71 protein-coding genes and 1 pseudogene (1 of these 72 running past the window's edge) are annotated in these 115,343 nt (G+C 59.9%); 30 read left to right on the top strand and 42 right to left on the bottom strand.

Annotation, left to right across the window (positions count from 1 at the left end; all coding sequences use genetic code 11):
• The 21 genes from HY011_11600 to HY011_11500 all read right to left on the bottom strand — a co-directional run.
• Positions 1-187 carry the 5' portion of a Uma2 family endonuclease gene (locus tag HY011_11600; protein ID MBI3423573.1) on the bottom strand. The gene continues 446 nt to the left of window position 1, outside the view, so 187 of the gene's 633 nt are visible here — the first part of the coding sequence; it begins with the start codon at positions 185-187; the stop codon falls past the left edge of the window.
• A gap of 35 nt (positions 188-222) precedes the next feature.
• Positions 223-1,014 carry a tryptophan synthase subunit alpha gene (locus HY011_11595; protein MBI3423572.1) on the bottom strand — a complete coding sequence of 264 codons (792 nt, stop codon included), beginning with the start codon at positions 1,012-1,014 and terminating at the stop codon, positions 223-225.
• 105 nt (positions 1,015-1,119) lie between these two features.
• Positions 1,120-2,400: a sorbosone dehydrogenase family protein gene (locus tag HY011_11590; protein ID MBI3423571.1), complete on the bottom strand. Its 1,281-nt coding sequence runs from the start codon at positions 2,398-2,400 to the stop codon at positions 1,120-1,122.
• Between the two features lie 178 nt (positions 2,401-2,578).
• Positions 2,579-3,781 (bottom strand): tryptophan synthase subunit beta, encoded by a 1,203-nt coding sequence (gene trpB, locus HY011_11585; GenBank protein MBI3423570.1) that lies wholly within the window; start codon positions 3,779-3,781, stop codon positions 2,579-2,581.
• An 8-nt stretch (positions 3,782-3,789) separates the two neighbouring features.
• Entirely contained in the window at positions 3,790-4,416 is a 627-nt protein-coding gene (locus tag HY011_11580; protein ID MBI3423569.1) for a phosphoribosylanthranilate isomerase, read from the bottom strand.
• Positions 4,417-4,418: 2 nt separating this feature from the next.
• On the bottom strand, positions 4,419-5,198 hold the full coding sequence (gene trpC / locus HY011_11575) for an indole-3-glycerol phosphate synthase TrpC (protein ID MBI3423568.1): 780 nt from the start codon (positions 5,196-5,198) through the stop codon (positions 4,419-4,421).
• Positions 5,198-6,208 carry an anthranilate phosphoribosyltransferase gene (gene trpD / locus HY011_11570; GenBank protein MBI3423567.1) on the bottom strand — a complete coding sequence of 337 codons (1,011 nt, stop codon included), beginning with the start codon at positions 6,206-6,208 and terminating at the stop codon, positions 5,198-5,200. Before trpD ends, trpC begins: the two co-directional genes overlap by 1 nt.
• A gap of 7 nt (positions 6,209-6,215) precedes the next feature.
• Positions 6,216-6,791 carry an aminodeoxychorismate/anthranilate synthase component II gene (locus HY011_11565; GenBank protein MBI3423566.1) on the bottom strand — a complete coding sequence of 192 codons (576 nt, stop codon included), beginning with the start codon at positions 6,789-6,791 and terminating at the stop codon, positions 6,216-6,218.
• Between the two features lie 15 nt (positions 6,792-6,806).
• A complete protein-coding gene (locus HY011_11560) occupies positions 6,807-7,988 on the bottom strand; it encodes a peptidylprolyl isomerase (GenBank protein MBI3423565.1) in 1,182 nt (393 codons plus the stop codon).
• Entirely contained in the window at positions 7,985-9,472 is a 1,488-nt protein-coding gene (gene trpE / locus HY011_11555) for an anthranilate synthase component I (GenBank protein MBI3423564.1), read from the bottom strand. Before trpE ends, HY011_11560 begins: the two co-directional genes overlap by 4 nt.
• A gap of 121 nt (positions 9,473-9,593) precedes the next feature.
• Positions 9,594-9,989, bottom strand: coding sequence for a VOC family protein (locus HY011_11550; GenBank protein ID MBI3423563.1), 396 nt, complete (start codon positions 9,987-9,989; stop codon positions 9,594-9,596).
• A 10-nt stretch (positions 9,990-9,999) separates the two neighbouring features.
• Positions 10,000-10,314, bottom strand: a complete 315-nt coding sequence (gene hisE, locus HY011_11545) for a phosphoribosyl-ATP diphosphatase (GenBank protein MBI3423562.1) — start codon at positions 10,312-10,314, stop codon at positions 10,000-10,002.
• 88 nt (positions 10,315-10,402) lie between these two features.
• Positions 10,403-10,744 carry a phosphoribosyl-AMP cyclohydrolase gene (gene hisI / locus HY011_11540; protein ID MBI3423561.1) on the bottom strand — a complete coding sequence of 114 codons (342 nt, stop codon included), beginning with the start codon at positions 10,742-10,744 and terminating at the stop codon, positions 10,403-10,405.
• Positions 10,745-11,033: 289 nt separating this feature from the next.
• Complete coding sequence (locus HY011_11535; protein MBI3423560.1) at positions 11,034-12,116, bottom strand: alpha/beta hydrolase; 1,083 nt, start codon at positions 12,114-12,116, stop codon at positions 11,034-11,036.
• A 146-nt stretch (positions 12,117-12,262) separates the two neighbouring features.
• Entirely contained in the window at positions 12,263-13,036 is a 774-nt protein-coding gene (hisF, locus tag HY011_11530; protein ID MBI3423559.1) for an imidazole glycerol phosphate synthase subunit HisF, read from the bottom strand.
• A 91-nt stretch (positions 13,037-13,127) separates the two neighbouring features.
• The gene (locus HY011_11525) at positions 13,128-14,708 is read right to left on the bottom strand and encodes a phosphoglycerate dehydrogenase (protein MBI3423558.1); all 1,581 of its coding nucleotides are present in this window, start codon (positions 14,706-14,708) and stop codon (positions 13,128-13,130) included.
• Positions 14,709-15,094: 386 nt separating this feature from the next.
• Positions 15,095-15,436 carry an STAS domain-containing protein gene (locus HY011_11520; GenBank protein ID MBI3423557.1) on the bottom strand — a complete coding sequence of 114 codons (342 nt, stop codon included), beginning with the start codon at positions 15,434-15,436 and terminating at the stop codon, positions 15,095-15,097.
• A 142-nt stretch (positions 15,437-15,578) separates the two neighbouring features.
• A complete protein-coding gene (locus HY011_11515) occupies positions 15,579-16,730 on the bottom strand; it encodes an exo-alpha-sialidase (protein MBI3423556.1) in 1,152 nt (383 codons plus the stop codon).
• Positions 16,731-16,736: 6 nt separating this feature from the next.
• Positions 16,737-17,345, bottom strand: a complete 609-nt coding sequence (locus tag HY011_11510; protein ID MBI3423555.1) for a hypothetical protein — start codon at positions 17,343-17,345, stop codon at positions 16,737-16,739.
• Complete coding sequence (locus HY011_11505; protein MBI3423554.1) at positions 17,345-17,605, bottom strand: hypothetical protein; 261 nt, start codon at positions 17,603-17,605, stop codon at positions 17,345-17,347. Before HY011_11505 ends, HY011_11510 begins: the two co-directional genes overlap by 1 nt.
• A 373-nt stretch (positions 17,606-17,978) precedes the next feature.
• Complete coding sequence (locus HY011_11500) at positions 17,979-20,096, bottom strand: hypothetical protein (protein MBI3423553.1); 2,118 nt, start codon at positions 20,094-20,096, stop codon at positions 17,979-17,981.
• Between the two features lie 882 nt (positions 20,097-20,978).
• Between HY011_11500 and HY011_11495 the strand changes: the two genes are divergently transcribed.
• The 3 genes from HY011_11495 (at position 20,979) to HY011_11485 (ending at position 30,177) form a co-directional block, all read left to right on the top strand.
• Complete coding sequence (locus tag HY011_11495; protein ID MBI3423552.1) at positions 20,979-26,666, top strand: M36 family metallopeptidase; 5,688 nt, start codon at positions 20,979-20,981, stop codon at positions 26,664-26,666.
• A gap of 349 nt (positions 26,667-27,015) precedes the next feature.
• The gene (locus HY011_11490) at positions 27,016-27,999 is read left to right on the top strand and encodes a YihY/virulence factor BrkB family protein (protein MBI3423551.1); all 984 of its coding nucleotides are present in this window, start codon (positions 27,016-27,018) and stop codon (positions 27,997-27,999) included.
• Positions 28,000-28,005: 6 nt separating this feature from the next.
• A complete protein-coding gene (locus tag HY011_11485) occupies positions 28,006-30,177 on the top strand; it encodes a VWA domain-containing protein (protein MBI3423550.1) in 2,172 nt (723 codons plus the stop codon).
• A 107-nt stretch (positions 30,178-30,284) separates the two neighbouring features.
• On the opposite strand, the gene HY011_11480 is transcribed toward HY011_11485, so the two are convergent.
• Both HY011_11480 and HY011_11475 read right to left on the bottom strand, forming a co-directional pair.
• Positions 30,285-30,608, bottom strand: coding sequence for a hypothetical protein (locus HY011_11480; GenBank protein MBI3423549.1), 324 nt, complete (start codon positions 30,606-30,608; stop codon positions 30,285-30,287).
• Positions 30,609-30,763: 155 nt separating this feature from the next.
• A complete protein-coding gene (locus HY011_11475; GenBank protein MBI3423548.1) occupies positions 30,764-31,513 on the bottom strand; it encodes an rRNA pseudouridine synthase in 750 nt (249 codons plus the stop codon).
• A gap of 426 nt (positions 31,514-31,939) precedes the next feature.
• On the opposite strand from HY011_11475, the gene HY011_11470 reads away from it, so the two are divergent.
• On the top strand, positions 31,940-33,550 hold the full coding sequence (locus HY011_11470; GenBank protein ID MBI3423547.1) for an OmpA family protein: 1,611 nt from the start codon (positions 31,940-31,942) through the stop codon (positions 33,548-33,550).
• A gap of 432 nt (positions 33,551-33,982) precedes the next feature.
• Here HY011_11470 and HY011_11465 read toward each other — a convergent pair whose 3' ends face one another.
• The gene (locus HY011_11465; GenBank protein ID MBI3423546.1) at positions 33,983-36,976 is read right to left on the bottom strand and encodes a hypothetical protein; all 2,994 of its coding nucleotides are present in this window, start codon (positions 36,974-36,976) and stop codon (positions 33,983-33,985) included.
• A gap of 127 nt (positions 36,977-37,103) precedes the next feature.
• Here HY011_11465 and HY011_11460 point away from each other — a divergent pair, with 127 nt between their 5' ends.
• Together HY011_11460 and HY011_11455 are read left to right on the top strand one after the other, a co-directional pair.
• Positions 37,104-37,466 carry a hypothetical protein gene (locus HY011_11460; protein MBI3423545.1) on the top strand — a complete coding sequence of 121 codons (363 nt, stop codon included), beginning with the start codon at positions 37,104-37,106 and terminating at the stop codon, positions 37,464-37,466.
• A gap of 104 nt (positions 37,467-37,570) precedes the next feature.
• On the top strand, positions 37,571-37,906 hold the full coding sequence (locus HY011_11455; protein ID MBI3423544.1) for a hypothetical protein: 336 nt from the start codon (positions 37,571-37,573) through the stop codon (positions 37,904-37,906).
• A gap of 15 nt (positions 37,907-37,921) precedes the next feature.
• On the opposite strand, the pseudogene HY011_11450 reads toward HY011_11455, so the two are convergent.
• Positions 37,922-39,320, bottom strand: a pseudogene (locus tag HY011_11450) (DUF1501 domain-containing protein).
• Between the two features lie 500 nt (positions 39,321-39,820).
• Here HY011_11450 and HY011_11445 point away from each other — a divergent pair.
• Positions 39,821-43,828 (top strand): amino acid adenylation domain-containing protein, encoded by a 4,008-nt coding sequence (locus tag HY011_11445; GenBank protein MBI3423543.1) that lies wholly within the window; start codon positions 39,821-39,823, stop codon positions 43,826-43,828.
• A gap of 15 nt (positions 43,829-43,843) precedes the next feature.
• Here HY011_11445 and HY011_11440 read toward each other — a convergent pair whose 3' ends face one another.
• The gene (locus tag HY011_11440; protein MBI3423542.1) at positions 43,844-44,572 is read right to left on the bottom strand and encodes a Uma2 family endonuclease; all 729 of its coding nucleotides are present in this window, start codon (positions 44,570-44,572) and stop codon (positions 43,844-43,846) included.
• 97 nt (positions 44,573-44,669) lie between these two features.
• Here HY011_11440 and HY011_11435 point away from each other — a divergent pair, with 97 nt between their 5' ends.
• Positions 44,670-45,443, top strand: coding sequence for a glucose 1-dehydrogenase (locus HY011_11435; protein MBI3423541.1), 774 nt, complete (start codon positions 44,670-44,672; stop codon positions 45,441-45,443).
• 60 nt (positions 45,444-45,503) lie between these two features.
• On the opposite strand, the gene HY011_11430 is transcribed toward HY011_11435, so the two are convergent.
• The gene (locus HY011_11430; GenBank protein ID MBI3423540.1) at positions 45,504-46,454 is read right to left on the bottom strand and encodes a substrate-binding domain-containing protein; all 951 of its coding nucleotides are present in this window, start codon (positions 46,452-46,454) and stop codon (positions 45,504-45,506) included.
• Between the two features lie 278 nt (positions 46,455-46,732).
• Between HY011_11430 and HY011_11425 the strand changes: the two genes are divergently transcribed.
• The 7 genes from HY011_11425 to HY011_11395 all read left to right on the top strand — a co-directional run bounded on the left by HY011_11425 (position 46,733) and on the right by HY011_11395 (position 52,976).
• Complete coding sequence (locus HY011_11425; GenBank protein ID MBI3423539.1) at positions 46,733-48,130, top strand: aldehyde dehydrogenase family protein; 1,398 nt, start codon at positions 46,733-46,735, stop codon at positions 48,128-48,130.
• Positions 48,131-48,488: 358 nt separating this feature from the next.
• A complete protein-coding gene (locus tag HY011_11420; GenBank protein ID MBI3423538.1) occupies positions 48,489-49,217 on the top strand; it encodes a type 1 glutamine amidotransferase in 729 nt (242 codons plus the stop codon).
• 199 nt (positions 49,218-49,416) lie between these two features.
• Entirely contained in the window at positions 49,417-49,818 is a 402-nt protein-coding gene (locus HY011_11415; GenBank protein MBI3423537.1) for a toll/interleukin-1 receptor domain-containing protein, read from the top strand.
• 48 nt (positions 49,819-49,866) lie between these two features.
• Positions 49,867-50,349: an IS200/IS605 family transposase gene (gene tnpA / locus HY011_11410; protein ID MBI3423536.1), complete on the top strand. Its 483-nt coding sequence runs from the start codon at positions 49,867-49,869 to the stop codon at positions 50,347-50,349.
• Positions 50,350-50,611: 262 nt separating this feature from the next.
• Entirely contained in the window at positions 50,612-51,514 is a 903-nt protein-coding gene (locus HY011_11405; GenBank protein ID MBI3423535.1) for a TonB family protein, read from the top strand.
• A 98-nt stretch (positions 51,515-51,612) separates the two neighbouring features.
• The gene (locus HY011_11400) at positions 51,613-52,203 is read left to right on the top strand and encodes a hypothetical protein (protein ID MBI3423534.1); all 591 of its coding nucleotides are present in this window, start codon (positions 51,613-51,615) and stop codon (positions 52,201-52,203) included.
• Complete coding sequence (locus HY011_11395) at positions 52,134-52,976, top strand: DUF4365 domain-containing protein (GenBank protein ID MBI3423533.1); 843 nt, start codon at positions 52,134-52,136, stop codon at positions 52,974-52,976. The genes HY011_11400 and HY011_11395 overlap by 70 nt, the downstream gene beginning before the upstream one ends.
• 402 nt (positions 52,977-53,378) lie before the next feature.
• On the opposite strand, the gene HY011_11390 is transcribed toward HY011_11395, so the two are convergent.
• On the bottom strand, positions 53,379-55,754 hold the full coding sequence (locus HY011_11390; GenBank protein ID MBI3423532.1) for an ABC transporter permease: 2,376 nt from the start codon (positions 55,752-55,754) through the stop codon (positions 53,379-53,381).
• Positions 55,755-55,853: 99 nt separating this feature from the next.
• On the opposite strand from HY011_11390, the gene HY011_11385 reads away from it, so the two are divergent.
• Positions 55,854-56,624, top strand: a complete 771-nt coding sequence (locus HY011_11385) for a Uma2 family endonuclease (GenBank protein MBI3423531.1) — start codon at positions 55,854-55,856, stop codon at positions 56,622-56,624.
• Here HY011_11385 and HY011_11380 read toward each other — a convergent pair.
• Complete coding sequence (locus tag HY011_11380) at positions 56,615-59,095, bottom strand: ABC transporter permease (GenBank protein MBI3423530.1); 2,481 nt, start codon at positions 59,093-59,095, stop codon at positions 56,615-56,617. The two genes, HY011_11385 and HY011_11380, sit on opposite strands and share 10 nt — an antisense overlap.
• 373 nt (positions 59,096-59,468) lie before the next feature.
• Between HY011_11380 and HY011_11375 the strand changes: the two genes are divergently transcribed.
• Complete coding sequence (locus tag HY011_11375; GenBank protein MBI3423529.1) at positions 59,469-60,434, top strand: alpha/beta hydrolase; 966 nt, start codon at positions 59,469-59,471, stop codon at positions 60,432-60,434.
• A 311-nt stretch (positions 60,435-60,745) separates the two neighbouring features.
• Here HY011_11375 and HY011_11370 read toward each other — a convergent pair whose 3' ends face one another.
• Entirely contained in the window at positions 60,746-67,075 is a 6,330-nt protein-coding gene (locus tag HY011_11370; protein ID MBI3423528.1) for a hypothetical protein, read from the bottom strand.
• 338 nt (positions 67,076-67,413) lie between these two features.
• Here HY011_11370 and HY011_11365 point away from each other — a divergent pair, with 338 nt between their 5' ends.
• The 3 genes from HY011_11365 to HY011_11355 all read left to right on the top strand — a co-directional run bounded on the left by HY011_11365 (position 67,414) and on the right by HY011_11355 (position 73,674).
• Positions 67,414-69,867, top strand: coding sequence for an ABC transporter permease (locus HY011_11365; protein MBI3423527.1), 2,454 nt, complete (start codon positions 67,414-67,416; stop codon positions 69,865-69,867).
• A 273-nt stretch (positions 69,868-70,140) separates the two neighbouring features.
• Positions 70,141-70,986, top strand: coding sequence for a DUF4097 family beta strand repeat protein (locus HY011_11360; protein ID MBI3423526.1), 846 nt, complete (start codon positions 70,141-70,143; stop codon positions 70,984-70,986).
• 252 nt (positions 70,987-71,238) lie between these two features.
• Positions 71,239-73,674 (top strand): ABC transporter permease, encoded by a 2,436-nt coding sequence (locus HY011_11355; protein ID MBI3423525.1) that lies wholly within the window; start codon positions 71,239-71,241, stop codon positions 73,672-73,674.
• A 97-nt stretch (positions 73,675-73,771) separates the two neighbouring features.
• On the opposite strand, the gene HY011_11350 is transcribed toward HY011_11355, so the two are convergent.
• Positions 73,772-74,209 (bottom strand): HNH endonuclease, encoded by a 438-nt coding sequence (locus HY011_11350; GenBank protein MBI3423524.1) that lies wholly within the window; start codon positions 74,207-74,209, stop codon positions 73,772-73,774.
• Positions 74,202-74,591: an STAS/SEC14 domain-containing protein gene (locus tag HY011_11345; protein ID MBI3423523.1), complete on the bottom strand. Its 390-nt coding sequence runs from the start codon at positions 74,589-74,591 to the stop codon at positions 74,202-74,204. The genes HY011_11350 and HY011_11345 overlap by 8 nt, the downstream gene beginning before the upstream one ends.
• Positions 74,592-74,669: 78 nt before the next feature.
• Here HY011_11345 and HY011_11340 point away from each other — a divergent pair, with 78 nt between their 5' ends.
• The 7 genes from HY011_11340 (at position 74,670) to HY011_11310 (ending at position 92,179) form a co-directional block, all read left to right on the top strand.
• Positions 74,670-77,165, top strand: coding sequence for an ABC transporter permease (locus tag HY011_11340; protein MBI3423522.1), 2,496 nt, complete (start codon positions 74,670-74,672; stop codon positions 77,163-77,165).
• A 150-nt stretch (positions 77,166-77,315) separates the two neighbouring features.
• Positions 77,316-79,745 (top strand): ABC transporter permease, encoded by a 2,430-nt coding sequence (locus tag HY011_11335; protein ID MBI3423521.1) that lies wholly within the window; start codon positions 77,316-77,318, stop codon positions 79,743-79,745.
• 332 nt (positions 79,746-80,077) lie between these two features.
• Complete coding sequence (locus HY011_11330; protein ID MBI3423520.1) at positions 80,078-82,519, top strand: ABC transporter permease; 2,442 nt, start codon at positions 80,078-80,080, stop codon at positions 82,517-82,519.
• A 95-nt stretch (positions 82,520-82,614) separates the two neighbouring features.
• A complete protein-coding gene (locus HY011_11325) occupies positions 82,615-85,083 on the top strand; it encodes an ABC transporter permease (protein ID MBI3423519.1) in 2,469 nt (822 codons plus the stop codon).
• A 158-nt stretch (positions 85,084-85,241) separates the two neighbouring features.
• Positions 85,242-86,765 (top strand): serine hydrolase, encoded by a 1,524-nt coding sequence (locus HY011_11320; protein ID MBI3423518.1) that lies wholly within the window; start codon positions 85,242-85,244, stop codon positions 86,763-86,765.
• Between the two features lie 227 nt (positions 86,766-86,992).
• Entirely contained in the window at positions 86,993-89,593 is a 2,601-nt protein-coding gene (locus HY011_11315) for an ABC transporter permease (protein ID MBI3423517.1), read from the top strand.
• A gap of 132 nt (positions 89,594-89,725) precedes the next feature.
• Positions 89,726-92,179 (top strand): ABC transporter permease, encoded by a 2,454-nt coding sequence (locus HY011_11310; GenBank protein ID MBI3423516.1) that lies wholly within the window; start codon positions 89,726-89,728, stop codon positions 92,177-92,179.
• On the opposite strand, the gene xrtK is transcribed toward HY011_11310, so the two are convergent.
• The 6 genes from xrtK to uxaC form a co-directional block, all read right to left on the bottom strand.
• On the bottom strand, positions 92,071-92,937 hold the full coding sequence (gene xrtK / locus HY011_11305) for an exosortase K (GenBank protein MBI3423515.1): 867 nt from the start codon (positions 92,935-92,937) through the stop codon (positions 92,071-92,073). The genes HY011_11310 and xrtK overlap by 109 nt on opposite strands.
• Positions 92,934-94,949, bottom strand: coding sequence for a VWA domain-containing protein (locus HY011_11300; protein MBI3423514.1), 2,016 nt, complete (start codon positions 94,947-94,949; stop codon positions 92,934-92,936). Before HY011_11300 ends, xrtK begins: the two co-directional genes overlap by 4 nt.
• Positions 94,950-95,482: 533 nt before the next feature.
• Positions 95,483-97,939 (bottom strand): ABC transporter permease, encoded by a 2,457-nt coding sequence (locus tag HY011_11295; protein MBI3423513.1) that lies wholly within the window; start codon positions 97,937-97,939, stop codon positions 95,483-95,485.
• 285 nt (positions 97,940-98,224) lie between these two features.
• Positions 98,225-100,720, bottom strand: a complete 2,496-nt coding sequence (locus HY011_11290) for a carbohydrate binding family 9 domain-containing protein (GenBank protein ID MBI3423512.1) — start codon at positions 100,718-100,720, stop codon at positions 98,225-98,227.
• A 674-nt stretch (positions 100,721-101,394) separates the two neighbouring features.
• Positions 101,395-101,979 carry a D-alanyl-D-alanine carboxypeptidase family protein gene (locus HY011_11285; GenBank protein ID MBI3423511.1) on the bottom strand — a complete coding sequence of 195 codons (585 nt, stop codon included), beginning with the start codon at positions 101,977-101,979 and terminating at the stop codon, positions 101,395-101,397.
• A 31-nt stretch (positions 101,980-102,010) separates the two neighbouring features.
• Positions 102,011-103,519 carry a glucuronate isomerase gene (gene uxaC, locus HY011_11280; protein MBI3423510.1) on the bottom strand — a complete coding sequence of 503 codons (1,509 nt, stop codon included), beginning with the start codon at positions 103,517-103,519 and terminating at the stop codon, positions 102,011-102,013.
• Between the two features lie 347 nt (positions 103,520-103,866).
• On the opposite strand from uxaC, the gene HY011_11275 reads away from it, so the two are divergent.
• Positions 103,867-106,758 (top strand): PD40 domain-containing protein, encoded by a 2,892-nt coding sequence (locus HY011_11275; GenBank protein MBI3423509.1) that lies wholly within the window; start codon positions 103,867-103,869, stop codon positions 106,756-106,758.
• Between the two features lie 48 nt (positions 106,759-106,806).
• On the opposite strand, the gene HY011_11270 is transcribed toward HY011_11275, so the two are convergent.
• From HY011_11270 to HY011_11260, 3 genes are all read right to left on the bottom strand, one after another.
• Entirely contained in the window at positions 106,807-108,138 is a 1,332-nt protein-coding gene (locus HY011_11270) for a hypothetical protein (GenBank protein ID MBI3423508.1), read from the bottom strand.
• A gap of 152 nt (positions 108,139-108,290) precedes the next feature.
• On the bottom strand, positions 108,291-111,830 hold the full coding sequence (locus HY011_11265) for a VCBS repeat-containing protein (protein MBI3423507.1): 3,540 nt from the start codon (positions 111,828-111,830) through the stop codon (positions 108,291-108,293).
• Between the two features lie 171 nt (positions 111,831-112,001).
• Positions 112,002-113,243 carry a mandelate racemase/muconate lactonizing enzyme family protein gene (locus HY011_11260; protein ID MBI3423506.1) on the bottom strand — a complete coding sequence of 414 codons (1,242 nt, stop codon included), beginning with the start codon at positions 113,241-113,243 and terminating at the stop codon, positions 112,002-112,004.
• A gap of 131 nt (positions 113,244-113,374) precedes the next feature.
• Here HY011_11260 and HY011_11255 point away from each other — a divergent pair, with 131 nt between their 5' ends.
• Positions 113,375-113,671, top strand: a complete 297-nt coding sequence (locus tag HY011_11255) for a hypothetical protein (GenBank protein ID MBI3423505.1) — start codon at positions 113,375-113,377, stop codon at positions 113,669-113,671.
• Positions 113,672-113,806: 135 nt separating this feature from the next.
• Positions 113,807-114,115, top strand: coding sequence for a hypothetical protein (locus HY011_11250; GenBank protein MBI3423504.1), 309 nt, complete (start codon positions 113,807-113,809; stop codon positions 114,113-114,115).
• A gap of 13 nt (positions 114,116-114,128) precedes the next feature.
• On the opposite strand, the gene HY011_11245 is transcribed toward HY011_11250, so the two are convergent.
• On the bottom strand, positions 114,129-115,343 hold a 1,215-nt coding region (locus HY011_11245; GenBank protein ID MBI3423503.1), incomplete at its 5' end, for a hypothetical protein.

Genomic DNA, 115,343 nt, shown 5'->3' with positions numbered 1-115,343 from the left:
CACGCAATTGCACCAGCAGTCCGCTGCTTACATTCATCACGATGCGCACGTGCTGGCGCGACGCGCCATTCATTTCATACAGTATCCCGTCCGCATATTCGTGACGTAATTCAGCCGCGCGCTCAAACACCAAATACTCTTCCGGCGTCATCCGCGCAGAATATACATAAGCAAGATTTTGTGACATTGCTGTCCTCCTTTTACTGGCTTGTGTTACCGGGTTTAATAGGCTTGGCGCAACTCGCGCACAAGTTGTGTTACCCGTTCAACTAAATCCGGCGCGCCCAGATTGTTTTCAATCTCCAACACCAGCCGCGTCCCCACCACCGCGCCATCGGCATAACGCCACACGTCCCGCACGTGCTCCGGTTTCGAGATGCCAAAGCCTACCGCAACGGGCAACGGCGTATATTGCCGCACGCGTTCGACCAGCGAGTGGGCTTCGGTCGCCACGCTCTCGCGCATCCCCGTCACGCCCGTGCGCGCGACGACGTAAACAAAACCGCTGGAATACTGCGCAATCAGTTTCAACCGTTCATCCGGCGAAGTCGGCGCGGCTAGAAAGATCGTGTCAATGTCAGCACCGCGCATCTCGGCGACAAAGGCGTCGGCTTCTTCGGGAATCAGGTCGGTGATCAAGACGCCGTCAAGGCCCGCCGCTTTGAGCTTCGCGCCCAAGCCCTCGCGGGTGAATTGCAGCAGCGGATTGAAGTAGGTGAACAGCATGAGCGGCACCTGGCTGTGTTGCCGCACCCGTTCGACCATTGGCAGGATGTCGGCGACTCCAAGCGACTTCAGTAAGGCGCGTTCTGAAGCGCGTTGAATCACCGGCCCATCCGCCATCGGGTCGGAAAACGGCACACCCAATTCGATGATGTCCGCGCCCGCGTCGGCCAACGCCAGCAACAACGCTTCGGTCGTCGCCAAATCGGGATCGCCCGCCGTGATGTAAGGGATGAAGGCCTTGCGCCCTTCTGCTTTGAGTTGTTGCCACTTGGCTGAAATTCTGGTCATTGGAATAGATGCTGGATGCTGGATGCTGGATGCTGGATGCTGGAGGTTAGTGCGGGACTGGAATTGAACCCAGCATCTAACATCCAGCATCTGGCATCTTCTGGCTTACTTCTTTCCGCCATAGGTCACACGCCACACCTTGTTGCCGCCGTCATCCGACACCAGCAACGAACCATCGCGCAACATCACCAGGGCCACCGGGCGGCCCCACACTTCCAATCCCATCTTGTCGGGTACCCAGCCGGTCAGGAAGTTTTCGTAGCCGCCTTCGGGTTTGCCTTTCTCGAACGGGATGCGAATGATTTTGTAACCCGAGCGCTCTTTGCGATTCCACGAACCGTGCAACGCGACGAAGGCATCGCCCTGATACTCTTTCGGAAACATCTTGCCGGTGTAAAAGATAATGCCCAGCGCCGCCGCGTGCGGTTCGATCAAGACGTCGGGAACAATCGTCTTGGCGACCAAGGCTGGATTCTCGCCCTTGCGCCGCGGGTCTTCGTTCTGACCCATGTACGCATACGGCCAGCCATAGAACGCACCGTCTTTGACCGAGGTCGCGTATTCAGGCACCAGATCATCGCCCAACAAATCGCGTTCGTTGACCGCCGTCCACAACTCGCCGTTGGCCGCTTTGCTGAAGGGGTTCCAGGCCAAGCCGACCGGGTTGCGAATGCCCGCCGCAAAGATGCGATGGCCGCTGCCGTCGGGGTTGTATTCGTTGATCGCCGCGCGAATTTCCGGTTCGCCCGCATTGACATTGCTGCCCGAACCGACCGCGATGTACATCTTCTTGCCGTCTTTGCTGAACAGAATCGTGCGCGTCCAGTGGCCGCCGGTCGGCAGGTCAATTAACTTTTCGGCGGTGCCTTCGACCTTGGTCGCGCCGATTTCGTATTTGAACCGCACGATGGAATCGGTGTTGCCGACATAAAAATAGTTCTGCGCGCCGACCTTTTGAATCGCCATGCCGAAGGGCCGTTTCAAGCCGGTGGCAAAGGTGAAGCGTTCGGTCGCATTGTCAATCTTGCCGTCCTTGTTCGCATCGCGCAGCAGGTACACCACATCGCCATACGAATCGGAAACAAAGACGTCGCCGTTCGGGCCTTCGATCAGATAACGCGGCGCTTTGAAATCGCCATCGGCATAGACACTGACATCAAACCCGGCAGGCACGCTCAAGGTCGCGCCCGCCGGAGCCTTGACGACCTTAGGCGAATTGCGCACGGATTCAGTCGCAAAGGGTTTGGGCAAGCCATCGGGTTTGATGACGATGCGCTGCGGTTTACCTGCTGGCGTATTCTTTTGCGTTTGTGCGACAGCGCTCTGCTGTAACCCTGCCGCCAGCATTGCGACTGCCAAAAACATTCCGCGATAGTTTTGCTGCATAGTTTTCCTCTCGTTGTTCACTTAGAGCGGTTTGCACTTCGATGTACGGGAAAAGCGCGGCTTGGGACAGTACCGCGCGCGTCAGCAAGTATGCCCAGCGGCACAAACGTGCTGTCTCCGCTTGCTGACGCGCGCGGTACTGTCCTGGCGCAAATTGCAAACCGCTCTAATTTCAAATTCACAACGCAATCTGCTCCATCACTGTGTTGACGTCCTTGTCGCCACGGCCAGAGAGATTGACCAGAATGATTTCGTCTTTCGGTAACCGCGGCGCGAGTTTCACCACTTCAGCAATCGCGTGCGAAGACTCCAACGCCGGGATGATGCCTTCCAGCCGCGCCAGCATTTGAAACGCTGCTAGTGCTTCTTCATCGCTGGCGTAGTGATATTCCGCGCGGCCCAGATCGTGCAACAGCGCGTGTTCCGGCCCCACGCTGGCGTAATCCAGCCCCGCCGAAACCGAATGCGTCAGCGAAATCTGCCCGCGCTCATCCTGCAACACATAGCTGCGCGTGCCTTGCAACACTCCGACGCGCCCGCCGCCTTCGGTCAAAAAGCGCGCCGCGTGTTCGCCCAATGAAAGGCCACGTCCACCCGCTTCAACGCCAATCATTTTCACGTCGGCATCGTTCAGAAAGGCATGAAACAAGCCCATCGCGTTGCTGCCTCCACCGACGCAGGCCACCAGGTAATCGGGCAGGCGGCCCTCGCGTTCCAGCATCTGGGCGCGCGCTTCTTTGCCAATCACGCTTTGAAAATCGCGCACCAGCATCGGGTACGGATGCGGCCCCAGCACCGAGCCGAGCAGGTAATGCGTGTCGCCGACGTTGGTCACCCAATCGCGCAAGGCTTCGTTGATAGCGTCTTTCAACGTCTTGCTGCCCGATTCCACACCGACGACTTCGGCGCCCAACAGGCGCATGCGAAAGACGTTCAACGCCTGCCGCCGCATGTCTTCGGTGCCCATATAAACGACGCACTGCAAACCCATCAACGCGCACACGGTCGCTGTCGCCACGCCGTGCTGGCCCGCGCCCGTTTCGGCAATGATGCGCGTCTTGCCCATGCGTTTGGCCAGCAGAATTTGCCCGACAGCGTTGTTGATCTTGTGTGCGCCCGTGTGGTTGAGGTCTTCGCGCTTCAGAAAAATCCGTGCGCCGCCCAGTTGATTGGTCAGCCGATCGGCGAAAGTAAGCGGCGTCGGACGGCCCACATAATCGCGCAACAGCGCGTGGAATTCGGCCTGGAACGCCGCGTCGTCGCGCGCGACGGCATAGGCCGTCTTCAACTCTTCGAGCGGATGCATCAGCGTTTCGGGCACGAAGCTGCCGCCGTAGAGGCCGAAGTGCCCGCCCGCATCCGGGTAAACAGAAAAATCCATCGTGTTATTCATTGGATCGAATCAAGTGCTTGTCTTAGTAATTTCAGCTTGTCCGCATCTTTGCGGCCCGGCGCACTCTCGACGCCGCTATTCACGTCCACCGCAAAAGGATGAACGGTGCGCACAGCTTCGGCAACATTGTCCGGCGACAAGCCGCCCGCGAGGAAAACTGTCGTCAGGCGCGCCGCCTTCTGCGCCAGTTCCCAGTTCGCCGTTTTGCCCGTGCCGCCGTACAGATTCTTGTCGTAGGCATCGAGCAAGATCGCTGACGCCGGATATTCCAGCACGTCGTGGACGACAAAGTCTGCGCCCACCCGCAACGCTTTGATCACGCGCGCCGCGCCCACTTCGGCGCAATACTCCGCATCTTCATCGCCGTGCAATTGGGCATACCGCACGCCGCTGCGTTCCATCAATTCAAGCACGCTGTCAGGCTCCAGTTCGTTCACGAACACGCCGACGCCGATCACGCCCGGCGGCAATTGCGCAATGATCGTCCAGGCCGCCGCCGGTTCGAGGTATCGCGGGCTGGGCTGGTAAAAGTTAAAGCCCAGGTATGCGGCCCCGGCTTCCACCGCCGCCAACGCATCAGGCAACGAAGTGATACCACAAACTTTGAGCTTTACCTTCTGCATACTCACTGCGCCTCAAGCAGGCTGCGTAACGCTGCGCCTTCATCCGCCGCGCGCATCAATTCTTCGCCAATCAAAAAGGCGTGAAAGCCTGCGCCACGTAATAAGTCCAAGTCGGCGCGCGTGCGCAACCCGCTCTCGCTAACCAGCGTCAGCGACTGCGGCAAATCCGCCGCCAACTGCAACGAAGTGTCGAGCGTCGTGTGGAAGGTGCGCAGATTGCGATTGTTGATGCCCAGCAAGCGCACGTCATAGGGTAAAACCTTTTCCAACTCCGCCCGGTCATGGACTTCGACCAGCACATCCAGGCCCAAGCCATAGGCCGTTTGCAGCAGATCGTTGAACTGCGCCGGTTCCAGCATGGCCGCGATCAACAGGATGCAAGTGGCCCCGGCGTGCGCGGCTTCCCAAAGCTGATATTCATCGAAGATGAAATCCTTGCGCAACAGCGGCAGCGGCGTCACTGCGCGCACCCCACGCAGATAGTCGAGCGAACCGTCGAAGAAGTCTTCTTCAGTCAGCACCGAAAGCGCCGCCGCGCCGTTGGCCGTGTAGTTGCGGGCAATGCTCACCGGGTCGAAGTTCTCGCGAATGACACCTTTGGAAGGCGAGCGGCGTTTGATTTCGGCAATGATGTTGATGTCATCACCTTGCAAGGCGCGGATGAAACGCTCGCCGGGTTGGGGCGCGACCAACGTGCGCAATTCGCTAAACGGCAACGCGGCTTGACTGGCAGCGAGGCGCTCACGTTTGCGGGCGACGATTTTTTCGAGAATATCGCTCATTACTGACTCACCTCTCGCAACGCTTCCAGCTTCGCCAACGCCGCGCCGGATTCAACCGTTTCCCGCGCCAATTCAAACGCCGCTTGCAAGCTGTCGCACAGTTCAGCCACGTATAAATTGGCCGCCGCATTGATCAATACCAGATCGCGCGCCGCGCCCGTCAGTTCGCCCTGCAAGATGGCGCGGATCGTGGCGGCGTTCGCGGCGGCGGATTCACCGCGCAAGGTTTCCAGCGAATGGCGCGGCACGTCGAAATGGCCCGGCGTGATGTCGAGTTGCTCGACGCCAGCGGGCGCAACTTCGTAAACCAGCGTGCGGCCCGCCAGCGTGATTTCATCCAGGCCGTCTTCGCCACGCACGACCCAGGCGCGTTGCGTGCCGAGATGCGCCAAGGCGTGCGCGACCTTTGAAACGGCGGCAGCATTCGATACACCGATGACTTGGAAGGGCGCGCCCGCCGGATTGGTCAGCGGCCCCAGCAAATTGAAAATCGTGCGCACACCCAATTCGCGCCGCACTATTGCCACACGCTTCGTCGCCGCGTGATGCAAGGGCGCGAACATAAAACACAGCCCAATCTCGGCAAAGATTTCGCCGACGCGGGCGGGCGGCAAGTCTACGCGCACGCCCAAGGCGCGCAAGACATCGGCGCTGCCCGCTTTGGAAGTCACGCCGACGTTGCCGTGTTTGGCAACGGGCAAGCCTGCCGCCGCCACGACAAAGGCCGCCGCCGTCGAAACGTTGAAAGTCTTCGCCGGACTGCCGCCCGTGCCACAGGTATCAATGAATTTTGCGTGTGGCGCAACGATGCGCGCGGCGCGCCCGCGCATGGTCGTGGCAAAGCCCGCCAACTCTTCCGCCGTTTCTCCCTTGAGCGCCAGGGCAATCAGCGCCGCCGCGATTTGCGCGTCGGTGACGTCATCAGCCAAGAGCGCGTCCAGCAGCTGCGCCGCTTCGGTTTGGGCGAGGTCGGCCCCCGTCATCAATTTGTTGAGCAGCGGTTGGAGCATGGTTGAATCAGGAATGCGCCGGCAGCTTGAGAAAGTTTTGCAGCAGCCGTTTGCCCGCCACAGTCATGATGGATTCGGGATGAAACTGCACCCCCTCGCAAACGAATTCGCGATGCCGCAAGCCCATAATCAGGCCATCCGAAGTCGTCGCCGTTATTTCCAACACGGGCGGCAGGCTCTCGCGTTCGACAATCAATGAGTGGTAGCGCGTGGCAGTGAACGGATTGTCCAGCCCTGCAAACAGCCCCTTGCCATCGTGCAAAATCTGGCTGGTCTTGCCGTGCATTAAGTACGGCGCGCGAATCACCTTGCCGCCAAACGCCTGCCCCAGCGCCTGATGGCCCAGACAAACGCCCAGTAAAGGCAGCTTACCCGCGAAGTGTTCAAAGATGGCGAGCGAGATACCTGCTTCATTGGGCGTGCAGGGGCCGGGCGAAATAACGATGCGTTCAGGCGCGAGGCGTTCAATCTCGGCAATGGTGATCTGGTCATTGCGCGCGACGTGCAGGTGCCCGCCCAACTCGCCCAGATGTTGCACGAGGTTGTAGGTGAAAGAATCGTAGTTGTCTATGACGAGAATCATCAGCTTGCTCAACTGCTACGGTTTAATCGTCGCCTCAATCAATTCAATCCGCTCCACCGGCGTTTGCCCGTCCTCGCGCCGCAACACTTTTTCGATCTTGTCCAGCGTGTCGAAGCCGTCCACCATCTTGCCGAAGATCGTGTATTTGCCATCCAAGTGACTCGCTGGCGCCAGCATCAGAAAGAATGAGGTGTTGGCCGAATTGGGATCGTCCGTGCGCGCCATCGAGAGCACGCCGCGAATGTGTTTGCGCACCGGGCTGAATTCGCCTTTGAGATTGTGCACCCACTGATCGGCGTAATGGCTCTGCGGCTGGCCGTTGACGTTGCGCGTCGCGCCCATGCCGCCTTGCACGACAAAGCCCGAAACGATGCGGTGGAACGAGGTGTGATCGTACCAGCCGCTCTGCACCAGCTTCAAAAAGTTGCGCACGTGTTCCGGCGCGAGTTCGGGATCAAGCGCAATGGTGATCGGGCCGAGCGAAGTCATCAGCAAAACTTCCCGGCGCATATCGTTCACGCTGGCATCCTTGAACGGCTCTTCGCGTTTGGGTTCGATCTTGATGCTGATGATCTTGATTGGCGTGGTCAGCTTCTGTTCGGCATCCGCCGCACCCAGCGAGATTTTCGTGGCGACGTCCATGCCTTCGGTCACTTGGCCGAAAGCGGAATACTCGCCGTTGAGTTGCGTTTGATCTGAAACGCAGATGAAAAACTGCGCGCCGCCGCTGTTGGCTTTGCCGGGCAGGCGCACGGTCGAGACGATGCCGCTCAGATGGCTGACTTCGCTGAACTCATCCGGCAGTTGATTCAATGCGCCCGTGCCCCAGCGCGCACGTGGTGTTTTGGCATCTTTCAGCAACGGGTCGCCGCCTTGAACGACGCCGCGACTGATGGCGCGATGAAAGGCCGAGCCGTCATAAAAACCGGCGCGCGCGTTTTTGATAAAGGCCTGCACGTGTTTCGGCGCTTTGGTCGGGAAGAACTCGAAACGAATCACGCCCAACTCAGTCGTAATAACAGCATCCAGCTTGGCGGCTTCTTCCAGCGAAACGGGCGGCGCTTCGGCTTCCGGCTTCGGCGCATTCTTCTTGCGCGCGGGCGGAATCGTCTGTGCCAACACGTCGCAACAGAACAACAGGCAGAAACTCAGCAACCCAATCCGCAATCCGCAATCCGCAATCCGCAATCTCTTCATAGCTCTTTCTCCGCGATTTCAATCGCGCGCACCAAGGCGCGCGATTTGTTGAGTGTCTCTTGAAACTCACTTTCCGGCGCCGAATCGGCCACGATGCCGCCGCCCGCCTGCACATAGGCGTGCTGCCCTTTCACATACAGCGTGCGCAGTACAATGCAGGAATCCAGGTTGCCGGAGTAATCGAAATATAACACCGACCCGGCATAGGCCCCGCGCCGCGTCGGTTCCAGCTCATCAATGATTTCCATCGCGCGCACTTTCGGCGCGCCTGAGAGCGTACCCGCCGGAAAGGTCGCGGCCAGCGCGTCGAAGCAATCCAACTCGGGCTGCAGCGTGGCTTTCAACGACGAAACCAAATGCATCACGTGCGAAAAACGTTCGACGAACATCAGCCCGTCCACGCGCACCGAACCGTATTCCGCCACGCGGCCCAAATCGTTGCGGCCCAAATCCACCAGCATCACGTGTTCAGCGCGTTCTTTTTCGTCATGCACCAAATGCTGTTCAAGTTCATGGTCTTCGGCTTCCGTCGCGCCGCGCCGGTTGGTGCCCGCGATGGGGCGGTATTCGAGTTGATGATTGACCGAGCGTACCAGCATTTCCGGCGAAGCGCCCAGCAGCGTCTCGTCTTGCCCCAGTTTCAAATAAAACATGTACGGCGACGGATTGACCACACGCAGCGCGCGATAGACCTGGAACGGATGCGATTTCAAATCGGTCTCGAAGCGCTGCGCAAACACCACCTGAAAGGCGTCACCCGCGCGGATGTACTCTTTGATCCGCTCGATGCATGACACGTAATACTCTTTGGTCATGTTCGAGCGGATTTGCAGGGGTTCCGCCCGGCGCGCCGAGGGCGGCAATTCAGCGGGCGCGGCCAGCGAGGCTTCCAAACGCGCCAGTTCGGTGCAGGCGGCGATGTATTTTTCGCGCAAGCGTTCGCCGTCGGTTTCGCCTTCGGTAAACACGTTGGCGATGATTTGAATCTGGTGCTTGACGTGATCGAAGGCCAGCAGGCTGGCAAAGAACATCACGCAGGCCGTGTCCATCTGCAAATCGTCTTTGGCCTGATTGGGCAAGCGCTCGAACCAGCGCACCGCGTCGTAACCGAAATAGCCCACTGCGCCAGCCGAAAACGGCGGCAAGCCGGGCAGCTTGACCGGGCGATGCGGCTGCATCAATCCGCGCAAAACTTCCAGCATCGGCGCGTTGATCGTTTCGCTGCTGCCATCCGCCTTTTCAATTGTGACCGCAGACCCGCGCGCTCTGACGATGGTATGCGGCCTGCAACCTAGAAAGGAATAACGCGCGATCTTCTCGCCGCCCTCAATGGATTCGAGCAGGAAGGCGTGCGGCGCTTGGCGTTCGATGCGTAAGTAAGCCGACACCGGCGTCAGCAAATCGGCCATCACCGTTTTGACCAACGGCACGACGGTGCCTTGCGCGGCGAGTTGCAGGAATTCTTCGTAGGTTGCTGGCGACATAAAGCAGTGGTCAAACGATTGTTCGACAAGCTGCCAGCTTGTCGAAGTCTAGGCTGGCGAACATTGGGTTTTACTGCCAAGCCGCCGACAAGCTGGCAGCTTGTCGAACAGCCGGGCAGCATTAAACCTTCAACTGGTCGCACGAAAATTCAATCAGGTTGCCGTCCGGGTCTTTGATCATGCAGTAATAGCCGACGACCGGCCCGGCGTATTGTGGCGCATCTACCAAAATGCCAGCGGCGCGGGCGCGTTCGGCCAGCGCATCCACTGCGGCGCGCGACGAGATGTGGAAGCCGAAATGATCCATCCGGCCGTGTGGATACGTGCGCTCGTTTTCAATCAAGACAATGATCAAACCTGCCGGATCAGCTTTGCGCCGCACCCAGATGACGCGGTGCGTGTGGCCCGGGTCACGGCGGTCATGAATGATTTCCATCCCGGCCCAGTCGCAATAAAACTGTGCAGTGCGCTCGATGTCCGTTGCCATCAGCGCGATATGGTCAAGTCGCTCGATCATCGTTACGCGCTCATCCTTGCTTGCTGTATTTTTGGTTCGCCGCTTTGCCCGCGCGGTGATTCAACTCGGTCAGGATGTCTTGCAAACTCACGTTGCGTTCGACCATCAGCACCAACAGGTGATAGAGCAAATCGCTGATTTCACCGGCCAGCAGCTTGCGTGCCTCGTCGCTGCTGCCGTTCTTGGCGGCAATGATCGTCTCGGCGGATTCTTCGCCGACTTTTTTGAGAATCTTGTCGAGGCCGCTGTTGAACAGATAGGTCGTATACGAACCTTCCGGCCGTTGTTCTTTGCGGTCGAGAATCAGTTGATAAAGGTCTTGCAGCAAGATGCCCAGGTTCATGGCGGCCACGTTGACCAGACCGATTTGCGCCTGTTCGATCTCGATGCTGCTTTCCACGATCAGTATTTCGTCACTCATTGTCCTTTGCCGTCAAACTCCTATAGAAACAACTGCGGGCGCCGGTGTGACAGGCGGGGCCTTTGGGCACAACGCGCACCAGCAAAGTGTCGGCATCGCAATCGTAATGCACACTGGCGACGCGCTGCGTATGTCCCGAAGTCATGCCTTTATGCCACAACTGTTGGCGCGAACGGCTCCAAAACCAGGTCTCGCCCGTCGCCAGCGTGCGCGCCAGACTCTTGGCGTTCATCCAGGCCATCATCAGCACTTCGTTGCTGCCGTCGTCCTGCACAATAGCCGGGATCAAGCCCTGTTCATCAAACTTCAGTTTTTGAATTTGCGCTTCGTACATCTTGAGCCGCCTTTGCACCTAGTACTCCATCAAGCTGTAAGTGATGGATGCTGAGAGCGCATCCGGGATGTAGGGCGGGATTAAATCCCGCCCTACATCCCTCATTTTCAGCTTGATGGAGTACTAGATCGGTTTCACCACGGGGTACGGGAAAACCACGCAGCGGGACAGTACCGCGCGCCCAGCTTGCCCCCTTAGCTGAACTGCCAAAGCTCCGCTTGCTCACGCGCGCGGTACTGTCCCAGCGTCAACTGACTCCCGTAACCGCAACTGCAAACCGCTCTAAACATCATTGCGCCCGTTTTTGCAACCATTGGGTCAGCGTGGTGAGCAACGCCGCATCCAGCGGGCGGGCGGCATCGCTGTTGGCAGCACTCGTCGCCGACCCTTGGTTGGTTTTCAGCAAGTGATCAACGTCCGGGAACAGTTGCAGCGTAGTGTCACGGTGATGGGCGCGGGTCATGGCTTCATTCAAGAACTGCGCATCTTTCACGCTCACCATCAAATCCTTGCCGCCTTGCAAAATCAGCAGCGGCGCTTTGACGCCGTTGGCGACCTGCAAGGGATCGTTGATGAAAAGCGGGATGGCAAATTCCGGATGGCCGACCAGTTTGAGCACGGCGGCCTCTTGCGGCTGTTGCGGGTCGAAGCCTTTGCTCAACTCTTCGCCGCCCGCCGATCCCATCAAGCGCACCAGGCCGTCAAATTTGGCAATGAAGGCGGCGATTTCCGCCGCCGGTTTCCCGGCTTCTTTTAACTGCTGCTGAAATTGGTCGCGCAGCAATTTGTTCCAAGTGCGCCCCGGCGAAGCCGCCAAAATGATCCCAGCCAATTTGTCATCGTTGGTACCCAGCACCGAACCGATAAAGCCGCCTTCGCCGTGACCGAAGATGAAGACCTTGGTCGGCTCGAATTCAGGCCGCTTGCGCAAGTACGTCACGGCCTCGCGCGCGTCATCCACCAAGTCATCAAAGAGCATTTTCGGTTTGCACCCGCTCGCGCCCGCGCAGCGTTTGTCATAGCGCAACACGCCAAAGCCCTGGCCCGCCAGATGCTCAGCCAGTTCACGATAAACCGGCTGGGCGACATTGCCGAATTTGAACCCGTCGCGCGTCGTCTCGCCATAACTGGACAGCAACAACACGACTGGCGCGCGTTTGCCCGCTTCGGTTTCCGGCAACAACAAGGTGCCCGCCAACGCTACGCCCGCGCTGTCGAATTTGATCTCCTCGCTGCGCACGCCTGAAAGCACGGACGCTTTCGCGGCCTTTTGCGCTGGTGGTTGTGCCGTTGTCAATGTGCTCAATGACAAGCAACACAGCATGCCCAGCAGCGTCATTCGGCAACCGGCTTTGACCAAGAAATATGTCATTCATGAACTCCTACAAAAAGCGGGGGCACAACACCGGGACGGTACCGCGCGCGTCAGCAAGCGGTGCGTCAAGTCTAGCGGAATAGTGCAAGGGCAGAGCCTCCGCTTGCCGACGCCCGCGGTACCGCCCCGCTGCATAACCAAACTCAACGCAACAAAATGCCGCGTTCGCGCAAATACGCCTTGGCCGCGCCAATCGTAAACTCACCGAAGTGGAAGATCGAAGCCGCCAGCACCGCACTCGCTTTGCCGATGGTGAAGGCTTCATACAGATGCTGCAACGCGCCCGCGCCGCCCGAAGCAATGACCGGGATGTTGACCGCCTCGGCCACCGCGCGGGTCAACTCCAGATCATAGCCATCGCGCTGCCCATCGCAATCCATGCTGGTCAATAGAATCTCGCCCGCGCCCAACTCCGCCGCCTGCTGCACCCATTCAATCACGTCTTTGCCAGTCTTTGTGCGCCCGCCGTGCAAGTAAACTTCCCAGCTTAACGGCACGCTTTCGTCCGCCCGTGCACGCCGCTTGGCATCCACCGCCACAACCATGCATTGCGCACCGAAACGTTCAGCACCTTCGCGAATCAGTTGCGGATTCTTCACCGCTGCCGTGTTGACCGAAACCTTGTCGGCCCCAGCTTTCAACATCGCGTGCACATCTTCAGCCGTGCGAATGCCACCGCCGACGGTGAACGGGATAAAGACGCTGTCCGCGACGTGGCGCACCATTTTAACTACGGTATTGCGCCGGTCAGAAGAAGCCGTAATGTCCAAAAAGACCAACTCGTCCGCGCCTTCGCGGTCATAGCGTGCGCCCTGTTCGACGGGATCGCCCGCGTCAATCAAGTTGACGAAGCTAATGCCTTTGACCACGCGGCCACGGTCAACGTCGAGACAGGGGATGATACGTTTTGCCAGCATAAGAAAAGATGCTAGATGCTGGATGCTAGATGCTGGGGGCTGGAGGCTGCGCGTCATTGTCGCTAGCATCCAGCATCTAGCATCTTTTTCACTAAAGATTGATCTGCTTCACTGACAACACCAACGGCACTTGCGCCAACTCTTGCAACGTCGAACCGCGCAATGCCTCGTCCACTTGATACACCGACATCGCCGTGCCGCCTGCACGATTGCGGCTCAAATTCAACTGCGCGATGTTGATGAAATGTTCGCCCAGGAAGGTGCCGACGCGCCCGACAACGCCGGGTTTGTCGTCGTTGCGAATCAGCAGCAGATTGCCTTTGGGCAGGGCTTCGACGCGGTAATCGTCAATCGCGACGATGCGCAGATCGTCGCGTCCAAAGAGCGTACCGGCCACGCTGGCCTGGGCGTCTTCGCCTTTGACGATGACTTCGATCAGGGCGGCGTAATCCTGCGGCGCGCGCGCTTTGGCTTCGGTCACACGCAAGCCGCGCTCTTCGGCGATGACCGAGGCGTTGACCTGATTGACGCGGGCGCTGAAGGGCGCGAGCAAGCCCGTCAGGATCGCTTGGGTGATCGGTTTGACATCCAGGTCAGCGACTTCGCCGCTATAATTGATTTGAACCTCGCTCACCGGTTTGTCGAAGTATTGCGCTTGGAAGCCGCCGAGCTTTTCGCCCAGCGTCAGGTAGGGGCCAACGACTTTCAAGGCCTCGGCGCTGACGGCAGAGACGTTGACCGCGCCCGCAATCGCGCCGGTTTCCAGGTAATTCGCCACTTGTTCGGCGATGATGACAGCCACCGAGTCCTGGGCTTCGTTGGTGGAAGCGCCCAGATGCGGAGTGACGATGACTTCATCCAGCGTGAGCAAGGGGTGATCGGTCGGCACGGGTTCTTTGACGAAAACGTCGAGCGCCGCGCCCGCGACTTTGCCCGACTTGATCGCGTTGTAAAGCGCCGTCTCGTCCACCAGCCCGCCACGCGCGCAATTGATGATGCGCACGCCCTTCTTCATCTTTTCAAACGCCGCCGTGCCCACGATGCCGCGTGTCTCGTCGGTGAGCGGCGTGTGTACGGTGACGAAATCCGCGCGCGTGAATACATCGTGAAGCGAGCCGACTTCGATGCCCGCTTTGGCGGCGGCTTCTTTGGTGATGAAGGGATCGTAAGCAATGACTTTCATCGCCAGGCCTTGCGCACGCGAAGCCACGATTTTGCCGATGTTGCCCAGGCCGATGACGCCGAGGGTTTTGCCTTGCAGTTCGGTGCCCATGAAACTCTTCTTGTCCCAAACGCCATTTTTCAGCTTGGCGTGCGCTTGCGGCGTTTTGCGGGCCAGCGACAGCAACAGCGCGATGGTTTGTTCGGCGGTCGTGACGCTGTTGCCTGCCGCCGCATTCATCACGACGATGCCACGCGCCGTGGCGGCGGGCGTGTCAATGTTGTCTACGCCCGAACCGGCGCGTCCGATGACCTTGAGCTTGTCGGCGGCGGCGATGATGTCGGCGGTGACTTTCGATTCGCTGCGCACGATCAGGCCGTCATAATCGCCGATGGCGGCTTTGAGTTCTTCGGGTTTGAGACCGGGTTTGAAGTCCACCTCGAACTTGCCGCGTTGTTGCAGCAATTCGACGCCGACCTTTGCTAGATTGTCGCTAATCAAGATTTTCATTGGGAATGAAACCAGCCTTTCTAAAAGTGGGTCTAAAATGAATTGTAACAGTGAATAGATGAAGAAAACGAATTGGAGGAGTGGCGCGCGCGCTTGCCAATCAATAAGAGCGACACCACGAGCAGTGCCACGAGGAATACGATGACTGACCGGACGGGGCTGAACCATCCAAACAGGTGGCTATGCGTACAGGCAAACTCAAATTGTGTCGCTCTTTTCCGATCATAATTGATTGCCAGTGCCGGTCGCAGCGGAGTGCCGAACGCGGGCGTTGCAAGTGTAGGCTTCAAAAACGAAGGCGCATCATACGGAGCGGGGCCGCAAATTGCAAACAGCTTGTTTGTGCTGAGGGTGGGTTGATTGATCAGCTTGCTTGAGCCGCTGGCTCAGGCCGGAAAGCTTGCCAATGCCGCCGGTTCGCTATCGTAAATCTCAAAGACCTGGGTCAGATTGGTCACCGTCAAGATACCTTTCAGCTTGTGCGGCACCGCCGCCAATTTCAGATTTCCGCCCTGGCGCATCACGGCGACCAACAGTTTGATCAATTCGCCCAAGCCCGAACTATCTATCCATTCACACGCCGCCAGATTCAAGATGAAGCGCGATTGGCCAGCCGCCAGATGCCCGCGCACCAGTTGCTGCAATGGTTCATATTGCCCCCGCTGCTGCACGCCGATTTTCAAATCCACCACGACGATGTTGCCCACCTTGCGTTCATTCAATTCCATGCAGTGCTCCTTTGAAAACTGTACAGCAGGCTGCCAGCCTGCTGCGGCTTGCGCATTGTACGTCTGGCGAAGAACTCAGCAGGCTGGCAGCCTGCTGTACAATAATTTCTTTCCCGGTTACACATTCGTTTAGCAGGCGGATTCATTTTGCCTTGCGATCCAGTTCCGCCAACGTCAGCCGCACACTTACCACATACGGCAACCGCCCTTCGATCCAATGTCCGTATGTCGTCGTGACGAAGACGCCGCCCGGCAATACCTCGACGCCGGGATACGCGCAGTCGGCATTCCAGCCTGAGGCGTTCTTGTGGTTCTGCATCAGACGCACGCGGTATTGTCCTTCGCGGCCTTGGACAATGTCTTCGTAACGGCCCACCCAGGCGACCCAATCGCCCTTGGTCGGGCTCTCGTGCGTCGTGTCGCGGAACGAGATAAACAGCCGCCCATCGGGCGCGTATTTGCCCGTGTGCCGGTCGCCCGTCAACGCGCCCGGCAATTCGCGCGGGGCCGACCAGGTGTGGCAATCGTCATCGCTGAACATCACATACGAATTGCGCAACCGGCGGTTTTCGCGCAACAGCATCGCCCACTGCCTGCCGTTCGGCGACCGAATCAAACCGGGTTCGCACAGATGAATCTGATCGTTTTTGTAAATCTCCTGCGGCGCCGACCAAGTCAAGCCGCCGTCTTTGGAAAAGGTCTGATAGAGCGTCATCACCGGCGACCGCTTGCCATCTTTGGTAAAGAAGCGCCCGTCATCGTGAAAGAGCGCCACATAATCGCCATTGCGCAAGCGTTCGACGCTGCCCATCGCCACAATGCCGCCAAAATCGCCGATGGCTTTCAACTCGCTCCACGTCGCGCCATCGTCTTCTGACACTGACATCCGAATCGGGTATAAGCCCGAAAAGACAAGCAGGCGTTTCTTGCCTTGGCGATCCACCACGCGATGAATCGTCGGCGTTTCGAGTGAAGTCTCCCAACTCCTGGGCGTCGGCAGGCGCTCCGACCACGTCAGACCACCATCGCGGCTGCGTTTGAGTTGAATCGCGCCTTTGCCGTGGCCTTTGGGGTAAACGGCGAGGATCGTGCGTTTGTCTTCGAGCAGCACAGTCGTCGGATGGCCCAGGTATTGGCCCGGCTCGCGATCCACGATGACCTGCCGCTGTGTTTCTGCCGCCAGATCAAGCAGCGGGATCGTATAGCCGCGCGGCGGCCCGGCCTGTTGTGAATAGACGCTGAGACTCAGCAGCAGCGTGCAAAGAAGCAGAGAAAGTTTGTTTGCTTGCATCATCGTGTTTCAGTGTGTTTCCGCAGCAGTGTCAGGCGTCAACCCGGCATCCACCATTGCGTTCTGTAACAACTCCGCTATGCCCAGTTCCGCCGCCCAGCGTTGCAGGTAGGGGTAATCCAACGCCCCGGCTTGCACTTTCAACACGCCCAGTACGTCATCCCACTGGCGTTCTGAAACGCCGCCGCCTTTTTGAAACCAACGCAGCTTTTGCAACACTGTGTCTTCGGCGCTCGAAACAAAAGCCAGCGGCGCATCCGGTTCGGCGGCCAAGCGCTTCGCCTGCCGGCGCGACAGCTTCGCTTGCGCCCATTCATCGCGGCCCGCGACAAAGATGTCCACCTTGTAAACCGTTTCAAAATGAATGAGGTCGAAATTGCCCAGCCCGCGCACCGCACGCAGCACGGCATTGCTGTCCACATAAAAATCATTTTCCAGCGCCACCACAAAGGCCGCCACTTGTTTCTCGCGCAGGTCGGCAATGAAATCCACATCGCGCGTCGAACGCGGCAGCCCATATTGCCCGCTCGCCACCGACCCGCCGATGTAATAGGCGATCCCCAACGCCTCAAAGACCTGTGTCACGCGGCAAATGAGTTGTAACACGTCCGGCAACATCAATAGCCCTCACGCTCAGGGTCCCAACCGAAGGCCCGGCGCATCAACTCCGGCTCGATCCAACGCGCCGCCAACCGCAACTTGAGTTCGCGTTCATCCGCCTGCGGATGGCGGCGGCGAATTTCCGCCATTTGCATCATTCGCAAACCGGCATTGAGTTCAGCAATGCAATGCAGCTTGCGCCACTCAGGCATTTGGCGATAGCCCTCGATAAGCAGCTTTTCGATTTCAGGCGGGGTGTCAGTGGATAGCGGTTTCATCGCGCGCAGTATAAAACAAGCGCACACGTCCGGCTATTCGAGCGGTTTGCACTTTGGCGTAAAAAGCTGGCCTGGGACGGTACCGCGCGCGTCAGCCAGCGGAGACGATGCATTTGTGCCGCTGGGTGATGCTTGCTGCGCCGCTTGCTGACGCGCGCGGTACCGTCCCAGCACAATGCTTGCTGCGCCGCTTGCTGACGCGCGCGGTACCGTCCCAGCACAATGCTTGCTGCGCCGCTTGCTGACGCGCGCGGTACTGTCCCAGCACAATGCTTGCTGCGCCGCTTGCTGACGCGCGCGGTGCCGTCCCAGCACAATAAAAGCCAGCCAAGCGATGCCCGGCTGGCTTTCATACCTTCAATTTTAACCGCGCTTATTTGATGTTGACCTTCACCGTGTTGGCCGGTTTGTTGTCTACGCGCAAGACCAAATCCAGTTCGCCGCGCCCGATCAAGCTGCGGTCGAGTTTGACGTTGAGTTGGTCTACGCCCACCAATCCGCCTTGCTTGCCCGCGAAATCAGTGAGCATCGCCGTGCCGCCGATGGTCGTGCTGACGTTGGCCAGCGCCGACCGATTGCGGAAGCCGGAACCATAGGCGATCAGATAAACCACATCGGTGGCTGGGCCTAGATCAATCGGTTTGGTCACCCAACGCTGCGTGCTGGTATTGAAATCAGCGACCGTCTCATACGTTTGCACGCCGTTCGACTTGGTGCGCAAGGCGACCGCCGCCACCACGCCCTGGCCGTTGGTATTCATCGTGAACAGGCCTGGCGCGACGTTGGCAACCGTCACATCGCCGCCCGACAACGAAGCGTCGCCCGACGTGACCGTGATATTGGCGACGCCCGCCGCCGTGCCCGTCGGAATCATGAAGTTGATCTGTCCGCCCGAGACGAAAAAGAGCGGAGCCGAACGTGTCACTCCGGCGCTATCGCGCACGGCGACGCTGGTGCCTGCCAACGTCGTCGGCAGCGGCGTAGTCGTCGCCGCCAGCGTCGTGGTGGCCAACCCTGTGCCGTAGGCCGCGACGATGCCTTCGGCGGTCAATTCGCCCGCGCTGAAACTGGCGGCAGAGACGGTCGCCAGGGCTTTGACCGCCGCCGCGCTCAAGCCTGACCAACTACTGCCATTCCAACGCGCCAGCTTGGTCACGTTCACCGTATTGCCGCTGCTGTTATAGGCCGAAGTGAATTCCCCACCGACATAAATCATGTTGCCGATGGGCGCGATGACCCACACGTCCTGATCCACACCATTGCCGGTCGTGCCCGTGCCCGTGCCGAAACGTTCCCAGGCCGAACCCGTCCAGCGCGCAATGCAATTGGCGCTGCTGGTCGTACCGTTGTTGATGGTGCTGTCAAAACTGCCGCCGACATACAGCACGCCGTTGCTGATAGAAAGCTCCGTCACATTGCCATTCACGCCGTTGCTGTTGGCGGTCGCGGCGCTGCCCACCACGCCCCAGCTTGTGCCGTTCCAGCGCGCCAGGTGATTGGCCGGGACTTTGTTGGCCGTGCTGTTGTTGACCGAAGAGAAACCGCCGCCGACATACAACTCCGTGCCGTTGGTCGTCAGTGTGAAGACATCGCCGCTGACGCCGTTGTTGCCGCTGCCATTGCCCGCGCCCAGCACGGCCCAGGCGCTGCTTAGCGTGTTCCAGCGCGCGATGCAATCCACCGTCAATTTGCTGTTGTCGGTGTTGGTCACGCCGCTGAATGAACCGCCGACATACAAATCATTGCCGATCACGGCCAGGTCATTCACCACCCCGGCATTGCTGGCGGTGCTGGTGCCTTTGCCCAGCGCAAACCAGCCGTTGTTCCAACGCGCGATGCCATTGACCGCCACGTCATTGCCATTGGCGTTATGCGCGTTATGAAAGGTGCCGCCCAGATACACCGACCCGTTGAGCGCGACCAGCGCCACTACGTCACCATCAAAACCGTTGCCGCCAGGGCCGGCGTCCGCCCCCAGGGCCGACCAGGTCTTGCTCACCGTGTTCCATTTGGCGATGCAATTGGCGCTGATAAACGCGGAGGATGAATTGTTGTAAGCCTTGGTAAAGCTGCCGCCCACATAAACATCGTTGCCGACCACCAGGATGGTCGAGATCAACCCGTTGACGCCATTGCCCGCCGCGACATTGTCAGCGCCGAGCGCCGTCCAGACGCCCGATTGCAGGTTATAGCGCGCCACGCCCCGTGCGTTCAGGCCGCCAATCGTCGTGAACGAACCGCCGACATAGAGATCGTTGCCGCTTGGCACCAGTGCAAACACGGCGGCATTTTCCTGCAAGGCGGCCAGGGTCGCGGCGACTTCCGGATTTGGGCTGACCGGCGCTGCCAGCGAGGCTTGAAAGGGAGCAACTGCCCACATCGCGAGCGCCAGCAGTGTCGCCAGGATGCTGATGACAATATGCGCGCGGCGGCGGGTCGAATTCCAGGGATAGTTAAAATGCTGTTCGAGCAAAATGATGGATGATCGCATTGCTAAAGCTCCTTATGACTCGCGCCAGCCCGCGTCAAGTGTGTCAACCAAGGAGGCCAACAGCAGAGTAAGCTGGCGCGGCAGCGGCGCTGGGAAGTAGGCACAAGCAAGGTAGGTCAAGTGAACGTCAGGCCAATTCTCACCGGTTGAAACAATGGCTTAGGGGACAACCTGCGGCGGTTCGGGCAGGGCGAATATATGTTTACGCGGGTGAGAAAAAGCCGGTTGGACGCGCTTCGTTTCTGGGCCTGCTCGTTTCAGGCCGCGACCTGCGGCGTTTGGCGTTAAGCCGCCAAAGCCGCCCCATTCCTTGCACCAACAATAAAATTACACGTCACATCCGAAAGTGGGAATGCAAGGAAATCGTTACAGGGAATGGCCGCCGCGCATCAGCTTCCGATGCCAGTTGGAGTGCGGGGTCTCGTCGCCGCACTCCAACTGGCAATGGCATTGAATTAAAGTTCAGAGTTCACGCTTCAGCGTGTCTAAACTTTGTCAACACGCTGAAGCGTGAACTCTGAACGGCAGTTTGTAGGGCTTAATTCAATACCATTGCTCGCTACAATTTTCGTGTGTTGAAGGCAGGTGGATTTTCTCTGCACCGGCTGCCAATTAACCGCGTTCAGCTATACCGGTTTTGCCGGGCTTGCGCTACAATGCGCGCGCTTTTTTAGGGCATCGAGTAATAACCAAAAAAAACAGATAGTAATACAGCCGGTTCAGCTTTTGCCGTTTTCAGTTGTCATTCTCAAACAGAGCCGTTAGCGCGGGCGCCACTGCGCGCTCGTAGGAAGATCAAATGCGCCGCCCCGTTCGTTTGTGGCAAATCCTGCCTGCTTCGCACGTCCGGGGAGGCATCCGCCTACTGAAGGAGCACCACCGATGACACGCAAACACCTTTGGTTATCAGGCTGGGGCGTGGCCGCCAGCTTGTTTCTCGTCTCCGTAGTTTTGACGCCCGCCCATTGGTTAAACCGGCTGCAAGCCGTCGCGCGCGCCGCCAGCCGCGCGCCGCAAACCAAAGCCGATTTCGACATTCGCGCCGGTTTGCAACGCACGCTCAAAGACCCCGCCGATGCCGAAATCGTCGTGCCCTTCGCCGCGTCTTCTTCGCCAACTGGGGCCAACGCACAAACCAAACTACGCCGCAGCGAGTTGCCTTATGCGCTGCGCCGCGCCCGTCCCACGGTGCAAATGAGATGGAGTTCGCTCACCCAGGCGCCCAGCCGCCTCTGGAGCTTTCAAGACACGCTCAGCGGCCCGAGCAATGCGGATGCTGAAACGATTGCGCGCCGCTTTTTGAATGACAACGCCGATTTGCTGCGGCTGGATAGCGACGATGTCGCCGCCTTACAGGTCGCGCGCCGTTATCAGGATGCACACAACGGGCTGACGCACCTGACGCTGCAACAGCAACTCGACGGCATCGAAGTCTTTCAGGGCGAACTTGCCCTGCACATCGCGCGAACCGGCGAAATCGTCGCCCTGAGCGGCGAAGCCTTGCCGCATATCGAAACCCTGGCCAATGCGCGCAAGCCGCATCTGAGCGCCGTCGAAGCCTTGCGCCTGGCCGCCGCCGAGGCCGAAGTGGAACTCAGCGACACCGTGTCCTTAAAAGTCCAACCCCAGGGCGCGGCGCAAAAACAAACCTTTGACCGCGCGCTGGGTTTCGCCCGTGATGTCGAAGCGCAGTTGGTCTACTTCCCGCTCACGCACGAACAGGTGCGGCTGGCGTGGCAATTCACGCTCTGGATGCCGGAGACGCCGGATGTTTATTTGACCTTGATTGACGCCGAAAAAGGCACGCTGCTGTTCCGCTACAATTTCACCAGTTATGACGAGAACCCGTTGAAACCGCACGGCCCGGTGTTCACCAAAGATTCGCCGTTTTACAGTCTGCCTTACACGACTTCGACGCCGCCCGCCACGCCGCGCGAAGACGTGCCCTTCCACGCGACGCCCTTCAACGGCACGGAGATTTTTCCGGCCAGTGATCCGCACTACGATTGGTGGGCGGGCAAACCGGCGAATAACCTCATCACCAACAACGTTGACGCGCATCTTGATCGCGACGCCAACAACCAAGCCGATTTACCACGGCTGGAAGCGGCGGATGGCAATTTCAACTTCCCACTCGATTTCACCAAACAGCCGACCGACGCCGACTATCAGAAAGCGGTGCAGGTCAATCTGTTTTACTGGGTCAACCGCTACCACGACATTCTCTATCAATACGGTTTCACCGAAGCCGCCGGCAATTACCAGACAGACAACTTTGGCCGAGGCGGGCGCGCCGCCGACGCCATCTTTGCCGATGCGCAGGACGGCAGCGGCACCAATAACGCCAATTTCTCCGCGCCGCCCGACGGCACAGCGGGGCGCGTGCAGATGTACATCTTCACCATCACCAATCCGAACCGCGATGGCGATCTGGAACAAGGCATCATCAACCATGAATTGTCGCACGGCCTGAGCCAACGGCTGGTCAGCAACTCCACCGGTCTGACTGGGATGCAGGCCGGCGGGATGGGCGAAGGCTGGTCGGACTATTTCGGCCTGGTGCTGCTGCGCGATGAACGCGATGATCTGGACGGCGCGTATCCGTCCGGCCAATGGGTGCTCAACAACTATCCGAAGGGCGTGCGCCGCTATGCGTACAGCACTAACCCCAGCGTTTTTCCGCTGACCTTCAAAGACATTCGGCTGAGTACCGAAGTCCACAACGTCGGCGAAATCTGGTGCAACGCGCTGCTCGAAATGCGCGCCGCGCTGATTCGGCAACTTGGTTTCAAAGAAGGCCAGCGCCAATCCATTCAACTCGTGGTGGATGGGTTGAAGCTGACGCCGCGCTCGCCCTCGTTTCTGGATGCGCGCAACGCCATCCTGCTGGCCGACCGCGTCAACAATGGCGGCGCGAATCAATGTTTGATCTGGCAAGCCTTCGCCAAACGCGGCATGGGCTTTGACGCTTTCACTTCGGACGCCAGCGACGGCGCGCCTGATGAAGCGTTGGCCAGCGCGCCCTATTGCCTGACGCTCGGTTCCTTGCGCACCGACAAACCGAATTACCTCTCCGGCGAAACGCTGCGCATCAATCTGGGCGACAGCAATGCGCCCGCCACCATCAGCGCTGTCGTCACGACCACCATCACCGGCGACCGCGAAACCATCGTCTTCACCGCCGACCGCAACATCCGTGGCAGTTTCGACGCGCAACTCAAAGTCGCCAGCGGACGCGCCCGGCCCGGCGATGGCATCGTGCAGGGCGCGGTCGAAGCGGGCGATGAAATCGTCGTCACCTACAACGACGCCAACACCGGCGCGGGCACAGCCGTAGTGCGTCTGAGCATTCCCATCGCGCGCGAGAAAGTCATCTTTGACGACACCGTTGAAGCGGGCAATCCCGGCTGGCTGCCGGGCGGAACGTGGGCCATCATCAACACGCGCGCCGCCTCGCCCGCGCGTTCGTGGACGGACAGTCCGGCGGGCAATTACGCCAACGGCGCGGACATGTCGCTGGTCTCGCCGCAATTCGATTTTACCGGCCTGAACAACGTGACGCTGAGCTTCGCCCAAAGTTACGCGATTGAAGAAGGCTTCGATTTCGGCATCATCGAAGTTTCCACCGACGATGGCCAAACCTGGCGGCGCATCGCGGCCAACACCGGCACGCAGGCCGATTTCAGGCAGGCCCAGGTGCGCTTGCGCGGTTTGGATAACCAGCCGCGCGCGCGTGTGCGCTTGCGTTTCACCAGCGATGGCGGCGTCAACGCAGACGGCTGGTATGTGGATGATCTGCGCATCACGGGCCGTTCGGTCAGCGCGGCCATCATTCCGCCCGGCCTGGCCTTCGACCCGGCGATTGCCCGCGTCGAACCGGCCTTTGGGCCGCCGGCGGGCGGCACGCGCGTGGCCATTTACGGCGCGAACTTTACCGAAGCCGAAGACACGCAGGTGACGTTCGACGGTCTGTCCGCCACGGGCGTGGTGCTCGTCAGCAATGGCGTGCTGACCGCCGTGGCGCCGCCCCACGCGGCAGGCGCGGTCACGGTGCGCGTGACCAATCGCAATGGCGGCGCGGCGGCAGCCAGCGGGTTTACTTATTACACCGCCGCCACCACGCCCGTCCGGCCCGAAATCGAAGGCGTCCTGCCCGACTTCGGTTCGATTCGCGGCGGCACGACCGTGACTGTGTTGGGCAAAGGCTTCACGCCCGAAACCACCGTCGCATTTAATGGACGGGCGGCGCGCGTCACTTTCGTCAATGCGACCACACTGCGCGCCGTCACGCCGTTTGGCGAAGCGGGCCGCGCGGATGTGACGGTGGCGAATAGCGCGTTGTCGCACAACCGGCCCAGCGCGTTCAATTACGTCAATCCCACGCCGCCCACGGTGGATGTGGTTTCACCCGACGGCGGCGACGCCATCTTTGTCGGCAGCCTGCTGAACATTCGCTGGAATTCGGCGGATAACCGCGCACTGGCGAGCCATCGTATTTCGCTCTTCCGGCCCGGCACGCTGACGCTGCAATTCGTCAGCGACCTCGCGGCTAACCTGTCGGGCAACACGCGCAACTTCAACTGGACGGTGCCCAACACGTTGGCCAATGGTGAATACCGCATTCGCGTCATCGCCACCGATGACGAAGGCGTCGAGACCGAAGCCTATTCAAACGGCGGCTTCACGCTGAACCGGCGCTGGGAAACCAGTCGCGCCCTGCCCGCGCCGCTGGGGCAAACGGCGGTGGTCGGCGATGGCCGCTTCCTTTACACCATCGGCGGACGGCTGATCTCCGGCACGATTCCCACCATAGACACCGTGCAACGTTTGGATACCAACAACGTCGCGGCGGGCTGGGCGAATGTCGCACCGCTGCCCGCGCCAATTAGCGCGGCGGAAGCGGCATTTCTGCGCGGCAAAATCTATGTGCCCGGCGGCGCGGGCGCGACGGCCAGCACGACGGCGCATTACGTTTATGATGTGGCGACGAATGTCTGGACGGCGGCGGCCCCAGTGACCCTTGCGCAAACCAACTATGCCGCCACGGCGGATGACGCGCGCGGCGTCTATCACGTCACAGGCGTGTCCAATGCCACTTACAACCCGGCGACCAACACCTGGACGGCGCTGCCGACGATGCTTTCGCTGCGGCTGGGGCACGAGGCGGCGTTGATCGAAGGCAAGCTGTACGTCGCGGGCGGCTTGGGCAGCGCGACACCGGCCAACCTGACCGCCGAGGTTTTTGATTTCGACACGCGGCGCTGGACGGCCTTGGCGTCGCCCAAATTGCCGCGTTACACCGGGGCGAATTTCGTCACGCAGGATTTGAGCGGCAATCCGTTGTGGGTGCTGGTCGGCGGCGTAGACCCGGCGACCGCCAGTACAATATCGCCGCCTGAAGTCTATGACGTGCGCAACAACCGTTGGACAGTGCTGGACAACTCTTTCAACATGCCCACGCCGCGCCTGTTCCTGGGCCACGCGGTCGTCAATGGCTTTGCTTACGCCATCGGCAGCAACAGTTCATTGACGGGCGCGCTGGTCGAACGCTTCAGCGTGGTACCGCTCAATCCGCTACCGCTCGATCCGGTGCCGCCCGTGCTGGTCGCGCCGGAAACAGTGGTGGCCGTCGCGGGCGCCGAAGTGCGCTTTGAGGTGCTGGCAAACGATCTGGGTTCCGAAGCGCCGCTGACCATCGCAGCAGCGGGGTTGCCGCCCAATGCCAGCTTTAGCACCACAGTCACGACCAACAACAACACGCGGGGCACGTTCCGCTGGGTGCCCGCAGCCAGTGATGCGGGCCGCAACTTCCTGCTCAGCTTCACGGTCAGTGATGGACTGGCGAGCGATGCGCGGTTGGTGAATCTGCGGGTCGTCACGGCCCGTCCGATGGCGGCGGTCAACGCCGCTGATTTCCGGCCTGACGTACTCGCGCCGGATTCCATCGCGTCGTTGTTCGGCACGGATTTGGCTGTGCGCGCGGCGGCGGCTGAGCAGGTTCCGTTGCCGTTTGATTTGAACGGCACGACTGTGACCGTCAACGGCGCACCGGCGCGCTTGCTGTTCGTCTCGTCCGGCCAGATCAATTTCCTCGTGCCGCCCAACACGGCGCAAGGGTTGGCAAGCATCGTGGTCAGCACGCCAAATGGAATTTATGCGGTCGCCACGGCGCGCATTGTGCCCGCAGTGCCCGCCCTCTTCACCCGCGATCAAACAGGGCGTGGCGAAGCGTTTGCTTTGGCGACCGATGGTGTACGCTTTCAGACGCCGCCCTTTGATGTGACGACCAATGGCCGCCCGAATGTGTTGGTGTTGTTTGGCACCGGCTTCCGGCGGGCGCTGGCGGCCAATCCCAGTGACGATGACGGCGTGGCCGAAGCGGTCACGGCTACCATTGGCGGACAAGCGGCGCGCGTGCTCTTTGCCGGAGCACAAGGCGATTTCGCGGGTCTCGATCAAATCAACGTCGAATTCCCGGCCAGCCTGGCCGGGGGCGGACGGCGCAACGTGGATGTGGTACTTTCCGTCAACGGCGAGAACGCCAACCGTGTGACGATTGAAATTCGCTAGTCTCGGAAACGAGAAAAAGAGATTACGGAACAGAGGGAAATAACAGAACAGACGGAACGACCCAGCAAGAAATTCCGATTGCTCCGTTATTTCCGCCTGTTCCGTAATCTCGCCAAGACCGCCAACCGGGTACGCAACTAGAGCGGTTTGCAATCGCGTTTACGGGAGCAGCTTGTGCCGGGACGGTACTGCGCGCGTGAGCAAGCGGCTGCATCGAGCTTGCCCTATTGGCTGAACTGCCAACGGACCGCTTGCTCACGCGCGCGGTATCGTCCCGCTGCGCGGCTTTTCCCGTAAACCGAAGTGAAAACCGGTCTAATGACCGTCTAGGGCAACGAGAGGAACTTGCTTGGAAAGCAGCGAGGCAGAGAGTTTAGGAAAACAGCGGCGCACTGGGCCGCTCTCGCAATCGCTGCGGTTGGCTACCGCTCCGGCTGCCGATCTTCTTACCCCGGCCCCGCTGGCAAAACTGCCCTTGGTGGCCCCCGTGTTACAGCACTGGCGCACCATCGCGCGGGAGGTCTATTGCCGCATCTTCGAGGACGAAATTTTCGGACGCGCCGCGCAACTGGCCTATTACTGGCTCTTCTCGATCTTTCCGCTGCTGATCTTTTTAACGGCGCTGCTGGCCTATCTGCCGATGCCGCGCTTTTTTGAGAACCTCTTCGATTATCTGCACAGCATGCTGCCGCCGCCCGCCTTCGCGCTGCTCAACACGACCTTTCAGCAAATCACCAGCCAGCCGCGCGGCGGTCTGCTCAGCTTCGGCATCCTCGTTTCGATCTGGGCTTCGGCCAATGGCATGGAAGCGATCATCACGGCGCTCAATACGGCGTATGACGTCGAAACCCGGCGCGCCTGGTGGCGCGAACGTTTGCTGGCGCTGCAATTGACGCTGGGGCTGGCGCTGTTTGTCATCACCGCGCTGGGCCTGCTCTTTTTTGGCGAACACATCGGCGAACGCCTGGCGCAGTTTTACGGTTACGGCGGCACCTTTCGGACGTTCTGGAATTTGGCGCGCTGGGCCGGGATCATCGGGTTCATTTCGCTGGCGCTGGCATTGCTTTACTACATCGCGCCGAATCTCAAACAGCGCTGGCGCGAGGCGCTGCCGGGCGCGCTGTTTGCGCTGGGCGGCTGGTTGCTGGTGACTTTCGGTTTTAAGTTTTATGTCATGCGTTTCGGCAACTACAACGCCACTTATGGCGCGCTGGGCGGCGTGATGGTGTTGATGCTCTGGTTGTATTTGACCGGCGTCGCCATTCTGCTGGGCGGCGAAATCAATTCGGTTCTTTCGCAACTCAAGCGGCAACTGGCCGCCACTTCGGAGTAGTTCGCAATGCCAAAATTCCGCTTCCTGCTGGCAATGATTTGCCTATATACACTCGCCCATCCGCAGTTGTTGCCGCAGACCTCAGCGCAAAATAAACCACCGGACAAACCGCAGAAAGAAAAAGAAGACGAGACGACGCTCAAACTCACCACCGAGTTGATCGAAGTGCGTGCCGTCGTCACCGACAAGGCGGGCCATCCGATCAGCGGCCTGACCAAAGACGATTTTGAACTGCTGGAAAATGACAAGCCGCAAGAGATCAGTTTTTTCAGCTTCACCCGCGTACCCGGCCAGGCGGACGGCAACACCGCTGCGGAGCAACCCGCCTCGCCATCGGCGACGCTCGCCAATGCCGTGACCGCCAAACCGGCGCGCAGCATCGTGCTCTTTGCCGACAACGCGCACATCGCGGCGGGCAATCTGCTCTTTCTGAAACAGTCGCTGCGCAAGTTTATTGACGACAAACTTAGCACGCAGGATTTGACCGCCTTGATTACCAGCTTCGGCACGCTCGGCCTGGGCGAGCAGTTCACGCGCGACCGCCGCTTGCTGCGTTATGCCGCCGAACGCCTGAGCATCGGCCCCAGCGAACGCGTTTCCCTCTTTACACCCTATCTGGCCGGACTGGTGGATCGCGATGATCCCGAAGGTTTGAACGAAGCCATTCGGTTGTTGCGCGAGGAAGATGGCGTGATGGGAACAGACCGCCGCACGCTGATCCAACTGGCCAAAGCCCGCGCCAGCGAAGTGCTCGGCATCGCTTCGTATCGCAGCCGCGCGACCTTGTTCACCCTGCGTTCGGTGATTGACCGTTTGGCGCAGATGCCGGGCCAACGGTTGCTGGTGATTTTTTCGGATGGCTTCACCCTGCTCGACAGCACGGGCCGTTTTGATGGCGGCGAACTGCAAGCCGTGACCAGCCGCGCCACGCGCTCCGGCGTGGTGATTTACACGATTGATTCACGCGGCCTGACCGGCCCGCCCGGCATGGACGTCCAGTTCCGCACGCAGCCCAACTTCAGCATCGCCTCGGCGGGCGAACACGATTTGCAGGACGGCCTGAACGCCTTGGCGGCGGATACGGGCGGCAAATTCTTTCGCAATACGAATGACCTGATGGGCGCGGCCAAACAAGCGTTGGACGAGAACGAGGTCTATTACACGCTGGCCTATTACCCGGCGGAAGAGGGCAACGCCAACAAATTCCGCAAACTCAGCTTGCGCGTCAAAGGGCATCCGGAATACCGCATCCGCACGCAAAAGGGCTATCTGCCCAGCGCGCTCGCCCGCAACAAAAAAGAAGTGGCCAAGACGCCCGAACAGCGCCTGGCCCAGCAGATGGTCGAACCGCTGGCCGTCACCGACGTGGGTGTCTTTGCCACGGCGGAGGATGTCGAATATCAAGGCGACGCCGCCCAAGTCACGCTCAAAGTCACGCTGGACGGCCAAACGATTGCCACGCAACCGGGCGCCGGCGATCACCAGTTGATGGAAGTGAAAGTTGCCTTGATGGTTTTCGATAAGGTGGGCAAGCTGGCCTTTAATCAGGCAGACACGATCAAGGGGGATTTGCGCCCCGCAAGTTACCAGCGCCTGCGCGCTGGGGGCTTTAGTTACTACAAACGGCTGACGCTGAAACCTGGCTTCTATCAAATCCGCGTCGGCGTTTACGAACCCAAAACCGAGCACACCGGCACGGCTAGCGCCGTCGTCGAGGTGCCTGATCTCAAAAGTAAAAAGCTGCTGCTCAGCAGTCTGGTGATCTTGGGCGAACTGCAAGAGTTTGAACAGGCATCTCAGCCTGCCAATGCGAATGCCAATGCGAATACGAATGCCAATGCCCCACAGGCCAAAATCGTCCAGGGCATCCGGTTTTTCCAGCGGCAACAGGCGGTTGTTTATTACTGCCGTCTTTACCAAAATGCCGCGCAAGCCGCCCCCGCGGAGGACATGGAATTGCAAACCGAAGTCTGGCAAAACGACAAAGTACTGGGCCAGGGCGAATGGGTTCCGCTCACCAGCCGCATTCAAGGACGGGATAACAAAGGCCTCACGCTCGCTGGACAGACGCGGTTGCTAAACCTGAAAGACGGCATTTATGAATTGCGGTTCAAGGTGCGCGTCAAAGGCAAGAAAAGCGTGGCGCAGCGCGTGGCCGTTTTCGGCGTCGAAGGCTGAACGATTCGCCGCTGGCGCGCGTTGCAAGCACACACACAAGCCCGGCAGCCAACGTTGGCTGCCGGGCTTGCTTACTTCCGCATTACCAGGCGCTATTCAACCCGTCGTTAGAACGCGTAATAGATGCACGCCAAGCGCTTTTTGCCATTCTTGTCCACGTGCCAGAAGCAATCCTTCAATTCCTGCGGGTCTTTCGGCGCCGCTTTCAAATTGCCCTGCGTGCCTTCGGGTTTGTAGCAATAGCGTTTGCCGTCGCGCCGGAAGCAATCCTTGCCATCCGGTTGGGCGTCTTTCACGACCGGATAATCACTGCGGCTTTGCGCCTGCGCGGTTTGTTGGGGCGTCAGCGTGGCAAACCCGGCGAGCAGCAACGCGGCACAAGCGAGCAGCATTTTTGACGAAGCGTTTTTGACGAATGTATTGGCGAACATAATGAATTCTCCTTGTCTAACCATCTTCCGTTTGTGAATCAGCGCAACGCCAATTCGTTTCTTTTGGGAGCCTCATTGCTTCCCACCCACTAAGGCGGAGAACTTCGCCAGGAACTATCACCGTCAAAATCTTTTTTTGTTTTTTTTCGCAGCCCTCAATCCAGTCTTTCCCAATCGGCTAAAAACCGCCACTGCCCTTCCGGCAAATTTCCCAGGCGCAGGTTGCCGATGCGCACACGCTTTAATCCCAACACACGCAAGCCGACCAATTCGCACATGCGGCGAATCTGGCGCTTGCGGCCTTCGGTCAGCACGATGCGCAATTGCTCGTTGTTGAGCAAATCCACTTTGGCCGGTTTGAGCGGCTTGTCATCCAGCGACAGCCCGTGCCGCAACAGCTTCAGCCGCGCTTCGTCCAAATAACCGCCGCCCACGCGCACGATGTATTCCTTTTCCAGCTTGCCCTCAGCGCCGATGACCAGCTTGGCAATGCGTCCATCCTGAGTGAACAGCAGCAGCCCCTGCGAATCAATGTCCAGGCGGCCCGCCACCGCCAAGCCGCGCAGGTGTTCCGGCTTGAGCTTTGGCCCGCCTGCGCCGGATTGATTGATGAATTGATTGACCGCCGTGAGCAACGTGATCGCCGGCGTGTAGCCCGGTTCCGGCTGGGCCGAGACAACGCCGATGGGTTTGTTGAGCAGAATCGTGACGAGTTGGCGTTGTTGCTGAACGGCCCGCGCCGCCAATTCGATGCGCACATCGGGCGCGACCTTGGTGCCAAGTTGGTTGACGACGACGCCATTGACCTTGACCAGGCCTTGTTCGATATAGCTGTCCGCTTCGCGGCGCGAACAGAGGCCGCGTTGCGCCATTAGTTTAGATAGTCGTAGCAATTCTTCAGTCATTCATCTCCATCCGGCTCTATCTGCGTATTGCGCTGAGAAGGCAGCTTTAACCAATTCCCGCTTGCGGCTGTCTGGCAGTAGAACAGTTGTGCACAAATACAGAACGGTGCGCTTTTTTTTGCCGCAATCAGGCGTGCTGCCGAATGGCGTTAAATCTATCTGGCAGGCGCTTGAGCGTCAAATTACGGTGTGGACTGCCGCTTGCTCACTGCTTTTGGGTAAGAAGATTTGCGATTGACTCGCGAACATTTGAGCTGGGGCAATCAGCAATTTTTGCGAGCTTGATCTAATTCGATAGTGCCTGGTGCCAACTAATGCTGCCTGCTCGTAAACGCGGCGAACAATCGCCGTTTTGATAAAGCTCATGGATCAAGCTCGCGCACAATGCGAATGAAACCAGTCCACCAGAAACAAAGGAGAAACACGATGCTAACCAAGGTTATAAAACGCTGCGGAGGCGCAAGTCTATGGGCCGCGCTGTTGATGGGCAGCGCCGTACTGGCGCGCGCGCAAGAACAGGTGCAAATCGAAAGACAGGTCACCGCTACCCGTTCGGCCCTCGCTATTATCTATCCTGAAGGTTCCGGCAGCATCAGCGTCAAATTCAAAGGGACTGAGCGGCTGCCAAAATCTTCCGGCGAGGCCAAGGTGCAACGCAAAAAGGGCATGACTGAAATCGAGATCGAACTTGATGAAATGAAACCTGCCACCTTCTTTGGCGGCGATTACGCGACTTATGTCCTCTGGGTCGTCTCACCCGAAGGGCACACCGATAACGTCGGCGAATTCATCTTGCAAGGCAATCGTAGCAAACTGAACGTCTCGACGCCGCTGGATACGTTCGGGATGTTTGTCACCGCCGAGCCGCATTTCCTGATGGATGTGCCCAGCCGCTTCATCGTGCTCGAAAACACGCGGCCCAAGCACAACATCACGGGCCGCATGCTGGATGTCTCGAATATCAAATATCACGGCTATGACGGCATTTATAACGCGACGCAGGAGACGCTGGAAAATGACCGCGAAGTGAAAGGCGAAACGCGCTCTGACGTGCGCCAGGCGAAAGTTTCGCTGATGCTGGCGGAACGCGCCCAGGCCGATAAATTCGCGGCGGATGATTACGCCAAGGCCAAAGACTCTTTCCAAAAAGTCGCCGAGGCTGCGGAAGCGAATGTGGACAAACGCATTCTGATGACGATGGGGCACGAAACCGTCCGGCTCGCCGTGGCTGCTGAGAAATTGGCGAAAGAGCGCTCCATGCAAGCCGCGCTGGATGCTGAACGCGCGTCGCGCCAGCAGGAAATCTCGAGCTTGAAAATCTCGATTGAAAAAGCCGAATCCGATACTGAACGCGCGCGTTTGCAGGCCAAACAAAAAGAACTGGATTTAGAGATGGAACAGGCCGCGCGCAAACGCGCGCAAGATCAGGCCGATCTGGCGGCCCGCCGGGCGGCTGAGGCCGAAGAACAAGCGCGCCGTGCCCAATTGCAATCTGACGAAGCCAAACGGCTGGCGGCGGCGGCGCAAGATGAAAAGTTGAAAGCCCAGTTGCAAGCCGGCGCGGCGCAAAGCGAAGCCGAAAAAGCGAAGCAAGAACGTGACGCCGCGCGCCAACGCATGCGCGATGCCTTGAGCGTGGTGGTGGAAACGCGCGAAACCGCGCGCGGCCTGATTGTCAACCTGCCTGACATCCTGTTCGAGTTCGGCAAATCGTCGCTCAAACCGGAAGCACGCGAAAAACTCTCGAAAGTCTGCGGCATCCTGCTCGTCGCCCAGGGCTACGATCTGAGTATCGAAGGCCACACCGACAACATTGGCAGTGAGGAATTCAATCAGAAGCTGTCGGAACAGCGCGCCGGTTCGGTGCAAAGTTATTTGTCTTCCTGCGGGCTGCCGCAAAATCAACTGACCAGCATGGGGTTCGGCAAGTCGCAACCGGTGGCCTCAAATGACACCGCCGCTGGCCGTCAGCAGAACCGCCGCGTCGAGATCGTCATCAAAGATAAACTTACGGTTGGCACGTTGAAGGGGCAATAAATGCCGACTTGATTTTTCCTCTGCAACCAAACGAAAAGGCCGCCCGTTGGCACTGCCACGGGTGGCCTTTTCGTTTAGTGGCAGGCTATTAGATCGGTTTTCACATCGGTGGATGGGAAAAGTTGCGCAGCAGGACAGTACCGCGCGCGTGAGCAAGCGGAGCCTGGGCGGTTCAGCCAACGGCGTAAACTTGACGCGCCGCTTGCTCACGCGCGCGGTACTGTCCCGGCCCAACGCGCTCCCGTAAACACAATTGCAAACCGGTCTAAGTGCTCGCAAAAGCCGCCGGTGCTGTATGGCCGCAGCGTCTTCTCAGTTACTCAGTTGCCAGCTACCTAAATGGAACAGACAGAACCGGATTGGTTGGTTCTTTTCCGTGTGTTCAGTTATTTCCGTCTGTTCCGTATTCTCTTCTCTGCCTCCGCTGTCACCTCATTGATCCGGCGCCAGCTTGGCTAGCTCCGTTTTGATCTCCGTCAATTGCCGTTTCAAAACCCCGAAATACTGAATCGCGCTGCGCCCGACTTTGCGGTCCGCCGCGCCCGCCATGCGCGAGAGGCTGCTGAGTTGATCAATCAGCATCGGTTGCGGATAAGTGCCGCCCGCCGTGACCAGGCGCGCGCGCAAGGCTTGCAGTTGCGCCGTCAACGCCGCGTCTTTGTTCTCGCGCAAGCTGGTATCCAGCTTTTGCACCGTCTTGCGCGCATCGCTGAGCGTGTCACGCACGTTCACCAGCAAGTTGAACTGTTCGCGCAGGTCAAGCAGCGTTACGCCGTCTTTCGCCAAGCGCGGATCAAGTTCGACCGTCAGCGCCTGCATCTTGCTCCATCCCTCTGCCGACAATCGCAGGGTGAATTTGCCCGGCACGACCAGCGGCCCGCCGCCATCAACGCGCAAATCCCAAACATAGCGATTCAAACCCATGCGCTTCGTCAAAGGCCGCGCCGCGAAGCCGCCGAAACCAGGGCCGCGCATTTCTTCATCACCGCTTGTCGGCACCGGGCGTTCCGTTTGCGCGGGCACGGCCGCATTGCTGGACACCGTGCGCACGACTTTGCCGAGAGCGTTCAACACTTCCAGTTTCAATTCGCCAGCCGGGGCTTCGGCCAACACATAATCAAGCTGCGCGCCCGGCGGTGGATATTCCGGCGCGGCGGCAGAACGTCCGGCACCACCAGCATAGCGCGTCCGGTAAGCCATGCGTGGTTGCAGCAGTTGCGTCGCCACCGTCTCACCAAGCTGATGCAGCGGGGTCACGTTATCCAAAATCCAGAACGCGCGGCCCATCGTCGAGAGCACCAAATCTTTGCGCTGCACACGAATGTCAGTGACGGGCGTTACCGGCAAATTCAATTGAAAGGGCTGCCATTGCTGGCCATTATCGAAGGAGACGAACATGCCGAATTCGGTGCCCGCGTATAGCAAGCCCGCGCGGTCGGGGTCTTCGCGCACCACGCGCGTCGGATAGTCATTCGGGATGCCGTTCTTACCATCGGTCAGCCGCGTCCACGTCGCACCGTAATCATTCGTCGCGTAGATGTAAGGCTGCCAGTCGTTGAGCAGATAGCGATAGACCGCGATGTAGGCCGCGCCTTTGCGATGCGGCGAAGGTTCGATGTTTTGCACGCGCCCACCCGGCGGCAGATCTTTGGGCGTGACGCGCTTCCAGGTTTTGCCGTTGTCGCGCGAGACGCTGACCGGCCCGTCATTCGCACCCGCCCACAGCACGCCCGGTTCCAGCGTGGATTCGCGAAAGGCGTAAATCGTCGAATAAACCTCTTCGCCCGTGATGTCGCGCGTGATCGGTTCGCCGCTGATGACCTGCTTGTCCGGCTCATTCGCCGTCAGGTCGGGACTGATGACCTGCCAAGTCACGCCTTCATCCAACGACCGATGCACGACGTGCGAGCAGTGATAAAGCACGCGCGGATTGAAAGGTGAAATCTCCATCGGCGAGACACGTTGAAAGCGATAGAGAATGTCTTTGGGGTTGTGGCCATAGCGGTTTTGCGGATGCACCCAGTAACTGGCCGTCTGCCCGGTGGCAAAATTGGTGCGGTAAAACTCGCCTTTGCAGACGCCGTAAACAATTTGCGGATTGAGCGGGCTGGGCATAATCGGCCCCGTCTCGCAACCCGGCCCCGTCTTCCAAAGCTGAATCGGATCATCGGGCCTGTCCATCGTCGGCGGAAGGCTCGGCACAATCAGCGTCGTGTTGTCCTGCTGCGCGCCATAAACCAGATAGGGGAACTGATTGTCCAATGCGACCTGATAAATCTCCGCCGTCGGTTGGTTGTAAATGCTCGACCACGAACGCCCGCCGTTGAGCGTGACATTCGCGCCGCCATCATTCGATTGAATAAAAATCTCCGGGTTGTCGGGATTGATCCACATCCCCTGATTGTCACCGTGCGGCGTGGGCATGGGGCGAAACGATTTGCCGCCGTCGGTGGATTTATAAAAGCCGAGGTTGTTGACGTAAACGACATCGGCGTTCTTCGGGTCGGCGTCAATGTAGGTGTAGTAAAAGGGCCGCGCGATCAGGCCCGCTTGCTTATTGATCAGCGTCCAACTCGCGCCCGCATCATCCGAACGATAGACGCCGCCCGCGCCTTCCGACGCTTCCAGCACCGCGTAAACCCGCTGCGGATTTGAGGCGCTGAGGCTGACACCGACTTTGCCAATCAGCCCTGGCGGCAAGCCTTTGCTCAGGTGCGTCCACGTCTCGCCGCCATCGGTGCTTTTATAAATGCCGCACTCCGCAGCCGGGCCGCCGCTGACAATCGTCCACGGTTTGCGCACGGCTTGCCAGGCGCCCGCATACAATTCATGCGGACTGGCCGGATTCAATGCCAGCGCCACCACGCCGGTGCGGTCGTTGATAAACAGCACCTTGCGCCAGGTCTTCCCGCCATCCGTGGTTTTGAAGACGCCGCGCTCCGCATTCGCGCCAAACGGCTGGCCCAGCGCCGCGACAAATGCCACGTTGGCATCGCGCGGATCAACTTCGATTGCGCCGATCTGCCCGACTTCGCGCAAGCCCACGTGCGTCCAGGTCTTGCCCGCATCGGCGGATTTATAAACGCCTTTGCCCAGAATCACATTGCTGCGAATGGCCGCGCTGCCCGTGCCGGCATACACGATATTCGCATCGGATTCGGCCACGGCCAGGGCGCCAATCGAACCCGTCGCAAAGAAGCCATCCGAGACGTTCGCCCAACTGCCGCCCGCATCGGTCGTCTTCCAGACGCCGCCGCCGGTCGCACCCAGATAAAACGTGTGCGGCTGTTTGCGCACACCGGCCAGCGCCGTCACACGCCCGCCGCGCGCTGGGCCGATGGAACGATAACGCAAGCCGTTGAACAACTGCGGATCAACCGGCAGCTTGACGGCGCGCGAACGCCAGGCGGGTACAGCCAACAACATCCCCAACAGGCCGACGCCCAATAACCAGTTGCGAAACGAAATAGACATACGGAAAATCTCCTTGAAAATGTCGTGAGCCACCGCTAGGCTGGCCGCGCAAAACGTTTAGGAAAGAGAGTAACGGGCAATGTCAACCGTCACCGCCGAAAAGATCCTCCAACAAATCGAGCAGTTGCCGCCAGGCGAACAAGCCAGGTTCGACCAATTGCTGGCCGCACGCCGCGCCGGACAACCTCCAGCGTCGCCAAAACCACCGCGCGATAAACGCCTGCCCGCCCAGCCGCTGAAAGACCGGACGCGCGAATTGCAATGGCTCGCCGCACATCAGCACGAATACGCCGGGCAGTGGGTAGCGCTCGCAGGCGACCGGTTGATCGCGGCCAGTCCGAACCGGCTGGAAATCAGCGCCGCCATCAAAGCCGCAGGCGTTGAACTGCCGCTCATTCATCGCATCGCCGCACCTGATGAGCCTTTGCCAATGGGCCTTTGAATTATGAAACAACTCAGCTTCGCCGAAGAGTTCCGCTACCTGAACGACCTCGATGGCATTCCCATCCGCGTCGTAACGACCTCGATGGCATTCCCATCCGCGTCGTGTTGACTTACGCCGGCCAAACCATTGAGGTCACAGCCAAAGTAGACTCAGGCGCTGCCGTCTGCTTTTTCAGTCACGAAGATGGTCTGGATTTGGGCATCCCCATTGAAACAGGCGTTCCCGTGAGGCTTAGCGGTTTGACCGGCATGCTCGAAGCTTTCGGCCACGAAGTCACCTTGCAAACCGGCGAGTTGGTTTTCCAAAGCATCGTTTACTTTGCCAAATATCCCGGCGTGCAACGCAATCTACTCGGACGGCGCGGCTGGCTGCGCAACCTGCGGCTCGCCATCATTGACTACGACCAAGTGCTTTACCTGAGCGCCTATGATTCGTAACGCCGCTGCGCGCCCTCAAGCAAGCAGGTCGTGAATGACATTGCCGGCCACATCCGTCAGCCGAAAATCGCGCCCGCTGTATTGATACGTCAGCCGCGTATGGTCAATCCCCAACAAGTGCAGAATGGTAGCGTGCATATCATGCACGTGCACCGGCTTGTCCACCACCTTGAAGCCGAAGTCATCGGTCGCGCCGTAAATCAATCCGCCTTTGACGCCGCCGCCCGCCAGCCACATCGTGAACGCAAACGGGTCGTGATCGCGACCGTTTTGGATGCTGGCGCCGCCGCCTGTTTCCACCACCGGTGTGCGCCCGAATTCGGAGCCGCAGACGACCAGCGTGTCGTCAAAGAGGCCGCGTGATTTGAGGTCTTTGATGACGGCGGCAAACGGTTGATCGGAGTCTTTGGCATTCTTGCGATGCTGTTGCATGTCGGTATGCGCGTCCCAGGGGTCGCCTTTGGCGTAATAGACCTGCACCATGCGCACGCCGCGTTCGATCAACCGCACCGCCAGCAAACAGCCGCGCGCCGTGCTGCCGGGGCCGTAAAGCTTCAACGTCGCGGGCGTTTCTTTGCGCAGATCAAAGACCTCCGGCGCTTCCGTTTGCATGCGAAAGGCCGTTCCCATGCTTTGAATCGTCGCTTCGAGTTGCGGGTCATTGGTTTTCTCACGCTCCATTTGCATGCGGTTGAGCCGCGTCAGCAGGTCGAGTTCGCGGCGTTGTTCGGGCAAGGTAAATTTTTGATTGCGGATGTGAGAGATCAATTTTTGCGGATCGAAGTCCGGTTCTACCAACAACTCCGCCGTTTGTTTCGCGCCCGGCTTGTCGGCAATAAACGTGCCCTGATGAACCGCCGGCAAAAAGGCATTGTTCCACAGCGGCGGGCCAACCGTCGTCGGCACATCAGGACACAGCACGACAAAACCCGGCAGGTTTTTATTCTCCGTGCCCAAGCCATACGTCAGCTACGCGCCCAGCGAAGGACGCCCCGCCTGACTAAAGCCCGTATTCATCATCAACATCGAAGGCTCGTGATTCGGAATGTCCGTATGCACTGAACGCACCCAACAAATGCTGTCCGTCAACTCGCCGACGTTGGGGAATAACTCGCTGACCTCCATGCCGCATTGGCCGTATTTTTTGAACGTAAACGGCGAGCGTAGCAACGCGCCCGTCTTGCGTTCGGTCGCAATCGTGCCGCCGGGCAGCGGCTGGCCGTGATATTTGTCGAGCATGGGTTTGGGATCGAAGCTGTCCACCTGCGAAAGCCCGCCATTCATAAACAGGAAAATAACGTGCTTGGCGCGCGGCGTGATGTACCCCGCCTTTCGGCCACCTGGCGGATTGCACGGCAGCGCTTGTTTGCGCGTGCGCCAGCGATTCGCCGACCATTCCGGCAACCGCCATCATCCCGAATCCACCGCCCATTTGGCAGAGCGCCTCGCGCCGTGTGAGCGGTCTGGGTGCTTTGTGTGTCATGGTGCCTTCCTTATACTGATGCCAATGAACTGCTTCCTGACTCCTGATCCCCGAGTCCTGTTGAGCAGCAGATTGTTGGGTTAGCAGGAACCAGGAATCGGGAATCGGCGAACTTTAGATCAGATTGCAATTGGGTATTCGGGCAAGTGCGCCGTGTCAGTAGCCCGCGCGTCAGCAAGGGCTGGCGTGGCCGTTGGCGCAAAGGGTTCGGTTGCCCAGACGCAGCCCTTGCTGACGCGCGGGCTACTGACGCACGCGCCAGGCTTTTGCCATACACCGAAGTGAAATCTAGGCTAGCGATGCTTCACCATCCAAGAGAAAGCTTTTGCCACCGCCTGCTTGACCGCAAGCACGCCGCCGCGTACCGTCTTGTCCGCTGTAAAGGCAGCAACCACATCACGCGATCCCAACAACAAGGTACCCAAATCACCATGAGCCAGGTCGCTCAACTTGAGTTGAACTGTGCGGCGCAACAGACTGACGCCGCTCCCATTTTCCTACACCAATTTTTTGAACAGGCCGCCGCGCGTTGGCCAAATCGCCCAGCCTTGGAAATCCCGCCGGGCCTGGGACGCCCCGCGCGCCGCAATCTGACGTATGCCGAACTCAATCAACAGGCTGAGACGCTCGCCGCGTTTCTCAACCGTTTTGTCACGGGCGAAAGCACTGTCGCCATCCTGCTGCCGCGCGGCAGCGAATTTCTCTACAGCAGCCAGTTGGCCACGCTCAAGGCGGGCGCGGCTTATACCTGCATTGATCGCGCTTTCCCCGACGAACAGGTGCGCGACATCCTGACCGATTCCGATGCCGTCGCCTTGCTGACCAATCAGGCGGGCGTTGCGCGCGCGCGGCTGGCGAACCTGCTGCCGGGCCGCGTATTCGATGTTGCCGAGTTGTTGGCACAGGCGCGCGAACTGCCTGCGCCCGCGCCGCCCGCGTGGCTTACGCCCGAAAGTCTGGCCTACATCATTTACACCTCCGGCACGACGGGCCGCCCCAAAGGCGTGATGATCGAACATCGCGGTATCGTCAATTTGGTTGATTACGACATCAATGAATTCAAGCTGACGCCGGATGACCGCGTCTCACAAAACTCTTCGCCCTCTTACGACTCTTCGGTGGAAGAAGCCTGGTTCGCCTGGGCCGTGGGCGCGGCCTTGGTCGTGATGGATGAAGAGACCGCGCGGCTGGGGCCGGATTTGCTGCCGTGGCTGCAACGCGAACGCATCACCGTGCTGTGCCCGCCGCCGACGATGTTGCGCACGCTGGGTCACGCTGCGCCCGAAAAACAACTGCCCGACTTGCGGCTGCTCTATGTCGGCGGCGAAGTCTTGCCGCAGGATTTGGCGGATCGTTGGGCTGAAGGGCGACGTTTTGAAAACGGCTACGGGCCAACCGAATGCACGGTGACGGCGACGCACACCACTATTCAACCGGGCGCGCCGATCACGATTGGCCGCCCTGTGCGCGGCATTGAAGCCTGGGTGCTCAATGACAAACTCGAAGAAGTCCCCGACGGACAATCCGGCGAATTGTGTTTGAGCGGCATCGGGCTGGCGCGCGGCTATCGCCATCGTCCCGAATTGACGGCGCAGAAATTCCCCACGCATCCGCGCCTGGGGCGCATTTATCGCACCGGCGATCTGGTCGAACGTGCGCCTGACGGCAACCTGATCTTTCACGGACGCATTGACGCCCAGGTCAAGCTGCGCGGCTATCGCATCGAACTCGAAGCCATCGAAGCGCGCCTGGCCGAATGCGCGGGCGTGCGCGAAGCCGCCTGCTGCGTGCAAGGCACGGGCGCGCAACAAGCGCTGGTGGCATTTGTCGTGCCGGAACAAGAGCACACGCCCGACTTTGAAGCGTTGAAAGAAGCGTTGCGCGCGGTGCTGCCAACTTACATGGTGCCGCACCGTTTCGCCGTGTTGGACGCGATTCCGACCACGGTCAGCGGCAAGACGGATCGCAAGGCGCTGCCTGTGCTCGAAGCGCAAGAACGCGCGCGAGCCGCCATCGCGCCGCGCAACGAATTGGAAACACGGCTGGCGGCCGCCGTCCGCGAAGTCTTGCAACTGAGCGATGCCGTTTCTATCGAAGACGATTTCTTCAACGTGTTGGGCGGTGATTCGCTGCACGCGGCGATGCTGGTCTCGCGGCTGCGCGATGATCCGCTGACGGCGTTTGTGGACACGCGCGATCTTTATGAAGCGCGCACCATCGCCGAACTCGCCAAACGCGCGCACGACGAAGCCGAGTTCGCGCAAATCCCCATTGCTGACAGCGCCCGGCCTATGGGCAAGCCCGTGCTGGCGACGTTTGTACAAACGCTCTGGCTGTTGGCCGAATTGGTGGTGGGCGCTTCGGCAGCCTATTTCATCGCCTTCGACGCCTTGCCGTTTTTGCTGCACCGGCTGGGCGTGATTCCGTTTTTCCTGCTCTCGCCGGTGCTCTTCTTTGCGACCTTGTTGCTTTACACGCCGCTGGCTATCGGGTTTGCCGTGCTGGTCAAACGCGTTTTGATCGGGCGTTACGAAGCAATCAGTGCGCCCGCGTGGAGCGGTTTTTATGTGCGCAACTGGATGGTGCAGCAGGCTGTGCGCGTCATCCCATGGACGTTGTTAGAAGGCACGGTTTTTCAAATCTATGCGCTGCGGGCGTTGGGCGCGCGCATCGGCGAACGTGTGCACATTCATCGCGGCGTCAATCTGACCGAAGGCGGCTGGGATTTGCTCGACATCGGCGACGACGTGACGCTCAGCCAGGATGCGCATCTGCGCTTGGTTGATTTGGAAGACGGCCAGATTGTCATCGGCCCCATCACGCTCGGCGCGGGCAGCACGCTCGAAATCCGTGCGGGCGTCGGCCAGCACACTGTGCTCGAACCCGCAGCCTATCTGACTTCGCTGTCGTCGCTGGCAAATGGCGGGCGTATTCCGCGCGGCGAAAAGTGGGACGGCATCCCCGCCCAGCACGCGGGGACAGCGCCGCTACGTCCGACCTTGCCACCAAATCAAGCGGACCTTTCGCCGTTGGCGCACGGGATTGCGTTGCTGATCGCGCGTCTGACGCTGGCTGCGGTGATCGCGGTGCCGCTGGAATTGCCCTTTGTGATTCTGGCCGAAGTGTATGGCTTCGACGCCGAGGCCGCGCTGGATTGGCTGTCGTTGCCATCGTTTGATGCGCGCGTGTTGCTGCTCTCGTTGCTCTGTGTCGTCTTGCCCGTGCCCGGCGCATTAGTGCTCGAAGCGCTGGCCGAACGCGCCTTGGGCCGCGTGCCGACGGGCGTCATCAGCCGTTGGAGCCTGGCGTACATTCGCGTCTGGCTGAAAACGGAGTTGGTGCAATCGGCCAGCAATTGGCTGAGCGGCACGCTCTTTTGGCCGGTCTGGTTGCGGCTGGCTGGCATGCGCATCGGGCGCGGTTGCGAAATCAGCACGATCACAGACGTTGTGCCCGAACACATCGAAATCGGCCCGGAGACCTTCTTTGCCGATGGCATTTATCTGAGCGGCCCGGTTATTCAGCGTGGCACCGTCACGCTGAAACAAACGCGGCTGAGCCAGAACACCTTCCTCGGCAATCACGTCGTCATTCCTTCCGGCCAGCAACTGCCCGAAGACATCTTGATTGGCGTCAGCAGCGTCGCGGATGATGAAGTCATTCGCCCCGGCAGTTCGTGGTTCGGCCATCCGCTCTTTGAATTGCCGCGCCGCGAAGTCATCGAAGTTGACCGCAGCCTGACGCACGATCCTTCGCTCATCCGCTACATCAACCGCGTCTTTTGGGAACTGTTGCGTTTCGGCGTCCCCGTCGTGCCGGTGCTGATCTTGCCGCTTTGGTATCGGCTACTGATGGTCGCTGAAAAACTGGTCTCACGCCCCGTTTTTCGTTTGGCGGCCGTCCCGCTGGCGAGCCTGGGGACGGCGGGCCTTTTCTGTGTCTTTGTGCTGTTGCTCAAATGGTTGCTGCTCGCGCGCGTGCAGCCCGGCGTGCATCCGCTCTGGTCGTGTTGGTGCAGCCGCTGGGATTTCCTGTATGTAGCTTGGGCCTTTCTCGCCAGCCCGTTGCTAGCGCCGCTCGAAGGCACGTTGTGGCTGGCGTGGTACTTGCGCGCGATGGGCATGCACATCGGGCGCGGTGTTTTGATGGGGCGCGGCTTCACGCACGTCGTTGATCCCGACATGCTGCATTTCGAGGACGGCGCGACCGTGAGTTGCCAGTTCCAGGCGCACACCTTTGAAGATCGCGTGCTGAAAATTGATCACGTCTGGCTACGCCCGCACAGCACCGTGTCGCACAACGCCGTGTTGCTGTATGGCGCGGACATCGGCGCTTACACACAGGTCGCCGCGCACAGCGTCGTGATGAAGCGCGAGAGTTTGCTGCCCAAACGTTTTTATGCGGGTTGTCCGACACGTCCAATGGCGCGGGAAAATTAGACAAAAGACTGGTGACTACTTCGCGGCACGTTTCTTGGCGGGTTTGCGTTTGAGGCGGGCGAGTTCGGCGCGCAACTTTTCGACTTCGGTTTCGGCAGTGTGAGCGCGCTCTTCACCAGTCGGAATCAATTTGCCGGTGGCGTCGCACCAGCGCAACCAAGTGTCAGGCTGAGCTTCAAAAACACCGCGCCACAGCGTCAGGCCCAAGCCGAGTTCGGGCAACTGGTTGTCTTCGCGCAAGCGGTAGCGTTTGCCGAAGCCGATTTCATAAACGCGCAGCACGTCTTTGCTCAACTGCTGCTCAGGGTCATAAACCACATAATAGGTCACGCCCATACGCGCGTAGTCCTTGAGCTTGCCGGTCAGTTCGCCGCCCTTGCGGTTGGATACGATTTCGATGACGGCTTCGGGGACTTTGCCGAACTCCCAGACGAAGTAGGAGCGATGCGCTTTGGCGTACCAGTTCTTATGCGGTTGCACATCCAGACTGAGAAAGAAATCCGGCACGAGCGGCGGTTCGTGCAAGGCGAAAAAAACACCGACGTTCACATCGGCCAGAAATTTGCGGCGCTGTTTCGGCTTTTCTTCGTTGGGCTGCGGCGTCCACGAAGCATAAAGCGTGCGCGCCAGCAACCGTTGCTGTTTGGCTGAAAATAGATTGTCCACCGGTTCATCGTCCTCCGTGACAATAGTTTCGAGGATGTCTTGATAATCGTAAGATTGCTGTGCAAGTGCGTGTGCCATTGTGGCTGTCCTCATTGATTTGATTCCATCAGCAGTGATAACAATGCCGCTGGCAGTGTAAACCAACTCCTAAAGGTAACGAAAGGTATCATCCAAAATGCGCTTACAAAACAAAGTCGCCCTCATCACCGGCGCCAGTGGCGGCATTGGCCGCGAAACAGCGCTGCTCTTTGCGCGTGAAGGCGCCGCTGTCGTGTGCGTTGACGTCAACGATGCCGAAGGCGCGGAAACCGTCAGACTGATTCAAGCGGCGCGCGGCAATGCGGCCTACATCCACGCCGATGTGTCACAAGCCGCCGACTGCGCCCGCATGGTCGAATTTGCCGAAAGCGAATTCGGCCAACTCAACATTCTGTTCAACAACGCCGGCATCATGCATCACAGCGATGACAACGCCGTCACCACCGAAGAATCCATCTGGGATTTGACGATGAACATCAACGCCAAGGGCGTCTTTCTGGGCTGCAAATTCGGCATCCCGGCGCTGCGGCGCGCAGGTGGCGGTTCGATCATCAATACGGCTTCCTTTGTCGCGGTGTTGGGCGCGGCCACACCGCAGGTCGCTTACACCGCCAGCAAAGGCGCGGTGCTCGCGCTGACGCGCGAATTGGCCGTCATCCACGCGCGCGAAAACATCCGCGTCAATGCGCTCTGCCCGGGGCCGCTGCGCACCGAATTGCTGATGAGCTATCTGAATACGGATGAAAAGAAGCAGCGGCGGCTGGTGCACATTCCGATGGGACGCTTTGGCGAAGCGAAGGAGATTGCTTACGCCGCGCTCTATCTGGCATCGGATGAGTCGTCGTATGTGACGGGCACGGACTTTTTGGTGGATGGCGGCATCACGGCGGCGTATGTCACGCCGGAATAACCAAGCATCACGTGAGCGAGTGCGGCGCAGACGATTGCGCCGCACTCGCGGCCACAGCACTTACTTCGGCCCCAGCAATTGCTGAATCTCCAGCGTCTCCAGATTTTCCTTCGTCACCAGCTTCACGCCCGTATCAATGCGGCGCACGGGCGTTTTGCCATGCAGCTTTTCGACCAGCGTTTTCACGCCGTCATAACCCATGCGATACGGGTTTTGAATGATCAACGCATCAAGCGCCCCGACACGTAAGTCTTCAATCAAGTTCGGACTGGAATCGAAACCAACGATGGTCAGCTTGCCGGTCTTGTTTTGTTGCTTGGCCGCTTGCGCAATGCCCACCGTGGCGGGTTCATTGGAAGAGAAAAAGCCGGCCAGATCGTGCTGTGCGTTCAGCATGTCGGTCGCGCGATCCAGCGATTTGGCGCGGTCGGCTTCGCCGTATTGAAAGGCCGCGATCTGAATGCCAGGGAATTTCTGTTTGATCGTATCCTGAAAACCACGTTCGCGCTCATCGGTCGAGACGGAACCAGCTTTCAATCCTAAGACCGCAATTTTGCCTTTGCCGCCCAGCTTCGCCGCCATGCGCTCCGCCGCCATCACGCCGCCCTGCACGTTGTCGGTCGAGACATACGAAACATAATTTTCAGTGCCGATACCCGAATCAAAAATCGTCACGGGAATGCCGGCGCGTTGCGCGCGTTCGACCACCGGCACCAGCGCGTCACGATGCGAGGGCGCGATCATAATGGCGCTGACGCGGCTGGTGATAGCGTCTTCGACGACGTTGACCTGGCTGGTCACATCGGTTTCGTTCGAAGGGCCTTTCCAATAAATCGTCACGCCCGTTTCTTGCCCTGCGGCTTCCGCGCCTGCTTTGACGGCTTGCCAAAAGAAGTTGGAAACGCCTTTGGGAATGACGGCGATGACCGGCTTTTTGCTGGCGTTGTCGGCGGCGGGTTTGCAGGCGAGCAAGACGCTCACGCAAAGAATGAAGAGGCAGAGTTTTTTCATAGCTTGATCTGTCAGTGGATTTGTTTGGGATTGTGGTGCAAAACGCGCGCAACATAACCGCTCGTGAGTACGCCGTCAATTGCGGGACAAGGCGGCGCATTGGATAATCACCGCGTTTTCTTTGTACACAAGCATGGCGAAGCCTTTGGAGTGCGTGCGGCACAGGCCGCCGCTTTGGCACTCCTTTGTCTTGTGGTGTGCCAAGGAGGTACCAAAGCGGCGGCCTGTGCCGCACGCACTCCAAAGACGCTGCGCGTCAATATTCAAACATCACCATCATGAACCAACCCATTCAACAAACGATTAGCCCAATTGATGGCACCCTTTATGTCGAACGCCCACTGGCCTCAAGCGCGGAAATTGATGCCGCGCTGACCAAAGCCGTCTCTGCCCAACGCGAATGGCGGCACGTCCCCATCACCGAACGCGCCGCCATTTGCCGCCGCATGGCCGCCTGGTGCGTCGAACACGCCGATGTGTTGGGCGAAGAGTTGACGCGCCAGATTGGCCGTCCCATCGTCTATGCGCCCTTTGAATTGCGGCGCGGCTTCAACGAGCGCATCCGGTACCTGTGCGACATCGCCGAACACGAACTCGCCGACATCGCCATTGAACCCAAAGAGAATTTCCAGCGCTTCATCCGCCGCGCGCCGCTCGGCACGGTGCTTGTGCTTGCGCCGTGGAATTACCCTTGGCTGGCGTCGGTCAATGCGGTCGTGCCCGCGTTGCTGGCTGGGAATAGTGTGATTCTGAAAATCGCGCCGCAAACGCCGCTCGTCGCCGAACGTTACGCCGAAGCCTTCGCCACCGCCGGCTTGCCCGACGGCGTCTTTCAATATCTGCACATTGACCACGCGCAAGTCGCCGAAGTCATCGCCGACGCGCGCATCAATTTTGTCGCCTTCACGGGTTCGGTTGCGGGCGGCCACGCGGTGCAACGCGCAGCCAGCACGCGCTTCATCGGGACGGGCCTGGAACTGGGTGGCAAAGACCCAGCCTATGTGCGCGCCGATGCGCAACTCGACGCGACGATTGAAAATCTGGTGGATGGCGCGCTGTTCAATTCGGGCCAGTCCTGCTGCGCCATCGAACGCATCTATGTGCAGCAGGATGTTTACGACCAGTTCGCCGCGGGCTTTGTCGAATTGACCCGGGCATACAAACTCGGCAACCCGCTCGATCCCGCGACGACGCTGGGGCCAATGGTGCGCACTGAAGCCGCCGACAAGGCGCGCGCCCACATCGCCGACGCCGTACAAAAAGGCGCGCAGGCGTTGATTGACGAGCGCGACTTCTCTGCCAGCCAACCCGGCACGCCGTATCTGGCGCCGCAAGTCTTGGTCAACGTAGATCACACGATGCTGGTGATGGCCGAAGAGACCTTCGCCCCCGTCGTCGGCATCCTGGCAGTGCGCGATGACGCAGAGGCAATCCGGTTGATGAATGACAGCCGCTATGGCCTGACGGCTTCGATCTGGACAGCGGATGTCGCAGCCGCCCTACGCATCGGCGATCAGATCGAAACGGGCACCTGGTATATGAACCGCTGCGATTACCTAGACCCGGCGCTGGCGTGGGCAGGCGTCAAAGATTCGGGGCGCGGTTGCACATTATCGCGGCTGGGGTTTGATTCGTTCACGCGGCCCAAGTCATTCCATCTGCGCTTGAAGTTGTAAGTCTCGACACCGTCTGTGCAAGCCCCAACGGGGCGTCATAGGACAGTCCAGGGCAACGCCCTGGGAACGCAACCGCCAACAAGACAAGCCCTGAAAGGGCGCAATAATCGCCAAGGTTGATGCGCATAGTTGACCAGGAAGAATTGAAATTTGTGGCACCGGCGGAGCTCTTTCAGACACTGAGACGCTGTGGCTACGTCGCTTTCAGATTCACTCAACACGTCAACTCGTATTTCGCCCTGTCAGGGTTTGTCCGCCGCCACGAGTTTTCCCAGGGCGATGCCCTGGGCTTTCCTATCGCGCCCCGTTGGGGCTGAAAATCACGCTCTGATTGGTTAATAACGCCGGACAATTTTTTATGAACATCGGCTTGCTCCAATGCGACCACGTTGCCGAGCGCTTCCAGCACAGCGCGGGCGATTATCCAGCAATGTTTGGCGCGCTGTTCCAACGCCATGCGCCGGAAATCACGCTGACGCCGTTTGCCGTGTGCGCTGACGAATGGCCTGCGGCGTTGAATGAATGCGCGGCCTACATCACGACCGGTTCGCGCTTTTCGGTCTATGACGATGTGCCGTGGATTCACCGGCTGAAAGCGTTTGTGCGCCAGATACACGAGGCGGGCAAGCCGTATGTCGGCATCTGCTTCGGGCACCAGATGCTGGCCGAAGCACTCGGTGGCCGCGTAGCCAAAGCTCCGAGCGGCTGGGGTGTGGGTGTGCACGCCTGCGAAATCACGCAAGCCGAGTCCCCTGAAATATGGATGCAGCCGCCGCAACGCCAATGCTGGTTGCAATACATGCACCAAGATCAAGTGTTGGAACTGCCCGCCCACGCCGTCGTGCTCGGCCGCAGCGCCCATTGCCCCGTCGCCATGTTTCGCGCTGCCCCACACATGCTTGGCATCCAGGCGCACCCCGAATTCACGGCGGATTACAGCCGCGCCCTCTTGCACGACCGCCGCGCGCGCATTGGCGATGAACGTGCGCAACAGGCGCTGGACAGCCTGGGCCAGCCGACCGATGAAGCCGTCATCATGCAATGGATCGCGGTGTTTTTGCGCCAGGCTACGGTACGGGGAGCGTGAGCGACCTGCGCCTCGGTCAGAGACGGGCTGAGAGAACGCCAAGTCGTGAGCGCGCCAAAGTGCAGGTCGCTCACGCTCCCCGTACAGTACTGATGCCTTCCCGTGCTCCCAGTAGTTTCCCAATTTCGTTTTCTACCAAAGGAGCGCGCCACAACTTTGTTTCCCAGCGGGCGGGACGCTCGCATTCCCAGGTAAACCAATGGCCGATGATTTCAACTACGACGTATTCCTGAGCCACAGTGCAAAAGACAAAGACATCGTGCGCGCCGTCGCCGAGCGGTTGCGGGCGGACGGGCTGCGCGTGTGGTTCGATGAATGGATATTGAAGCCCGGCGACAGCATTCCGGCGAAGATCGAGGAAGGGTTGGAGCAGTCCCGCGTGCTGGTGCTGTGCATGTCGGCGCAGGCGTTCGGCTCCGACTGGGCGCAGTTGGAAGCGGGCACGTTCCGGTTTCGCGACCCGCTGAACCAGGCGCGCCGCTTCATTCCGCTGCGGCTCGACGCGGCCCCCATCAAAGAGTCGCTGGCGGAATTGCCGTACATCGAACGTGCTTGCACCGTTCACGCTCCCACCAAAGCGGTGTATATTTCTTCGCGCTGACGACAGGTATTCACTCGACAGCTTGCCAACGAAAGGAGCAACGACGAGATGGCTAACACCTACACGCAGATTTACATTCAGGTAGTCTTTGCCGTGCAAGGCAGGCAATGCCTGATTCAGCCTGAACACAAAGAAGAGATTTACAAATACATGACCGGCATCGTTACCAATCAAGAGCAGAAGCTGCTGCAAATCAATGGCGTAGCCGATCACGTACATTTGCTAATCGGCTTGAAACCCAGCATCGCGTTGTCTGATTTGGTCAGAGACATCAAAGCCGGTTCATCGAAGTTCATCAACGAACAGGGTTGGATTCGCGGCAAGTTTCATTGGCAGGAAGGCTTTGGCGCTTTTTCCTACGGGCATTCGCAGTTGGATACGGTGATTCGCTATATCCAGAATCAGGAAAGCCACCATCAGCAGAAGTCGTTCAAGAATGAATATCTGGGATTGCTGCGCAATTTCGACATCGCGTTTGAGGATAAATACGTTTTCGATTTCCTTGAGGACGGCGCACCCCCGGCTCCGTAGGAGCCAAATGTTTATAGCCACGAGGCACGAAGCTTCCCCAAGCTCCGTAGGAGCGAAATGTGCCGCAGATGCCGCTCCTACGGAGCTTGGGGGCTACGCGGCACCGCAGCTATAAACATGCCGCGCCGCTGGCGCTGAGAGAAGCCGTCAAACGCTCAGCGCTTCACTGTCGTGTGTGGCATGCAGTAATCAAAAACTATTTGGAAGGGGTTGGCATCATAGCCGCAACTTCGCTTTTCACTTGGTGCTCATTGAGGGAACTATGACCATTCGCAAAACCAAGATCGTTGTGATGACAGGCTTTCTACTTCTTTTGTCGAGCCTGCTCATCCTCAGCAGTTCAACGAACGCCCAAAAAAGAAGGACAGGCGGCAGTGCTCCAAGAGCAGCTCAACCGGCGGCGCAGTTCAAAACCTGCCCCGTCTGCAATGGCTCTGGCAAAACCCATGAGCACGTCTCCAAATATGAGGAAGTCAGGTGTTACAACTGCGCTGGGCGCGGGATTGTACAGTGTACTGGTAAATATTCATTTCCTGTTGGGTTTCCTCATAATCGTTCGGATTCATTCAATTGCGAGCTATGTAAAGGCACGGGTTGGAAAAATTGTTCTGTATGTGGCGGCAGCGGAACGAGGAGCGAGGATAAAAGCTACGACGTAACCAACGTCTGTCAAACTTGCAAGGGCAACGGGCGCGTTCAAATGACTCGAGTGGAGATCAGAGCAAAGGCCGAAGCTGAAGAAGCAATAAGAAGAGAAGCGGCTAAAGCGAAGGCTGAAGCTGAAGAAGCAATAAGAAGAGAAGCGGCTAAGGCGAAGGCTGAAGCCGAAGAACCAATAAGAAGAGAACGAAAGATAAAGAAGCTACGCGAACAAAATCTCATCATTCAAGTTTCCAGTGATGTCCTACAGGACAGTGCGATTAAGAAAGTGCAGCCCCAATTTCCGACAATTGCCAAATCCGCCAGAGTTCAAGGTTTAGTCCAAGTGCAATTGTTAGTTTCTGATGAAGGAGATGTTCTTGATGCCTCAATCATTAGCGGTCATCCGCTATTACGAAACGCAGCATTGGAAGCAGCTAGGAAGTGGATGTTTAAACCTACTAAAGTAGACGGGGTATTGGTGGGAGTACAGGGAATCCTAAGCTTTAATTTCACTCTGCAATGATCAACACCAGTGGCCGATACATCAACAGTGCTAACCAGATAGTTACGAAATAGCGAAGAAGATGGCTGCATGGCTTTGATGACGCGACGCTGCAAACGGTGATCGGCTTGCTGGACGGCCCCGGCGCGGTGAAGGAGTTGGATTACGGCACGTTCGTCCTGCTGCAACCGGAGTGGGTCAATGCCTACGCGCAGGCGGTGATCCGCACGCTGCGCCAAGACCCGACCGAACTGGGCTGCTTGCCGTTGCGCAGCATCGCCGAAGGGCGGCTGCTGTTTCAGACGGTCGAACGCGACGGCAACATCGCGGAAATGAAACGCCTGGACGCAGCCGACGAACGCGTCGTGTTGCGCGAAATGGAACGGCAACTGGAAGAACGCGGCCTGTGTTTGCGCCAGGGCGACAAACTCGTCTTCCCCAGCCATTGCGGACGCGAACGCCCGGCGGTCGTCGAGCATCCGGCGGTGTTTGTGAGCTACGCGGTGCAAGGCTATCTGGATGACATTTATGCCACGCTGGTGGTCAAGCTGGCCGACAGCGAGTCTTCCAAACCTTGGGCAAGCTCAAGGAACTGTGGCGCGATGCGGCGGACTTTGCGACGCTCGCCGGAGCGCATCACATGGGCATCAAGCTCACCCGCGCAGCCGCCAGCCACGGCGACATCAGCGTCTATTTCGCGCCGGGCGTGACCAAACAGGAACAGGTAATTTTCGCCAACTACATTGACGCGCACCTGCAAGGCAAGTGCGAAGCGGTGCAACGGCTGAGACATTACGTTTGTCCCAAGTGCCACACGCCGAAGGGAAACCCGCAAGCGCAGATGCAAAAGCTGCTCGCCAAGCGGGATCAGGCTACGGTGGTTTGTGATGTGTGCGATACGCAATTCAAGCTGTGGGATAACCTGGAACGATTGTTCGCCAGTGCGGAGGTGCGGGAGCAGGTTGAGGTATTGCAAGCCGTGGATGCTAGTCGGTTGGATTCACGCCGCAAGGGCAAATTGCTCGCGCTCGAAGTCGCCGCCCGCATCGCCAGCGCCGACCAGAAATGCTTCGAGATTCCGGCGACCGAAGACGAAGGCATTGACATGGAATTGGAGTTCACCGACGACGACGGCAAAGGCACCGGGCGGCGGCTCTACCTGCAACTCAAATGCGGCAATTCGTGGTTGCGGAAAAACAAAGATGGCCGCGAGATGTTCAAGATCAAGGAACCGCGCTGGGTGGATTACTGGCTGAAACAACCGCATCCCGTGATGCTAGTCATTGGGACGTTTGCGACAGACGAGGAACGCTCCCTCGGCAAAGACAAGCTGGAATTCGCCGACGTGCGCTGGATGGAAATCAGCAGCGTGTTGCAACGCGAAAGCGATGGCGGCAAGAAAGCGGTCAAGCAGATCGAATTCAAAGGCGAGCGGTTGGATATGACGAGCGTGCGGCGCTGGCGCGAGGCAATGTTGAAATAGGAGTGCCGAGGCGCGGCGGATATTAGCCGGTGGTGAAAACACCGGAGGCTTGTCGTTATTGCCTTTGCGCCCCGGCAGGGGCGCGGGACGAGACATGACCGGCAGTGGATTTCGTGACCTGACGCTACGTCCGGCACCCCTGCCGGGGTGCAATGTTATGCCACTCGTTCCCGGTGGTTTCACCACCGGCTAATATCCACGGCCCTTTCAGGGCCAAAAGCAAAGACCGCTAAATCCGGAAAATGTGGGTAATGACAAGGATGCCAGCTTGTCGTAAGCGTGGCAGAAACCCGGCGCTGGGAACCGTCGAAGCCGCCGACAAGCTGGCAGCTTGTCAGACATTCTGGGTTCGCCAGCAGAATCAGGGATGCTGGCGAACCCCGACTTGCTTTCGTTGCGTGCCTATTCGTAACGCAACGCGATCAATGGATCAACGCGCGCCGCCCGCCGTGCCGGGACGTAACACGCCAGCAACGCCACCAGCGTCAGCAACAGCGCGACGCCAACGAAGGTCAGCGGATCGGTCGCGCTGACCTTGAACAATTGATTGGCCAGCAAGCGCGTCAGCCATAACGAAGCCAGCGTTCCCAGCGCGACGCCCAACAAAGCCAGCTTGATGCCCTGCCCCAACACCAGTCGCAACACAGCGCGGGTTTGTGCGCCCAGCGCCATGCGAATGCCGATTTCGTGGGTGCGTTGCGCGACGCCGTGGGAAATCACGCCGTAAATGCCGACTGCCGCCAGGGCCAGCGCCAGCAGCGCAAACGCGCCAAGCAGTTGTGTGTAAAAACGTGGCTGCGTGACCGATTCGGCCACCAGCGCTTCCATCGGTTTGAAATCGGCGAGTTCCAGTTGCGGATCGAGCGCCGTCACAGCTTGGCGAATGCTTTCGCGCAAAGCGTCTGGCGCGGTGGCCGTGCGGATCATCAGGTAATTCCACATCATCGGGGCTTGTGCGAAAGGCACATACAAGGCGGCTTCGCCCGTGTCGGCCAAGCCGTCGTAATGCACATCGCCCACGACGCCGACGATCTCGCGCCAATCCTTGGGCTGGTCGGGATTGATCAATTGCAGGCGGTGGCCCAACGCGCTCTGATTCGGGAAGAGGCGCGTAGCCAGCGTGCGATTGATGATGATGGGTCTGGCCGCCTGGGCGTCATCGCGCCAGGTGAAATCGCGGCCTGCGTAAAAGGACGTGCCCAACGCTTGGAAAAGGTTTGGACTGACGGCGATGAAATAGGCCCCGCGTTCGGCGGCGTTGTCGTTGGGCAGCCCTTCGACGGCAAAACGAATTCCGCGTTGCGGCGTAATCGGCGGCAAGCCGGTACTGCCAGCCGCGACTTTGACACCAGGGATTTGCGCGATCCGTTCGAGCGCCGCGCGCTGCAAACGGATTTTGCGCGCATCGTCTTTGATTTGCACAAAGCCTAGATTCGCGGTCAACAACTGCTCGGGTTTGAAACCGGCATCCATGCGCGTCAGTTGCACAAAGCTGCGCAAGAGCAAGCCCGCGCCCACCAGCACCACCAGCGACAGAGCGATTTCGACCACGACCAAACTGTTGCGCAAACGTCCGCCTTTGCTTTCGCCCGCCAAACCGCGCCCGCCCGCGCGCAAGGTCTCATTCACATTCGCCCGCCCGATTTGCCAGGCTGGCGCTAGACCAAAGACCACGCCGGTCAACATCGAGACGGCCAACGTGAACAGCAACACCGGCGCATTGATGCCAATCGTCGTCAGGCGCGGCAGCTCGCCGGGGTTGAGTTGTTTGAGCAATTCGATACCCCACAGCGCCAGCAAGACGCCCAGCGCGCCGCCCAACACGGCGAGCAGGAGGCTCTCGGTCAACAATTGCCGCAACACTCGACTGCGTCCTGCGCCCAACGCCGCACGAATCGCCAGTTCACGCGCGCGGGCTGTCGTGCGCGCCAGCGTCAGGTTGGCGACATTGGCGCACGCAATCAGCAACACCAATCCGACGGTGCCCAGCAAAACCCAGAGCACTTGGCGCACCTCGCCAATCAAGACGTCCGGCAACCGGCGGAAGCGCAGCACGAAGCCTTTGTTGGTGTCGGGATATTGCTGTTCCAGGCGTTGCGACAGGGCTTCGGTTTCAACGCGCATCTGTTCAGGCGAGACGCCGGGTTGCAGATGAGCGACTACGCGGAAGATGCGGAAGTCGCGGTTTTCCATCTGCCGCGCGGCTTTGGTCATGGCATACCCAAAGGTCGTCCAGAGTTTGAATTTGCTGGTCGGATATTGAAACTCCGGCGGCATCACACCGACGATAGTGTGCGGTTCGCCGTAAAGTTTGATGATTTGGCCAAGCGCTTCTGTGCGTCCACCAAAGCGGCTTTGCCAGAGGTCATAGCTGATGACGGCCAACGGCTGTTGCTCTTCGGCAGCCGTCCAGGCACGCCCCACGCTAGGTTGACCCAGCAAGGGGAAGAATTCCGGTGTGACAATCGCGCCCAACATCTGCGTCGTCTCGTTGCCGATGGTCGTGTTGTATTGATTCGACGCCCACAGCGCCAGTTTATCGAAACTGTGATTGGCCGCCTGCAAATCGCGGAAGTCGGGCGGCGAGATGTTGGCGACGAAAACCCGTTCGGCATCGTGGTACGGCAAGGCGCGCAACAGCACGCCATAAACGACGCTGAAAATCGCGGTGTTCGCCCCGATGCCCAGCGCGAGTGTGAGCACGGCGATCAAGGTGAAGCCGGGCGCTTTGCTCAAGCGCCGCCAACCAAAGCGCAGGTCTTGCCAGAATGTTTCCATTGCGTCTTCTCCGTTGAATCCGTTGAACCAATAGTTGAATCAAGCGGCAGGCAGGTCTAAAATCCCGCCGCCTTAAATTTCAAGCTCAAGTTTACGCTTATGACTATGCCAACTGCCGCCGCCACTGCGCCAACTACCGCCGCCACTGTGCCACTCAAAGCACCGGCCAGCTATTACGACATCGTCGCTCGGCTGCCCGAAGATACGACTGTCACCTTTCACAACGTGAGTTGGGAAGAGTACGAGGAACTGCTGACGCAAGTCGGCGAACCGGCGGGGCTGCGCCTCAGTTTTGACAAAGGAACGCTCTGCGCCATGACACTCTCTGCCCAACACGAAAAATACGTGCGCTTTACCGAAAGACTGGTAACCGCCATCAGTCTGCGGCTGCGCCTCAAGATACTCGGCTTCGGTTCAGCCACCATGCGCAAACGCCCCGAGCGCGTCGGCAAAGAACCGGATGCTTGCTTTTATGTGCAAAGCGCCGACCGGCTCGGCCCGCGCATTCAACTCGATTTCGCCGTTGACCCGCCGCCTGACCTCGCCGTCGAAATAGACATCCACCACGATTCGCTCGATAAATTTCCGATCTATGTCGAATTGGGTGTGCCTGAAATCTGGCGCTACGATGGCCGGGCGCTGACGATTTATCACTTGCAGCGCAAACGCTACGTCAAACGCGAAACCAGCCTGGCGCTGCCGCTGTTGACCAACAAACTGCTGACGGAATATCTGAACCGGTTGCAGTCCGAAGACGAATTCCAGGTGCTGCTCGCCTTTGATGCGTGGCTGGCTCAGACCTTAGACCTCAGACCTCAGACCGTTGAACCATCTGTCCAGGCCGGAAGCCGGAAGTTTACTTATTCGTAGCGCAATGCAATCATCGGGTCTACCTTGGTCGCGCGCCGCGCGGGCAGCCAACACGCCAACAACGCTACCCCCGCCAACACTCCAGCGATTACCAGATAAGTCAGCGGATCAGCCGCGCCCACGCCAAACAGCAGAGTCTTCATCACGCGCGTCAGTGCGAACGCGCCCAGCAAGCCGAGGCCGATGCCCGACCCGGCCAGCACCATCCCTTGCCGCACGACTAATTGCAGCACGTCTCCGGCGCGCGCGCCCAGCGCCATGCGAATGCCGATTTCGTGCGAACGTTGCGTGACCGAATAGGACAACACGCCGTAAAGGCCCACCGTCGCCAGCACCAGGGCCAGCACGGCGAAAATGCCGAGCAGCGTCATGGTGAAGCGGCGCAAGGTCATCGAATCAGCAACATATTGTTCCATCGTGTTGACGCGAAAGACGGGCAGATCGTGGTCGAGTCCGGCAATCACGCCACGCACCGCGCCGGTCAGATCGGTCGGTTTACCGGCGGTGCGAATGGCGAGATTCATGCCGGCCTGGGCGCGTTGCGGATGCGGCAGGTAATACTGCACACGCGATTCACCTTCGAGGCTGCGGTGTTTGACGTGGCCGACGATGCCGACGATTTCGCGCCATTTCGGATTGTCGCGCGGCCCTTCAAACGTGATGCGCTTGCCGACGGGGTTTTCATTCGGCCAGTACTTGTGCGCCAACTCTTCATCAATGATTGCCACACTGGGGGCTGCCGAGGCTGGCGCGACGACGTTGGGCGTTGCCACAGCGGGCGCATCGGCTGAATCACGTTGCTCGAAGAAGCGCCCACGAATGAGCGGGATTTTCATCGTTTCGAAATAGCCCGCCGTCACCGCCCAGCGGTCGCCGTGCGGCGGCGATTCGTTTTGCGCGACCTGGCGGCCCTCGATGCGGAAGCTGCCGCTGGAATTATTCCCGCTCAACGGCAGATTCGAAGTCGCCCCGGCGGATTGCACGCCCGGCAAAGCGCGAATCTGTTCGAGCGCCTGTTGGTAAAAGGTCGCGCGCTGTTGCGGTTCGGGGTAACGGTAATCGGGCAGCGACAGATTCATGGTCAACAGATTTTGCGGTTCAAAGCCCGGACTCACCTGCTGCAAATGCCAGAAGCTGCGCAGCAACAAGCCCGCGCCGACCAGCAGCATCAACGCCAGCGCCGTTTCGATCACGACGAAGCCGCTGCGCAACCAGCCGCGTGACAGACTCGCGCCCTGCCGTCCACCTTCTTTCAGCGTCTCGTGCAAATCAGCGCGCGTCGTTTGCAAGGCAGGCACCAAACCGAAGATCACGCCCGTCAACAACGAGACGCCCAGCGTGAAAAGCAGCACGCGCGCGTCCAAGCCGATCTCTTGCATACGCGGCACGCGCAACTGTTCCAGCTTGCTCAACAGGTCTACGCCCCAAGCGGCGAGGCCCAGGCCCAACAATCCGCCGATGACCGCGAGGATGACGCTTTCGGTCAGCAACTGGCGCACAACGCGGCCACGCCCGGCACCCAGCGCAAGGCGGATGGCAATCTCTTTGTGGCGTTCGGTCGCGCGCGCCAGCAGCAGATTGGCGACGTTGGCACAAGCGATGAGCAAGACCAGACTGACCGCGCCCAACAAAATCCAGAGCGGCGTGCGAATGTCGCCGACAATCAATTCATTGAACGGCTGCATCGTCAGCCCCCAATTCTGGCGCGTCGCGCCTTGCAGGTATTGCGCGCGCAAGCCATCGGCGAGGCCGTCCAATTCGCCTTGTGCCTGCTGGAAGCTCGTGCCGTTTTTCAGCCGCGCCAGCACGAACAAAAATTCATTGGTCAGATTGTCCGAGGTCAAAATAGCGGGTGGAAACGTCAGCGGCAGCCAGAGGTCGGTGCTGAAGCCGATCTCTTTGCCGAAGCCGAACGACGGCGGCATGATGCCGATGACCGTGTAATTTTCGCCGTTGAGCGTAATCGGCTGATTCAGCACGTCAGCGCGCCCGCCAAACCGCCGCCGCCAAAAGGCTTCGCTCAACACCGCGACGCGATTGCGCCCGTCCTGTTCTTCATCCTGTAAAAAGACGCGCCCTTGCGCCGCCGCCGCGCCCAGCAGTGGGAAGAAATTGGCGGTGACGTTGACCGCATTGAGGCGCTCCGGTTCACCGCCGCCCGTCAGGTTGTAGCTGTTGTTGCTCAACGCCACGATGTGCTCGAACGATTTGGCATTGTCGCGGTAGTGGCGATAACCAAACGCCGAGACCGAGGCTTTCAACTTGATCAGCGGATAATCATGATTGATCAGCACCAGCCGTTCCGGCTCCGGGTAAGGCAGCGGGCGCAGCAAAATCGAATTGACCACGCTGAAAATTGCCGTATTCGCCCCGATGCCCAGTGCCAACGTGAGGATGGCGATCAAGGTAAAGACGGGCTTCTTCCACAACATCCGCAGGCCATAACGCAAGTCTTGCCAGAAAACATTCATCGTGCTGCTCCATTCGTGTGGACAGCCCCGTGCCGGAACGTGTCCGACGCCAGGCGCTGCCGAGTTGCTGGTTTCGCTTGTTACTTTTCGCAGGGCGGTCTGGCACAACTATCCAAACGGCGTGCCAGCCGTGGCGACCAGCTTAGTTGTTTGCATGGCGGAATTTATGTGGTGAAGGCGGCGGCAAGGGAGGCTTGTGCCTGTCCGTTTGTGGGATGGCTCATTCCCACAAACGAAGCGCGGCGGCAAAGTGATTGAGCGAGCTTCCTTGCCAGCTTATACTCTGCGCCGTTCCAACAACAGTTGGCCCAGTTTTACCGGCTCACCGTATTTCTCAGACGTATAACCAGGACTTTCAAACACGAGGAGCAGCATGCAAGAACCCAACTTTCAAATGATCGAGACCAACGGCATCCGCCTCCGCACCGTCGTTACAGGCAGCGGCCCCCTCGTCATCCTGCTGCACGGTTGGCCGCAATGTTGGTATCTGTGGCGGCATCAAATCGCGCCGCTGGCCGCTGCTGGCTTTCAAGTCGCCGTGCCCGACCAACGCGGTTACGGCGGCAGTGACAAACCGGAAGCCATCGAAGCCTACAACATCATCGAATTGACCAACGATGTCGCGGGTTTGGCGACGGCGCTGGGGCACGAGCAGTTTTATGTCGTCGGACATGATTGGGGCGCGCCGGTGGCGTGGCATACGGCGCTGTTGCAGCCACAGCGTGTGCGGGCGGTGGCGGGCTTGAGCGTGCCGTATTCGCGTTGGCGCGCGGGCACGCTGACCCGGCAGGAATTTTACGGCGACAATTTCTGGTACATGGTTTATTTCCAGCAGCCCGGCGTGGCCGAAGCCGAACTCGAAGCTGATGTGCGCAAGAGTTTGCGCACGATCTATTTCACGGTCTCCGGCGACAATCCGCCCGGCCAACGCGGCGGGCGCAAACCCGCCACGGCAAAGTTTCTGGATGGCATGACCGATCCGGCTGAATTGCCAAGCTGGTTGACCGAGGCGGATTTGGATTATTACGTCGCCCAATACGAACAGAGCGGTTTTCGCGGGCCGTTGAATTGGTACCGCAACATTGACCGCAACGTCGCGCTGACGCCGCAACTCGATGCCGTTGAAACCGGACGGATTCAACAACCGGCATTTTTCATCGCGGGGACGCTCGATCCGGTGTTGCAATTCCACGGAGGCCGCGCGCTGGCGGCGATGGACAAATGGCTGGTGGATTTGCGCGGCAAAGTCTTGCTGGAAGGTGCCGGGCATTGGGTGCCAATGGAACGGCCTGCCGAAGTGACGGCGGCGCTGTTGGATTTTTTGAAATCGGCGGCTTGAGTGAAAAGGCAATGCGCGACCAGTGTCCGCACGGCTTTAGCGCCAGCGGCGCGGTATGTTTATAGATTTGATAGTTCGTAATGCGCAAGCTCCGTTAGGAGCGGCATCTGGCAGATGCCGCTCCTAACGGAGCTTGCAATCAATCGCCACACGGGTGCTATAAACATTTGGCTCCGCTGGAGCCGGTTCTGCGGCGCGCTGAATACATACCCGCTTCAAACAACTGGGCCAACTGACACCTGAATTATGATTTTGTTCTCCAGAGGATTCAGGTGTCAGTTGGCCCAGTTGTTCTTTTACCAAATCACTGCTTATTTGATCGCCACACGCACCGTGTTGGCGGTCTTGCCATCCACGGTCAGCACGACGTCCACTTCGCCGCGTCCGAGCAGGCTGCGGTCAATCCGCAGGTTGGCTTGATCGGCGCCAACCAGGCCGGGCACGCTGCCGACAAACAGCGCGGGCGCGGTGACGCCGCCGATGGTCGCTTGCACGTTCGCCAAGCCGGTCAAGCCGCGCAGGCCGGTGCCAAAGGGAATCAGGAAGACCTGATCGCCTTCCGGCCCCAGCTCAATCGGCACAGCCACAAAACGATTGGTGGCCGCGTCGAAGCGCACCGCTGCTTCAAAGTTATCCACCCCGGCTGCCGTGCGCCGGAAGACGACGGCGGCGGCCAAGCCCGTCCCCGTGGCGTTGGCGCTGAAGAGACCGGGCGCGGCATTCGCAATGTTGATCGTGCCGGTCGCGACTTCGGCTGCGCCGTTGGTGACGGTGACGGTGGCAGGGCCGTTGGCCGTGCCGCTCGGCACCAGATAGTTGAGCTGATCGGCGGAGACGAAGAACAGCGGCGCGAGGCGTTCGACGCTCAGACTGTCACGCACGCGCACCGTCGTTCCCGCTAGCGTGAACGGCAACGGCAATACTGAAGCCGCCACCGTCGCACTCGCCAGATTCACGCCGAAGGCGGCGGCAATCTCTTCGGCGGCCAGGCCATTGGCGGGCGTGAAACTGGCGGCGGAAACATTTGCCAGCGCGCGCACTGCCGCAGCCGGACGCACGCGCCGGATGCGGTTGTTGCCGCTGTCGGCGATGACCAGATTGCCCGCCGCGTCAAAGGCTACGCTGGAGGGGAATGAGAGCGCTGTGCCTGTCGGCGCGGTGCCGTCGCCGTTGAAGCCTCCGACACCAATGCCCGCCACGGTTGAAATCAATCCGTTGTTGAGCGTGATTTTGCGGATGGCATGATTGGCGCGATCCACCACATACAAATCGCCTGCCGCATCAATACTGAGCGTGCCCGGATAGGTCAGGTTGAGCAACGCGCTGGTGGCGGGGCCGCCATCGCCGTTGTAACCCGCCGTGCCCGTGCCCGCGATGGTGCTGATGCGGCCATCGGCGGCGCTGACGCGGCGAATGCGTTGGTTGTTGGTGTCGGAGATGTAAACATTCCCCGCCGCATCCACGGCCACGCCGGAGGGTAGATTCAATTCGGCTTGTGTAGCCGGGCCGCCATCGCCCGCGCCGCCGAGTTGCCCGTTGCCCGCGACGGTCGTGATGACGCCGGTGCGCGCGTCAATCCGGCGAATGCGATAGTTCGAGCGATCCGCCACAAACAGATTGCCAGCGTTGTCCAACGCCAGCCCGACCGGGTTATTCATTACCGCTTGCGTCGCTAGCCCGCCATCACCGCCGAAGCCGCCGAAGCCTTCGCCCGTGCCCGCGATGGTGCTGATCTTGCCGTCGGGCGCGACCTTGCGAATGCGGTGCGTCAGTTGGTCGCAGATGTAAGCGTTGTCAGCCTTGTCCACAATCACGACGTTGGGGAAGTTGAGCGTGGCTTCGGTCGCGGGGCCGCCATCGCCGCTCGAACCGATCAGCCCTGTGCCAGCGAATGCGGTGATGACGCCATTGGGCGCAATGCGGCGCACGCGGCGGTTTTGCGTATCGGCCACGAGGACGTTGCCTTTGCTATCCACGGCCACGCCGCGCGGTTGGAAGAGCGTCGCCGCCGTGCCCGGCCCATCATCGCCTGTGTTGTTGATGACACCGGTGCCCGCCACCGTCACGACGACTTGCGCGGGCGTATAAGTAACCGCCAGTTGCGCACTGGCCGTGTTGCCGCTGACATCCCAGGCGGTCACGGTCAGGTTGTTGAGGCCCGGTTGCAAGCCGATGCCTGTGATCAGCCAGTTCGTAGTGCCCGCCGCCGCGCCGCTGCCGCCCCGATCATTGCTCCAACGCACCGCTACGACAGAGCCGTTGTCGCTGGCCGTACCGCTCAAGCTGAGCGCGGCGTTCGGCGCGGTGTAAGTCGGCCCCGTCACTGGATTCGTAATGGCAAGCGTGGGCGGCGTGGTGTCGTTGGGCACACCGTTGATGAGTTTGCGAATGCGGAAATTGTTGGCTTCGGCAATGTACAGGAAGCCTTGCGGGTCTACGCCCAGATGCCGCGCCAGCGAGAGGCTCGCGCCAATGGCCGCCGCGCCGTCCGGGGTGAAGCCGGTTGCGCCGCCACCCGCGACGAGATTGATGACGCCATCCGCCGCGTTGACGCGCCGCACGCGATTGTTGGTCGTGTCCGAAAGATAAAGGTTGTTGCCGGCGTCCAGCGCAATGCCAAACACCGAACCGATGGTGGCAGTGAGCGCCGGGCCGCCATCGCCCGCGATGCCGCTGACGCCGGTGCCCACCACCGTCGTGATCGTGCCGTCGGTGGCGACTTTGCGAATGCGGAAGTTGCCGTTGTCGGCGAAAAACAGATTGCCATCCTTGTCGAAGTACAGACTTTGCGGACTGCGCAACAAGGCCGCCGTCGCGGGGCCGTTGTCGCCGCTGAAACCCGCCGTGCCGGTGCCGACGATTGTGGTGACAATGCCGGTGTCAACGGCCAGGCGGCGAATGCGGTTGTTGCTGCTGTCGGCGATGAGCAGATTGCCATTCGCATCCAGCGCCACTGCGCCCAAGCCGCCGAAGTTAAAACTCGCCTGCGTGGCCGGGCCGTTATCGCCGCTGAAGCCCGTGGCGCCATTTCCCGCGACGGTCGTGATAACGCCGGTCGCGGCGGTCACGAAGCGTATGCGTTGATTGCCCGAATCCAACACATAAACATTGCCGTTGCGATCCGCGATGGCCCCACGTGGCTGGGCGACTTGCGCATCTGTGGCTTTGCCGCCATCGCCCGCAAACCCGGCGACGCCCGTGCCCGCCAGCGTCGAGATCAAGCCGCTGGCCGAAACCTTGCGCACGCGCGCCAGGTTGAAATCGCCGAAGTAAAAATTCCCGCCGCCATCAAAAAACAGCGTGCCCGACGGATTGGTGATATTGGCGGCCACCGCCGGAATGTTTTCGCCGTTGTAAGCGGTCGCGCCAGTGCCCACGACGGTGGTGAGCACGCTCGCGGGCATGCCGTTGACGACCAGCAAACCGGCGCTGCTGACATTGCCTGCGTCATCCGCTGCCGTCACGGTGATTTCATTGCGCCCGCTAAACACAGGCACATTGGCAATCGCCCAATTCGTCGTACCGGTCGCGGTGCCCGACACGCCGCGATTCGAGCGCCAACTCACTGCCACGACGCGCGCATTGTCCGCCGCAGTGCCCGCAATGTTGAGCGCGCCCAGTGTCGTATTCACCGTTGGCGTTGCCGGCAAGGTGATACGCAAAGTCGGTGAATCAATATCGGGCAAACCCGCTTGCGTCACGGTGAAACTGCGCCCGGCAATCGCCACCGTGCCGCTGCGCGTGGCGAGGCTGTTATTCGCCGTGACTTTCATGCCAACGGTGCCGTTGGTCGTGCCGCCCGCGCCCGGTTGCAAGGTAATCCACGGCACATTGCTCTCGGCTTTCCAGGTGCAACCGCCCGGCGTCACGTTGACGTTGACGGTCAAATCGCTGCCCGCTTGCGCCACCGTGCTGCCGGATTGGGCGAGCGCAAAGTTGCAGCCGCTCATATTCGCCGTCACTTTGAATGCGCCGCGCCCGTGCGTAAACGCATAGAGCGAAGTGATGCCGCCCACGGTATTGAGCGCCAGCGCTTCGGTGACGGCGTTGGCAAAGCCGGTGTTTTCGACCGCCCAATTCGCGCCGCCGTCGTTTGAGACGAACACGCCCAAATCCGTCCCGACATACAACCGCGCCGAGTTTGACGTGTCCACCACCAGGCAATGCACCGGGATGTCTGGAATCGCCGCCGTGCCTGTGCCATCCAGGCCAGTCCACGTTTGGCCGCCGTTGGTCGAACGCCAGACGTGGGTGCCGCCAAAGGTCGCATAGGTTGCGTAAGCGATGTTGCGGTCGTTCGGATCAAAAGAGAGCCACGAAACAAAGCCTGTGCGCGGGCGCGCGGCGGTTTCAATCGCGGAAGACAGCGGCGTGAGCGGGCCGAGCGCGAGCGCGCGCGTCGTGCGCAGGATGTAGCCGCTGTTCATCCCGAACAGCGCCTGGTTCGAGTCTGTCGGCGCAACCGCGCCCGCCGTCATCGTGTCGGTCAGCAAGGTGAGACTCCGCAACGATCCGGCATTCGTCCAAGTTGCCATGCCATTATCACTGCGATTCAAAATGTCGCCGCCCACATACAGCCGCAAGGCATTGCTGGGATCCACCGCCAGCGGCGTGATGAATTGCCCTGCCGTCAGACTCAAGCCAATAGTCGCCGACGAGAACGAAGCGCCGCCATCGGTGGATTTGCGAAAGCCGGCATTTTGCGTCGAAGCATAAAAGACGTTGGGATTGTTGGGATCCACGCCCGCATAGCCGCCATCGGCCAGGATGATTTGCTTCCATTGATTCGGCCCGGTGCCGTCTGTGCCCAGCACGGTGCCGTTGTCCTGCGTGCCGCCGAAATACGATTTCCCATCCGGCAGGACTACGCCGTGATAAAACTCGGTGACGGCGTAACCGTTGTTGAGCGATGTCCAGCGTACTTGGTTCGCTTCGGGTTGACACAGCGCGAGCGGCCCGGTCGAAACGGCGGCGCGTGCGTTATCGCTGCGCCAGATGCCGCCGTCGTTGCCGACAAAAATCTGCTGGTTGGTCGTGCCGTTGTATTGCGGATGAAAGACCAGCGTGTGCTGATCGGGATGCAATTGATTCGGCTTGCCATACACCAGCGACCCAGCAACCACTTCATACGCAAAAGCCGCGTAGCCCCAATTCGCGCCACCGTCATCTGACCGCGCCCAGTCCGAACCGGCGACCCAAACGCGCCGTTCATCCAGCGGATCAACCGCCAGCGCCAGGTTCCACCAGGTTTGCCCGCCAAACGAATTGGCCGTGCTGGTCTTGCATTCGAGGGCCGTCCCAAAAGGCGGCTGGGACGAAAGAATCGAGGTATTCACGCGATTGGCGTCGGTGTTACGCACGCGCGCGACAAACGAACCCGGCGCACCGCCTGTCTCTGAACGGAAGAACGCATAGAGCGCATCGGTATACGCGCCCGTCAAGGCCGAAGTCACGGCATACACCACGTTCTGATTCGAGGGCGCAAGCGCCAGCACGGTGCGGCCCATGCCGGTTTCATTCAAGACGACTTCCCAACTTCCGGCGGCTTCGGCATCGGTCTTGCGATACACGGTCGCCTGATCAAGCGTGCCGCAGGCGGCAAACACCGTGTCGCCCGGCTGATCGGTGCGCGCCGCCAGATCGAGACAACCACCCGTTATCGTTGTCGCCAGCACGCGCGTCCAGGTTTCGCCGCCATCCAGCGAACGCCAGACACCCGTATTCGTCGCGGCATAAACGCGATTGCTGTCCACCGCGCTGACGACCAGATCATTGACATAATAAAAATTCGCGTTGTTGGCCGTGTTCGTCAGCCGCGTCCAGCTTTGGCCCGCGTTGACGGTCTTGAACATGCCCGCGCCGCGTATATGCCCGAAGCCGAAGTACCCTTCGCCCGTCCCGGCATAAATGACATTTGGATTTTTGGGATCGAAGGCCATTGAGTTGACTGCGATGTTGGCGAGCATATCGGTCAGCGGCGTCCAGGCTTGTCCGGCATTGGTGGATTTCCACACGCCGCCCGCCACACCTGCGGCATACATGATGTTCGGCTCTTGCGGATTGACGAGGATCACGCGCGTGCGCCCGCCGATATTGCCCGGCCCCAGCGCCGTCCACGCGCCGAGCTGTTGTTGTTCGGGCGCGAGTTTGCGTTCGTTTGCGCGCGCGGCCACCAGCCGGTGCTCCGCCGTGGAATACAGCGGCATCTGCTTCATCTCTTCCAACGCGCTGAAGTACCGCTCCACCGGCAACTCCGTCTCGCCTTCGGGCAGGCGTTTTTGCAGGAAGTATTGCAGCGCTTTGTCCGGCTCATCAGCGCGTTTCCCTTCGCGCTCTTTTTCAGTATCGGTTTCGCTGCCCGCAAGCGCGCGCGTGTCAGCGCCATCAGCCGGCAGGATTTCAGCCAGTGGCGCGTTGGCATCCGCGCGCGCGGATTGTTCTGAAGCAGCGTTATTAGCCGCAGCGGCAGCCTTACCTGCGGGCAATTTTGGTTTGGTGGCGCGGGCCAGCTTTGCTTTGGGTTTGGCCTTTGCGCTTTTGCGCTGACCAGCAGCGGCGACGTGATGGAGTGTGGCGAAACAGAGTGCGGCTGTGACCACGCACAACAGTACCCACAGTGAGCGAGACGGAATGGCTTTCATGCATAACCTCCTAAGGAAGGCACGGCGAGACTAAGGCCGTGTGAATTGTTTGAAACGTTGAGTTGCCGAGTACAAGTTAGTTCAAGACGCCGAACACCGGATTCCCTATGCCGGGCGGATTGTAATGCAACGGCTGTCACACGCAAGGGCACACGCGCCAACTTCGCAAATGGGATCGGGCGTTCCCAAAACCGCACAATCGGCGGGCGCGCCACGGCCCAACCGCCGCCGAAAATGAAGCACTTAGGGCAACACATACCTGGCACGGCATTTGGCTCAATGGCGATTTCGCAAAGAAGCGCGTTGCTTCTCTGCTCTGCATGAGTGAAGAGGAAACTATGAATACTTTTTGGCAGGATGTCCGCTATGGCTGGCGCACGTTGCTGAAAACGCCGGGCTTTACCTTGATCGCCATCGCCACACTCGCGCTGGGCATTGGCGCGAATACGGCGCTGTTCAGCGTCATCAACGCCGTGCTCTTGCGCCCGCTACCCTATGCCCAACCGGAGCGCCTGGTCGCGGTACGCAGCACCGATGAACGCGGCAACAGCACGAGCGGCTTCGCTTCGACTTGGCCCGATTTCGTGGATTGGCGCGCGCGGCAAACGACGTTTGAAGGGCTGGCAGCATACAGCAACCGCAGTTTTACCCTCACAGGCATGGGCGAGGCCGTGCGCTTGAACGGCGTGTTGATTACGTCGAATCTGCTCACGCTGTTGCGCACTGCACCGCAATTGGGCCGCCAATTTACGCCCGAAGAGGAACAGCCTGGCGCACACTCCGTCATCCTGAGCCACGGCCTCTGGCAAAGCCGCTTCAACGGCGATCCGCAAATCGCCGGGCGCACGTTGTTGTTGGGCGGCGTCAACTTCACTGTTGTCGGCGTCATGCCGCAGGGCTTTCGTTTTCCAGTCACGGGCGAAACCGCCGAATTGTGGATCAGCGCCGGGCTGGAAGGCGAAGGCCGCGTGCCGCGTTTTGTGCAACGCGGCAATCACTGGATTGATGTGCTCGGGCGGCTCAAACCCGGCGTCACGCTGGCGCAAGCCCAGGCCGAGATGAGCCGCATCGGCGAGCAGTTAGCCAAGCAATATCCCGACACCAATAACAGTGTCGGCGTAATCACAGTGCCTTTCATGAAATTCATCGTCGGTGATGTCAGCGCGGCGTTGTGGACGCTGTTCGCCGCCGTCGGCTGTGTCTTGCTGATCGCCTGCGCCAACGTCGCGAATCTGGCGCTGGCCCGCGCGGCCACACGCCAACGCGAAATCGCCGTGCGGGCGGCACTCGGCGCGCAACGCAGCCGCGTGCTGCGGCAATTGCTGACCGAAAGTATGTTATTGGCAATCGGCGGCGGCTTGCTCGGCGCATTGCTGGCGTTATGGGGCACTGAGGCATTGCTGAAACTCGTGCCGCCGGGTTTGCCGCGCGTCGCCGAGACCACGCTGGATTGGAGCGTGCTCGGTTTCACCTTGCTGGTTTCGCTGTTGACCGGTGTGCTGTTTGGCCTCGCCCCGGCCTGGCAGATGGGCCAAACGATCAAGACCGGCTTGACCACGGCGTTGAAAGACGGCGCGCGTGGCGCGGGCGACAGTGTCAGCGGCAGCCGTTTGCGCAACACGCTGGTCGTCGCCCAGGTTGCGCTGGCCTTTTGTTTATTGCTGGCCGCTGGTTTGTTGCTCAACAGCTTCTGGCGCTTGCAACAGGTCAAACCGGGCTTCGATCCGCACAACCTGCTCAGCTTCCGTTTGCGCCTGCCCGATGCGCTCTACAAAGAACCGCAGCAAGTCAGCGATTTTTATGCGCACCTGACTGAACGCCTCAAAGCCCTGCCCGGTGTGACACAAGCCAGCGCGAGTTTTACCCTGCCGCTCAGCGGCAACAACGCCGATGTCGGACTGGCGATTGAAGGCGAACCGAGCGACCCGAATCGGCCCTTCCCATACGATACCAACCTGCGCATCGTGCAACCGGGCTTCTTTCGCACGCTGGGCATCGAGTTGCTGCAAGGCCGCGATTTCGACGCCCGCGATAAGCGCGGCGCGACCGACGTCGTCATCGTCAACGAAACCCTGGCGCGCCGGAACTTCCCCAACCAAAACCCGCTGGGCCGCCGCATTCAACCCAGCATAGGCGACGACCGCGGCATGCCCTGGCGCGAAATCATCGGCGTCGTGCGCGATGTGCGCCACGCCAGCCTGGGTGAGCCTTCTGGCGCGGAATGCTATCTGGCCCACACGCAAATCCCGCAAGCAGGCATGAGCGTCGCCCTGCGCACGACCAACGAGCCGCACGCACTGGTCGCCGCCGTGCGCAATGAAGTGCGCGCGCTCGACGCCGAGCTGCCCGTCTTTGAGATCAAAACCTTTGAGGAATATCTGTCTGAAGCGGTCGCGCAACCGCGCTTCACGACCTTGCTGCTGTCGCTCTTTGGCGTCACCGCCTTGTTGCTGACGGCGATTGGTCTGTACGGCGTATTGGCTTACAGCGTGACGCAACGCACGCGCGAAATCGGCGTGCGGCTGGCGCTGGGCGCGCAACCGCGCGCTGTTGTCACGCTGATTCTCAAACGCGGCGTGACGCTGACGCTGCTTGGCATCGGATTGGGTGCAGGAGCGTCATTGCTGCTCACCAAGCTGCTGAAAGATTTCCTGTTCGAGGTAAGCGCCACCGACCCGCTGACATTTGCGGCCATCGCAGTGTTGCTGCTGTCCGTCGCGCTGTTCGCCTGTTTTATTCCCGCACGGCGCGCGACCAAAGTAGACCCGTTGGTAGCGTTGCGGTATGAATAGTCCTAGGAAGCGCAGGCAAGATGCCTGCGCTTTCCGTACTGTTCGCGGCGCACAAATTTGGAAACACACGCTCACGCGGGCGGCAAGGCGCGCATTCCGCTTGCGCGAATCTGGGATGCGCCATTCTCGAAAGCGAACACCTCTGCCGCGCCGCTTCACGCGCCGCAACAGGCAATCAACGACTTAGCCCGCGCCTGCTCTGGCACGGCACTTGGCAATTGAAATCAGCTTTTCGTTTTCCGAAAGACATCCAAATTTTTAGGAGGAATCGCAATGCGCAAACTAATTGGCTTCGGAATGTTGCTGGTCGCACTCTGCGGCGCGCGGGTCGTCAACGGGCATCTGGGGCAGCAGGCCCGCGAATTCAACCAGACTGCCGCGCTTGAACCGGGCGGTACCTTGGTGTTTGAGACCGACAAAGGCAGTGTCAAACTGACGGCCTGGGAGCGGCCTGAAGTCGCCGTTTTTGCGCGCATCGAAGCGCCTGAAAACGAAGACGCCGACTATGGCCGCCGCGCCGTCGAGGCCGCGCGTATTGACATCAGCGGCGATGCGCGCTCGCTCACCATTCGCTCGAACTTCGACAACGTGCCGAACAAGACCGAGCATTTTGGCGGCTGGTCGCGCAGCATTCCCCACATCCATTACGAAATCAAAGCACCACGCGCATTGAACCTGCGGCTGAAGGCCGACCGTTCACGCGTCAGTGTGCAAGGTTTCAGCGGGCGACTCACGCTCGAAACCGACCGCACGCCAGTGACGGCGCGCGATTTGACGGGCGACCTGCAAATCAAAGTGGATCGCGGCAACGTGCAACTCGACAATGTGCGCGGCAGTTTGGCGCTGAACACCGACCGCACCGACACGCGCGCCAACGACCTCGCGCTCGAACGCGATTCGCGCCTCAACGTCAGCCGGGGCGAAGCCGAATTGCGCCTCCCCGCCTCGCAAGGCCTTGCGGTCAGCGCGCGCAACGGGCGCCGCGAAACCTTCGAGACCGATTTCGGCATCACCACCCAGAGCTTCAACAAAGAACTGATCGAAGGCACCATCAACGGCGGCGGCCCGCGCCTTTCTGTCGAAGGCGACCGCAGCAAAGTGTATTTGCGGAAGAAGTAGTCAGTAGTCAGTAGTCAGTAGTCAGTAGTAGGCATCCACGGCTTAACTTGGCTCGATTGTCCAAATAAAGCGGCTGCTTTACTTTCTCGCGCTACTGGCCACTGCACTAACTACTAACTATCGGCTACTAACTATCGGCTACTAACTATCGGCTACTAACTACCGGCTACTGACTACTGACTACTGACTACTGACTACTGACTACTGACTACTGACTACTGACTACTGACTACTGACTACTGACTACCTCTTATGAACACCATCCTACAGAATTTACGCTATACCCTGCGCACCTTGCGCAAACAGCCCGGCTTCGCCTTGATCGCAGTGGCGACGATTGCGCTCGGCATTGGGGCGAATACGGCGGTCTTTACCGTGGTCAATGCGACGCTGGCCAATGGGTTGCCGTACCGCGACCCGGAACAGTTGGTGCATCTGTGGGAACGCACGCCGCAAAAAGATTTTTCGCGGCGTGAGGCTTCCTATCCTGACTTTCTGGATTGGCGGCAAAATCAGGCGCTGGCGGGCGTAGCGGCGTATGCGGGTTGCCAGATGATTTTGCAGGGCGGCGCGGCGCAGGAAGCGATTCCCTGCGCGCGCACGTCAGCCAATTTCTTTGCGCTGCTCGGTGTCGAGCCCTTGCTGGGCCGCGCGTTTCGGAATGATGAAGATCAACCGGGCGCGGCGAAAGTGGTGCTGCTTACCTTTGGCGCCTGGCAGCAGCGCTTTGGTGGCGATCCGAAAGTGGTCGGGCAGACGTTGCGCATCAATGAAGAGCCGTGGACGGTGATCGGTGTGCTGCCCGCGTCCTTTCATTTTGCGCCGCGCGGGGCAACGGAATTCTGGGCGCCGCTCGTCCCCGATGAAAACCGTCGCCAACGGCGCGGTATGCACTGGGTCAAAGTCATCGGACGGTTGAAATCCGAGGGCGGGCCGGCTCAGATGCAAGCCCAGGCGCAAGCCGAGTTGCAGACCATCGGCCAGCGTATCGCCGGGCAATTTCCTGAAAGCCATTTGAACACCAGCATCTTCATCGAACCGCTGCAACAGGAAGTCATCGGCAGCGTCAAACCGCTGATGTTCGCCTTGCTGGCGGCGGTCGTGCTGGTCTTGTTAATCGCCTGCGCCAACGTGGCCAACCTCTTGCTGGTGCGTGCCGCCGCGCGGCAAAAAGAACTGGCGATACGGCTGGCGCTGGGCGCGAACCGCGCGACCATCGTGCGCCAGTTGCTAACTGAAAGTTTGGTGCTGGCCGTGCTGGGCGGCGCATTCGGCATCCTGCTGGCGCGTTGGGGCGTGGACGCGCTGATTGCCGCGATCCCGGCCAATGCGTTGAGCGCGCTGCCTTATCTGCGCGGTTTGACGTTGGACGGGCGCGTGCTGGCGTTCACCGGCGGCCTGACGATTCTGACGGGTCTGATCTTCGGACTTGCGCCCGCCTGGCAAGCGAGCAAACCCGCCGTGCAAGCGGCCTTGAAAGAAGGCGGGCGCACTTCAGGCGGCGGCAGCAGACGGTTGCAACATTTTTTGGTGGCGGGCGAAATCGCCTTGGCGCTGGTGTTGTTGATCGGCGCGGGATTGATGATCAAAAGCGCGCTCAAACTCTTGCAGGTCAACCCTGGCTTCAATCCTGACAAACTGCTGCTGCTTTCATTCACGGCCACGGGCAAGCAATACGAAGCGCCCGCCGCCCTGGCGGCCTTTCATCAACAACTGCTGACGCGCGCCGCCGCCGTGCCGGGCGTGCGCGGCGCGGCGACCATAGACGTCGTGCCGCTGACGGGCGGCAACACGTCACGCGGGTATGCCGCCGGACGCGCAATTCCGCCGCCGGATGAACAAACCGAATTCAATTACCGCGAGGCCAGCGCAGAGTACTTCCGCGTGATGGAAATCCCGCTCTTGCAGGGCCGCTATTTCAGCGCGCAAGACAATGCTCAAGCGCCCAACGTCATCATCGTCAATCAGACGCTGGCGCAACGGATGTTCCCCGATCAAACGGCCATCGGGCAGCGCATCGTCTCGCCCGGCAAAGTGGATGAAATCTATGAAATCGTCGGCGTCGTCAGCGATGAGCGCATCAATGGCTTAATCACGCCGATCCGGCCCGTCATCTATCGTCCGTTTTTGCAGGAGGTCAGCCGCAGCGCCGTGTTGTTGGTGCGCACGACCGATGACCCTTTGAAACTGGCTGACACCATCCGCCGCGAATGCCTGGCGGTGGAACCGGGCCTGGTCATCTTCTTCACGCGCTCGCTGGAAAGCCTGGCGGCGAATTTGCCGGCCACCTTCATGCGCCGCTATCCGGCGTTGTTGTTGGGCGTGTTTGCGGCGTTGGCGCTCTTGCTGGCGGCAATTGGGATTTACGGCGTGATGTCTTACACCGTCACGCAACGCACGCACGAGATCGGCATTCGCGTCGCGCTGGGCGCGCAAACCACCGATGTCTTGCGCTTGGTCATCGGCCAAGGTTTTAAGCTGGCGCTGGCCGGGGTCGGCTTGGGTTTGCTGGCGGCCTGGGGATTGACCCGGCTGCTCACAAGTTTGCTGTTCGGCGTCAGTACGACCGATCCGCTGACGTTTGGCGCGTTGGCGGCATTGCTGCTGGCGGTCGCCGCGCTGGCTTGTTACTTCCCGGCGCGGCGGGCGGCAGGTGTGGATCCGCTGATTGCGCTACGCTACGAGTAACTATCTTTTGCTGACGGAGTTTTCCTTGACGGAGAATTGGCGACAGGCCGGTATTTCAGGGCCGGTATTTCAGGGCCGGTATTTCAGGGCCGGTATTTCAGGGCCGGTATTTCACGGGTGGATGTTTGCGAATCAGCAACAGGAGTTTGCGCTGATTGATCACACCAGCCCGATTCAAGTCCAACGCGGCAATGGTGGCGCGGCCAATCGCGGTCAAGCCTAGCATCAGCGTGTAATCGTCGCTCCAGGCAAAATGTTCGTGCCAGTGGTGATTGCGGGGATGAAAAAGCGGCGCCACTGTCTGGGTAAGCGGATCAAGCGCACGGGTTTTGTTGTATTTGAAATTATTGCAGCGCTGGCAGGCGCGCGCGAGATTGCCCGCGTTGCTCTTGCCGCCCGCAATGAGCGGGACGATGTGTTCGTCAGAGAAAGCATCCGGGCCGTAAGCTTCCTGGCAAATGCAGTATTCACAGCAACCCCGCGCACGCTCCTTGACCAGTAGGCGCAGTTTTTTGGGAAGCCGCCGTCTAGTCATGAGGCACGGGTTTGATGCCTAACTGCCGCATCAATTCGTCGGGTGTGACGTTGCGCAACGCGGCCAGGTCAATCAGGTATTTCAACCGTTTGACGCCAAAGGCTTCGGCTTGATCTGTGAGTTGAATCAATTCGGCCAGTTCAGTCTGGGTGATGATCCCGGCTTGACGCCTGTCTATTAACGCATTCAGGCGCTGACGCGCGGCGGGTGGAAGGTCTTGATTGATTTTCCGCAGCAACTTGGTTTCTGCGGCGGAGAGGTTAGGTATTTCCTCGCGCAGTTTGAGCGCGAAGAGTTTGGCGACGAAACGCTCCAATTCCGGTCGCGGCATTTGCAAGGCAGCCTTCAACAATTGGTCGTGTTCAATTTCCAGGTTGGTCATAACGGTCAACTCCTTTGCAGCGGTAGACCGATGATAGGTCAGATTTGACGGCTTGGCGAACCCAAGCATGGGAAAACGATGCAAACGCTCCTACAAGAATTACGCCACGGCGCACGGCGCTTAATCAAAACTCCGGGCTTCAGCCTGATCGCGGTCTGCACACTGGCCTTGGGCATGGGCGCGAATACGGCGATCTTTTCGCTGCTCGATCAAGTGCTATTGCGGCGCTTGCCGGTCGCGCGGCCCGCTGAATTGGTAGTGCTGCGTGCACCGGGGCCGCAACGCGGGCACGTCAACAGCGACGGCGATAGCGCTTCGTCGTTTGCGTTTCCGCTGTATAAACAACTGCGCGAGCAAAACACCGTTTTCACAGGCTTGCTGGCGCGCTTCGCCATTCCGCTGAGCGTCAGCGCGCAGGGGCAAACCGAGCGCGCGGCGGGTGAATTGGTTTCGGGCAATTACTTTGAAGTGCTGGGCGTGCAACCCGCGCTGGGCCGCGTCTTCAGCATGGCCGACGACCAGTTGCTGGGCGCGCAGCCGGTGGCCGTACTCAGTTACGGGTATTGGAAAAAGCGCTTTGGGCAAAACCCGTCCGTCTTGAATCAAACGATCCTGGTCAACAATCACGCGCTGACCGTCGTGGGCGTGGCGCGCGCTGGTTTCAGCGGCGTGCAAGTCGGCCAAACGCCGGAGATTTTCATCCCGCTGACGATGAAAGCGCAGATGACGCCGAACTGGAACGGCATGGAGCGCTGGGACGATTACTGGCTGGCAGTGATTGGACGCCTGAAACCGGGCACGACGGCGACGCAAGCCGAAGCGGGCCTTGCCCCGCTCTATCGCGCCTTGCTCGAAGAACAACTGGCGAATATGAAAGGCGCGGTGGAGCAAGCCTGGCGCGAGCGTTTTCTGGCGAAGCGCATCGAACTTAAACCAGGCGCGCAAGGACGGACGGTGTTGCAGAACGACGCCGGCGCGCCGCTCTATGTTTTGCTGGGCATGGTGGCGCTGGTGTTGTTGATTGCCTGCACGAACGTGGCGAATCTGCTGTTTGTGCGCGGCCTGGGGCGGCAGCGCGAATTGGCGATTCGGCTGGCCTTGGGCGCGAGCCGTTGGCAATTGATGCGGCAAGTGCTGGCTGAAAGCATGCTGCTCAGTCTGGCGGGCGGCGCGCTCGGCTTGCTGGTGGCGGCGTGGCTGAGCGAGGTTTTGATGCGCGCGATTGATGACGGCCAATTGGCGCGCGGGCTTTCGGCGGGGCTGGATGGCCGCGTGCTGCTGTTCACCTTTGGGTTGTCGCTGGCGTCCGGCCTCATTTTCGGACTGGTTCCGGCGTGGCGCGTGACGCGCGGCGATATGACGCCTGCCTTGAAAGACCAATCGGCGGCCACCTCGGCCAGTCACGCGCAAACGCGCTTGCGCAAAGGCCTGGTCGCCGCGCAAGTGGCGCTGACGATGTTGTTGCTGGTAGGCGCGGGCCTGCTGACGCGCACGCTCTGGAATTTGCGCGGCGTTGATTTGGGCTTGCAGCCGCAGCAGTTGCTCACCTTTTCGGTCGCGCCGGAACTGAGCGGGTATGCGCCTGGGAAAACGATCAACTTCACCGATCAGTTGTTGGAAGCACTGCAAGCCACGCCCGGCGTCGAGGGCGTAGCCGTGGCCGAGATTCCCATCCTGACAGACACCGATGTCGGCTCCAACGTCACACCCGAAGGCACGACGGAAGATAGCCAAGTGCGGCGTAACTGGTTGGGGCCGAATTCATTCGCCGCGCTGGGCACGCCGCTCAGCGCCGGACGCGAATTCACACGCGCCGATACCAGCCAGAGCCAGAAGGTGGCGATCCTCAATCAGACCGCCGCCCAGCGCCTCTTCCCCAAGCGCAACCCCATCGGGGCGCGCCTCGCCTTCGGCGCGGGCAACGTCAAACTCGACATCGAAGTCGTCGGTGTGGTCAAAGACAACAAACATTCGAACGTGCGCGGCGAAATCCCGCCCTTTGTTTATCAACCTTACACCCAAAAAGACACGCTGGGCAGTTTGTCGTTTTATGTGCGCACGCGGCAGGATGCCGCCGCCATCATCCCGGCGCTGCGCCGCACCGTGCAGCGGCTGGACGCCAATCTGCCCATTTACGATTTGAAATCCGTCGAAACGGTGATCGCCGAAAACCTGGTCGGCGAACGCCTGGTCGCCTTCCTCTCGCTCTGTTTCGGCGTGCTGGCGACACTGTTGGCGGGCATCGGGCTTTACGGCGTGCTGTCCTATTGGGTCGTCCAGCGCACCCGCGAAATCGGCATCCGCATCGCGCTGGGCGCGGCGCCGGGCAGTGTGCGCTGGCTGGTGCTGAGCCAGGGCCTTTGGCTGACCCTGCTGGGCGTAGCGTTGGGCGCGGTGGGCGGCTTGGCGCTGGCGCGTTTGCTGGGCAGTTTGCTGTACGGCGTCGGCGCGGCTGATCCCCTCAGCTTTGTGATCGCGGGTTTATTGCTCGCGGCAATTGCCCTGCTGGCGTGTTGGCTGCCAGCGCGGCGGGCGACCAAGGTAGACCCGCTGGTGGCGCTGCGGTATGAATAGCTGCGATGCAAGGAGTGGTGGCGACCAGGCTGTTCGACAAGCTGCCAGCTTGTCGAAGACCTGGCTGTCAGCCCAGTGGTTTTACGGCCACGCCTCGACAAGCTGGCAGCTTGTCGAACAACCCAACGCGGCGCTCGCTCAGGAACAATTATGCAAACACTTTGGCATGACATTCGTTATGCGTTGCGCACGTTCAGACAGAATCCGGGCTTTGCGCTCATCGCTGTGTTGACGTTGGCATCAGGCATCGGCGCGACGACGATTATGTTCAGCAGCGCGGACGCCACGCTGTTGCGGCCTTTCGCGTTTCCCAATCAGCCGCGGCTGGTCGTGCTGTTTGAACGCAAGCTGGCGGCGGGCATCACGCAGGCCTCGGTTTCGCCGGGCAATGTGATCGAGTGGCGCGCGCAGGCGCAAACGCTGCAAGAAGTCATCGTCATGCGCAACCGCCAGTACACGCTGAAAAGCGCCGGGCCGCCCGAACGTTTCACCAGCTACGGCGTGTCGGCGGCGTTCTTTGACGCGCTGGGCGTCAAGCCGCTGCTGGGGCGCACCTTCAAGCCGGGCGAAGACGAGCCGGGGCGCGAGCGCGTCGCCGTGCTCAAACACAGTTTCTGGCAAGAGCATTTCGGCGCTGATCCAAACATCATCGGCAAGCAAGTGCTGCTGGACGAACAGCCCTTTGAAATCGTCGGCGTGATGCCCAAAGAGTTCGAGTTCCCCTTTGGCGGCGGCGATCTGTGGACGCCCTTCGTCATCGAACCGGAACAGCGGCAGGAACATAACAATCATTACTTGCGCGCGCTGGCGCTGCTCAAACCGGGCGCGACCGTGGCGCAGGCCAATGCCGAGTTGCAGACCATTTCTCAACGCCTGCAACAACAGTTCCCCAAAGGCGAAGCCGGGCACGAAGCCTTTGCGGTGACGTTGAATGACGAATACACACGCGTCGCCAAAATGTACGTGCCGATCATGGCTGGGGCGGCGCTCTTTGTTTTGCTGATCGCCTGCTCCAACGTAGCGAACCTGTTGCTGGCGCGCGGGGCGGCGCGGCAAAAAGAAATGGCTGTGCGGCTGGCGTTGGGCGCCACGCGCTGGCGCATCATTCGCCAACTGCTAACCGAAAGCGTGCTGCTGGCGCTGGCGGGCGGCCTGCTCGGCGCGCTGCTGGCGAGTTGGGGCATCGAAGCGCTGATCAGAGGCATTCCGCCCGCGATGTCCAAATTCATTCCGGGCTGGAGCAATCTGGGTTTGAGTTACAGTGTGCTGGCCTTCACCGCGCTGATTGCATTGCTGACCGGCGTGCTCTGCGGACTGGCTCCGGCGTGGCAGGCGGCCAAAGCCAACCTGAATGAAACCTTGAAAGAAGGCGGTGGCAAAGGCGCGGGCGGTGCGGGGGCGCGCTCGCCCTTGCGCAGCGCGTTGGTCGTGGCGGAGGTCGCGTTGTCGCTGGTCTTGCTGGTGGGCGCGGGCTTGCTGGTGCGCAGCTTTATTCACCTGCTGCACACCGACCTGGGTGTCAAACCTGCCAGCGTAGTGACGATGCAAGTGAACCTGCCGCGCGACCAATATACGACCAACCAGGCGCGCCGCGATTTCTTCGAGCAACTGTTGCAACGGATCGCGGCGCTGCCCGGCGTGCAAAAGGCCGGCGCAGTGCACGCGCTGCCGATGGGTGGCAGCAACGACGGCAACAGCTTCCAGCTTGTGGGCCAACCCGCCTTTGAAAGCGGCAAAGAACCGCACACCGACTTCCGCATCGCCACGCCGGAGTACTTCGCCGCCATCGGCACCGAGTTGCGGCAGGGCCGTTTGTTCAATGCGCAAGACGACACGCAAGCGCCGCGCGTCGTGCTGGTCAACGAAGCCTTTGCCTCACGCTTCCTGCCCGGCCAGGCGGCGCTCGGCAACCGCATGACGCTGGGCAACAACACCGCGCAACCGCTGGAAATCATCGGCGTTGTCGCCAACGTGATGAACGATGATCTGGATGATCTGGCCGAACCGGGCATTTACATGCCCTTCGCGCAATACCCCACGCAGGCGCTGAGCCTGGTCGTGCGCGCGCCCAATGCCGAGTCGCAAATCGTGCCGGGCGCGCGGCGTGAACTGGCCGCGCTCGATGCGACGTTGCCGCTGACCACAGTCAAACCACTGGCCGAAATCATTCACGAACGCCGTTCGCCGAAAGAGGTAATGATGTGGATGCTGGTCTGTTTTGGGCTGCTGGCTTTGGCGCTGGCGGCAGTCGGGACTTATGCAGTGATGGCTTATGCCGTGACGCAACGCACCCACGAATTCGGCGTGCGCCTGGCCTTGGGCGCGCAAACGGCGGACATTTTGAAACTGGTGTTGCGGCGCGGATTGGCGCTGGTGCTGTTGGGCATTGCGCTGGGCTTAGCCGGGGCATTCGCTTTGACGCGGGCGCTGAGGCAATTTCTGTATGGCGTGGCGGCGACCGACCCGTTGACGTTTGGCGGCGTGGCGTTGTTGCTAGCGGCGGCAGCGTTGTTGGCTTGTTACATTCCGGCGCGGCGGGCGACGCGGGTTGATCCGCTGGTGGCGCTGCGTTGTGAATAAGATTGGGGCTAGGGGCTTGTGGGTTAAGGATTAGCAGTACCAGTAATTCGGAAGTGGTTAGCCCCAAGTCCCTAGCCCCTAGCCCCGCTTTCAGGAGCTTCCATGCAAACACTCTGGCGCAAACACTCTGGCGCAAACACTCTGGCGCAAACACTCTGGCGCAAACACTCTGGCGCAAACACTCTGGCGCAAACACTCTGGCGCAAACACTCTGGCAAGACCTGCGCTTCGGCGCGCGCATGTTGAGGAAGCAGCCCGCTTTCACGCTGCTTGTCGTTGGCACTTTTGCACTGGCGTTTGCTAAAGCATAACAACTCATCAGGGAGACAGCGATGGAAAGTTTATGGAAAGACGTGCGTTTTGCCGTGCGCAGTTTGCTCAAACGGCCTGGCTTCACGTTGCTTGTGTTATTGACGCTGGCGCTCGGCATTGGCGCGAACACGGCGATTTTCAGCGTCGTCAATGCCGTGCTGCTGGCGCCGCTGCCATATCGGCAGCCCGAACAACTGGTGGTGCTGGCGGCGAAGAACGACAAAAAAGGCGTAACCCAACAGCCCGTTTCATATCCGAACGTCAAGGACTGGAAAGAGCAGAATCAGGTCTTTGCGCAACTGGCCGGGGTGCGCGGCGAATCGTTCAGCTTGACGGATCGCGCTGAGCCGGAGCGCGTCGCCGGGCTGCGCGTCAGCGTCAACATTTTGTCGTTGCTGGGCGTGCAGCCGGTGCTGGGCCGCGATTTTTCGCCTGAAGAAGAACAGCCGGGGCGGGAGAGAGTCGCGCTGATTGCTTACAACCTGTGGCAACAACGGTACGCGGGCAACCCGCAGTTGGTGGGGCAAACGCTGAGCCTGGATGGCAAGGCCTACACTGTGATTGGCATTCTCCCGCGCGGGTTAAAACAGCCGGGACTGACGCTGCCCAGCGTGCCGCCGTCGGGCGCGGATGTCTGGATTCCGCTAATTCCGGCAACCAGCGAACAAAACCGCAACTTCGCCAATATACGCGTGGTTGCGCGGCTGAAGCCGGACGCGACATTCGCACAAGCGCAAACGGAAATGAACGCGCTCGCCGCCCGGCTGGAACGGCAATACCCCGGCATCAACACAGATTTGGGCGTAGAGGTGACGCGCTTGCACGATCATTTGACCGGGCGGGTACGGCGCGCGTTGTGGGTCTTGCTGGGCGCGGTCGGTTGTGTGTTGCTGATTGCCTGCGCCAATGTGGCGAATCTGCTGCTGGCGCGCGCGCCGGAACGGCAAGCCGAAATGGCGCTGCGGGCGGCGCTCGGCGCAACCCGTTGGCGCTTGCTGCGGCAGTTGCTGTGCGAATGTCTGGCGCTGAGCGTGACGGGCGGTTTACTGGGGTTGATGCTGGCGGCCTTTGGCGTGCCGCTCTTGACCGGGTTGAGCGCCAGCAGCATCCCACGCGTCGAAGAGATCGGCATCAGTTGGCCGGTGCTGGGCTTTACGTTATTGATGGCCTTGTTGACGGGCGTCATTTTCGGACTGGCGCCCGCGCTGCAAACGTCAGGCATTCAACTGGTCGCGGCCTTGAAGGAGGGCAAAAAGGGCAGCCTGGGCGGCGTGCGTGCGCGGCGCTGGCTAAATGGCTTGGTCGTGGCCGAGTTGGCGTTGGCGCTGGTGTTGCTGACTGGCGCGGGGTTGATGCTGCGCAGCTTCCGCGCGGTCAACGCCGTTGAGCCGGGTTTCGATCCGCACAATTTGCTGACCTTGGCGGTGCCGTTGCCAACTGGCAGTTACAAGGAGCAGGCGCAGCAATTGCAGTTTTACGAACGCGCGCTGCCGGCGTTGAAGCAGTTGCCGGGTGTGCTGGCGGCGGCGGGCGTGTTTCGCCTTCCGGTCACCGGCTTCGCCACGAGCATCTTTACCGTGCAAGGGCAGCCGGTCGCGCCGGGACAAGAGCCACAAGCGGATTACCGCACGGTGAGTTTCGATTATTTCCGCGCCATCAAGATGCCGCTGGTGCGGGGCCGCGACTTTACCGAACGCGACAACGCCCAGGCCGCCGATGCCGTGATCATCAACGAAGAATTGGCGCGGCGTTTCTTTCCGAATGAAGACCCGGTGGGCAAACGCCTGCAAGTCGGCGAGGAAAAGACGCGCTGGCGTGAGATCGTCGGCGTCGTCGCCAATGCCAAACTGGCGGGTTTGGAGGCCAAGACCGACCCGGCGATCTATCTGCCCTTTCCGCAAAACACCTGGCCGAACGCCTTGCGCAACAGCTTCCTGATCGTGCGGACGGCGGGCGATCCGAATCAGTCTCACGCGGCGATTCGGGCGGCGTTGCGCGCAATTGATCCGGCGCTGCCATTGGCGCAGTGGCGCACGCTGGAAGAGATTCTGGCCGAATCGCTCGCCGCGCGGCGTTTCAATACGGCCTTGTTGTCAGTCTTTGCGCTCATCGCGGGCGTGCTGGCGGCGGTCGGCATTTACGGCACGATGTCGTATCTGGTGACAGCGCGCACACCGGAACTCGGCTTGCGCATGGCGCTGGGCGCGCAAGGCCGCGACGTGTTGCGGCTGATCGTCGGGCAAGGCGTGTGGCTGGTGGCGCTGGGCGTAACGAGCGGACTGCTGGCATCGCTGGCGCTGACGCGGCTGCTGGGCAATTTGCTGTTTGGCGTGAGCGGAACGGATGGGCTGACGTTCACGGCCATGGCGGTCTTGCTGGCGGCGGTGGCGCTGCTGGCGTGTTACCTTCCGGCACGGCGCGCGACCAAGGTAGACCCGTTGGTCGCGTTACGGTGTGAATAAGATCGGGGCTGGGGGCCAGGGGCTGGCAGTAGCAATAATCCGTATGGAGCCAGCCCCTAGCCCCTAACCCCTAGCCCCACTTTCTGGAGCTTTCGATGCAACCACTTTGGCAAGACTTGCGCTACGGCGCGCGAATGTTGATGAAACGGCCCGGCTTCACCTTGATTGCCGTGCTGACGCTGGCGCTAGGGATCGGCGCGAATACGGCGATTTTCAGCGTCGTCAATGGCGTGTTGCTGCGCCCGCTGCCCTTCAAAGAGCCGCGGCAGTTGGTGCGCGTCTACACTGAATTCCCCACCATGAACTTGCGCAAGTTCTGGGTGTCGCCGCCAGAGTTTTTAGACATTCAAAGAGAAGCCAAGTCTTGGGAATCCATCGGCGTGTGGTCGGCGGGCGGCGTGAATGTGGCAGCGACAGGCGAGCCGTTTCGCGTGACCTCGACACGCCTGACGCGCAGCCTGCTGGATACGCTGGGCGTGTCGCCGCTGCTGGGTCGCAGCTTTGTGGCTGAAGAAGAGCGCCCAAATGGCCCGCGCGCGGCCCTCATCGCGCACAGCCTGTGGCAACGGGCATTTGGCAGCCAGGCCGACATCATTGGCAAACAACTGCGCATCAACAACCAACCCTTCACGGTCGTCGGCGTGATGCCGCCAGGGTACGCGTTTCCGCCCGGCACCAACGATCCGGCAGAAGTCTTCGTGCCCTTCCAATTCGATCCCGCCAATCCGGGCGGACGCGGCAGCCACTTCCTCAATGTGATTGGCCGTTTGAAGTCCGGCGTGAGCATTCAACAGGCGCGCAACGAAATCGAAAATCTCGAAGCCGGTTGGAGAAGCGAGAACCGCGCCCAGCATTTGCTCAGTTCCCCCAGGCATCCGGTGTTGATGTTCCCGCTGCACGATGATGTCGTCGGCGGCGCGCGGCCCGCTGTGCTGATGTTGCTGGGCGCAGTCGCCTTTGTCTTGCTGATTGCCTGCGCCAATGTCGCCAGCCTGTTGCTGGCGCGAGCCGAAGCGCGGCATCGCGAATTCGCCGTGCGCTTGGCGTTGGGCGCGGGGCGCGGGCGTATGCTGCGGCAGTTCCTGGCCGAAGGCGTGTTGCTGGTGTTGCTGGGCGTGCTGTTTGGCGTGGGGCTGGCCCAATTCGGTTTGAAAGTGATTATGGCCGCCGCACCCGACAGCGTGCCGCGCACGGGCGAAATCGCGATTGATCTGCCGGTGCTGGCTTTTACGCTCGGCGTGTCCGTGCTGGCGGTATTCATCTTTGCGCTGGCCCCGCTGGCGCAGTTGCGCGAGCACAATCTGGCCGGTTGGCTGCACGGCGCGAGCTTGCGATCCACCAGCGGAGGGGGCAGCGGCAGTCAGATGTTGCGCAAAGGTCTGGTGATTACTGAAATCGCGCTGGCGGTGATTCTGGTTGTCGGCTCAGGTTTGATGATTCGCGCCTTCTGGAAATTGCAAAACGTAGAGTTGGGCTTCAACCCGTTGCACACACTCTCCTTCAACTTGTCGCTACCTTCGAGCGCCTATCCGCCCGCGGTTGAACAGCGTTTCTCGCAATCGTTGGTCGAGAAACTTTCCGCCTTACCCGGTGTGCAAAGCGCCGCAATGGCGGGCGGGTTGCCGCCGCTGCGCCCGATTAACGCCAACGACACGATGATCGAAGGTTTCATCTCCACGCCCGACGGCCCGGCGCAAAACGTGGATTACTGGAACTACGTCAGCGAGGATTATTTCAAAACGCTGGGCATTCGTTTGCAAGCCGGGCGCACCTTTGATCTCGCGGACCGCAACGAAAGCGCCCAGCGCGTCGTCGTCATCAATCAAAACCTGGCACGGCGATTCTGGCCCAATCTTAAAGACAGCCTTATCGGCAAACGCCTCGCTCCCGGTGGGCCGGGGCAGCCCAACTGGTTCACCATCATCGGCATCGTCGAAGACACTAAAAACATCGGCGTGGACAAACCCGCCGGCACCGAACTTTACTTTTTAGATCAACAGGTCAACACGCTGTTCAACGGCATCAACAATCGCAGCTTCGTCTTGCGCGTCGCGGGCGACCCGCTGCAAGTGGCGGGCGCGGTGCGCGCCGCTGTGCGCGAACTTGACCCGTCGCTGCCGCTCTATGACTTAAAACCGCTTTCCGATTTAGTCGCCGACGCGCTGGTCAGGCCGCGCTTCCTCTCGCTGTTGCTCGGCGCGTTTTCAGTGATGGCGTTGACGCTGGCCGCCGTAGGGATTTATGGCGTGATGTCTTACGCCGTCTCGCAACGCACGCCGGAAATCGGCATTCGCATGGCGCTGGGCGCGCGTTCGACCGACGTGCTGAAGATGGTGCTGGGACAAGGTTCCAAACTGGCTGTCGCCGGCATCGGCATCGGGTTGGCCGGGGCTTTTGCGCTGACGCGCGTGATGTCTACGTTGCTGTTTGAGGTCAGTGTGACCGACCCGCTGACGTATGCCGCCGTCGTCGCGTTGCTGGCGGTCGTGGCGTTGTTGGCGTGTTGGGTGCCCGCGCGGCGCGCCACGAAGGTTGATCCATTGATCGCGTTGCGCAGTGAGTAAACCAATGAACCTGGGTACGCAGCGCTTCCAGCGTGCGGTCTCGGCGACAGACTGAACAATGCCGAAGGGTTTCCTTTCAGCTTCAACCAGTCTGATACCCAGACTGCACGCTGGCAGCGGTGCGTACCAGGTTGCCCCCATTCAAATTGAGGTATTTGATGAACACAATCACAAAGCTTTGCGCGTTGCTCGTACTGACGGCAATGATTGGTGGCGATCTTGAGGCGCAGGAAAAAGCGCCGCCCTTACAAACCAAAACCAAACTCGCACAACTCACCGCAAGCCTCGAACAGCGCATTCCGCTATTGATGAAAGAAGCGGATGTGCCCGGCTTGGCGCTAGCCTTGATCCGTGACGGCAAGCCCGTCTGGCAACACAGCTTCGGCGTCAAAAACGCCACGACGAATGAGCCGGTCACTGACGCCACCGTCTTTGAAGCCGCCAGCCTGAGCAAACCCGTTTTCGCTTACGCGATCATGAAGCTGGTGGACGCGGGCAAATTCGATTTGGACACGCCGCTCAATCAATACCTGCCCGGCAATTACGAGGTCGGCGACGATCCGCGTTTGGGCCAGATCACGGCGCGGCGCGTGTTGAGCCACACGACGGGCTTTCCGAACTGGCGCAACGGCCAGCTCAAAATCTATCTCGACCCCGGCACGCGCTTCAGCTATTCGGGCGAAGGCTTTGTCTATCTCGCCAAAACCATCGAGCATCTGACGGGTGAGAAATTCAACGATTTCATGCAACGCATGGTCTTTGCGCCGCTGGGCATGACCAGCAGCAGCTATGTTTGGCGCGACACTTACGACAATCTCAAAACCTTCCGCCACAATTCACGCGGCCTGCCTGTCAGCCAGAACAAAACGCCCGCCGGCGCAGCCAACGCCGCCGCCAGCTTGCACACGACCGCGCAGGATTATGCCCGCTTCGTCGCGGCCATTTTGAACGGCACCGGATTGAAGCCGGCGACGCGCAAGCTGATGCTGACGCCGCAAACCCAGGTCATCGCGGGCGGCGCGAATTCGCTCAACAATCCGAACCCGAAACCATTAGCCGATGTGGCCTGGGGACTGGGCTGGGGCTTGCAAACGACGCCAGAGGCAGCGTCAAAAGATGGTTTGTCGTTCTGGCATTGGGGCGACAACGGCGACAGCAAGGCGTATGTCGTCGCGTTTGAGAAACAGAAACTCGGCGTGGTCTTTTTCGCCAACAGCGCCAACGGCCTTTCGATTGCGCGCGAAATCGTGGCCGCAGCCGTCGGTGGCGCGCAACCGGCGCTGGCCTGGTTAAATTACGAGTCTTACCAATCACCGGGCCGCACGCTTTTCAAAACCATTCTCACCAAAGGTGCCGAAGCTGCGCTTACTGAATACCGCGCCGCGCGCGCAGGCCACCCCGCCAGTGAAACCGTGAATGAAAACCAGATGAACCGCCTCGGCTATGACCTGCTGGGCATGAAGCGGATGAAAGACGCCCTCGAAGTTTTCAAACAAAACGTCGCGGATTACCCGAAATCCGCCAACGCCTACGACAGTTTGGGCGAAGCGTATGCAACCAACGGTGAACGCGAATTGGCAATCAAAAATTACGAGCGTTCGCTTGAATTGAACCCCGGCAACGCGGGCGGGATTGAAGCATTGAAGAAGCTGCGCGAAAACAACGGCGCGGGTAAGCCCTGAATCGTTGCAGGGCAGGCTTCCGCAAGAAGCACACTGCGTTACGTTGGGCGCGCTAGGAGCAGGTGTTCAGAGTTCAAGCTTCAGCTTGTCGGCGTGCTTTGCACGCGCCCAGACAAGCTGAAGCTTGAACTCTGAACACCTGCTGGCGCAGGTTTCCTTTTCTGCCGATGATTCACATTCGATTTTCTATTTGAGCACGCCGACCGGTTTTTTTGGAGATAACCATTATGCAAACGCTTCTGCAAGATTTGCGCTACGGTTTCCGCATGTTGCTAAAAACGCCCGGCCTCACCGCCATCGCGGTGCTTTCGCTGGCGTTGGGCATCGGCGCGAATACGGCGCTGTTCAGCATCGTGGATTCGATGCTGTTAAAGATGCTGCCGGTCAAAGAGCCACAGCGGCTGGTGCTGTTCCGCTCGGTCGCGCCGCGCGAATTCAGCGTGGGCAGTTACAACGGCAACTCGCGCACCGATGAAGCAGGCCAGCGCACGATGACGTCGTTTGCCTATCAGAGTTATCAGCGCATGCGCGAGCGCGAAAGTCCGCTCTCTGACCTCATCGCCTTTGGCAATGTAGGGCTGAACGTCAGCGCCGACGGGCAGGCCGATGTCGCCAGCGGGCAAGCCGTCTCAGGCAATTATTTTATCGGCCTCGGCGTGCAACCGGTGCTTGGACGCTTGTTGACGGATGAGGACGATAAGGCCTCGGCCAGCCCTGTGGCCGTGCTCAGTTTTCGGTATTGGCAACAGCGTTTCGGCGGCAACGCGGCGGTCGTCGGCAAAGCGATCAACCTCAACAACGTGGCGTTCACCGTCATCGGCATCACGCCGCCGGGCTTTGAGGGCACGATGGATGTAGGCTCGACGCAGGACGTGTCCGTCCCGCTGGCTTGGGAGCCACAGCTTTACACGGATCGCCAGCGGTCGAACATGAGCGGCGCGGGCAGTTGGTGGTTGCGCTTAATGGGCCGTTTGAAACCCGGCGCGACGGCGGAGCAGGCGCGCGCGCAGTTGGAAAATGCCTTTCATCAATCCGTCCTCGAACACCGCACCGCGCGGCAGGCGCAAGCCAAAGCGAGCGGCGGCAATGCGATCAATGATCTCGATCCGAAACTCTACCCGCGCCTCTACCTAGACCCCGGCGCGCAGGGCGAGATGAATTCGCGGCAGTATTACCGGCCTTCGCTGTATATGCTGCTGGGCGTCGTCGGGCTGGTGCTGCTGATTGCCTGTGCCAACGTGGCGAACCTGCTGCTGTCGCGCGCGGCGGGGCGGCAAAAAGAAATCGCGTTACGGCTGGCGCTGGGCGCGAGCCGCTGGCGCTTGATCCGCCAGTTGTTGACTGAGAGCGTGCTGCTTTCCGCTATTGGCGGCGCGCTGGGGTTGCTCTTTGCGGTTTGGATCAAAGACGGTTTGTTGGCGGTCAACGATTGGGGCGGACGCGGGATGCGCGCGCTCGAACCGCAACTGGATTGGCGCGTGCTGGTGTTCACGCTGGCCTTGTCGTTGCTGACCGGCATCATCTTTGGTTTGGCTCCGGCGTGGCGCAGCACGAACGTGGATTTGACGCCCGCACTCAAAGACAGCGGGCGCAGTTCGAGCACAGTCGCGCGTTCGCTGTTGAGCCGCGGCTTGGTTGTCGCCCAGGTCGCGCTGTCGTTGTTGCTGCTGATTGGCGCGGGGCTGTTTGTGCGCACGTTGCTCAATTTGCAACGTGTCGAACCGGGCTTCAACACGCAAAACCTGTTGCTGTTCGGTCTCCAACCGGGCCTGATCGGGTACAAAGACGAAAAGCTCACGCAGCTTTATCAGCAATTGACTGAGCGTCTGGAAGCGGTGCCCGGCGTGCAGGCCGTCACCTTTTCGCGCATGCCTTTGCTCGCACAGGGTTCTAGTTCTCGCGGTGTCTTCTTGCGCAGCGCCCTTTCTGCACAGCCTGATTCCGAAGGGCGCATCAAAGAAAGCGGCGAAGGATATATTCATCAGGTGCGCGAAAATTTTCTGACGGCGATGGAAATCCCACTGTTGGCGGGGCGCAATTTGCAACCGCAAGATGACGCCAACGCGCCGCGCGTGGTGGTCGTCAATCAAACCTTCGCCAATAAGTATTTCCCCAACGAAAGCCCCATCGGCAAACGCTTCGCCTTCGATTTCAAAAAACCGGACGAGATCGAAATCGTCGGCCTCGCCAAAGACGCCAAATACACGCGCCAACGCGATGAGGTACCGCCAACAGCCTATACCTCGTGGCGGCAGGAATTGCGTTCGATGGGCGGCTCGACTTTTGAGGTACGCACCAACGGCGATCCGAATGCCGCCATCAACGCCGTCCGCCAAGCCGTGCGTGCCGTGGACGTGAACCTGCCGCTCAACAACATCAAAACGCAGGTCGCCCAGGCCGATGAAACGCTGCGCATGGAACGCCTCTTCGCCAAGCTGATGACGTTGTTCGGCCTGCTCGCGCAACAACTCGCGGCCATCGGCTTGTTCGGCGTGATGGCCTACGCCGTCTCGCAACGCACGCACGAGATCGGCATTCGCATGGCGCTGGGCGCTGAGCGCCGCGATGTCCTGCGCATGATCTTGCGCCAAGGCATGACGCTGGCCGTGCTTGGCGTAATCCTCGGTCTGGTCGGCGCGTATGTGCTGACGAAATACCTGGAAAGCTGGCTGAACCTGTCGAAGATGCTGTTCGGCGTGAAGGTCAACGACCCGCTGACTTACGGCGTGATTGCCACAGTGTTGACGCTGGTGGCGCTGGTGGCGTGTTTTATTCCGGCGTGGCGGGCGACCAAGGTAGACCCGATGATTGCGCTGCGCTATGAGTGATGACGCAGCGCCAATCTGCCGCCGACAAGCGGAACAATTCCTTTCAAAGGGGCGTCCAAGCACCGCAAGCTGACGCCGCGCGGCACAATTTGACGGCGTGGCGCGCTAAACTTTCCTCCCGGGAGATTCAGGATGAACTACCTCTGGCATGACCTGCGTTATGGCGCGCGGATGCTGCGCAAGCAGCCGTTCTTCACGCTCGTCGCGGTGCTCACGCTGGCGCTCGGCATCGGCGCGAACACGGCGATTTTCAGCGTTGTCAACGCCGTGTTGCTGCGTCCGCTGCCTTACGCCGAGGCGGATCGGCTGGTTGTGCTGTGGGGTAATTTCCTGAAACTCAACATCGAACGGCTGCCCGCCAAAGCCGCCGAATATGTGGACTACCGCGAGCAGACGCAAAGCTTTGCGCAAGTCGCGGCCTCTGCCAGCGAGGATTACAACCTGACCGGTGCAGGTCAATCAGACCAACTGGCGGAGCGGCTGGCGGGCACGCGCGTCACAGCGAACCTGTTTGCCATGCTGGACGCACAACCAAGCCAAGGGCGGGCTTTCAATGACAACGACACTCAACCAGGCCACGACAACGTCGTCATCATCAGCCACGATCTATGGCAACAGCGCTTCGGCGGCGCGGCCAATGTCGTCGGCCAAACGCTGCGGCTGAACGAACAGAATTACACCATCGTCGGCGTGATGCCCGCCGGGTTTCAATATCCGCACGCCAGCTTCCGCTTCGGCGAACCGGCGGAATTGTGGACGCCGCTGGCGCTCACGACCGAACAAGTGGCACAGCGCCAGCCGCCGTATTTTCTGAACGTGCTCGCGCGGCTCAAATCGGGCGTGACATTGGGACAGGCGCGCGCTGAATTGGGCGCACTGGCGCAGCGCTTTGAATCGCAACAGCCAGGTTATCGCGGCCCCAACAATGCCGATGGCGGCTGGCGCATCACGGCCACCCCTTTGTTGGAAGAAGCCGTTGGACGCAGCCGATTCGCGTTGTTGATGCTGTTGGGCGCGGTGGCGTTCGTCCTATTAATTGCCTGCGCGAACGTGGCAAACCTGTTGTTGGTGCGGGCGACCGTGCGGCAACGCGAACTGGCGATTCGCGCCGCGTTAGGGGCAAGCCGCTGGCAGATTGTGCGCCAGTTATTGTGCGAGAGTTTGCTGCTCGCTACGTTGGGCGGCGCGGGTGGCTTGCTGCTGGCGTGGTGGGGCGTCGAGGCGCTTGCCAAACTCAAACTCGATAATCTGCCGCGCGTCAGCGAAACCAGTTTGGATTGGCGCGTGCTCGGCTTCACGCTGCTGCTGACAACGCTGACAGGCGTGTTGTTTGGCGTGCTGCCCGCGTGGCAGGCTTCCCGGCCCAACGTGCAGCAAATCTTGAAAGAAGGCGGCGGCGCGGCGACACGCAACCGGCACTGGTTGCGCAATGCGCTAGTCGTGGGTGAAATCGCGCTGGCGATGTTGTTGCTGGTGGGCGCAGGATTGCTGCTCAACAGTCTGATTCGCGTGCAACGTCTCAAGCCGGGTCTGGATATAGACAAGTTGCTCTTTGTCGAATTGGCACTGCCACGCGAACGCTATCCTGACGCGCAAAAGATCAACGCGTTTTACCAAGACCTAACCCAGCGCGTCAGTGCGCTGCCCGGCGTCGAACAAGCCAGTGCAGGCAATCTCATTCCGCTCAGCGGCACAGTCACCAGCGATCCCTTTGCCATCGAAGGACGCCAGCTCGATTTCAATCATCCACCCCATGCGGGCTGGCAATTGGTCGCGCCGAATTTCTTTCGCACGCTGGGCATTCCGCTGCTGCGCGGGCGCGATTTCACCTCACAAGACGTGAACGAAGTCGCGATCATCAACCAAACGATGGCGCGCAAGTATTGGCCTCACGAAGACCCGCTCGGCAAACGCCTCTCGCTCGGCCTCCCGCGCGCTGACAATCCCTGGAAAACGATCATCGGCATCGTCGCCGACACGCCGCAACGCACACTGGAATCAGCGCCAGGCGCGGATTGGTATTTGCCGCTGCCCACGCGCACCGCGCGCACCACACGCCTATTCATGCGCGCTGCCGGTGATCCCGCCGCTTTGATTCAAGCTGTGCGCCAACAGGTCTGGGCCGTAGACAAAGACCAACCCATCCAAGCCGCCACGACCTTACGCACATTCGTTGTCGGCTCGCTCGCCCCGCGCCGCTTCAACACCTGGCTGCTCGGCGGTTTTGCCGCGCTGGCCTTGCTGTTGGCGGCGCTCGGCATTTACAGCGTGCTGTCTTATGCCGTCACGCAACGCACGCGGGAAATCGGCGTGCGCCTGGCGCTGGGCGCACAGGCGGGCGATGTGGTGCGCCTGATCTTGAAACAAGGTTTGGCGCTGGCGCTGCTCGGCATTGGGCTAGGTTTGGCGGGCGCGCTGGCGGGCACGCGCGTGTTACAGAGCCTGCTGTTCGGCGTGCGCACGACCGATCCGCTGACTTATAGCGCGGTGGCGGTGGTGCTGCTGGCTGTCGCGTTGCTGGCCTGTGTGATCCCCGCGCGGCGGGCGGCGCGGGTTGATCCATTGGTCGCCTTGCGATGCGAATAAGCAAATTGGAGTGTGCCGACTTGCCGCCGCGCTCCAAGTTGCTTGCGCGAACACAGCAGGTAAAACGCGCTGAAGGGAAGCATCAGGATGAGCGGCAACAGCAACACTGTCAGAGAGTGCTCCCAGAAAGCGCCTTCGCGCCGATAAGCGCCCGTGGCGAGCGGAATCCCCAGCATCGTCGCGTAATAGACGAACAGCGGTAAGAACAAAAGCCAACTGCTGCTGCTGACGTTTCCCACCGCCATCTTTTCGCTGACGACGAACAAGCCCAGCAAAAACCCGAAGTAGATGACGATGCCTTCAAAGCGATGCACTTGGGCGGGATTCAACCCGCCCAAGCCGCCCAAGCCAGAGGCCGCGTGTTGCAACTGCAAGGCGATGGCGATGCGCGTGGCATTAGCCAGCAGGGTCACCAGGTAGGCCACCAAGGCGGCGGCGGGGATAAAGTGCCAAGCCAATGCCCGCGCACCATTGCGCAACAACCTGCCGAACGCCAGCAGCAGAAAGGCCGTGAGCAAAAAGTTCACGCCCGCGCAGGAATTGGCAATCAAAAAGCCGCGCTCACGGCTGAGGTAGCCAGCGTGCGCTTCAAACTCGAAGGAAACGCCGCTAACCAGTTCAACCAGCGCCGTCGTCGGGGCCAGTATCCAACGCAACTGGTCAGCGCTGGCCGATGAATAATAGCGTTTGAGCGCGTAGCCACAACCCAGCACCACCAGGCACTGCGCCAGCCATTTCCAGTTCACTTCCCTTTTCATACCAACCGCCTTTGTTCCCGCAAGAGCATCCAGGTTGCCAGCGCCAGCAACGCGCCCAACAGCCACAGGAATTCCGGCTCACTGCCGACAGCCAATTCGCTGACACCTGCGGGCAGCGGCAACGGTTGATCCACGTCTTCCGCCGCGCCCTGCGGATTGCGCACGACTTCGCGCACGGCGATGAAGGAGGTGTATTGCGTCAGCAGGTTGTACTTCAATCCGAGCGCCGTGATCTGGCTGACGCGGTCTTCGTCAAGATGCTCAGCGCCGTAATCGGAAAGCTCGGCGATGCTCGACCGCGCCCACAGATAGCGCAACGCGCGATTGGCTTCTTCGGGTTGAACACCAGCGACATCCAACCGCTGTTGGTAATTCCCTTGACCAGTCTTGCCTTGCAATTCAAAGGCTCCGCTGACCGGCCCGCGCCATTTACCGAAGAGGATCACGGGGCGCTGCGCAAACAAATCAGGAAGCTGGGCCGGATGCACGTCATACGTCTCAAAACCGAGCGCGCGCACTTGAATGCCGGTTAAGAGCGGCGTTTGAATGTAGTCGCGAAATTTGGCGGCCTGCGCGGGCGCTTCGGCTTCCTGCGTGACGATAAAGGGTTCGCCCATCCCGGCCTTGGCGACGCCTTCGATGAGGTAACGATTGACCGAGGTGCCGATGCCAAAGGCGAAGACATTGGTCTGATTCAGATTGCCGCGAATGTAATCGAAGACGCCTTTTTCGCCGGAAACAAAACCATCGGTGATCAGCACCACACTGCGCGAGACATTGCTTTCGCGGGGCAAACTCATGGCCTGTTTGATGGCCGCCAGTAATTCGGTGCCACCGCTGCCGCGCTGCTGTTCGATCAGGCGAATCGCTTTCGCAATGTTTTGTTGTTCGGCGGGCAGCGACTTCGCCGCCAGCGTGGCGGAATCACCCGCAAACAAAACGATGTTGAATAGATCGCTGGGACGCAATTGCCCCAGCAAATCCCGCATCAACCGTTTGGACGTGTTCAGCGGAAACCCGTCCATCGAACCGGAAACATCCACCACAAAGATGTATTCGCGTGCGGGGATGTCGGCGGTCGCGACGCGCTGGGGCGGCTGGGCCATATACAAAAAGAAGTTTTCATCCTGGCCGCGATAAAGCAACAAACCCGACGTGATCTGCTCGCCCGCCAAACGATAGTGCAGGATGAAATCGCGGTCGCCTTGTGCCTGATTGGCATTGTCCAGTTGAACCGCTGCAATTGTGGCGCTCTGCCATTGCGGCGTAATTTGATGCGAAGGGCTGGCAAAATCGCGAATTGGGACACCGGCGGAAATGCGCGCCGCAATGTGTAGCGTGTTGTTCGGCGCAACGCCCTGATGCAGATACGGACTCTTGACCCATTTATCTTCGGCTGGCGCTGAAGACTCCGGTTGAGACGAATAGCGCGGCCCAACTACGGTTGGATACACAACCTCATAGACACCGTCGGTCGGTACCAGCAACTCGGTATAACGCAGCTCGATCTCGACCTGATCGACGGGCATGACGTTGGCGAGATTCATCGAAAACACATTGGGCCGGTTTTGCTCTAACAGCGAAGCGCTTTTCCCCTCCGCCTTGGCCTGCTCGAATTCCTGTTTGGCTTTTTCGCGCTCTTTGATTTTCGCCACGATCACTTGCTCGCCGATTTTCATGCGCATGGCATAAACAGCGGCGCGCGTCGAAGCCGGAAACACATAGCGCGCATTGATAGGCCGCGCGCCTTCGTTGCGATAGGTCTGCCAGACCTTCACATCGGCGATGACGCCCGAAACGTCAATTTGCACGCGCGTGTCTTTGAGCGGCAGGTGATCGAGGGCGGGATCGCCCTGCACGAAAAAATAAGGTGAGAGGGTTTTATCCGGTTGGGATTGCGCGGCGCTGGCCACCGCGAGCAATGAACAGGCCAGCAACACGAAACAAACATTCCGCAAGGTGAAGTGCATAATTTCCTCAATCGTAAACGGCAACGCGGGTTGCCAGGTCATTTGTCAGCGCGCCTCTTTTTTCAACGGGCGGAGACTACGCCAGCGCGATTGAGGAAAGAATGTTCAGCGCCACAGGGCAAAACCGTACTAACCACAGTCAACGATTGCGGGATTACGAGATATAGATTTCAAGAAAATGCTTTTCCGCAGCAAGCCCGCGAAGGCGGGCGGCAGCATAAAGCCCAGGGCGTTAGCCCTGGGTAGCGATGGCGTAAGTTATAAGCCCGTGAAACGGGCGGCAGGCCATTGTCTGTCGCCCACTTCGTGGGCTTGTAATTCACTGCACCGCTACCCAGGGTTGCGGCTGCGCCTCCACCCTGGGCTACACTCTGGCCACCCGCTTCGCAGGTTCAATTCGGAAATTCTTTTTCTTGAAATCTATAGCTTGATCCTATTTGAAATAGGTGAGAGAGGTTGAGGAAGGGCTGGGAGAAAACCTCGCCAGTTGGGACTGAAGGGTAGTAATCGCTACGGCGACCAGCAGAGCAGGCGTACACCTACCAGTCGCCACAGCGAGTTCAAGAAGCGCGGCGTTATTCGCACCGCAGCGCGACCAGTGGGTCTACTTGCGCCGCACGCCGCGCGGGCAGCCAGCAGGCCAGCAGCGCGACCGCCGTCAACAGCAACGCGACACCGGCAAACGTCAGCGGGTCAGTCGTGCTCACATTGAACAGCAGCGTCTTGACCAGGCGTGTCAGCAACAGCGCCGCGCCCAATCCAAGCACCACACCCGCCAAGACCAGCCGCATCCCCTGCCCCAAGACCAAGCGCAAGATGTCTGCCGCCGAAGCGCCCAGCGCCGTGCGGATGCCGAGTTCGTGCGTGCGTTGCGTCACGGCGTAGGCCATCACGCCGTAAATACCGATGGCCGAGAGCAGCAAGGCGACAGCGGCAAACACGCCCAGCAGCAGTGTGTTGAAGCGTTGCCGCGCGATGGATTTGCCGAGCAGGCTGGCGAGCGTGCGCACGTCGGCGACGGGCTGTTGCGGATCGAGCGTTTGAATGACATTGCGCGCGGCGGCGGCCAGCGCCAGCGACTCGCCTTTGGTGCGCAAGACAAAGGTCATCGCGTTGTAAGGCAATTCGGCGATGGGCCAGTACGACATCGGCTCGGCTTCTTTGTCGAGTTGGGCGTGCTTGACATCGGCGACGATGCCGATGATTTCGGTCGGCACGTTCTCGTTTTTCATCGAAATGGTGAGCCGCTGGCCCAGGGCTTCTTCGTTGGGGAAATACTTCTTGGCGAGCGCCTCGTTGACGATGACGACGTGGCGCAGCTCTTTGACTTCCTGTTCGGTGAACATGCGCCCGCGCTGGAGCGGAATCTGCATCGCCTGGAAGAAGTTTTGATCAGCGACACAAACGCCCGTCGTCAATCGTTGCCCCGGCAAAGAAGGCGGCTTGCCCTCGATCTCAAAACTCGTGCCTGCGCCCGGCCCGGCAAAAGGCATGTAATTGATCGCCCCGGCGGACTCGACGCCCGGCAACGCCCGCATCTGCGCGACAGCCTGCGTGAAGAAGTTGATGCGTTTGGGGTCGTCGCTGTAACGGCGACCCGGCAAGGCCACACGCATGGTCAAAACGTTTTCAGGATTGAATCCTGTGCCAACCGCTTGCAAGCGCAAGAAGCTGCGGATCAGCAAACCCGCACCGACCAACAACACCAAGGCGAGCGCAACTTCGGCGACCACCAAAACGTTGCGCAAGCGCTGGCTGCGGGTGCCCCCGCCCAAGCTGCGGCCCGCTTCTTTCAAGGTTTCGCTGAGTTTAAGGTTCGAGGCTTCCAACGCCGGAACCAGGCCAAACAGCACACCGGTCAACAAAGCAATGGCGAAGGTAAAGCCCAACACGGACGCGCTGATTTTCAAGCCCTGCAAGGCGCCCAACTCCGGCGGGCTGAGACTGACCAACGCCTCAGTACCCCACCAAGCCAGCAACAAACCAGCCGCGCCGCCCAACATGGCAAGCAATGCGCTTTCAGTCAGCAACTGCCGCACAATGCGCCCACGCCCCGCGCCCAACGCGGCGCGCACGGCGATTTCTTTTTGCCGTGCGGCTGCTCGCGCCAACAACAGGTTAGCGACATTGGCACAGGCAATCAGGAGCACAAAGCCAACCGCTCCCATCAAGACACGTAAGGCAGGGCGCAATTCGCCCGCGAACTGTTCGCGCAACGGCGTGACCGTGATGCCCCAGCCGGTGTTGAACTCTTTGTATTGCTCAATCAGCCGCGTTTGCAGCGTATCCATGTCGGCGCGCGCCTGCGTCAGGCTCACGCCGGGTTTGAGCCGCGCGACGGCGCTGGCAAAGCGGCCGCGCCGTTGTTTCAGTTGTTCGGAGATTGACCAGGGCGACCATAATTCGGCGGGCTGGTTCGTCAACGAATTGCCGATGATGTGCCACTTGAAGCTGGCGGGCAGCACGCCGATGACGGTGTTTTCGTTGTTGTTGAGGATGATTTTGCGCCCGATGATTTGCGGGTCGCCGCCAAAGCGGCGCTGCCATAACCCGTAACTGAGCACGACGACATCGGCTGCGCCCTGCTTGCCATCATCTGCCGTGAAGGTGCGGCCCAACGCCGGTTGCACGCCCAGCACGTTGAACAGATTGTCGGTGCAGATCTGCGCGGGGATTTCAATCGGTTCACCATTGCCGGTCAGGTTGGTGCGGAAATCGGCGAAAGCGGCCATGTCCTCGAAACTCTGGCTCTGCTCTTTCCAGTCAAAGAAATTGCCGAGGTTGATGGTGTTTTGCACGGTTCGCTGGCTCTTTTCCCAGACCATCACCAAGCGGTCGGCAGCGCGGTACGGCAACGCTTCGAGCAAGACGGCGTTGACGACGCTGAAAATCGCCGTATTCGCGCCGATGCCCAGCGCCAGCGTCAGCACCGCGATCAAGGTAAAGCCCGGCTGCTTCGTCAACATCCGCAGCCCGTAACGAACGTCTTGCCAAAAGGGCCAAAAGGGCCAAAAGGGCCAAAAGGTTTGCATTGCGGCCTCCCACAGGAAATCGCCCACGCCGGATCACACCAGATAAACATGCGTCTGCGTGTTTATCTGGTGTCTTGGTGGACAGTCTTTTCAGCTTGCTTCGGCGCATAGATCGCCCTACTGGAATGCCTTAACCAACCGGCGTGCCACAACGTCGTGCGCCGTAACTGGTTGTGTTCAATCGCCCGCTCAAGGCGGTGTTGAAAGGCGTTGTTCGGAAGTGGAATCGAGCAATCCCGGAATTGGCAAGCTGGCGCTTAGCGGGCCGTTCTCAGGCGGCGCAATTTACTTAATGCTCTTGCGAATCAGATAGGACATCTTGATAAAAAACGTCCGCCCGTTGCGCTCGAAACCTGGTTCGTAACGCGCAGTGAACGGGCTGAACCCGCGATAATTCATGTCGTCGTTGTAGCCCACATAAAACGAAGTACCCGGATTCGGCGTGTAACCAAAAAGAAATTGCCCGCGCACTCGCGCCGCCAGGGTCGAGTAATCCACACGGCTGCGGACAAAGACGAAGCGCGTGAATTGGTAGGTCGTGCGGAACGAATAGATGTGATCTTTGTAGGCCAACCGCCCCGTATCGTGGCGCGTCAGGCGGCTGTTGGTGTAATTCAGCGAGAAGCGCAGCGGATTGGTCGGCTGGTAAGAAACATTGGCATTCAAGAAAACTCCACGTCCCGCACCCGGATCGAGCGCTGCATTCGGATTCGCCAGGGCCGCCGGACTAATGCGCGGGAAGCGTGGCCCCGCGCCGAAGTCGTAATCCAGTTCCGCCGTCGAAAGGCCCGTCTCGACCCCTGCCGTATATTTCTTGCTGGGCCGCGCATTCGCGAACACAAAGACATTGTTCCCGGCGGCACTGCGTTCCGGCCCGCCAGCAAAGGCGCCCGCGCGGGTTGACGCGCGTTTGGGGCCGAACTCTTCTTCAAAAATGCGTTCGTAACCGCGGTTGCCGCCAAAGCCGACGGCAATCTGTTTTTGGAATTGCATGAACAGATTAGCCCCGGCAGTCAGTTGCTGCGAACGGCCTTGAAAATCGTAATTGCTGATCACGCGGCTGAAAATGCGCCAGGTTTGCAGCATCGCTTTCTGGCTGCGTTTGGGATCGCTGCTGAGGCGCCCAAACAGGCCGCTGAAATTGGAATTGGTGCGGCGCGTGAACCCGACATCGGCGCGGTAATCGCGCGTGCGGCCTTCGCTGGTGGCGAAAAAGCCGTAGCGCCGCTGGGTGTAATCGAAGGTGGCGGTATACCCAAAGCCGTTGCCCGTGCGAAAGGTGTTTTTGTCTTCGTCGGGACTATAAAAATAGCGGCGCGAGTTGGTGGCTAACACTTGAAACGAAAAGACGGATTGCGGATTGATTTTGAAGCGGCCATCAATGCCGCCCACGTGATTGTGCTTTTCGATGAAGTTGTAACTCGTGGCGATCAACCCAATTTCCGATTCACGCCCGACATCGTGTTTGGCGCGCGCCACGCCGATGTAAGCACGATGATCCAGAAACCGGGCGATGTCTGCGCGTAGCCCTGGATCGTTGCGTTCGTCTTCGCTGTAATTGCCGGGCGCGCGGTCGGCGGCCAGCATCAAGCCAAACGTATTGCGGCCACGCTTGCCGCTGATCTTGGCCGCGTAATCAGGATCAACAATCGTGCGTGTATGCACCGGCTGCAAGGCCGTCTGAAAAATCTCGATGCCTTCCAAAAAGAACGGGCGGCGCTCTTCAAAAAAAAGCGGGAAGCGTTGGTTGGCGGTGAGTACGGTTTGATCGGCTTCGACCTGGGCAAAGTCGGGATTGATCGTGAAATCCAGCGTGATGTTCGGCGTGATGCCGTATTTCAGCGACAGGCCCGGATCAAAATTGAGCGGCTGATTGACGAAGCGGCCCGGATCGTTCAGCGCGGGAATACCAACAGGCAAGCCCACCGGCAGCGCGGGCACACGGCGGCCACTTTCTGACAGCGTCAGGCTGGGAATGATTTCCAGATTGCGCTCGGTCGAGATGTTTTCGATGCCGGTGATGTGACCTTCCTGTGTGAGGAAGCCGTTGATGTTGCGCGCCAGCGGCATCCACGAAGTCTGTTCGTTGTTCTTGTGTTTGATCGTGCGCTGCAAATGCAGGCCCCACGCTTTGCCTTTGCCGATTTCGTAGCGCAACGATTTGAACGGCACCTTGACCTCGATGATGTAGCCGTCATCCACGACCTGGCCTTTCGATTCCATCACGATGTCCACGCTGTAATCTTCGTTATTGATGTTGCCGCCTTCGGTAAAAATGCCGTCGGCCTGAACGCCCAGCGGATTGAAGGCCATGATGTAGGCCTTGCGCCGGTCGTTGAAGGTGTCGAGCGCCAACCAGATGAAATCGTCATCCCACAGATTGTCGCGTTTGGCGACGGTCGCGCGCACCTTGCCCGCTTCATCCCAGGCGCGAAAGGCGAAATAAAGATTCCGCGCGTCGTATCCCATCCGCACTTCGGTTTGCAGCGAGGGCGCGACGTTTTCGCCGGGCCGGGTTTGCAAAAAGTCTTTGAAAACCGCCGCCGTCGCCCACACTTCATCATTCAACTTGCCATCAATAGTCGGCTCGGTCGCAAAGCGCGTCAGATGCACCGGCTGGGCTTTTTCAGGCGGAAGCACCGGCGCGATTTTTGTGGTTTTGGCTTTGCCCGGTGCGGCGTTATTGGCGACGCCACTTTCTCCCAAGGCTTGCGCGAGCGTGAGTGAACTGAGCACAGCGCAGCACAGCACACAGAGGTAGCGGCATCTCTGAAACTTCATATCAGGTCCCTTCACCAGGCAAGCGCCTTACCATCGCGTGGCCTTGCTTTACTATTTGCTATCCAAACTTTTTTGCTTCGGAGCGGCGAATGAATTTTCGCGCTTTATCATTCGACGCAGAAGGCGTCGAAGTTCTTCCCCCGACCCAACGAAAATCAGCCGCCCGTGGTTCCCTGAGCTTTTCCCAAGAAATAGGTTGTAGGTATAAGTGTCAGACAGCCAGTTAAAGTTTCAACCTGGCCGAACATTCCAAGGCCAAGCGCATGTTTTAGATCGGTTTTCACTTCAGTTTACGGGAAAAAGCCGCGCTGCGGGACGGTACCGCGCGCGTCAGCAAGCGGAGCCTGAACGACTTCGGCCAGGGCATCAGCTTGACGCGCCACTTGCTCACGCGCGCAGTACCGTCCCGGCCCAAGCTGCTCCCGTAAACGCAATTGCAAATCGCTCTAGTGGTAGGGATTGTGCCAAAGCGCATGGGGCTCAAGCTAAAGCGCATGGACTACAGGCAAATGGCAGAACCTCCTGCGCTTTTTTCAGGCGATATATGAGCAAGCCAAAAAACCATGGGGTTCAAGCTTTGGCTCGTCTGGCGCGCCATGCGCGCACGCAGGCTGAAGCCTGAACTCCATGCTCCTTATGTGGTGAATAGGCGCGCGCTCAATTTATCCGGTGGTTTATTTTTGGCGTTTGCGCTGAGTCGTTTTTGGCGCGCCGCGTTTGCCCTGCTGTGCTTTGCGCCAGCGTTGCTGCCCGGCGTTGATCGCCGCTTGCGTCGAACGATAACCAGCGTGTTGCGGACTGATTTCAAAATGGGCTGGGTCTTTCAAACCATAACGCCAGTTGAAGCCATGACGTTCCATCACCCGCACCGTCTGGCGGCCTTTCGGCGTCAAGCGACGTTTACGGCGGCCAGCGGCAATTCCGCCCAGGTCTACGGCCAGGCCCGCTTCGTGCAGGGAGGAGCCGGGCGGATTCGCGCCATAAATACCCCGCCGGTTACGGCAACGGCGGCTGCGCGCGCAACGATAGATGGCGCGCTGATCCGCCTGTGAACGAAAGGTGCTGTTGACGCGGGGCCGCAAGCCGCGTTTGCGCAATTCGCGCAACGCCGCGTTCAGGCGCGTGCGGGCCTTGCCATCCAGCGTGTTGACGCGCGGCGCGGCCAGCGCGCGGGCGCGGCCATAGACCGGCTGCCAACTGCTCGGCGCGGCGCTCAGCAGCAACGCCAAACCAAAGAGAGGGAGTTTGTTTTTCAGCATAATTCGCGAACGAGGAAAGCTGCGTTTCAGTTCAGGCAAATTTATAGGCCCGCGACGCCAATCGGTACGCCGCGTCATGAATCATCTCTTCGGCATCGTGTTCATCCACAATGCCGCGCACGACGAGGCCCGCGATCCAGTTGGCATCCACGCGCCGCGCCAGATCGTGCCGCGCCGGGATCGAAGGGAACGCGCGCGTATCGTCATTGAATCCGACGGTGTTGTATAGGCCGGCGGTTTCCATCGCCAAGTCGCGGAACCGGCGCATGCCATTCAAACTGTCGTTGAACCACCAGGGCGGGCCGAGTTTGACCGCCGGGTAATGCCCGGCCAGCGGGGCCAGTTCGCGCGAGAACGTGGTTTCGTCCAGCGTGAACAGAATAAGCGTCAGGCGCGGATCGTTGCCATAACGATTGAGCAGAGGCCGCAACGCGCGCGTGTATTCGGTCGCCAGCGGAATGTCGCAGCCTTTATCAAAACCGAATTTGCGGAAGACCGCGTCGTTGTGATTGCGCAGCGAACCGGGATGGAATTGCATCACCAGCCCGTCTTCGCAACTCATACGCGCCATCTGCATCAGCATGTGCGCGGTGAAAAGCGCGTCGTCGTGTGCTTGCAACCGGCCTTGCAAGGCGCGTTGGAAGATCGCCTCGGCATCGGCGTCTGACAGTTCACAGGTCAACGCACTTTCCGCCGCGTGATCGGTCGCGGTCGCGCCCATTGATTTGAAGAAGGCGCGCCGCTGTTCCAGCGCTTCGATCAATTTGGCATAGCTGCCGATTTCAAAGCCGCAGGTTTCACTCAACGCATTCAGATTGTCGCGCCAATCAGGCCGGTCAAGATTGACGACGCCATCGGGGCGGAAGGTCGGCACCACGCGGCCCTTCCAGCCCGACGCCTTGATCGCCTGATGATGTTCCAGTTTGTCGTGCGCGGCGTCGGTCGTTGCCAGCACCGCGATGTTGAAACGCTCGAACAGCGCGCGGGGGCGGAACTCCGGCTTGGTCAGACACTCGGCAATGTGATCGTAGATGCGCTGGGCATTGGCACTGCCCAATTTTTCGCGCACGCCAAAGACGTTGTAAAACTCATCCGTCAGCCACATGCCGGTCGGCGTGCCGCGAAATAGATAAAAATTGTCGGCAAAGATTTGCCAGATTTTGCGGTGATCACTTTCGACCGCGCCGCCCTCTTCACCACCAGGGGCGCGCGGCACACCCAGTTGCTCCAGCGGAATGCCCTGCGAGTACAGCATCCGAAAGATGTAATGATCCGGAATCAGCAACAGATCGGCGGGCGAGCCGAATTCATAAGCCGGGTCGGCGAACATGCGCGGGTCAACGTGGCCGTGCGGGCAGACCAGCGGTTGCGCGGCCACCAGCCGGTACAAATCCAGCGCAATCTTTTTCTGCTGTGGATCGGGATCGAGATAACGGTCTTCGGGCAAAGTCAGCGCGGGCGCCAGAGCTTCGGCAGATGTACTCACAGTGTTCTCCTCGTGATGATGCGTTTGATGAATTGGTTCGTTCGGGAGCGGCATCATAGCTGAAACCGCCGCTGCGGCTCAAATTCGCCTCGCGCAAAAACAGCCCTGGCCCCCGCGTTATTTTGGGTGAGGCTGCGGCGCGTGAAGAAACCAGACGGCACGGCGCGCGTAGCGCAACCTTGCCGAGGTTGCGCGGCTCCGGGTACTCCAACCGGGGCTGCCAGTAGCGCAATGACGAAAGCCGCGCAGCCTCGGCAAGGTTGCGCTACTCCGGCGCAAGCCACTCTTTCCCGCAAAACACGCGCACACGCCTTACGTCCAATTCTTGGCCGTTCCAATCCCGCTATGCTAGATTCGCGGGCGTCAATCGGGACTCTCCCGTAACCACTGCCGCCAAACCAATGAACGCCGAACGCTGGGCACAAATTGATCAACTGCTGGACGAAGCGCTGGCGCGGGCGCCGGCAGAGCGCGCCGCCTGGCTGGCGCAAGTCTGTGGGAACGATGCTGAATTACGCGCCGAAGTCGCATCGTTGTTGGTCGCGCACGAGCAAGCCAACGCCAATTTCCTGCAAGCGCCGGCCCTCGAAATCGCCGCCAAAAAACTGGCGCAAGACAACGCGCGCATACTGGTCGGCAAAACCCTGGGCAAATATCACGTGCTCTCGGTACTGGGTGTCGGCGGCATGGGCGAGGTTTATCTGGCGCACGATCCGCAGTTGAATCGCAAGCTCGCGCTCAAATTGCTGCCGCCGCAATTCACGGAAGACGCCGCGCGCGTCAAACGGTTCGAGCGCGAAGCCAAAGCCGCTTCGGCGCTCAATCATCCGAACATCATCACGGTTTATGAAATCGGCCAAAGCGCGGGCGAGCACTTTATGGCCATCGAATACGTGGACGGGCAAACGCTGCGCGAGAAATTGCGGCAGGGCCAAAAGGCCGTGAAGTCGCCGCTCAAAGAGGCGTTGGAGATTGCCATTCAGATCGCCGCCGCCCTGTCAGCCGCACACGCGGCGGGCATCGTGCATCGCGACATCAAACCCGAAAACGTGATGGTGCGCCGCGATGGTTACGTCAAGGTGCTCGATTTCGGTTTGGCCAAACTGACGGAACAGGCCGGACAGGATTACACGACGCGCGGCGGCACCGGGAATTTGGGGCGCACCCAACCGGGCGTCATCCTGGGAACGGTGAGTTATATGTCGCCCGAACAGGCGTTGGGCTTGGAAGTAGACCAGCGCAGCGACATCTTTACCTTTGGCGTCCTGTTGTATGAATTAGTCGCCGGGGTCTTACCATTCAAAGGCGATTCGACAGCTTCGATCCTCGACGCCATCGTGCATCATCCGCCTTTCCCGATTACCCAAGTGGTCAGCGCTACGCCTGCCGAGTTTGAACGCATCGTCCAGCGCGCCTTGGAAAAAGACCCTGAGTTGCGCTACCAGACGGCGGCGGATTTGCGCGCGGATCTAAAACTATTGTTGCGTGATCTCAACTCCGCTGAACTGGCGCTTCCTCCAACGCGGCTCTCGGGCAAACCACGTGCGCGTAAGGTCGCACTGTTGAGTGCCGCTGGCGTGGCGGTCTTACTGCTCATGACATTGCTGGCCTGGCGCTTTTTCCTGGCGGCGCAAAGGCCGGTAGCCACGGATTGGAGCAAAGCCAAATATCAGCGGCTGACGGAAATGACGAGCCGCGAAGGCAACGCCACGATTTCGCCGGATGGGCAAGTGGTCGTTTTTGGACGTTTGCTCAATGGTCAATGGGACCTGTTCTGGCAGCGCATCGGCGGCAGCAATCCGCGCAATCTGACCGATCATCCGGCCAATGATGGCGACCCCACTTTCTCGCCCAATGGTGAACAGCTCGCGTTTTGGTCGGCTCGCGATGGCGGCGGTATTTATGTCATGGGAGCCACCGGCGAAAATCCGGTGCGCCTGGTGGATGGCGGACGCGATCCCAGTTGGTCGCCCGACGGACAGGAGATTGTTTATTCCACTATCTACGCCAATGTGCTGTCGCGCTTTTCGTTGGGCGGCGAACTCTGGGTCGTCAATCTCGCCAGCCGCCAGAAACGCCGCTTGGAAGCGGGCGCGGACGCCGTGCAACCGAGTTGGTCGCCACACAATCAGCGCATTGCGTTTTGGGGGATACGCGATGGTTCAAAACGCGAAATCTGGACGATTCCCGCCAACGGCGGCACGCCCGTCGCGGTAACGCACGATGATTTTGATGATGCCAATCCCGTCTGGTCGCCGGATGGCCGCTGGCTTTATTTCACCAGCAATCGCAATGGCCGCTGGGGTATCTGGCGGCTGCCCATCGAAGAAGCGACGGGCCAAACGCAGGGCCAGCCTGAAGTGGTGCCGACCTTCGCCGACAACAGTCTGGAATTCAGCATCGCCGCCAACGGCCAGCGCATGGTTTACACCGCCAGCCGCAAAGCCAATCGGATTTTTCGCATCGGTTTTGACGCCGCCAGCGGCACGGTGCATGGCGAACCAATACAGGTCACGCAAAGCGAACGCTACATCGTCACCCCTGACGTTTCTCCGAATGGCGAGCAGTTGGCCTACTATTCCTTTGGCGATCCGCAATTCGATCTTTTCATCGTCAATAAAGATGGTACCGGACAACGGCAAATCACCAATGACACCGCCAAAGACCGTTATCCGCGCTGGTCGCCGGATGGCAAGCGCCTGGCTTTTTTCACCGACCGCAGCGGCAAATACGAAGCCTGGACAATTCGCCTGGAGAGCGGCGAACCACAGCAATTGACCTTTAGCCAACCCCAGCAACCGGGCTATGTCGCGCCGGTCTGGGCGCCGGATGGCAAGCAGATGGCCATCAGCATTCGCGGCGCAGGCGGCTATCTGATGGATTTGACGCGCCCCTGGGACGCGCAGCAATTGGTCAAATTGCCCGCGCCCGCGCCCAACCATTGGTTTCTGCCGTTTGATTGGTCAGCCGATCAGCAGAAACTCGCCGGCATCACCGGCGCTGCCAAAACCGAAGACCCCGGCATCGTCGTGTATGACCTGGCCGCGCAACGTTATCAGCGCCTCAACCAAGAAGGCAGCGTCGCGCACTGGCTGCACGACAGCCGTCGTTTGGTGTATGGGGCCAACCACAAACTCTATTTGGCCGACAGTCGAACCGGGGCCATTCGGGAACTGTTTGCGCTCCCCAATTTAGACCTCGACGACCCCGTGGCCTCCGCCGACAGCAAGTGGCTGTATTACTGTGCCTATTCGATTGATGACGATGTTTATCTGATCACGCTGAATGAATGAGGCAGTGGTAAACACTGTTCCAATGAGTTTTGACCAGAGTTTGGCGTGCTACCGTTTTACCGAAGCCGACCGCGCCACCGCTTCCCAACGCAACCGCACCGCGCCCGCGCCTGGCACTTTGGCGTATTCCAGCGTCAGCCGGTGATTGCCCGCAGGCACGACCACCTCCATTGTCGTCGGCGAAGCTTTCGGTTCCTGCCACTGATGCACCAACGTTTCGCCATCCAGCAAAAAGCGCACCCTTTCGCGAGACTCAACGGTGAAGCGATAAGTGCCGTTGGCAAACGTTGCCTTGCGCGTCCAACGCGCCGAAAATTCCTCGCGCTTGAGGCAGCCTTGCTTGTCGCCCGCTTTGTCAAAAGCCAGTTCCAATGGGCCGTCGCCTTCATCGCGGATTTGCAACGGCGGGCCGGTTAAATCGCTGGCGGCAAAATATTCGCCCTTCCAATGATCGGCGGCGACGGTCGCCAAACAAGGATGCCGCTCCCAACGCAAACCCACCTCGGCGCTGCCGTATTGTTCAAAGTATTCGAGCACCAGTTGATGATTGCCGCCGCCGAGTTCGACATCCACCACGTGTTCGCCCCGCTGCGGCATCCACTGGTCGAGCTTCAACTGCTTATCAATAAACAGCCGCACGCCGTCATCGGCATTGACCTTGAACCGGTAGTAACCCGGCGCAAAGGCGAAGGTGCGTGTCCAACGCGCCGAAAAATTATCGGTCAACCGCAAACAACTTGCGCTCGGCCCCGCCAGTCCCCAGGGGAAATCTAAAAAGCCCATGCCATCGTCACTCACCATCAACGGCTGACCATTCAGTTCGCGGTTGGCAAAATATTCGCCGCGCCAATGGTCAATGGCGACCTTGGCGAGACAGGGCGTGCGGCTCCAATTAAATTTGATGGCCGCGCTGCCCAGATGCTCAAAGTATTCGACCACGAGGCGATGCGCGCCGCCGGTCAGGTCTACGTCAGCGACGCGCGTCAACATTGCCTGCTCGTGCCATTCGTCAATCACCACGCGGTCGTCAATCAGCACGCGCACACCGTCATCCGCTGTCACGGTGAAGCGGTACGTGCCCGGCGAAAACGTCAGCGTGCGCGCCCAGCGCGCCGAAAAGTCATCCACCGGCAGGCTGCATTCGCTGTCCGGCGCATTCAGCCCCCAATCAAAAAACAGATCGCCCACGCCTTCATCGCGCACCAGCACCGGCGCGCCGCTCAAATTGCGATTGGCAAAGTATTCGCCGCGCCAGCGGTCTTGCGCCACGGGCACAGGCGGCGCGCAACGGCGATTCGTAGCTTGGGCGTGCGCCACGCAGGTAACCCAACCACCAAGCAACACAACCAACATCAACGCGGTTCTCTTCACTTGCATCATCGCTCTCACCTCAACAACCAGCCTCTGCCACAGAGTCACAGAGACACAGAGCAAGTCAAATACAAGCATCAACCGCTGGTTTTTCTCTGTGCCTCTGTGACTCTGTGGCATAAACCGAATCTCCCATCACCAATCTCAAATCTGCAATCCGTTTAGCGCACCGCCTGCCAGCGCGCCGCCTGCTGATCGCGCACCGTGCGCGTGTTGTATTGCCGCAAATAAGCCTGATGCGCGGCATCGTTCGGATAGGCATCGCCCGGTGCATACGGATAGGCTTTCATCCGGTGATACGGCAATTCGCCGATGGTGTCGGGCCGCGCCGAATTGATGTCCATGTCTTTGCCGAAGCCGTCAGCATAAACCAGAAAATCGCGCTTCCAACCGGCAGGCAGCGCGGGCAGTTTGCGCGCGTCGAAATCCACCTGTAGCTCATCGCCGTTGCGCGTGATGACGTATTGATCATCCACCGCCAACACCAACGGGCGCACATCGCCGAGCCGCGTGTAATTGCCCAAATGCGCCTTCCACGGCGCAACCGGTTCGATCACACGATAATCGTACAGCTTCGGCAGACGCCCATCCGGCGTGTATTCACGCGGGAAGCCGCGCCAGCGCAATTCGGCCTGTTGCGGTTGCAACGTCGTCACGCGCAGGTTTGATTGATCGTTGCTCACAACTTCGTTATTAACAGCCGTCAAAATTTGATCCCAGTAAATGCGCATGCTGGTCACGATGCGCACTTGCGTTGAATGGCACAGCGCATCCTTCGGCAATTCGACCGTCATCGTTTTGGGCAAGCCCGCTGGGAAACCCATCTGCGCGATAGCCGTCTCCCATTCGCCGCGCGCGTTTTTGACTTGCAGATACGGTGGGATCAGCTTCACGCCCGCCTGCGCCGCCGCCCGGTTCGCAGTCGAATCGGCGTAATCAATCCACGCCGTCAGCAACAACAACACGCGCCGAGCGTCTTTGGCCCGCGCACCCAGATCAAGCGTCAGCGTGTGTTCGCGCGCGTAGCCTTTGAACGGCAGCTTGTCGAAAGCTTCGGGATAGCGCCGGTCAACCTGCGTCAACAGCGGCAGCACATCGCGACCCGCCTCATCCACCGCGCTGAGTGGCGGTTGTGGGTTGCGGGTTGAATAGACTTTGAACGTTGGATAAGGCGGCGTGGGCATCAGCCGTTCGTTTGGATAAACGTCTACGTTGGCCGGATGATCCACCGCCAGCAGCTTGACCGCGTCGAAGTAAATCACCTCTTCCAACTGGTTGTTCATTCGCAGCGAATAGACGCCGTCGCGCGCGCGCAACTGTTCGCCCGTGACCCGCACGTATTCATCAGTGTCGGGGTAATTCCACACGCCCGGCTCTTCCAAAAAGCCAAGCGCCGAACCGCCCAGAAAATCGGTAACGAAGCTGTATTCGCTGCCATTCCACGCATACAGCAACGGACACGACGTACCCTTGCGATCCAATTCTTCAAACGTATTGTCGCCCGGTTTGATGGCCAATTCGGATTGCACGATTCCGGCGGGCCAGATCAATTGCAGCGCGTCTACTTGCGTGCGGAAGCCCAACCCAAACATCAGCCCAGTCGCGGCTGGCGCGGGCGAAGAGGCATAGACTTCGAGCTTTTGGCGCAAACTGCCGCTACGCAGTTCGGCTTTCGTGCCGATGGCGCTGCGATTGCTGGTGCGGCCGGTGAGATTCAGGCGCACAAGGTTATTGCTGGCTCCTTCAGTTTTGAAAGCGATCAATGTCCCATCATTTTTCACTGTGATGAAATCAAGCATTCCATCGCCAGCGAGATCACCAAGCGCAAAAGCACGTGTATCGCTGCCTACGCGCTCGCTGGCCCCAGCAACCCAGACTGAGCGCCCATCGGAGGAGGGTCGGTAGTGTCGGACACGCAGCCAGTCTTTATCTAACTCAACTACATCAAGGATGCCGTCGTTATCTAAGTCCGCTATCCGTGCTGCATAAGCCTCAAACAAAATCCCAGCGGTGCCTGCATCAAAAGATGAGGCTTGGCGAAACGCACGGTGACCATCGCTGATTTTCCAATGAGCTTCGCCACGGCCCGGCAAATAAAAATCCGTGTAGCCATCTTTATTGAGATCGCCTGCCCCTACACTTAAAGCTGGCTGGCGGTCAGGAATGACTGCTTCAGAGGAAACCAACTTGAATGTGCCATCGCGCTGATTCGCCAGCAACTGCGACGGCCCGTCATAGTTCACCACAAAAAAATCCACGTCGCGCTGGTTATCGTAATCAGTGCAGACCACCGCCGTCGTCTTCAGCTTGCCGCCGCCCAAGCCGGCCTTCGCGGTGTCATCGGTGAACGTACCGTTGCCGTTGTTGCGAAAGAATTTGTTCTCCGCGCCTGCAAAATCATCCGGAAAGACACTGCTGTCCGCCGCATTCGGCCACGCGCTCAGATCGGCAAAGTTGCCGACGAATAAATCCAGGTCGCCATCGTGATCGGCATCTACCCAGGCCGCCGTCAGCGCCCAGTCGGCGTAATTCGCAGGCAAGCCCACTTTCGCCGTCACATCCGCAAAGGTGCCGTCGCCGTTGTTGCGCCAGAGCGCCAGTGTTTGATAGCCGAAGACGATCAGATCAGTTTTGTTGTCGTTGTCGAAATCGCCAAACACGCCGCCGCTGACCGGCTTCGTTGTCGTCAGCTTGGCCGCCGCCGTCACCTCGGCGAATTTGCCGCCTTCGTTGTGCAGCAGTTTGATGAAGGGCTTTTCACCCTCCAGCCCCGCGACCAGCACGTCGAGTTTGTGGTCGCCGTCGTAATCGCCCAAGTCTACGTTGACGCTGAAGGGCGCAACCAATTCGCGTTTGAGCGCGTCGTTGAATTCGGCTTTATTGAGCTTGCGGCCCAGCACGCCACTCAGCGGTTTGACGGTCGTCTTGACGTTCAGGCCCAGCGCCGCCGTCGCATCTACGAACTTCACCGCGCTTTCCTTGCTCACCAATTCCGGTTCCGCGCCTGCAGTGATGACGCCCTCGGCATACTTCCCTTTCTCGCCGTACACGTTGCCCAGCGAAGTCGCATAACCAGACGCGCGCAGCTTTTGAAACACGGCGAGATACTTTTGCCCGTCCGCCTGTTTGCCCGAACGCAGATACGCCTGGGCCAGGTTATACGCCGCCGTCTGGTTGTACGGCTCGCTGTTCAGGGCAAGCTGGAAAGCCTTGATCGCCGCGTCGTATTGCTGCTTTTGCGCGAACAACTGCCCGGTCTGAATGTTCGCCGCCGGGTCTTGCGGATCAAGCGCCAGCACTTTGCCAAACGCCGCCAGCGCTTCGTCATATTGCTTTTCGGCGCGCAAGGCCAAGCCCAGCGCGTATTGCGCCGATGGATGATTGGGCGCAACCTCGACGGCCTTCTTCGCCTCGGCCAGCGCTTTCGGCGAATCGTTTAAGAAGGTATACGCCAGCGCCAGATTGATGCGTGCAACAGCGAATTGCGGATCGGCGGCCAGCGCCTGTTGAAACTCTTTGACGGCTTCTTCGTGTTTGAACTGCTCCAGCCACGCGACGCCGAGGTTGTTGCGGCGATAGAGCGCCTCGCGTTTGTTCAACGCGTCCTGCTGCGCCGCCGATTGCGCGCCGCGCGTGGTAGTCAGGCTGCACACTGCGCCGAACACGAACAGACCAATCAGAACCAATGTTTGTTTGCTCATACATTTCTTGCTTGAAGTGGGGAGATGCGGAGCCGGGAGCTTAACAAATGGCCGAAGGCGGCTCAACTTTGCCAACCGCCACAACAATCTCCCACGAAGGCACACGAAGGGGACACGAAGATAATCAACCAGTCTTCGTGTCCCCTTCGTGTCTCTTCGTGGGAGACGTGATTATGCTGTTACCACCACCGCCCGTTTCAGCAAATCAGGATCAATCGTCACACCCAACCCCGGCCCGCTCGGAATCTTCATCACGCCCTTTTCGCTCTTCAACGAAGAGGTCGCGCATTCGACCGGCAGCGTCTCGCCCTCGCCCTTGTATTCCTGATGCGGCCCGCAATTGGGCACGCACGAGGCAAAGTGCGCGATGTAGAGATACCCCAAGCCTCCGCCCGACATGTGCGGCGTACACTCCAAACCCGCCGCCGCCGCCATCCGCGCGACTTTGATCGAGCGCGTCAGCCCGCCGAAATAAAGCAAGTCCGGCTGCACGATGCGCGCGACGCCGTTTTCGATGATGCGGCGGAAGCTGCGCAGACTGCTTTCCTGTTCGCCCAGCGCAATCGAAATCTTCAAGCCCTCGGCGACCTGTTTCGTTTCGTCGTAATAATCAAAGGGCACCGGCTCTTCCATAAACCGGAACTTCTGCGCTTCGAGCACGTGGCCGATTTTGATGGCCATCGGTACGTCATACGAACCATTCGCGTCGGCATAGATCGTCATCTTGTCGTCAAAGGTTTTGCGCACCAGCGGCGCCAGCGCCAGATCGCGTTTGGTCGAAGCGTCGTCGTAACGCATCCGCGCGCCCAGCCGATACTTGATCGCCTGCGCGCCGGTCTCGGCTTGGATTTTTTGCAGGTATTCGATCTCGGCTTCAGGCGTATTGCCGCGATTGCCGCTGGCGCGATAGACGGCGATTTCCTGCCGCACGACGCCGCCCAGCAACGCGCCGAGGGGTTTGTTTGCCACCTTGCCCAGCAGATCGAGAATGGCAAGCTCTACGCCGGCGACGCAGACCCAGAACGGCAGCCCCTGCCATTTGTAATTCGAATCGCGCAGATAGACCCCCTGGATAAGCTCCTCCAACTGCCGCGCGTCTTTGCCGATGAAATAGGGCGCGACGCGTTTGAGCAGGATCGGATAGGTCGTCTCCATCACCGCATCGTGCGCACCCGCCGAGCCTTCCGCGCCGTCGGTCGAACGCGCACGAATGAGGAAGTGGTTGCCGTGTTTGAGCAATTCGAGGGCGGCGATTTTGACCGGTTGTTTGAACAGTTCGGCGCGCAAGACAGGCGCATCCATCGCGGCGGCGAGTTTGGCGGCCAAGCCATTCGTGCGGTCTTTGGTTTGCGCCAGCGTGAATACAGGCAGCGCGGCGCTGGTTTTGAGAAAGTGGCGGCGGGTGTGCGTCATCGTGAATGCCCTCGTGAAGTAATATGGAGTCGAGCGAAAAGCCGGGCGGCATTTTGCACTCGTTTCGCGTAGAATGCACAGCCGGAGGGTAAAGCGCCTCGAAAGATTTTCACGATGTAGATCATTCACCTATGAAAACGAAACAACCAACTCAAATTCTGACGATTGAAGAAGTGCCAATGCCGTCTGAATTGCAGCGCCAATCGGAGCAGTTCGAGCGCAATCTGGCGTGGTTTAGCGCACACGCGGTGGAACTGGATGTCTTCAATCGCTACCGGGGGCGTCATCTTGCCGTTGCCGGGGGCGAACTGTTTGTGGGCGATAGCCCCGAAGAGGTCAGACAGCAAGCACAAGTGCGGCATCCCGAAGATCACCCTTTCGTTCACTACATCCTGAAAGAGAAAGCGCACCGCATCTATGCGTTTTAACGGCTCCTGGAAGCTCTTTGGTGATGGCGAGGTCAGGCCCTGCGGTGCCGGGCTACGTCCTATGTCCTGATGGTAAATGGGCGGGCGTTCCTTTCTTACGTTCCTTTCTTACTTGATGGCGGCGCAGACCGCACCGTGCTGAGCGCGTCATTTCTGACGCTGCTGCGCCCCTTGGCTTTACCGGAAGACGACTCACTCCCACTCGAAGGTGTAGGCGGCATCACCGGCTCCATCAAAGTCAATACGCAACTCGGCTTCAAAAATGATCTCGGACGGCTGATCCAGGTGCGCGGTCACTTCCACGTCTTCACCGAGTATGAAAGCTCCGACCTTTCCGTGCTGGGCCGCGATGTGACCAACAATTTCCGGGTCATTTACGATTACCTAGACCAGACGGTGATCTTGCTCTCGCCGCCGCACCGTTACGAAATCAAAACCGACTGAGCAGCCATGCCGATTACCGCCGTCCCTGCGCCGGTTTGCGCTGCCGGTTGGCGGGCAGCGCATCGGGCAAGTAGCGGGCGCGTTCCGCTTCCGTCAACGCACGCGGCGACAGGCGGCGCAAGCGTTCCAATGTCGCTTCAAACGGTTCAAACATCTCCTGCTGCCAAATGCGCGCCGTTTTATCGGCACTCGCGGTCACGATGAAGCGCCCGTCCGGACTGTAGGCCGCGCTCAAAACGGGAGCCGTGTGGCCTTTGAGTTCGGCCACTACCTGCCCACTCACCGCGTTCCAGATCCGCGCCGTGCGATCAGAACTGGCGGTGACGATGAAGCGCCCGTCCAGACTGTAGGCCGCGCTCAAAACGGGAGCCGTGTGGCCTTTGAGTTCGGCCACCATCTGCCCACTCGCCGCGTTCCAGACGCGCGCCGTTCTATCGTCACTCGTGGTGACGATGAAGCGCCCGTCCGGACTATAGGCCGGGCTAGTGACCGAATCCGTGTGGCCTTTGAGTTCGGCCACCTCCCGCCCGCTCGCCGCGTTCCAGACGCGTGCCGTGTTGTCGTTTCTTGACCAATCCAATTCCCCACTCGCGGTGACGATGAAGCGCCCGTCCGGACTGTAGGCCGCGCCATTAACGGAATCCGTGTGGCCTATGAGTTCAGCCACCACCTGCCCACTCGCCGCGTTCCAGACGCGCGCCGTTTTATCGTCACTGGCGGTGACGATGAAGCGCCCGTCCGGACTGTAAGCCGCGCTTCTAACGTAAGCCGTGTGGCCTTTGAGTTCGGCCACCACCTGCCCACTCGCCGCGTTCCAGACGCGCGCCGTTTTATCGTCACTGGCGGTGACGATAAAGCGCCCGTCTGGACTGTAGGCCGCGCTAGTGACGGAAGCCGCGTGGCCTTTGAGTTCGGTCACCACCTGCCCACTCGCCACGTTCCAGACGCGCGCGGTTTTATCAAAACTCGCGGTCACGATGAAGCGCCCGTCAGGACTGTAAGCCGCTTTCAAAACGTAAGCCGCGTGGCCTTTGAGTTCGGCCACCGTCTGCTCGCTCGCCGCGTTCCAGACGCGTGCCGTTTTATCCCCACTCGCGGTCACGATGAAGCGCTCGTCCGGACTGTAGGCCGCGCTCAAAACGGAAGCCGTGTGGCCTTTGAGCTCGGCTACCACCTGCCCACTCACCGCGTTCCAGACGCGCGCCGTTTTATCCCCACTCGCGGTGAC

This window comes from Acidobacteriota bacterium, from assembly GCA_016196035.1.
GTDB lineage: Bacteria > Acidobacteriota > Blastocatellia > RBC074 > RBC074 > JACPYM01.
This window is presented reverse-complemented; position numbering and strand designations above follow the sequence as displayed.

Coding starts and splice junctions, on each gene's coding strand:
- HY011_11365 (MBI3423527.1), top strand. CDS start 67,414: ATGAATACTTTTTGGCAGGATGTCCGCTATGGCTGGCGCACGTTGCTG.
- HY011_11290 (MBI3423512.1), bottom strand. CDS start 100,720: ATGAAGTTTCAGAGATGCCGCTACCTCTGTGTGCTGTGCTGCGCTGTG.
- HY011_11390 (MBI3423532.1), bottom strand. CDS start 55,754: ATGGAAACATTCTGGCAAGACCTGCGCTTTGGTTGGCGGCGCTTGAGC.
- HY011_11300 (MBI3423514.1), bottom strand. CDS start 94,949: ATGACCTGGCAACCCGCGTTGCCGTTTACGATTGAGGAAATTATGCAC.
- HY011_11330 (MBI3423520.1), top strand. CDS start 80,078: ATGGAAAGTTTATGGAAAGACGTGCGTTTTGCCGTGCGCAGTTTGCTC.
- HY011_11320 (MBI3423518.1), top strand. CDS start 85,242: ATGAACACAATCACAAAGCTTTGCGCGTTGCTCGTACTGACGGCAATG.
- HY011_11440 (MBI3423542.1), bottom strand. CDS start 44,572: ATGGCACACGCACTTGCACAGCAATCTTACGATTATCAAGACATCCTC.
- HY011_11485 (MBI3423550.1), top strand. CDS start 28,006: ATGCCAAAATTCCGCTTCCTGCTGGCAATGATTTGCCTATATACACTC.
- HY011_11465 (MBI3423546.1), bottom strand. CDS start 36,976: ATGTTGTTGGCTGTACCCGCCTGGCGTTCGCGCGCCGTCAAGCTGCCG.
- trpD (MBI3423567.1), bottom strand. CDS start 6,208: ATGCTCCAACCGCTGCTCAACAAATTGATGACGGGGGCCGACCTCGCC.
- trpC (MBI3423568.1), bottom strand. CDS start 5,198: ATGAGCGATATTCTCGAAAAAATCGTCGCCCGCAAACGTGAGCGCCTC.
- HY011_11520 (MBI3423557.1), bottom strand. CDS start 15,436: ATGGAATTGAATGAACGCAAGGTGGGCAACATCGTCGTGGTGGATTTG.
- HY011_11395 (MBI3423533.1), top strand. CDS start 52,134: ATGGGCATCAAGCTCACCCGCGCAGCCGCCAGCCACGGCGACATCAGC.
- HY011_11560 (MBI3423565.1), bottom strand. CDS start 7,988: ATGAAGAGATTGCGGATTGCGGATTGCGGATTGCGGATTGGGTTGCTG.
- HY011_11550 (MBI3423563.1), bottom strand. CDS start 9,989: ATGATCGAGCGACTTGACCATATCGCGCTGATGGCAACGGACATCGAG.
- HY011_11505 (MBI3423554.1), bottom strand. CDS start 17,605: ATGAAACCGCTATCCACTGACACCCCGCCTGAAATCGAAAAGCTGCTT.
- HY011_11500 (MBI3423553.1), bottom strand. CDS start 20,096: ATGCGATCATCCATCATTTTGCTCGAACAGCATTTTAACTATCCCTGG.
- HY011_11295 (MBI3423513.1), bottom strand. CDS start 97,939: ATGCAAACCTTTTGGCCCTTTTGGCCCTTTTGGCCCTTTTGGCAAGAC.
- HY011_11515 (MBI3423556.1), bottom strand. CDS start 16,730: ATGATGCAAGCAAACAAACTTTCTCTGCTTCTTTGCACGCTGCTGCTG.
- HY011_11565 (MBI3423566.1), bottom strand. CDS start 6,791: ATGATTCTCGTCATAGACAACTACGATTCTTTCACCTACAACCTCGTG.
- trpB (MBI3423570.1), bottom strand. CDS start 3,781: ATGGATTTTTCTGTTTACCCGGATGCGGGCGGGCACTTCGGCCTCTAC.
- HY011_11340 (MBI3423522.1), top strand. CDS start 74,670: ATGCAAACGCTCCTACAAGAATTACGCCACGGCGCACGGCGCTTAATC.
- HY011_11535 (MBI3423560.1), bottom strand. CDS start 12,116: ATGACATATTTCTTGGTCAAAGCCGGTTGCCGAATGACGCTGCTGGGC.
- HY011_11420 (MBI3423538.1), top strand. CDS start 48,489: ATGAACATCGGCTTGCTCCAATGCGACCACGTTGCCGAGCGCTTCCAG.
- HY011_11285 (MBI3423511.1), bottom strand. CDS start 101,979: ATGCTGAAAAACAAACTCCCTCTCTTTGGTTTGGCGTTGCTGCTGAGC.
- HY011_11265 (MBI3423507.1), bottom strand. CDS start 111,830: ATGAGCAAACAAACATTGGTTCTGATTGGTCTGTTCGTGTTCGGCGCA.
- HY011_11525 (MBI3423558.1), bottom strand. CDS start 14,708: ATGAAAATCTTGATTAGCGACAATCTAGCAAAGGTCGGCGTCGAATTG.
- HY011_11425 (MBI3423539.1), top strand. CDS start 46,733: ATGAACCAACCCATTCAACAAACGATTAGCCCAATTGATGGCACCCTT.
- HY011_11445 (MBI3423543.1), top strand. CDS start 39,821: ATGAGCCAGGTCGCTCAACTTGAGTTGAACTGTGCGGCGCAACAGACT.
- xrtK (MBI3423515.1), bottom strand. CDS start 92,937: ATGAAAAGGGAAGTGAACTGGAAATGGCTGGCGCAGTGCCTGGTGGTG.
- HY011_11375 (MBI3423529.1), top strand. CDS start 59,469: ATGCAAGAACCCAACTTTCAAATGATCGAGACCAACGGCATCCGCCTC.
- HY011_11510 (MBI3423555.1), bottom strand. CDS start 17,345: ATGTTGCCGGACGTGTTACAACTCATTTGCCGCGTGACACAGGTCTTT.
- HY011_11370 (MBI3423528.1), bottom strand. CDS start 67,075: ATGAAAGCCATTCCGTCTCGCTCACTGTGGGTACTGTTGTGCGTGGTC.
- HY011_11275 (MBI3423509.1), top strand. CDS start 103,867: ATGAACGCCGAACGCTGGGCACAAATTGATCAACTGCTGGACGAAGCG.
- hisI (MBI3423561.1), bottom strand. CDS start 10,744: ATGTACGAAGCGCAAATTCAAAAACTGAAGTTTGATGAACAGGGCTTG.
- HY011_11315 (MBI3423517.1), top strand. CDS start 86,993: ATGCAAACGCTTCTGCAAGATTTGCGCTACGGTTTCCGCATGTTGCTA.
- HY011_11415 (MBI3423537.1), top strand. CDS start 49,417: ATGGCCGATGATTTCAACTACGACGTATTCCTGAGCCACAGTGCAAAA.
- hisF (MBI3423559.1), bottom strand. CDS start 13,036: ATGCTGGCAAAACGTATCATCCCCTGTCTCGACGTTGACCGTGGCCGC.
- HY011_11255 (MBI3423505.1), top strand. CDS start 113,375: ATGAAAACGAAACAACCAACTCAAATTCTGACGATTGAAGAAGTGCCA.
- HY011_11335 (MBI3423521.1), top strand. CDS start 77,316: ATGCAAACACTTTGGCATGACATTCGTTATGCGTTGCGCACGTTCAGA.
- HY011_11460 (MBI3423545.1), top strand. CDS start 37,104: ATGTCAACCGTCACCGCCGAAAAGATCCTCCAACAAATCGAGCAGTTG.
- HY011_11405 (MBI3423535.1), top strand. CDS start 50,612: ATGACCATTCGCAAAACCAAGATCGTTGTGATGACAGGCTTTCTACTT.
- HY011_11380 (MBI3423530.1), bottom strand. CDS start 59,095: ATGAATGTTTTCTGGCAAGACTTGCGTTATGGCCTGCGGATGTTGTGG.
- tnpA (MBI3423536.1), top strand. CDS start 49,867: ATGGCTAACACCTACACGCAGATTTACATTCAGGTAGTCTTTGCCGTG.
- HY011_11360 (MBI3423526.1), top strand. CDS start 70,141: ATGCGCAAACTAATTGGCTTCGGAATGTTGCTGGTCGCACTCTGCGGC.
- HY011_11260 (MBI3423506.1), bottom strand. CDS start 113,243: ATGACGCACACCCGCCGCCACTTTCTCAAAACCAGCGCCGCGCTGCCT.
- HY011_11580 (MBI3423569.1), bottom strand. CDS start 4,416: ATGCAGAAGGTAAAGCTCAAAGTTTGTGGTATCACTTCGTTGCCTGAT.
- HY011_11430 (MBI3423540.1), bottom strand. CDS start 46,454: ATGAAAAAACTCTGCCTCTTCATTCTTTGCGTGAGCGTCTTGCTCGCC.
- HY011_11345 (MBI3423523.1), bottom strand. CDS start 74,591: ATGACCAACCTGGAAATTGAACACGACCAATTGTTGAAGGCTGCCTTG.
- HY011_11495 (MBI3423552.1), top strand. CDS start 20,979: ATGACACGCAAACACCTTTGGTTATCAGGCTGGGGCGTGGCCGCCAGC.
- HY011_11325 (MBI3423519.1), top strand. CDS start 82,615: ATGCAACCACTTTGGCAAGACTTGCGCTACGGCGCGCGAATGTTGATG.
- HY011_11595 (MBI3423572.1), bottom strand. CDS start 1,014: ATGACCAGAATTTCAGCCAAGTGGCAACAACTCAAAGCAGAAGGGCGC.
- HY011_11475 (MBI3423548.1), bottom strand. CDS start 31,513: ATGACTGAAGAATTGCTACGACTATCTAAACTAATGGCGCAACGCGGC.
- trpE (MBI3423564.1), bottom strand. CDS start 9,472: ATGTCGCCAGCAACCTACGAAGAATTCCTGCAACTCGCCGCGCAAGGC.
- HY011_11355 (MBI3423525.1), top strand. CDS start 71,239: ATGAACACCATCCTACAGAATTTACGCTATACCCTGCGCACCTTGCGC.
- HY011_11385 (MBI3423531.1), top strand. CDS start 55,854: ATGACTATGCCAACTGCCGCCGCCACTGCGCCAACTACCGCCGCCACT.
- HY011_11480 (MBI3423549.1), bottom strand. CDS start 30,608: ATGTTCGCCAATACATTCGTCAAAAACGCTTCGTCAAAAATGCTGCTC.
- HY011_11270 (MBI3423508.1), bottom strand. CDS start 108,138: ATGATGCAAGTGAAGAGAACCGCGTTGATGTTGGTTGTGTTGCTTGGT.
- HY011_11435 (MBI3423541.1), top strand. CDS start 44,670: ATGCGCTTACAAAACAAAGTCGCCCTCATCACCGGCGCCAGTGGCGGC.
- HY011_11350 (MBI3423524.1), bottom strand. CDS start 74,209: ATGACTAGACGGCGGCTTCCCAAAAAACTGCGCCTACTGGTCAAGGAG.
- uxaC (MBI3423510.1), bottom strand. CDS start 103,519: ATGCCGCTCCCGAACGAACCAATTCATCAAACGCATCATCACGAGGAG.
- HY011_11590 (MBI3423571.1), bottom strand. CDS start 2,400: ATGCAGCAAAACTATCGCGGAATGTTTTTGGCAGTCGCAATGCTGGCG.
- HY011_11310 (MBI3423516.1), top strand. CDS start 89,726: ATGAACTACCTCTGGCATGACCTGCGTTATGGCGCGCGGATGCTGCGC.
- HY011_11470 (MBI3423547.1), top strand. CDS start 31,940: ATGCTAACCAAGGTTATAAAACGCTGCGGAGGCGCAAGTCTATGGGCC.